Here is a 113,539-nt window from a genome sequence, read left to right as displayed (position 1 = left end):
CCGCCGCCTCGACGATCCGCGCACGCGTTGCGCGGCCCTTCGGTGTCAGCTCTCGTTCGCCAACCGTCATGAACACAGGGTATCGCAAATGGGCTTGACAGCCCATTAAGGTCCAGAGTGTAATGGGCTCACAAGCCCAGAAAGAAAGAAGACTGATGATGAAGTTCGGATTGGTCGCCACCGTGATCGCCGGCGGAATGAGCTCGGCGGTTCTGGGACTGGGCGGTCCTGCCGTCGCCCGCGTCACGGCGTCGCAACCCGCCGGGGGAAGCTCGGCGATCGTTGAGCCGGCGGGAGTTGACCACCACGTGTGGCTGAACCCAATCACGTCGAAAGCCCTTGCGCCCATGATGGATACCGGCGTTCACCATAACCGTTGACCACCGCTGAGACGACGAAGGGCGCAGAGATGTCAGCCGTCAGCCAGCGCGAACTTTGCGCGCCGCTCGGCCGGCACCAGGTCGAGGTAGTCGCGATGACGGTTGATGAAGCCCTGGACGAACGGGCAGTAGGGCAGCACCGCCAGCCCCTCTGCCCGCGCGGTGTCCAGTGCGGCTTTGACGAGCAACGTTCCCAGGCCTTCACCGTTGCGCGACGGGTTGATCTCGGTATGGATGAAGGAGATGACTCCGGGTCGGCGCCGATACTCGGTGAAGCCAAGGACCGCCCCGTCGATTGCGATTTCGAAGCGTCTGCGGTCTGAGGCGTCGGTGACGGTTGGAGTAGGCGCATCCGCTTGTGCCCTCGACGTCGGAAGTTGGAGGTAGCGATGCACGAGGGCGATCGCCACGCCGCCTTCACCGACGGATGCCGCGACGCGCTTCACCGATCCCGAGCGGATATCGCCGACGGCGAAGATTCCTGGGGCGCTCGTTTCGAGAGCGAACGGCTCGCGATCGGCGTTCCATTGCCCGGCCTTCGTCGCGTCGGTTCCCGTCAAGACGAAGCCGTGCTCATCGCGTGCGATCTCCGAGGGGAGCCAGTCGGTCGCCGCCTCGGCGCCGATGAGGACGAAGAGCGCCGTCGCATCCCGTCGAGAAGTCGTGCCGGTCGTTCGGTCGATGACCTCGATCGCCTCGAGTTGTTCATCTCCGTGCACTGCGACGACCTCGGATCGGGTTTCCACGCGGATGTTCGCTTTCGTTGCAATCTGCTCGATGAGGTAGTTCGACATGCTCTCGGCAAGCGACTCGCCGCGAACGATTAGCGTCACCGATCGGGCGTGGCTGGAGAAGAAGATGGCGGCCTGTCCGGCCGAGTTACCCGCTCCGATCAGATACACGTCGTTGCGCTGGGTCAGTCCGGCGTCGCTGCGAGCCGCACCGTAGTAGATACCGGAGCCGACGAATCGATCCGCCGTATCGATTTCGAGGCGCCGCCACTGGACGCCTGTCGCGAGAACGATCGACCTCGTCCGGAGAACGTCGCCGCCATCCAGCCTGACCGTCATCTCGGCAGGGTCGATGGCCTCGACTCGTCGGGTCACGACGATTTCGGCGCCCAGCCGCTTCGCCTGTTGCAGTGCCCGACTCGCGAGCTCGTCTCCGGACACGCCGAACGGAAACCCCGTGTAGTTCTCGATCCGAGTCGAGGTGCCGGCCTGTCCGCCGGGGGCGAAGGACTCGATAAGCCCCATCTGCAGACCCTCGGATGCGCCGTTGACCGCCGCCGTCAAACCCGCCGGCCCGCCGCCCACGATCACCACGTCGTAGCGGCTTCTGCGTGGTGCAACCGTAAGTCCAGCGACCGTGGCGACGTCACGCATCGTCGGGGCAGTCAGCCGGGTGCCGTCGGGCAGCACCACCACCGGATAGGGGGCGGCCACGGCGGTCCCGTCTCCGGTGCCTGCAACGGCGGCGGGGTCGTCTGGGTCCAGATGTTCGTAGGAAATCTGGTTGCGGTGCAGGAAACCGTCACACTCGTGTACGCGCGAGTCCAGGCGCGGACCGATGACGAACATCGCGGGCTCGAGCGGCTGCGCGGTGACGTTTCTGAGCATTTGCATGCGCTCCACAGCGGCGGCCCCGACCGCTGCGGAGACCTCGGGCGCCATGGCCGCGAGCGTATGGAACACCTCGGTCGTCAGCTTCAGCACGCGCGACGGCTCGACCGCCCGCATGCTGGCGGGTAACGGCGTACCGAGCGTCATCGGGATCTCGCCTCCCAGCTCACCAGGAAGCCGGACGCCGATCACCTGCTCGACGCCGTTCGCCAGTTTCGTCAGCTCGGTCTTGCCCTCGACCACGATCGCCAAAGCGCGACCTTCGCCCTCGTGTGCCACGTACTCCCCGGGCGTGAGATGGATGTCCTCCACTTCGCCGGCGAGATACTCCAGTTCTTTCTCCTCGAGCGCGGAGAACAGCGGAATTGTGGCCAGCTCCTCGATTGTGAACATCACTGACTCCCGTGGCGTCGAGTGCGGGGTCTACAACCCCCGCAGGAATCGTGCACCGGGTGGCCGTGGCGGCACGTGAGGCATCCGCCTCAAAGTGGACTGGGAGCGTCAGTGGACGGTCAGCTGGTGTAGCAGTAAGAGTCGCTCGACGCGTCGCCGCCCTGGAGCCGGGTCTGGTGCACGCGCAGACCGCGAAAGTCGTTGTCGTGCAGGAAGAATTTGCTATCGGGAACGAGACCGCCAGTAGCGACGTCGGCGTCGAGCTTCGCCATCCACGCCCCGACACCGTCGGGGTAGACCGCATCGTCCCACGCCGAGTACAGAGAGTTGGTGACGTAAACGCGTCGACCGTCTCGGCTGATCTCCACCATCTGCGGTCCACCGGCCAGCGGCGCATCGGGCGCCGACGGGTGGGGTTCGCGACGCACTATCCCGCCGAGGCGAACTGATGCCGTTTCGCGCGGATGGAAGGGGTCGCTGACATCGTACTGCTTGAGTTCACCAGTGCCCCAACATGATACGTACAACCAGTGATCATCTACTGACAGATCGATATCGGTGACCAGCGGGGGTGCCGCGCCGAAGGGCTTGAACAGTGGCGGGAGGTCGTCGGTGTCGGCGGGCTCGGCCGGGATCGTGATCACCTCGTCGACGGACCACTGATCGCCATCGGTGTGCCACAGCCACACCGACGCCGACAGGTCTTCTGCGCTGATGACTGTGTCGACGAAACCCCATGCTTTGGACGGGTCGTGGGCCGGGCGCAACTCCAGCACCATCTGATGCTGGTCGCCAAGGTCGACGCGCTGGGTCAGCGTCCGCTCGGACATGCTCCAGAAGTCGATGTGATGTCCGAACTTGCGTCCGAGCAAGTCCGCGGGATCGAGCCCGTTCTCGATCATCGACGGTGTCGCCCACTCCGATGTGATCACGGTGTCGTAATCAAGGTGCCACCAGACGTCATAGGCCAGGTATTGCTTTCCGCGGTCGTGCTCCCACTGTCCGATGACCTCGAACGTGTCGTGGTCGATCAGAGCGATGCCGCCGGGACCGTCAGCGCCGTTGACGCCTCCCAACGCCGACATGAAGATGCCGTCGGGTCCGCAGTGCACCGTGTGCGGGCGCGAGTATCCGGCCTTCGCCGCCAGTTCGTCGGCCTCGATCGTGTGGGTCACCACCGGATGGCGTGGGTCCGGCTTGGTGTCCAGGACGTAGGTCGTGGACGAGCGCAGACCCGGAACGAGCAGATATCGCCGCTCCAGCGCCTCATGACGGCCGTGACCCTGGTGGCAGAGCGCGCTCGAGCATGCACTCCAGCCGAAATGATGAAGCTCGGAACCGGACGTCGGTAGCTCGGTCCAGCCGACCACGGCGCCGAACGTTGTGGAGTCAGGGTCGCAGTCAACCACGGCGAGCGCGTCCTTCTGCCGGCTCGTGGGATCGAACGCGGCCACATAGGCGAGTCGCTCGGGGGCGGCCGCGACTGCGTGGCCCGGGCTGCGGTAAAACGTCGGATCAGTCGTGGGCATGATGCCTCCTGAGCTCGCGCGCTGTCACCGGGCCACCATCTGGTCCTCGGTCGTCGATGTGGTGATCACGTCGGCTGTCTCGATCCTTCGCCGCGAAAGGTGGGGTGTCCATCCCTTGGCCGCCGCTCGATTGTCGGCAACGGGGGCTGCCGCTCTCCGGTGATGTACATGCGCCGGATAGCCGCGCATGCAGTGACGAATCCGCAGTGCGCGACGGCAACAACACCCAGCATTTCGCGGCTTTCGGACTGTTCCGTTCATCCGCGAACCGTGTGTAAACACCTGGCCAAAGTCAGGTAGTCGCTTACTCAGGTCCCGGCGTGGCCTCCGGCCGTATGTTGCTCGCATCGCGACCGCCCACAAGCCGAGGAGACAGTGACGTGTCGGAATCACCAACGATGTCCCCCGCAGCACCGGATATCAGTGACGACGCATCGCCGCCGGTGAAAGCCACGTTGCCCGAGACCACCGTTCTGGTGACCGAGCATGAGGTCTTACTCAGCACTGCGGCGGCGCGGAGTCCCAGTCTCGGCATGAGCAGTGTCGAATCCACGGCGACGACTGCTCCGAGGAGGCGCCGGATATGGACCTTGACGGTGGCATGCATGGGCGTGGCGCTGGTGATGTCGTCCATGGTCGCGTTGAACACCGTGCTCGGCGACATCGCCGTCGCCACCTCGGCCACCCAGACGCAGCTGACCTGGGTGGTGGACAGTTACACCCTGGTGCTCGCATGCCTGCTGCTGCCGGCCGGCGCGATCGGCGACCGCTATGGCCGACGCTGCGCACTGCTGATCGGCTTGGGCATTTTCGCGGTCGCCTCGTTGATTCCGGTAATCCTGCACACCCCACTGGAGATCATCGCGTCACGCGCCGTCGCGGGCGTCGGTGCAGCGTTCGTCATGCCTGCCACTCTGTCGCTGTTGACCGCGGTATATCCGAAGGCGCAGCGCGCCAAAGCCGTTGGGATCTGGGCGGGGGTGGCCGGCTCGGGAGCGGTGCTCGGAATGCTGGGATCCGGTCTGCTGCTCAAGCTGGGGCCATGGCAGTCGCTGTTCTGGGCGCTGGCGGGCGGGGGCGCGCTGCTGTTCGTCCTCGCGCTCACCGTGTCGGAGTCCCGGGACGTCGACGCGCCACCGGTGGACTGGCTCGGCGCCGCCCTGATCGGAACCTCGGTCCTCGTCTTCGTCTTCGGCGTGATCGAGGCGCCCAGCCGGGGCTGGAGCGATCCTGTGGTCTACGGCGGCATCGCGGCCGGACTCGGCCTGGCGGCGGTGTTCGGCTTGGTCGAATGCCGTCGGCGCCATCCGCTGCTCGAAGTCCGGCTGTTCGCCAACGCCGAGTTCACCACGGGTGCGGCCACGATCATGGTGCTCTTCCTCGCCACATTCGGATTCTTCTTCCTGCTCATGCAGTACTGCCAGCTGGTCTTGGGTTACTCGCCCCTGCAGACCGCGTTGGCATTGACGCCGTTGGTCGTAGCGTTGATCCTGTTGTCCGGTGTTTCGTTCTGGTATCTGCCGAAACTTGGCCTGCGGCTCGTGGTTTTCCTCGGCTTGTCGACGATGGCGGTCGGCTTCCTATGTCTGCAGCGCCTCGGCCTGCACTCGTCCTACGTCGAACTGGCCTGGCCGCTGCTGGTGCTCAGCACCGGAATCGGGTTGTGCACCGCCCCGGCGACCACCGCGATCATGGGTGCGACGCCCGACGAGAAGCAGGGTGTCGCGTCCGCGGTCAACGACACCGCCCGCGAATTGGGAGCGGCACTGGGCTTCGCCGTCGCCGGGTCGATGCTGGCCGCTCAGTATGCACGGAACCTGACGCCGACACTCTTGTCCTTCCCCGAGCCGCTGCGCGGCCCCGTGTCGGACTCGCTGGCCAAATCGATCGAGGTTTCGCACCGACTTGGCCCGCAGGGTGCCGACCTCGCCGACGTCAGCCGAACGGCGTTCCTGAATGCCATGCACTCGTCGCTATACGTGTTGGCCGGCATCGTCGCCGTCGCGGCTGTGGGCATCGGGTTGTGGTCACCGGGGCGCGACGGTGCCCGGTCATGAAGAACCACCGCTCACCGCAACCTGGGAGGCCCTGTCGTCCAGATACTGTCAGCACTGCCGCAAGGCAAACGCCGAGAAGAACGGTTCGGCGCGCAGCCCGAGCCGGCGGGACGGTCTCTGCCGGGCGCGCCGCGACGCCGCAGCCCCCGACACCCATGATCACCAGGACGGCTGTTGGGCTGAAGCGTCGGTCATGCCGGTTCCTGTCGGGGAATAGCGTTGTCAGACAACAGCAGTCATGCCGCCGTCAATGAACAGCACCTGGCCGTTCATAAACGAGGACGCGGGTGACGCGAGGAAGATCGCCGGACCCACCAGGTCGTCGACGGTGCCCCACCGGGCTGCGGGAGTGCGGCCGAGTATCCAACTGTTGAACGCCGAGTCATCCACCAGCGCCTGCGTCATCTCTGTGTGGATGTAGCCGGGTGCGAGGCCGTTGATCTGCAATCCACCCGCGGCCCATTCGGCTGTCATCGCTCGGGTGAGGTTGCGTAACCCGCCCTTTGCAGCGGTATAGGCGGCTATGGACGGCCGGGCGAGATCGGTCTGTACCGAACAGATGTTGATGATCTTGCCCGAGCCGCGGGCCAGTTGGTGCCGTGCGACTTCTCGACCGACGAGAAACGCACTGGTCAGATCCACCTGCAGCACCCGGTTCCAGTTGTCCAGGCTCACTTCGAGTAACGGTTCGCGGTGCTGCAGTCCGGCGTTGTTCACCAGCACTTCGATGGGCCCGATACGGCTTTCGATGTCGGTGACGGCGGAGTGAACCTGGTCGGCGTCGGTGACGTCGAACTGTGCGGTATGTACCGTGTCGGCGCCGAACCGCTCACCCAAAGTGTCGCGAGTGCGCTCGAGTCGTGGCCCGTCCACGCCGTTGAGTACGACTTGGGCGCCGGCTCCGGCGAGACCCGCGGCGATGGCCAGTCCGATCCCCCTACTCGACCCGGTGATCAGTGCCAACCTTCCTGACAGATCGAACAGACTGCCCGCGACGGCGGGCTCGTGCGCTGTCACCGCGCACGCACCGGGTTGGACAGCGCACCGATCCCATCGAGGGCGATCTCGCTGTGGTCGCCTGATACAACCAATCTCGTTGGAATCACCAAGAAATCCACCTCCACCCTGGCCGAACTGCAGCAGAAGCTGGAACGCGCCCGCGAACGCGATACGCCGTCGACGAAGGGGAAGTCCACCCGACTGTCCTGGGCCTGGCCATCCCCATCCCCGGCGCCTCGGGCGAACCGTCATTCGCCATCGGCGTCTCGATCGTCCACCCCACCGGGTCCGCCGACGAACGCGACACCATCCTCGCCGCACTGCGCAGCGCTGCGGACAGCCTCACCCGCCCCCGACTGCTCACCGCCTGACGGTGGCCGACGCATCGTCAGCGGATCGGCTGATATCGGCTCCGGTGAACCCGCACGGACGGCTTCGAGCTGAGCGGCGAATGCGACGCCGAGAAACAACGCGACCGAGGACAGGTTCGCCCAAAGCAGCAGGGCGAAGATGCCGGTCAGCGGTCCGTAGGTGCCGCCGAAGCATGCGCTCTTGACCACATAGAGCGCGAGCAGTCCGGTCAACAGGAGCCACAGCGCGAGCGACACAGCGGATCCGAACGCCAGCCAGGAGAATCCCGGCTGACACCGACACGGTGCGTGTTCGAGGATGACGGTGAACGACATCCAGGCCAGCACGACACCGACCGGCCAACAGCCGATCGTCCATACTGTCTCGAAGGTCTGACCCCAGCCGTACGCCGCGGCCAGTGACTCGCCGAGTGCATCGCCGGCGATGATGACGAGAAATCCGAGCTGCAACAACAAGCCGGCGGTCAACGCCATCAGCAGTGCCTGACCGTACTTCCGCAGGGTCGGCCGGTCTCTTTCGATGCCGTAGATACGGTTGGCGCCCCTCTCGATCTGCCCCATCGCCGTTGTCAGCGCGACGATCGCGGCGAGCAGACCCAGCCACAATGCGAGCTGGCCGCCGGTCACGCCCTGGTCGTGGGTGCGCTGCGCAGCCTGCTCGACCATGTCGCCACTGTTCTTGCCCGGTAGCACGCCGCCAAGGGTCTGAATGATGATCTGCGCGACCTTCTCTTGATGCAGCGCGCTCGAAAGTCCGACCACCGCAATGACGAGCGGGATGAACGACAGGCAGAACTGCAGCGCCAAGGCGCGCGCGTTGGTGAAGCCATCGGCGTACCTGAAGCGGATGAACGAGTTCTTGACCAGTCTCAAGCGTCCGTATCGCCGCAGGGTCGTGACGGCGTCGTCTGCGGAGAGCTCGTCACCGGAGATGGTGACCGTCTCAGGTACGCGGCGCGAGGTGCCCATCGCAGCCTCCCTGCTCCATCACGCCGCCGTCGCCGCCCGCTGCGGTGCGCGGATCACCAACGCGCCCGGCTCGACACACGCGTTGAGATTCCGCCCGTCGTCGATGACCTCGCCGTCCATCTGCCGGGGCGCGATGCGGTCGGCATCGACCAGGACGGACCGGCCGCGAAAGCGTTCGAGATGCGGATGTCGTGTGCGATGACGGCGAATTACCCTCCACCCCAATAGGATCCAGTCCCGGAAGGTCCGAGGCGCCACGACCACCACATCGAGCAGGCCATCGTCGGCCTTTGCGTCGAGCAGCAGCTCAACGCCGCCCTGCAGCCTCCCGACGTTGCCGATCAGCACCGTGCGGGCCCGCCGCCGGATGGGCGGGCCGTCGTCGATGCGCAGCCGCACTCTCATCATCGGGTCGCGCAGGTGCCGGAGGCCACCGGCCACATAAGCCGACCACCCGGCGAATCGTTTCATGCCTTCTGTCGCTTCGGCCATCATCGCGGCATCGAAGCCGATGCCGGCCATGACAGCGAAAGGCTGACCGTCGACCCGACCGCAGTCGATCCGCCGATCCACACCATCGACAGCCACCGACAGTGCCTCATCGAGTTTCGTGGACACGCCCAGATTCCGCGCCAGCAGGTTTCCGGTGCCGAGCGGGATGAGCGCGACCGGTAGGCCCGAACCGACCAGGGCGTGCAGGCAGGCCAGCAGCATTCCGTCTCCACCGCAGATCAGGACGAGTTGGACATCCGCGTCGACCGCGGCCTGCGCCATTCCGGGGCCAGGATCCTCCGGCGTTGTCTCCAACCACAGCGACGTCGACCAGCCCGCGGCGGCCAGCGTCCTTTCCACCTGCTCGCGGAGGTGTGCGACGTCCGCCTTGGCGCGGTTGACGACAACTGCCGCGCGCATCGTCACCGGCCTACCAACCGCCGATCGGCGTCTACCGCGGCGTCCCGCCGGCCACCGGCATCATGGGTGCGGACGTAGAAGATGACGACGGCCAGCCAGATCCCGCCGAGCAGCATCCCGGCGAGCACGTCGGTCGGGTAGTGCATGCCGCGGTACACCCGGCTGCCGCCGATCAGCAGCGGCACGGCCGCACCGATGACGACAGCGACCACTTTGGTCCACCGATATCGTGTGTGCCAGAGGATGATTGCGACGATCGAGCCGTAGAAGCACACCGCGGCGGCGGTATGGCCCGAGGGGAACGACGAGGTCGGCGGCGCGTCGTCCAGATGCTGGACATTCGGCCGCGGGCGGTCGATGCACAGTGTCGTCGCCACGAATACGGCCGTCTCGCCGACGACCGCGTAAACGACCAACAGGGACTCGCGCCACCGGCCGAACTTCCAGCGGAACGCCGCCGCAGCGAGCGCGGTGAAGGTGATTATGGTCGGCGTCTCGGACAGCGTCGTGATGAGCTTGCTCTCCGAAATGCCCTCTTGCTGACGGTATTCCACGAGCCGTTTGGGCACTTCGGCGTCCCACTTCCCGAGCGCCGTGGGCGGGAGTACGTCGGTGAGGACGAAGCCCAGCGCCACCATCAGAGCCAGAAGGCAAGCGGCCGGAAGGAGCAGCCATCGGACATCCCGGACGATGCCACCGAAACCCTCTGAGGACATGCAGTGGAATACCCACGTCGCCCTCAATTGACCCTCCTGCGGTGAGACGCCGAAATGGGCAGGTCAGCGCAGGGCGGCGGGCCGCTCGGGGGTGCCCACCTCGGCCGGCCGTTCGACTGGCTGTCCGGTCTCGCGACGCCAGGCGACGTAGGCCCATGTCGTCAAGGCCACCCAACCGATGCCGAGCGTAATACCGCCCAGGACATCACTGACGAAATGGACGCCGAGCACCACCCGCGCGAGCGCGACGGTGCTGACGATCAAGACGGCCGCAATGACGGCGGCGACCCGGCCGGCGCGCGGCAGGAAGCGGAGGATGATCAGCAGAAGCAGGCAGCAGCCGATCGACGCCCCGAGCGCATGACCCGACGGAAACGACAGCCCGGGCGCGGTAGAAACCGGATCCCGAAGCACCGGGCGGACCCTGCCGACGATCTCCTTCAACGCGAAGCCGAGCGCGGCGCCACCGAAAACCGTGACCACAAGCCACGTCGCATGGTGCCGCTCGCCGTGGATGAGGTACACCAACGCAATCACCGTGAGGACGACCCGGAACACGTTCGGGTCGAGGACGTCGCTGACGATCTCGGCGGACTTCACGAGTTCGGGGTGACCCGTGCCGATCCGGTTGAACGCCTCCGCGGTGCCGACGTCGAGATTGCGCAGCGGCGGCCAGCCGCCGCGGACCAGCGCAAGGAGCACCGCGAACGCGACCGCAGCGACGGGTGTGACGACCAAACCCGCGCCGAGTCGCAGTCCGAAGCGCTCGTCGGCGGCCGACAGATGTCGTTTGACGGTCCACCGCCTCGGCCTCTTCGCCATGCGTATGTCGTCCCCAGGACCTCAGCCTGGTAAACCCGGGACCCGCTGGAGATCGTGATGCAGCTCACGGACGTCGGTTGACCCACATTCGCCGTCAAAGTCGTCGTGACAAGCAGCAGGTTCGACCACGAGGAACGGAGACAGCGATGACGGTGCTCGACCAACGAAACAGTGTGGTGGATACGACCCTGGTCGAGCGCGCAATCTCCTTGCAACCGCTGCTGCGCCAGCACGCGGGCTTCGGTGAGGACAACCGCCAGACGGCGGATGAGGTGATCGCCGCCATGACGGATGCCGGATTGTTCCGCCTTGGCGCTCCGACGCGGTTCGGCGGCTTCGCGGCCGGAGCACGCACCCGGTTGTCCGTCACCGAGGCGCTAGGCGAGGCCGACGGCTCCGCGGCGTGGCTTGTTGCCATTGCCGCGGACGCCGCGTGGATCGTCGGTCGCGCACCCGAAGGTCTACAACAAGAAGTGTTCGGCGCGGGCGCCGACGCACGGTTGGCGGGCGGAATCTCGCCGGTTCATGGTCATCGGGTGGACGGTGGCATCCAGGTGACGGGCCGTTGGCCGTTCGCATCCGGCGCGCCGCACGCGGACTGGGCCGGGATCGGGGTGCTGCTCACGGACGATTCGGGACATGCCGCGCCGTACCTGTGTGTGGTGCCGGCCTCGGAGATGCGGATCGAGGACACCTGGCAGACCGCCGGGATGCGCGGCACCGGCAGCCACAGCTGGGCGGCCGAGAATTTGTTCATACCGGAGCACCGGATCTTGTCGCTGACCACTGTGACCGAGGGTGTGGAAATCTCGTTCGGGGCACTGGGGGCGCTGAACCTGCTTGGCCCGATCCTAGGAATGGGTCGCGGCGCACTTGCTCTGGTGATCGAGAAGGCGCCGACCAAAGCGCTGCAGCACACGTTTTTCGCTCGGCAGAGCGACTCCGTCGGTGTGCAGATCCAGGTAGCGGAGGCGGCCTTGAAGCTGCAGACCGCGCGGCTGCATGGCTATCAGGCCGCCGATGAACTCGACGGCGCTGTCGCCGACGGCACCGCACTCGGTTTCGATGGCAGCGCCCGTATCCGCGCGCAATGCGGATATGCCGTCCAGCAGGTGCTGGCCGCGCTCAACATCCTCGTCAACGTGCATGGCGCGGGGAGCTTCGCGGAGTCCAACCGGATGCAGCAGTACTGGCGGGACGCCAACACGGCCGCGCGGCATGCCGGACTCAATGCCACCGTCGGCTACGAAATTTTCGGCAAATCGCTGCTGGGAGTGCAGGAGCGGATCAGCACATTGATCTGAGCCATTCGCCCGTTTGGCTACCTGCGAAGTTGGCGGACCCATTGCGGCGACAAGGCCCGCCGAGCATGTGATACCGCAACCGCCAGCGCGCCAGCGGCCACACGACGTGCACCGCCGGACATCCCGGCGGTGATCCGTGGAGGAGGCTCGACGCGCCGGGCCATGCTTGCGAACGCCTTGACGCCGCGGTACCTCCTGCGCACGACCACGCCCACCAGCAGTCCGCAGACGAGGCCCGCGACGAAGTGTCCCCGCGCACGTCGCTTGCTCCTCTGCGCAACCGTTGCTGCGGCGAATCCACCCAACGCGGCAACCGCGACGAGCCCGATCAGCAGTGAAATCAGGTGTGCAGTCCCCAGCAACCCCATGTGGCAACCTCCGGGCCGTCGATGTAGGCCGCTTGCCCGATCCAACCACCGGCATCGCGGGATTGGCATCGTCGATAGCGTTCGTGACCGTAGGGAACATGAACCGTTAGGGGATCGTCGCAGTCGGGCCATCGCCAACGTGGTAGACCAGCAATCCTGTGAAATCTCCAAACGACGCGGATGAAGGGCGTAATTTGCAGCGCAGCGAGATTCACGCGAAGTTGTGACGAGGTCTATGCGACTACATCAGAGGCAGCGATTGCTCTCGGACGCTCGCCCACTCGGCCCCCGCCGGCGACATTTCTGATCGCTCGGCCACTCCCGATCAAGAGGAAACCGTCATGGGATATGCGAGGCACATCGGTCGCGTCGGAGCATTGGCGGTGACCCTGGGCGTGGGAGTGGCCATCGCCACGACGCCGGGCATCGCGTATGCCGAGCCATCGGGGTCGTCGACCGGCGGTTCGTCGTCTGCCACCGGCACGTCGTCAGCGGGCGAATCTTCGGCGGCGTCCTCGTCGTCGACGGGCCACTCTTCGTCGTCGAGCAAGTCCTCGTCGACGTCCGCGTCCGGGTCCGCCTCGACGCCTCCGTCGCCGAATGCGTCATCGGCGAGTGGTGATGCGACTTCGACCGGTGCATCCGATGGCACCGACTCCTCAGCGCAGGATCCAGAGTCGCCGTCGGACCCGACGGATGGGCCAACTGAGGACAGCGTCGCCCCGTCCAACGACACCACTGACGCTGTCGAAGACGCCGAGGACGGCGATGGCGCCGAGGAACACGACAGCGGACCAGTCGACGAAGACATTCAACCCGGCGAGGCCGAGAAGGACACGCCACCCGTAGCTCAGGACAGTGAGCAGGACGACGACCCGGTCCAGGCTTCGAAGAACCGCGATCTGTCCGGTCAGGAGGTATCGAGACCGAGCGCGCGCACCTTCACGGTTCCAGACACCTCCGATGACGTCGACGCGACGGTGGCCATGGCTGACTCACAGCCCAATCAATCTGGCGCGCAACAGTTACGGACATTCAGCCGCACCCCCGATGTCGACCGCCCCGTGACGTATTCCTCCGCGCAGTCCTCGGCTGCCGTACTCACCTCGACCGCCACCACGTCGACGGCTACGGTACCGGCGCCGCCGGTGCCACGGCCCACGACTCTGATCAGTTTCGTCTCGGACCTGGCGGCTGCGGTATTTCAGCCGCTGCTGGGCCCGGGTTGGGGTGCGCCGACCCAGCTACCGATTCTGGCGGCGTTACTCTCCGCGGTGCGCGATGAGCTGGAGCGAATATTCCTGCCCCGGAGCGCGAACCGGGCATTTCAACAAACCGCGTCTTTGCTCGTGGACCCGTCGCCGCAACCTGATCCGCCCATGGGCCCGACACAACAACACGTGCTGGTGATCGGCGTGGACGGCACGCACCTGAGCAGAATCCTGGCCGACGACGAGAACGACAACTTCTTCGCACTGATGGACACCGGCACCACCGCCGCGGCGAGCATCGTCGGGCATACCACGATCTCCAACCCGTCGTGGACGGCCATCCTGACCGGTGAGTGGGGCGAAAAAACTGGCGTGATCAACAACGTCTTCACCCCATGGACGTACGACCGGTGGTCGACGGTTTTCAACCAGCTCGAGACGCTCGATCGGAGCATCGAGACCATGACCGTTGCTGACTGGGACGTGATCAACGCCATCGCCGGCGCAGGCTCGATCCCCGTGGACCGCAATGTGTTCATCCCGCAGATCGAGGGTGACACCAACTGGTTGGACACCGACGACGAGGTCGGCGACAGAACCGTCGAGGCGATCAGGGGCATCAACGGCCCGACCCCGAACTTCCTCTTCTCCTACTTCGTCGGGGTCGATGAGAACGGGCACATGTACGGTGGTGCGTCGCCGCAGTACGCCGAGGCCATTCGCAACGTCGACGAGAATCTCGGCAACATCATGGATGCGGTGACAGCGCGCGAGAAGGCTACGGGCGAAGACTGGACGGTGATCGTGGTAACGGACCACGGTCACATGCCCGCGCAGGGCTTTGGCCATGGATTCCAATCACCCGACGAGACATCGACTTTCGTCATCGCCGACGGGCCGGATTTCGGGAACGGCTACATCAACCTTCAGTACCAGATCGTCGATACCACGCCCACGGTGGTGAGTCTGTTCGGTGGCACACCGAAGGCCGGCTCCGACGGCGTGCCCCTGATGACACTCGGCGGAAGCGATGTCGATCCGGTCGATCTGAAGCAGGCGCTCAACGACGCGATCGCCAGGAACGGCTATCCCGATTTCGCCACCGGGGTGGCACTGAGCCTGCGCACAATCTTTGCCACGCTGCCCTACTACGTCTACACGTTCGGAAACGACATCACCGCGGGGTTGCCGAGCTTCCTGCTTGTGCCGGTCCAGATCCTTTTCGACGGCCTGTACGTGGCGACGAACGTCCCCGCGCAGATCATCGCCTTCTTGACCGGCGTGACAGGCGCCCGCGTCTTCCCGCTGTTGCCGCCGGAGCCGCCCGTGTTCCCGCCGACAGAGGAGACGACCCTCCCGGACTCGACCTTCTTGGTCTGCGGCAGCGCGCCCGGATCCGCGGCGGGGTCATGGTGTGGCGAGAAAAGTGTGGCGTGACCGGCATGACACCGCCCCGGCAAGGCGCGGCTGCCGAGTGCTGCAGACGGTGCCGTCACCCCAGTCGATACGTGAGGTGCTGATAACGGGCTAAATGGTCAAGCCGGGCAAGGGCGGTGCCTAAGTCGTCGACGAGCGGCAACTCGTTCTGCGGGTCGCAGAGGTTCAGAAGACGACGCACGCCGGGACTGCCGACGATCATCCAGTCCACATCGTTGCGGGCGCAGTGGACGCTGACGTAATACAGCGCAGTGAAGCCCAGGCCGCCGAAGAAGTCGACGGGCCGCAGATCGACGATGAGTTGCTTGGAGGTTCCGGTGTGCCGTTCGATGTACCGGCCCATGGCGCGGCCATTGGTGGCATCGATTTCGCCGCTCACCGTCACTGAGAACCGGGTGGCCGAGAGGCGGCACACGGTGAAGCGGGCACGGCCGCACTGTTCGTCGTCGTTCACAGTCGCGGGATCCGGACGGTAGATACGAATGGTGCCGGTGGCCGCCATCGCCACTCCCTTGTCGCTGTTCTCCGTACATGGGGCATATGTGCGACGGTCCTGCTCGGCTGAAGACCACCCGATCGCAACTGGGCGCCAATTGGTAGCTGCGCCTGGGAAGCGACTTGAACTGTGATCAAAGTACTACGGAATCCGTGGGTGGCGATGAAGTTTAGAGAAATCTCATTTCTGGGCGATGAACTGTGCCTTTGCGTCAATTTCCGAATCGGTTCGGCTGCCTCATCCGAAGGTTTCCGATGAAACTGCAACGAAATCCGTTGCCGTATGAGCTGATCTTGGCTCTGGTCGGCGGACTCATGGGACTGTCCGGCACTGCTGTCAGCCAGCACGCGGTGGAAGCGATGCCCCCGCCGTCAATCTGATGTTGCATCCGCGAAAGCTAGGATCCGCGGCATGCCAGCGCACCCAGCCACGGTGACCGAACCCAGTCGCGAGATCGACGTCATCCACGAGACCGACGTGCTGGTCGTCGGGTCGGGTCCCGGTGGCCTCGCGGCCGCACTGGCAGCGGCGCGGGCGGGCGTGCAGGTGGCCCTCGTCGAACGCTTCGGCTGCTTCGGGGGAAACATCACGACGGTCGGCGTCGAGGGCTTCGCGTGGTACCGCCGCGAGCAGACGGTCGAGGCCGGTGGGATCGGACGGGAATTCGAACAACGCGCCAAGGAGATGGGCGCAGCAGTGCCCGAGAGCCAGTCGCTGTCCTACGAACTCGACTCCGAAGGCTTCAAGTTGGTTGCCGATCGTCTGGTGGAGGAGGCCGGCATCCACGCGATGCTGCACCGCCAGTTCGTCGCACCGCTGATGGAGGGCGACACGATCGTCGGCGTCATCACCGAGTCCAAGGCGGGTCGGGAGGCGATCCTGGCCGGTCGCGTCGTCGATGCGACCGGCGACGCCGACGTGGCGACGCGGGCGGGGGCGGCCCGTGCACAAGACACCGGTAGAGGAGATGATGGCGGCCTCGGTGATGTTCCACCTCGCCGGCGTGGACAAGAGGGCGTTCCTGAAGGGGGTGGCCAAGGACCCGCAGACGTACCGCGACTGGGCGGCAGGCGAGTTCGCGGCCGAGACCGACGAGAAGGACGCCGACCTCTACTCGCCGTACCTCGGCAAGCCGTTCGCCAAGGCCATCGCGGACGGCGTGCTCCCGGACCACCTGAATACGATCGGCGGCACCTGGGGCGCAACGCACGACACCGGCGAGCTGACCTACATGAACCTGGTCCACCTCGCCGGATGCGACGGCACCGACCCGGACAGTCTCACCCGCTTCGAGATCGAGGGTCGCAGGCAGGTGATGCTGGCGATCGAGGCGTTGCGCCGCTACACACCGGGTTGTGAGACCGCACGCCTCAGAAACTTCGGCATGACCATCGGCATCCGTGACACGCGCAAGATCGACGCTTTCTACAACCTGACCGAGGCCGACGTGCGCGGTCAGGGCCGTTTCGAGGACAGCATCGGCATCTACCCCGAGTTCATCGACGGATACGGCGTGCTGGTGCTGCCGACGACGGGTCGCTACCTGCAGATCCCGTACCGGTCGCTGCTGCCGCGAGCGGTCCGCCATCTGATCGTGGCCGGCCGCGCCACCGGAGGGGATCGAATCGCCCACGCGGCGACGCGGAACATGTCGTGCTGCGCCGTCACCGGCCAGGGTGCGGGGGTGGCGGCCGCAGTGTCCGTCCGGGCCGACCGGCCGCTGGAGGACGTGGGCATCTCCGCAGTTCAGACGGAACTGACCCGTCAGGGCGTCCGGATCGCCTAGCCGATGACTTTGGACCAGTTGGCCCCGAGGTAGTCCGCCATCTTCTTGCTCTGATCGTCGGTCGGGACTACGGGGGTGCCCTGGACGGCGGGCAGCGCGGCGAGCAGGGTCTTGTCGACGGTGCCCGCCTTCTCCATCGCGTCCGCGCGCACCGGCCGGGCGAGGCCCCTCAGGAACAGGTTCTGACCCTCGTCGCTGTAGAGAAACTCCTGCCAGAGCCGAGCGGCGGCAGGGTGCGGGCCGTCCTTGTTGATCGCCTGGAAGTAGTAGCCTCCCACGAGCGCATCGGCAGGAACGAACACCTTCCAAGTCGGAAGCTTCTTGGTCTCGCCCGAGTTCAGGTAATCCCAGTCGATGACGACGGGTGTCTGGCCGGATTCGATGGTCGCGGGCGTCGGGTCGACGGGCACGAAATTCCCTGCGTCTTTGAGCCGTTTGAAGAAGTCGACGCCCGCAGCGATGTCGTCCACCGACCCGCCGTTGGCGATGGCGGTCATCAGTACCCCGTTGGCGGCGGCGCTGGCGGTGGTGGGGTCGCCGTTGAGGGCGATCTTGCCCTTGAACTCGGGCTTGAGCAGGTCGTTGAGGCTGGTGATCTCCGGGACTTTGGCCGAGTCATAGCCCACAGACATGTAGCCGCCGTAGTCGTTGACCCAGGTGCCGTTCGGATCCTTGAACTGCGCCGGGATGTCACTGAATGTCGCCACCTTGTACGGCGCGAACAGCGCGGTGTTGGCCAACGCGATCGCCTGGCCGAGGTCGAAGACGTCGGGCGCGGTGCTCTTGCCCTTCTGCTGGTTGGCGGCGTTGATCTCGTCCTGGCTGTTGGCGTCGGGCTGGGCGGAGGTCACCTTGATGCCGTATTTCGTGGAGAAGGTGTCGATGATCTCCTTGTAGTTCGCCCAATCCGGCGGCAGCGCAATCACATTGAGCGCGCCCTCGGCTTTGGCGGCCTTGACCAGGCCGTCCATCCCGCCGAAGTCGGCCGCCGACGTGGCCTCATTGGCCTTCACCCCGGACTCGGTATTGCTTCCCTCGTCGTTCTTCTCGGGAGGCGCGCACGCCACCAGTCCAAGCACGAGGGCGGAGATTGCGAAGGCTGCGCGGAGCCCTGACTTTTTCATTGCCGAACCTTCCGATGGTCAGGAGGCGTCGCAGTTGCACAGCCGTCAAAGAAGCTGGTCACTGCGGTGTTGGATCCAACTTGGGCGATGGAACAGTACCGCGAGATTCGCCCGTTGGCAGCCAGTTCTGGATAGTCGCCGATCAGGCCAGGAGTGCGTGGACCACAGAGCTGACGGGCAGTCCTTGCGGGAAAGCGCAAGCCCACGGGTCTTGTTACGATCCGTCGATGCGCGATTGGTCGATGCCGGAGGGATTTGGCGTGCCGCGATCTGCGTCCAGGCGCGAAGTTCTCCAATATGCCTTGTTGACAACGGCTTTCCTGGGCCTGGAAACAGGCGCCGCGGTAGCCGGCTCGCAGAAGGCTCTGGCTGACGGCATCAGGCTCATCGACTTCACCGAGCACCTGGTCCCGCCGGATCAGATCAAAGCGGCGGGCTACGCCGGAGCCATCGTCTACGTAGCCGAGTCGCGGCCGGGCGCCAACTTCGATTTCAAGCCCGTCACCCGCGAGTATGCGGATGCGATGCGGGCAACGGGTCTTCAGGTCGTCAGCAACTATCAGTACGGCAAACCCGGCTGGCCGACACCGTCGGATTACACGCGCGGCTACGACGGCGGCGTGGCAGATGCTCAGACGGCTCTGGGGTTACACGCCGCGGCCGGGGGAGCGGATTCGGCGCCGATCTTCTTCAGCATCGACGAGGATATCGACAGCAATACGTGGAAAAGTATTGCTGCTGAGTGGTTTCGAGGAATCAATTCAGTTCTCGGCGTCGATCGCAGCGGCGTCTACGGCAGCGCTCAGGTGTGCGCTTGGGCGGCCCAAGACGACGTCATCGGACATTCGACCACTGCTGGACACCGATGGGCCTGGCAGACGTCGGCATGGTCTCACGGCGAGCGCGAACCGTCAGCGGTGCTGTATCAGGCGGCGGTGAACACCGCTTCCACTCCGGGTCCGCTCATCGGCGGCATTCACGTCGACGTGGACGACGTCCTTGCGCCCGATTTCGGGCAGTGGGATCTCGCTCGCTGATTCTTCGATTAGTACGAGTGCTGAACTTGATTGCCGCCGTTGCGTTTCGCAACATACATCGCCGAGTCGGCTGCGGTGATGAGCTGTTCGATAAGCGCTGCAGTATGTGATCCGGTGACGTTGTGCAGCTCGGCACTCGCAGTGCCGATGCTGGCGGTCACCGAGTGCGCGACCTTGGCGATCGCATGACACAGCCGGGTCGCGATCGCCGACGGGTCTGCTGACGCGGCCGGCAGGGCGATCAGGAACTCCTCACCGCCGGCGCGGCAGATGGCCGCGGCCGGGGGGATGTGTTGCCGCAACAACTGGGCCACGCCCCCGCAGCATGCGGTCACCGGCCGCATGCCCGTGGGTGTCGTTCACGAGTTTGAAGTTGTCGAGATCGACCATCAGCACCGTCAAATGAGTGGCTGTCGGCAGCGGATCGGCGAGCCGGCCGTGGATGGCGTCAATGAACCCGCGCCGGTTGAGCAGGCCGGTCAACGGATCCTCGTCGGAACGTATCGCGTACTCACCCATGGCGCGGGAGGTGCCTCGTATCTCGAGAGGAACCGCGACGTTGAGTAACCAGATCAGCGAGAACGCCTCGGCGGCGGTCATGATGTCCGTCTCATTCGCCACCCGAGTCGTCGCCACGATCGCGATCGCCATGGCCAACGTGAAGTTGAGGATGAGGAGCCTGGCGCTGTGGAACAAGCCGATATAGCCACCGGTGATCGCCATTGCCGTGCACCCCAGGCCTGCGATGGCCGGGGTTCGGTTGAGCAAGGCCGGCCGATGCGGGTGGTCGCCGCGGTCACGGGATAGGTCCGTCCCGATCGTGCGCGCAAGCACGCGACGACGGACTGCGCGCTCACCTCATCGCGTCTGTTCATGGTGAGGACCGTGGCCGCCGGGGTGGAGCGCGCGCTGCATGCGATATCCAGTGCCTCTTGGCGCAGGATCCGCTCGTGCAGGGTACGGAGCTTTGGGCTGGGGTCGATGCCGAGGTCCTCGGCGAGCGTGGTCTTCAAACGGCGATAGGCATCCAGCGCATCGGATTGCCGTCCGCCGACGTAGTCCACAGCGGCTCCCGGTAGGGATGCTAGGTGGTCGGTTGCACTAGCTCGCCGATGACGGCATGACCACGCCCGCAGGCGATTTCGACCTCCGCGAGGGTGATGTGCGCGCTGACCTTGTCCTCGGCGAACGCGGCAGCGAAGGAATCGACGAATTGAATGTCGCGCAGGTCCTCGAGGATTTCACCCCGGCCGGGTTGGCCGCTGCCCTCGCCGTGGTGGCGGTGACGGAGTACGCGCGTCTGGTGAGACTGCGCCGAGTCGACGTCGGCTTGCTACTGGCGTTGGGTGCGCTGTATCCGGTGGCGGCATGGCTGCGTCCGTCGCTGTTGGGTCGCGCACCGATCGTCGTATTGGCCTGCGCGCCGCCGGCGCTGCTCAGCGGTGACCTCGAACATGGGATCAAGCGCACCACGTTCACCGCGTTCGGTTCGGTGTGGATCTGCTGGTTGCCGGCGCACCTGGTCATGTTGTGGCCGGACACCTTCCTGGTGGCTTCACCGCCTCTGCCGCCGATGTCGCAGCCTGGTGTGGGGAAAGGGTTGCGTCGCTTCCGTTGGGCGCGTACGCCGTTGTCTCCCTTGAGCCCGAACAAGACGATCGGCGGGTTGGTCGGTGCCTTCATCGGGGCGTTCCTCGTGCTCACGTTGCTCGGCACGATTTCGATCAGTCTGCTCATCGCGGTCGCGTTCGGTGGCCTGCTCGGCGACCTCCTCGAGTCGATGGTGAAGCGGCAGGCTCACGTCAAGGACGCCGGTACCTGGCTGCCGGCTTTCGGAGGTCTGCTCGACCGGATCGACTCGCTATTGCTCGTGCTCCCGTTGGCGCATCTCCTCGGATGAACGGAAACGACGAGTCCGTTTCTGGGGGCAATTCATCTGACACACGAGCGTCAATCGCGCGTCTGGTCGGTGGTCGCCCGTCTCGTCACCAGTCCGTACGGACTTCTGTTGGCGCTCGTGTGGGGTTACGCCACGCTGAGTTGGTTCATCGTCGCCGAAATGGCGTTGACACTGTTCGCTGCCACCGTCCCGCGCCGCGTGATGCCCTGGGCCGCAGCGGTGATCCCCGGCTCCGTGCTGGGCGTACTTACCAATGCGGGCGTGGCGGCTCGCGATGTCTTGCTGCCCGCACCGCTGACCACTCCGCGGATGGCGGCGGCGGCCTTCAATCCAACTGACCAATGGCCCGAGCGCCATGATGCACCAAGCGTTTTCGGGCATTCCGGTAAAGGTGTATGCCCGCGCCGCCGGCGAGCACTCCATCGATTTGTGGAACCTTGCCGGCTGGACGCTACTGGAGCGTGGGCTGCGAATTTCGATGGCGGGACTGGCCGTCTGGCTGCTGTCGTATCTGTTTCAACGCCCGCTGCGACGCCTCTACGCGTCTCCCTGATCGTCGGGGGCATCGTCTTCACCACGTCGATCTGGGCCATTCTTACCGCGTGGTCTTAGTCGCCGCCGATAGATTGTCCGGATGAGCCGGCCGCTGCCGCCCGACGTCACCGTTTGGTTCGATGGGTGGCAGCGCACGTTCACGCCGGGCGATGACGTGGTGATCGGCCGCGATGTGCGGGCCGACGTGCGTCTGCCGCATCCGGCGGTGTCCCGGGCTCACGTGCTGCTGCGTTACGTCGACGGCGGCTGGATCGCGATCGACAACGAAAGCTTGAACGGGATGTTCGTCGGAAATCGGCGGGTGTCGTCCACGGACGTCCGCGACGGGACGACCATCAACGTCGGTAACCCCGCCGGTCCCCTTCTGACGTTCGAGCTCCGTGGCGCGGACGGCCCGCCTGCCGATGATCGGCGAACGACGCCGCCGAAAGATCATGGCGGCCGCAAGATTCCGCGGGGATCGACCACCATTGGTAACGCTGCGGACAACGACATCGTGATCACCGACGTGCTGGCCTCGCGGCACCATGCCATCCTGGTACCGACGGCCGGCGGTGCGCGGATACAGGACGCCGTCAACACCACTGGCACGTTCGTCAACGGCAGGCGGGTCAAGGACGCGGTGCTGCGTGAGGGGGATGTCGTCACGATCGGCAATGTCGACCTGCTCTACGCCGAGGACGTGCTGGATCGTCGCACTGCGCCCGCGGCCGACACCGGTGGACTCGAGGTGCGCGACATCAGTTTCGCGGTCAAGGGCAATCGCGGGCTGCTCGACCGCATTACGTTCTCCGCCGAACCGGCCACGTTGACGGCCGTGATCGGGCCGTCGGATGAGGGCAAGCCCACCCTGCTGAACGCGATCGTGGGAGGTGTGCGGCCGGACCGCGGCGCGGTGTCGTTCGAAGGCCACGATGTCCACGCCGACTATGCGTCGTTACGCAGCCGGATCGGCATGGTGCCGCAGGACGACCTCGTGCATCGTCAGCTCACCCTGAACCAGGCCTTGGGCTACGCCGCCGAGTTGCGGATGCCGCTGGACACCAGCACGGCAGACCGGCAGCGGGTGATCGCCCAGGTGCTCGAGGAACTCCAGTTGACGCCGCACGCGGAGACGCGCGTGGAGAAGCTGTCCGGCGGACAGCGCAAACGTGCGTCGGTCGCGCTGGAACTGTTGACCGGTCCGTCGCTGCTGGTTCTCGATGAGCCCACGACGGGTCTCGACCCCGCGCTTGACCTGCAGGTGATGACGATGCTGCGCCGGCTCGCCGATGCGGGTCGTGTCGTCGTGGTGGCGACGCATTCGCTGTCGTGCCTGGACATCTGCGATCAGGTGTTGTTGCTTGCCCCCGGCGGCAAGCCGGCGTTCTGTGGGCCGCCCCGCGACATCGGGTCGGCGATGGGCACGACCGATTGGGCAGACATCTACACCGCCGTTGATGCGGACCCCGATGCCGCCCAACGGCGCTTTCTCGAACGCGGCCCGCAGGTTGTCGAGGCGCCGGCCCATGCCACACCTGAGAAGTCCTCGGGTAGACCCGTGCCGATCGGTCTCTGGCGCCAATTCTCGGCGGTCGGCCGCCGCCAGTTGCGGCTGATCGTCGCCGACCGCGGGTACTCCGTCTTCTTGGCTTTGTTGCCGTTCGTTCTCGGCCTGCTGACTCTGGCGGTGGCCGGCGACGCCGGCTTCGGCAAGGCGGAGCTCAACGGCGCCGCGCCGAACGAGGCGAAACAGATTCTGGTCTTCATGAACCTGGGTGCGGTGTTCATGGGGACGGCGCTGACGGTCCGCGAGTTGGTCGGCGAGCGCCCGATTTTCCGTCGCGAGCAGGCGGCCGGGCTGTCGGCGTCGGCATATCTTGCGGCCAAGATCGTGGTGTTCGGCATGGCGGCCGTGGTGCAGTCCGCGGTCATGGTGCTGATTGTGACAGCGCCCGCGATCGGTAAGGGTGCGCCACAGGCCGCAACGCTGCTGGGGAGTCCCACGTTCGAGCTGTTCGTCGGTATTGCCGTAACGTGCGTGGCGGCCTCGATCGTCGGCCTGTTCGTGTCGGCGCTGGCGCAGAGCGGCAATCAGGTCCTGCCACTGGTGGTGGTGGCGGTGATGTCGCAGCTGGTGCTCGCGGGCGCATTCATCCCCGTGACCGACCGGGCACTGGATCCGGTCTCCTGGCTCACCCCGGCACGATGGGGGCTGGCTGCCACGGCATCGACGGCTGATCTCACCAATATGGTCGCGGTGATCCCGAGCGATTCCCATTGGAAACACACCGCGTCGGTATGGCTTTTCGACATCGCCATGCTCGGTGTTCTATCGGTGCTCTACGCGGGCTTGGTGCGGTGGAAGATCCGGTTCACGGGTGGCGCCGAGCAACTCCGCTGACGCTTACGCCGCGAGCGCGTACGGGCTGACCGAGCGCGGCGATCACTACCTGAAGCACCGAGCGGCCAGCACCCCAGGGCGATGGCCACGCCGGCCGCGCCCGCCGCCGCGACACCGGCCGCGGTGAAGACATCCGGTGACACGCGGTGTGCCACGGCGACGTCGAGGAACGTGGTTTCGCCGGTCGTGGAGGTTTTGCGGCCGAGCGACCCGGGACTGAATGCAAGCTTGCAGTGACCCTCCAACGATTGCGCGACAGGTCTCTTGGTCGAAAGCTGCGCTGAACAACAGTGCACCTGACCGTGGGGAGGATCACATCGCATTTGCTTCGCTACTTCTGTCCCGCAAAGTGTTTGCTTACCCAGCCCATGAGAGGTGTGCACGACTGAAAGCCGGAGCCGGCCAACGCTTCCGGGTTGCCGGGGGGTGTTCTCCATTCGAGCAACGATCATCACGTCATCCCGGATCACTTCACCCGCATAGACAGTCGTTCCGCTGGCTGAACAAATCGGCCTGTCGGCGGTGACAGCGTAGAAGTCGCAGGCAGCCGGCCAGGATGTGAGTGACAAGCGTGAGGAGCTACGTGAACAAGTACATCGAGTTGGTGTCCGCGCTCGCCGATGAACTCGATTCTTTCGCACAGGTACTGAAGTCATTGGGCGCTGACGAATGGTCGACGCCGACACTGCTCGCCCCTGTTGACCCGGCACCCCACTGGACAGTGCTGGAACTGGCCGGTCATCTCGGCTATGCGATGAACATGATCGACACGCTGCTCTCGAAACCGTCGGCGCCGCCGCCGGCACTGGACCGGGTCTCGTTCTACGACCAGCCGAAGGGTCTGCTGGCTCCACTGGCGTACCGGACTGCCGCCGACGTCGCCGCCGACATGACAAGCGCCGAGATGCTGGATTCCTGCTTGACCAACTTCTCGAATGCGCCCGCGAAGGCGCGCCTCGCCGAACCGACGTTCGTGGGGTGGACAGTGATCGGCACGATTCAAATCGACGAATTCATCGCTACCAGAGTGGTCGAAGCTGTCATCCACGGCCTTGACCGGGCCCAGGCGCTCAACCGTTCTGCGACGCCATCGGAGGCAGCCGTGAAATGCGCCGCGAATGTCCTGGATTCCCTTAATGTTCGCCATCAGGCGCACAGCCGTCCCGAATCGCTCTCAGAAGACTGGCTATGGGTTCAGGTCGCGTCGGGGCGCCGCCGCCACGACGACTTCCCGGCGCCCTTGTTGAATTGATTCCGCCGCAGGCTGTCGACGAGTACCTACGGACGCGGCAGGTGCTTATCCCCGAAGACCCGCCTGCGTAACTCGCGAAGGTGTATCCATGTGAAGCGATGGAGTTGATCGACCGCCTTCCCGAGCGCAGCGTGCTCGATGGAGTGCTGCGGGATGTGCGGGTGGGTCAGAGTCGGGTGCTGGTTCTTCACGGCGAGGCGGGCATTGGCAAGTCGGCGTTGATGGAGTACGTGGCCGTGCAGGCCGAGGGCTTTCGCCTGTTCCGCGCCACCGGTGTCGAGTCCGAGATGGAGCTTGCCTACGCGGCACTGCATCAGTTGTGCCTACCCATGCTGGATCATCTCGACCGCCTCCCGCGCCTCAGTGTGATGCGTTGTGCATCGCCTTCGGAATGAGCGCGGGGCCCGCGCCGGATCGCTTTCTGATCGGGTTGGCCGTGTTGAGTCTGTTCTCCGAAATGGCGGAGGATCAGCCGCTGGTCTGTCTGGTGGATGACATGCAGTGGATCGACGAGACCTCGGCACACGCCCCTTCGTTTGTGGGCCGGAGGCTCGGCGCCGAATCGGTGGGCTTGATCGTGGCCAGCCGTTTCCCCACACCCGACATGGCACGGCTGCCGGAGTTGCGAATCCGGGGCCTGCGCAAAGTTGATGCGCGGACGCTGCTGGATGCGGTATTGACCGCCCCGCTCGATGAGCGGGTCCGCGAGCAGCTCATGCATGCAGACCTTGCCCGTGCCCATCTGCTCTACGGCGAATGGTTGCGCCGCGAGCGCCGCCGTACCGACTCTCGTGCGCAACTGCGCATCGCCTACGACATGTTCGACGCGATGGGAATGGCCGCCTTCGCCGAGCGGGCTCGGCGCGAGCTGTTGGCCACAGGGGGGACCGCCCGTAAACGCACTGCGGCGGCAATCGGCCCGCAGCTGACATCCCAGGAAGAGCAGATAGCGAGGATGGCCGCCGAGGGCCTGACCAACCCCGACGTCGGCGCGCGCCTATTCATCAGCCCCAAGACCGTCGAGTATCACCTGGGCAAGGTCTTCACCAAGCTCGGGATCAGCTCACGCAGCCAGCTTTCTCAAGCCCTCGGAGGTGATCGTCGCCCTTCGGGCGACTGATCTCGAGGCCTCATCTCTATGGTGGCCCGGCGGCGAAGATGTCACCATCGGCATGCGATGGAGTTGATCGACCGCTTTTCTGAGCGCCGCGTGCTCGATGAAGTGCTGCGGGATGTGCGCGCTGGCCAGAGTCGGGTGGTGGTGCTTCATGGCGAGCCGGGCGTCGGCAAGTCGGTGTTGATGGACTATGCAGCCGAGAGGGCCGAGGGCTGTCGCCTGTTCCGCGCCACCGGTGTCGAGTCCGAGATGGAACTTCCGTATGCGGCACTGCACCAGTTATGCGTACCCGTGCTGCATCATCTGGACCGTCTTCCGGGACCTCAGCGTGATGCATTGAGCGTCGCATTCGGCATCCGCTCAGGGCCGACACCAGAGCGCTTTCTGACCGGGCTGGCCGTATTGACCCTGTTTTCCGAAGTGGCCGGTGATCAGCCCCTGGTCTGCTTGGTCGATGATTTGCAGTGGCTGGATCACGCTTCTGCACAAGCTCTTTCATTTGTCGCGCGCCGACTTGGCGCCGAGCCTGTCGGCATGGTCTTGGCGACGCGGGTTGTGCTTGCGGACCTCAGCTCCCTGACAGGGATGCAGGTCAAGGGTTTGCGTGCGGCCGATGCGCGGGCGTTGTTGGACTCGGTGCTGACTGCGCCACTCGATGAGCAGCTTCTCGAGCAGTTCGTCGCAGAGACGGGCGGAAACCCCCTGGCGCTGGTCGAGTTGCCGCGCGGTATGGGCCTGCACGAACTGGCCGGTGGGTTCGGTTTGCCTGCAGCTGTGCCATTGACGGTGGCGGTGGAGGAGAGCTTCAGACGCGAGGTGCAAGCCTTACCGGACCAGACCCGCCGGCTGCTGCTGGTGGCGGCTGCCGAGCCGCTGGGCGATCCGGCACTGTTGTGGCGGGCGGCGGCAACGTTGGGTATCGGCGCCGACGCCGCCGCACCGGCGGCCGAAGCGGGGGTAATGGAGTTCGGTGCACGGGTGCGGTTTCGCCACCCGCTGGCGCGTTCGGCGGTTTACCGGTCGACGTCGGTTCGGGATAGACAGTCGGTGCACCGAGCACTGGCCGACGTGACCGACCCGCAGACCGACCCCGACCGGCGTGCGTGGCATCGGGCCCAGGCGGCAGTGGGACCGGACGATGACGTCGCTGCGGAGTTGGAGCGCTCGGCGGGCCGCGCCCGCGCACGTGGCGGTTTGGCGGCGGCGGCGGCGTTTCTCGAGCGGTCAACGATGCTGACGATGGATCCCGGTCTGCGGGCGGAGCGGTCACTGGCGGCAGCTTCAGCCAATCTCGATGCTGGTGCTTTCGCCGCGGCCGCAGACCTGCTCGCGGTGGCCGATGGCGAACCGCTCAGCGACTTGCAGCACGCCCGCACCGTCTTGATCCGCGCGCGGCTCGCGTTTGTCACCGGCCGGGGTAACGATGCGCCGCCCCTGCTGGTCAACGCCGCAAGACGGCTGCAGACGGTCGACACAGCGTTGTCACGCGCCACCTACCTGGATGCGATGGAGGCGGCTTTTCTTGCAGGCCGGTTAGCGTCGGGCGCTGGGCTGCTGGACGTGGCGCGCGCGGCGCGATCGGCGCCGTCGCCGCGCAGCGCCCGTCTCTCCGACCTTGTCCTCGACGGTTTCGTTGCGCATTTCATCGACGGTTATGCCGCCGGGCTGCCCCTTCTGCGCCGTGCCGTCGGCGCCGCCAGTGACGGGTCGACGCCGGACGAGCCGAGGTTTATGGTTGCCGTCGCCGCCACGCACATCTGGGACGACGAAAGCCTCGACGTGATCACGGCACGGCACGTTGACCGTGCCCGGGCGGCCGGCGCGATGACACAGTTGCCGTTGGCGCTCAGCGCACGTGCGAGGAATCTCTTGTACACCGGAGATCTCGTTGCCGCGGAAGCCGTGCTTCATGAGGCGCAGTCCGTAACGCGCGCCACTGGTGACAGATTCGCCACGTCCGCGGTCATGGCCCTTCTCGGATTCCGCGGCGATCAGGCAGGGCTGTCGGCGTTGATCGAAGCCAACACCAGCGATGTCATGGATCGTGGTGAGGGATCCTGGCTGACTGTCGCCGAGTACGCGGGAGCACTGGTCAACAACGGCATTGGTGACCATGCGGCGGCGCTGGTCCTGGCCCAGCGCGCCGCCGACCAACGCGACCTCGCCACGCCGGTCAGGGCCGCAGTGGAGCTCGTCGAAGCCGCCGCGCGTTGCGGCGCCATGACCATCGCCACCCAAGCTCTCACCAAGCTCGCGGAAACCACCACCGCCGCGGGCACCGATTGGGCGCTCGGCGTCGAGGCGCGTTCGGCGGCACTGCTTGCCAAAGGTCCTGAGGCGGAGCGCCTTTATCGCCAGGCGATCGAGTTGTCCGGCCGGACCCGCATGCGGACCGAACTCGCGCGTGCTCATTTGCTCTACGGGGAATGGCTGCGGCGGGAGCGCCGCCGCATCGACGCGCGGGCGCAGCTGCGTAGCGCGCACGAGATGTTCGACGAGATGGGAATGGCAGGCTTCGCCGCGCGAGCCCGGCGCGAACTGTCGGCCACCGGCGAGACCGCCCGGAAACGGTCCGTGGCAGCCAGTCGCCCACAGCTCACCCCGCAGGAGGAACAAGTAACGCGGATGGCCGCCGGCGGCCTGACCAACTCCGACATCGGCGCCCGCCTCTTCATCAGCCCCAAGACAGTCCAGTACCACCTGACCAAGGTGTTCACCAAGCTGGACATCAACTCACGGAGCCAGCTTCATCAAGCCCTCACGGGTGAACGTCGAACCGATTGACGCAGCCGCGCCGCACTGACTAGCCACATGCTGGGCGCGCAGACTAGGCACCCCCCGATGCGAACACCAGCCATCCGGACGCACCCTGTGCTTCATCGATGGACTTTGTCGATGACTGGCACAAGTCGACGGAAAGGAGCGCGGATATGGGGGGCATCGGCTGCACACTCTTGTCCCATCAGGCGACATCGCACGAGCTGACCGTGCGGTTCGAGGGTGACACCCCGTGGTGCACCTTCTGGATAGGGACGCTGTGATGAATGCCGCCCCGATCATGACGCCCGAGAATGTGGCCCGCTGGTGGGGTTTCGCACCGCAGCGAACCATCACCTCGCAGGTCGAGGCGATCACCGCGGCGATCTGGCAGTTCCAGGAGTCGTCGGTGTATGACCTGGAGGGGCACGCCGACGAGAGCACCGACGTGATCTCGATGGCGATTGCAGGCCAGAACCACCACACCTACTTCGGCGACGGTCGGCAGAAATGGGCCCGTCCGCATCCGCCGTTCTACATGAACCTCGTGGTGGCGGGGGAGAAGCCGCGCGAAATATTCGCCTCCGAACAGCCCTTCACGTATCTGCACGTGTACGTGCCACACACGATCATCGAGGGCTTGGCAGCCGACTGCGACGCCGTCGATGTCAGCGGACGGGTCTCGCTGATCGATCCGATGTGCTCGCGTGATCCTCAGGTGGAGAACCTCTGCCGACAGATCGTGCGCGAGATGTCACAGCCCGACCGATGCTCTCGCCTGGTGGTCGACTGCCTGGGCCAGGAATTGGCGATTCGTCTGCTACGGGAGCACTCCAATGTCTCCGGCTCGAGAACTCTGACACCCAATAGCGGTCCCAGTTACCGGGATTGGCGGCTGCGGCGGGCAATGGAATACCTCGAAGCACGGCTGGGCGAGGATGTTGGTCTCAAAGAAGTGGCCACAGCCGTCGGTCTGTCGACAACGCACCTCGCCAACCTGTTTCGGGACGGCACCGGTGAGCCGCCTTTTAGGTGGTTGATGCGGCGCCGGTTCGAGCAGGCGTGTGAATTGCTGTCGAAGCCTCACCTCAGCATCACCGACATCGCCCATCAGTGCGGGTTCGCCAGTTCCCAACATCTGGCCACGGTGATGCGCAGACATCTGGCCACCACGCCGACCGCCTACCGCCGAAATCTTCTCGGGTAACGCGGCATTCGGCCCCGCCCACCACGAACGCACAACACATGGAGCATCCACGTTGAAGGCTGCAGTACTGAATACTTTTGGAGCACCACCCCAGCTCGGCGACTTCGCAGATCCCGAACCGGCTCGAGGTCAAACCGTCATCGAGGTGCTGGCCGCCGGTGTGCACCACATCGATATCTTGAAGGGCTCGGGTGCGCTGGCGCCCAGCCCCGCCATCCCCTTCGTCGTCGGTTCCGACGGTGTCGGCCGTACGCCGCAGGGGCGCAGGGTGTTCTTCGACAATCCCGTGGCGCCGTTCGGGTCATGGGCGCAGCGGACCCTGGTTGCCGAGGATTCCCTGCTCGATGTGGCGGACGAGATCGACGACCTCGCCGCGGCAGCGCTCGGCAACACCGGGCTGGCTGCCTGGTTGGCGCTGAGTTGGCGTGCCCGCCTGCAGCCGGGCGAGTCGGTACTGGTTCTGGGCGCAGCCGGGGCACTGGGTTCAATTGCGGTGCAGGCAGCCAAGGCGCAAGGCGCCGCGCATGTCATCGCCGCCGATCGCAGCGCGGACCGGCTACGACGCGCACGACAACGCGGCGCTGACGCCACGGTGGTCACCGGTGCCGACGACTTGCCCGCCAGGCTGCGAGAAGCCGCCGGCCGGCACGGCATCGATGTGATCATCGACCCCCTGTGGGGCCCGCCCGCCCTCGCCGCGTTGACAGCGGCGTCCCCCGGTGCGCGCCACATACAGATCGGCGACTCCGCAGGCACCACGATTGACTTACCCGGAGTCATGCTGCGCGCCGCTGAGCTCCACATCATGGGCTTCAGGTACTTCACGGCGTCCGAGCAGGTGCGGCACGACGCATATCGTCGGCTGACCGAACACGCGGCCCGTGGCGACATCAGCGTCGATGTCATCCCGTTGGCGCTGGACGAGGTGGATGACGCCTGGCGAGCACAAAAACGAGGTGCGTCGGCCAAACTCGTGCTCGTTCCCTAGCCCCGGCACGTGAGCCTACTGATCGAGGACGTGGCCCAGTTGGCTTCGCGAGGTGATATCGAGCTTCATGAAGACCTTGCTCAGGTGGTACTGAACGGTTTTGGGACTGATGAACAGTCGAGTACCGATCTCGGGGTTCGACAGCCCGTCGCGCGCCATGCGGGCGATGAGTGTCTCCTGAGCGGTCAACTCCTGGGCACCCGTCGCGACGGTGCGCTTGCGGGCAGTCTCGCCGGTGGCCAGTAACTCACGCCGCGCTCGCTGCGCGAATCCCGACATACCCATCGCCTCGAACAATTCGCGGGCGGTGCGCAGCTGCTGCCGCGCACCTACCCGTCGACGTTCGCGGCGCAGCCACTCCCCGTAGAGCAGGTGTGCGCGGGCGAGTTCGGCGCGGACGCGGGTTCGGCTCAGATGCTCGATCGCCTGACGATAGAGATCGTCGGCGGTATCCCCCTCGCTCAGCAGCGCGCGTGCCCGGGCTTCAACGCCCAGCGCCCAGTCGGTGCCGGTGGCGACGGCTTGTTCGGTCAGCAGATGAACCGCACCGGTGGCAGTCTCCGTCCTGCCGCTACGCGTCGCAGCCTCAATCAATTCGACCAGAGCCCAAGGCGGCGGGCCCAAGGTGTCCTTCTGGTTCACGGAGTGTTTCGCCGCCACCATGGCCGCTTCATAATTGCCCGCCCCGTTGTTCAGCGCAGCCCGTGCCCAATCGGCGATCACACTGATGCCCTCACCTCTCTGAGCCGCCGCTGCCGAGGTGGTCTCGATGAGGGCTGATGCCTTGGCCCGGTCGCCGGACAAGGCCGTCAGGACCATGGCTGCAAAGGGGGCCAGACGCAACCCGGTGGCCTCAGTCGCAGCGTCGAGTTCCTCGATCAGCGACGCCGCGGCAGCGAGGTCACCGATGAACACCAGCATGAGCGCCCGCGACGTCAGGGCAAGAGGCAGCTCACTGAGTGCGCCATGGCTGCGGGCGAGGCGGACATGCCGGTCGGACAGTGTGTCCCAACTGTCGTCATCCCACACCACAATCGCCGCCAAGCACGCCAACCACAGCGAACGGCATTCCTCGTGGGGCGACATGCCGGTTCCGAAGTCGGCCAACGCGCGGCGGAATAACGGGACTGCCGCCGCATATCCGTTGCGGCGCCATGCGGGCATGGCCTCGAGCAGGAAATCGGGCGGTCTCGGGGCGCGCGTCGGTGGCGGTGCTGCAGCGAGGGCGGATGCCACCTCGACCACGGTGCCGCCGACGGCCAGGCCCTCGACAATGACTGCGGCCGAAAGGGATTCGAGATAGGTCGAGCGGGAGAGATCCGCGTCGACGGTGGCGAGGCGTTGGGCGGCCTTCAGCAACAATGGCGGGGCATCGCTGCTCCGGTTTGTGACGAACGCGAGTTGTGCGCGCACCAGGTCGGCACGAGCTTGCTGTAAGTCGTTGAGCGATCCCATTTCTGCCGTAGCCAGCAGGTCCAACGCAGCGTCCAGGGCGCCGGCCTCTACCTTGGCGGTGGCGGCGGCGAGGGCTCGGGTGGCGCGCTGGGTGGGGTCGAGGGTGAGCATGGTGGCGCGTTCGAGGAAGGCTGCAGCCGCGGCCAGGCCGCCGCGGGCCTGGGCCTGGCCGGCGGAGTGTTCCAGCTCGGTGGCCACGTCGTCGTCGGGTCCGGTGACGGCGTGCGCGCGGTGCCAGGCGCGGCGCTCGGCATCGGTGGCGGGATCGATGACCTGGGCCAGGGCACCGTGGGCGTGTTGCTGTTCGGCCGGTGTGGCCGAGCGGTAGGTCGCCGAGCGCACCAAGGGGTGGCGAAATCGGATCCGGGTGCCGAACTCGGCCAGCCCGGCCTGGGTGGCCGGGGCGGCGGCATCGGCGGGGATGCCCAGGAGTGCCGCGGCCCGCCAGACCAACCCCGGATCGCCGGTGGCATCGGCGGCGGCCAGCACCAGCAATCGCCGCGTCGTCTCGGGCAACTCCGCAATGCGTTTGCCGAAGGTCTCTTCCATGTCGGCGGGCGCCCGCGCCACATCGGGAAATCCGTAGCCGCCGGCCATCTCGGCGGGGGTCAGCCCGCGCGGGATCTCCAGCAGCGCCAACGGGTTGCCGCGGGTCTCTGCCACGATCTGATCGCGTACCCGGTGATCCAGTGGTCCGCGCAGCGCCGAGGCCAGTAGCTCTCGGGCATCGGCGACCGGCAAACCCGAGACCACCAACTGCGCCAGGCCGTCCAGTTCCGCACCGGGCCGGCGCACCGCGAACACCATGGCCACCGATTCGGTCTGCAGTCGGCGGGCGACAAAGGCCAGCGCCTGGGCCGAGGCGCGGTCCACCCACTGCTGATCATCGATCAAACACAACAGTGGTCGTTCATCGGCGACCTCGGACAACAGACTCAGCACCGCCAAACCGATCAGGAACTGATCGGGCGCCGACCCGCCGGTGAGCCCGAACGCGGTCTGCAACGCATCACGCTGGGGCCCCGGCACCCGATCCAGCCGATCCAGCATCGGCGCACACAACTGATGCAACCCCGCAAACGCCAACTCCATCTCCGACTGGACACCAGCGACCCGCGCGATCCGGCAGTCCGAGGCCTCGGTGGCCAAATACTCCAACAAGGCGGTCTTGCCCACACCCGCCTCACCACACACCACCAACGCCTGGCTCTTTCCCAGGCGGATCGCCGCGGCCAATTGGTCCAGCGTTCGGCGTTCTGCACGACGGCCGATCAGCCGTACCGCAGCGCCGCTTTCCAGCGGGTCCATCAGACGTGACGGTACTGCGGACATCCGCTCGTGGCTAGCCACCGGCCGATGCGAATTTGTCGGCCGCCCACTACGGTCTGGCACTCGCCTCCCAAGCTTGGCCCCGATTGGCTCCCCGCGGTACACAACGCACGCATCTTTTCGATCATTCAAAGAGGCTGTGGCCATGCGGCTTTCACAAGATGTACGTCGGTGTCGGCAGATGGACGCCGAAACCCTTCTGCCGCAAGACAGTGAGACGGTGGCTGTAATAAAAGCGGTGGCGCATACCGGCATCACGGTTCGCGACCTGGAAGCATCGATCGCCTTCTGGCGGGATGTTCTCGGCTTCGAGGTGCAGGAGAGGATGGAGCTGTCAGGGGAGTTCGCCGAGCAGATCACTGGCGTGGCCGACGCGCACCTGCTGTTGGCTCAGCTCACCGGCGGCGGGCATCGCATCGAGCTTCTGCAATATCTGCGCCCCACCAATCGAGCCCACGTGTGCCCCAGGCCGTGCGACGTCGGATCATTTCACGTCGCGGTCAACGTCGATGATCTCGACGCTGTTTCAGACGTCTGCGCACAACGTGGGTGGAGGCTTGCCGGTAGGCCCCAGACAGGTGTCCAGGGGCGGCTTGCCGGCTCCCGCTTCGCTTACATGCGCGACGGTGACGGGACGGTCGTCGAACTCATTCAAAACTCATAGGCCACGGGACCGCAATGACAGACGGAGTCGAATCGTGACATCTCCATCAATCGTGACGAACGGCCACACCAGTCGGCTGCCCGAGGGCGAGGTTCGCGCCTTCACCGCTTCCGTGCAGCTCGGCACTGACTTGCAGCGGGTGCTGGCCGATCTGATCGAGCTTCATCTGCAAGGCAAGCAGGGCCACTGGAACGTCGTGGGCGCCAACTTCCGTGACGTGCATTTGCAATTGGATGAGCTCGTCGATGTGGCACGTGAGGCCAGCGACACCATTGCAGAGCGGATGCGTGCCCTGTGCGCGGTGCCCGACGGGCGATCCGAGACGATCGCGGCGACCACGACCCTGCCGAATTACCCTGCCGGGGAGCAGAACAGTGCCACGGTGGTGGACCTCATCACCAACCGCATCCATGCGGCAGTGGCGACAATCCGATCGGTTCACGACGCGGTGGATGCCGAAGACCCGAGCACCTCCGATTTGTTGCATCAGATCATCGACTCGCTGGAAAAGCTGGCTTGGATGATCGACTCCGAGAATCGCAAGGGCTAGTCCTGTGCGGTTCGTCGCTGCGACGAATTGCAAAACCCGCACCTGGGCCACCGTCACCAGAAGGAGTTGCAATGCTGGCGCTTCGATTTGACACCTTCGGTGATCCCGGCGTGCTCAAGGTCGTCGAACTACCCGATCCCGTCCCCGCCGCGGCCGAAGCCGTGATTCGGGTGCACGCCGCCTCGGTGAACCCTTCCGATGTGAAGAACGTTGCCGGCAACATGCGCGGGACCGTACTGCCGCGCGTGCCCGGCCGTGACTTCGCCGGCGTCGTCATAGACGGACCCCCGGACTGGCGTGGTGTGCCGGTGTGGGGAACAGGCGGAGATGTCGGCTTCACCCGCGACGGCTCCCATGCGGAACTGATGTTGCTGCCCGTGGATGCGCTGGTCCGCAAGCCATCCCGCCTCAGCTTCGATGAGGCATCGGCGGTCGGCGTCAACTTTGTGGTCGGCTGGCTGGGTGCGGTGGAGACTGCGCGGCTCGAAAAAACCGACACCATCGCGATCTTCGGAGTGTCCGGCGGCGTTGGCGGAGCGGTGGCGCAGATCGCCCGAATGATCGGAGCGAGGACGATCGGTGTCGACCGCCACGCGCCGGGGGATGACACCCCAGCGGCGGCCAGTATCGATGCGTTCGTCCGGCTCGATCCGGGCGTCGACACCGCGGGTGAACTGCGCAGCCTCACCGGCGGCCGCGGTGTGGACGTGGTCTATGACGCGGTGGGCGGGGTGACCACCCCGACGGCGCTCCATTCGCTCGCCCATGGTGGTCGGCTTGTGGTCATCAATGCCGTCGGAAACCGCACAGCAGAGATCGACCTCATCGATCTGTACCACAACGAAACGCAGATCCTCGGATCCGACAGCCGCAACCTCGGTGCGGTGGAGTCCGCCCGTCGACTCGACCGGTTGACCGGTCTCTTCGAGACGGGAAACTTCCGGCCGCTTCCGATCACCGCCAGGTACTCGCTGCCCGACGGCCCGGCCGCCTACCAAGCGGTCGCGAATCACACAGCCGGCCGAGTGGTCATCCAGCCGTAGGGACGGGGTGTTCCGACATGCAGCGAGACGACGGATGAATGCTGGTCATCTCGCAGATGCCCGTGGGAATTTCGGTGTCCTCGTACACCCGATGGGTCGTGCTACCCAACCATCCGCCGGCGGGGTCGGTGCACCAGGGCAATAGCCGCCTGTTTCCCTTGGGCCTCTTACACTTGTCATGACCCGCCGCCACGGCCTCCGCCGACACTGCCGGATCGGCGGTCGAGTCCTCGACACGGTCCAGACCGCCGGTTGATGATGGCGTTGCCACACTGATTAATTGGGACGGTACCGGGGCGTCGTCGGTGCCTGTCGCGGGAGCAGTCAATACGACTGACAGGGTGGAGAGCCAGATGGCGGACACCGTGGTGATTGCGCGCACATCAATCATGGACTCAGGATGCCGACGCGCGGACGGATCCGCGTTCACTCGGCCACAAGGATGTACGTGGCAACGATATCGGCCAAAAAATCTTTGCCCCAGAGTGATTCAGTTGGAAAGACGAGATATCGACAGAAGAGTCCCGATAGGCAGCGGCCTACCGGGACAATCCGTTTTGCATCTACTCAGTTGTGGTTGGCCCAGAATCGGGCAAGGTCTCGACGGATGAACTCGGGCTGCTCCTCGAAGACCCAGTGGCCGCATTCCTCGATCACACCGCCTTCGGCCGAGGCTGCGATCGCTTTGGCGCTGGCAAAACAATGATCACCGAACGAAGCCCGGCCGGCCCACGCCAGCATCGGCACTGAGAGGGTGGTCTTCGTGAGCTCAGCGGCCTGCGCCGCCATCTGCGGTATGACGCCGTAGTGGTTGAGGCTTCCACGGAGGTTTCCCGGCTGGCGTAGTTGCATGATGTACTGCTGCACTTCGCTTTCCGGCATCGCTGCCGGGTTGAAGGCGAAATCGCGGAAGAAGTGCCGAATGTAATGATCTTCGCGGCCTTCGATCAGATGCTGCGCGATGTCCACATGCATGTGCATGGCCAGATGCCAGTAGGCCACCTGCGGGTCGGTGTAGCCCGGGTAGTCCAGCCCGAAGAACGGGGTCTCGACCGTGGCGAGCGAAATGGCGCGGTCCGAGGCCTTATAGGCCAGTGCGACGGACGGCGGCCCCCCAAGGTCATGGCTGAGGATGTGGAATCTGTCGACATTCTCGACGTCGAGCAGCGCCAGCATGTCCGCCGCGATCGTCAGAGGGTCGTAGCCGTCAACGGTTTTCTCGCTGTCGGCGTACCCCCGCAGGTCGGGCGCGATGAATGTGTAACGGTCGGCCAGACCGTCGATCACCGGTAGGAATTCGCGGTGGTTCTGCGGCCATCCGTGCATGCACAGAACCACCGGGCCGCTGCCGGCCACCACATAGTGGAGCGTGACGCCGTTGACTGTGGCGCGCTTGTGCCTAAGTGCAGTCATGCTGCTGGTCCCTTCGCAATCTGTGTAGTCGAACAAAGTCGGTGGCCGCCGTCATTTCGGCGCTATGCACACCGTGACCGTCTGTGCGGCAGACAACAATTACCGCGGTCGCGGTGCGCGGTCGTCCATGTCGTGACGACCGTGGACATCTGACAAAAGTCTGGCGGCGCTGGCGCAGTGATCTTTTCGTTGTGCACATCCATTGCGATGGATGAACGCGCGACACGGTGCGTCCTGTCACTGTGGCGGTCACGCCGATTGGCGCACTCGGACCGCATTGCCGGTCGAGACCATACAAGGAGGACAACTATGACCGTCGACGCCACGCCGACTCCGGGCAGCCTGCTCATCAGCCCTCACGACCATGTCTTGCTGCTGATCGACCATCAGAGCCAGATGGCATTCGCGACCAAGTCGATCGATGCTGCGCTGCTGCGAACCAATGTGTCGCTTGTCAGCCACGCCGCACAGGTGTTCGGTGTCGATACCATCCTGACCACCGTCGCCGCGGAGTCGTTCTCCGGCCCCATCTTCACCGAAATCACCGACACCTTCCCCAACAAGGAGATCATCGACCGCACCACGATGAACACCTGGGAGGACGGCCGAATCACCAACCGCATCAACCAGATCGGCAAGAAGCGGCTGGTCCTGGCGGGACTATGGACTGGAGTATGTATCGTCGGTCCGGCACTGTCGGCATTGGACCAGGGATTCGAGGTCTACTTCATCTCCGACGCCTGCGGTGACGTGTCGAGCGAGGCACACGATCGTGCCGTCGAGCGCATGATTCAGGCCGGCGCCCGCCCGATGACGTCGATTCAGTATCTCCTCGAGTTGCAGCGGGACTGGGCTCGCGTGGAGACCTATGACGCGGTGATGAACGTCGCAAAGCAGTTCGGCGGCAGTTACGGAATCGGCATCACTTACGCCAAGACCATGCTCGGCGAGCACGCCTCCGAAGCAGGGCCGGCCGTCCAAGCGGTATGAGCCTGCGGCGCAGGGTTCGCGGGTCGGCCGAACCGAGACGTTCCATGCTGCAGCGGCCCCGAACATTGACGTTCTTTTGGCGGCGCTGTGCGGACTGGCCCCGCGAGACGCCTAAACCGTCTCCGAAGAAAGGCAGGCAGATGATCGCATTCCTGGTCTCAGGCGCGGTGGGTCTGCTCGTCGGGCTGATCTATGGCCTCCTCAGCGTCAAATCGCCTGCACCGCCGCTGATTGCGCTGGTCGGTCTGCTGGCCATTCTCGTCGGCGAGCAGATTCCCCTTTTCGTCAGACACATGTGGGGCGGATGACCCACCTCTACCGGCCCAGTGGTGCGGCGAACAGGTCGCACCGCTGGGCCGACGACTGAACCTTTCCCATCTCGAACGGAGGCCGCCATGGCCGAACTCAAAACACCTGACCTGATCCTGACAAACGGCAGGTTCACCACACTGGATCCCGGTGTCCCGGAGGCCACCGCGGTGGCGATCTCTGACGGCCGCTTCGCCGCCGTAGGTGCGAAGGCAGATATCACGCCAAGCGCCGGCCCCCACACGCGGGTGGTCGACTGTGGCGGAAGACGAGTGATTCCCGGGCTGGCCGACAACCACACGCACGTCATCCGCGGTGGCCTCAACTACAACATGGAGTTGCGCTGGGACGGCGTGCCGAGCCTCGCGGAGGCGATGCGCAAACTCAAGGAACAAGCCGCACGGACACCGGCGCCACAATGGGTGCGGGTGGTGGGCGGTTTTACCGAGCATCAGTTCGTCGAGAAGCGTTTGCCCACCCTCGACGAGATCAACGCCGCCGCTCCGGACACGCCGGTGTTCATCTTGCACCTCTACGACCGAGCGTTGCTCAACGCTGCCGCGCTGCGCGCGGTCGGCTACACCAGGGACACTCTCGATCCTCCCGGTGGCCGCATTGCGCGCGACAGAAATGGCCAGCCGACTGGTCTACTGATCGCGTCGCCGAATGCCGGAATCCTGTACTCGACACTCGCGAAGGGACCCACGCTGCCCTTCGACTACCAGGTCAACTCCACGCGCCATTTCATGCGTGAGCTCAATCGACTGGGCGTGACGAGCGTCATCGACGCCGGCGGCGGTTTCCAGAACTATCCGGACGACTATGCGGTCATCCAGAAGCTGCACGACGAGGGCCAGTTGACGCTGCGGTTCGCCTACAACCTGTTCACTCAGCGACCCGGTCGCGAACGTGATGACTTCCTCGGGTGGACGGAGGGAACCCGATTCGGGCAGGGCGACGACTTCTTCCGCCTGAACGGCGCGGGGGAGATGCTGGTCTTCTCGGCCGCAGACTTCGAAGACTTCCGCCAGCCCAGGCCGGACATGCCGAGAACGATGGAAGGCGAGTTGGAGGCGGTGGTTCGCGTCCTGGCGGAGAACCGCTGGCCGTGGCGGTTGCACGCAACCTATGACGAAACCATCAGCCGTGCGCTCGATGTGTTCGAGAAGGTCGATCGGGAGATCCCGATCACCGGGCTCAACTGGTTCTTCGACCACGCCGAAACCGTCAGCGACCGCTCGATCGAGCGCATCGCGGCACTCGGCGGCGGGATCGCGGTACAGCACCGGATGGCATACCAGGGCGAGTATTTCGTGCAGCGGTACGGCGCCGAGGCGGCCGGGCGGACGCCGCCGATCCGTCAGATGCTTGCGGCCGGTGTGAAAACCTCGGCGGGAACGGACGCGACGCGGGTGGCTTCCTATGATCCCTGGGTCGGTCTGTCGTGGCTCGCCACCGGGCGCACGGTCGGTGGATTGGGTCTCTATCCGCAATCCAATCTGCTGGACCGCGAAACCGCCCTTCGCATGTGGACCGAGTATCCGAACTGGTTCTCGAACAGCGAGGGCCGCAAAGGCCAGATCAGCGTCGGACAACTCGCCGATCTCGCGGTACTGTCCGCCGATTACTTCACCGTCTCCGATCGGGAGATCCGACAGATCGAGTCCGTCCTGACCGTGGTAGGCGGCGAGGCGGTATACGGGGTGCAGGAGTTCGCCGAACTGGCGCCGCCCCCTCCGCCTGCCATGCCCGATTGGTCGCCGGTCGGCGTGTACGGCGGCTACGACACTTCCCCTGTCGCCCTTGATCTGTCCGGTCGCAGACACTCCGGCGGGCTGGGATGTATGTGCTGAACATGGTCCGGCGGCGCCGGCGACAGCTGGCGCCCGGACAGAAGACCAACCCGTTTCGCGCGTTCAGCCACCGTGACTTTCGTCGCTTCTTCTTCGGGCAGTTGCCCTCGGCCAGTGGAACATTCCTGCAGCAAACCGCTCTCGGGTGGTTGGTATTCCAGCAGACCGGATCTGCCGCCTCGCTGGGAATGGTCCTTGCGGCGGGCTCGTTACCGGCGCTGTTGCTCGGGCCTTGGGGAGGTGCGTTCGCCGACCGATTCGACCTGCGCACATTACTGCTGATCACTCAGGTCGCATCGGCGGTGTTCGCCGGCGCCCTGTGGTTCGCCGTATTCACCGGGGTGGCGAGCATTGTGGTCATCATGTGCATCAACGTGGCCAGCGGATTGGTAACGGTGGTCGACGGTCCGGCTCGACAGGCGTTCGTCGGCCAGCTGGTGCCGGCCGCCGACCTGGCCAGCGCAGTCAGCCTCAACGGCGTGATCATGAACGGCGCCAAAGTGATCGGCCCCGCCATCGCCGGCATCTTGATCGCCACGGTCGGCACCACGCCGTGTTTCGCGGTCAACGCGCTGTCCTATCTGGCGGTCATCGCCGCGCTGCTGACGATCACCTCGCCGACGGGGTCGGCGGCGGGCCGCGCCTCCGGCGGCGTCGGGGAAGGACTGCGCTATGCGCGCGGACGCCATCAGCTGTGGTTGCCACTGGCGATGATGGCGTTGATCGGCCTGTTCGCCTTCAACTTCACGGTGGTATTGCCGGTCTTCACAGAGGATGACCTCGGCGCCGCCGGCGGTGCCTATGGCCTGTTGACAGCTGCGCTGAGCGTTGGATCGGTGCTCGGATCGCTTCTGGTCGGGCGGATAGCCCACCCCAAACGGATCTATCTGGCGGTGGCCAGTCTCGCCTTCGGCGTGGCCATGATCCTCACCGCGATGACCACGACCGTCACCGCAGCCGTCATCGCATTGGCGCTCACGGGTGTGGCGGCCTTCGTGTTCGTCACGCTGACTTCCACAACACTGCAATTGCACTCATCGCCTCCGTACCGGGCGCGGATCATGGCCCTGTACAGCTTCTTCTATCTGGGCACCACCCCGGTGGGCAGCATCGTGATGGGATGGATCTGCCAACAGTTCGGCGGGCGTGCGGCCCTCGGGGCCGGGGCGATCGCTTGCCTGATCGCCGCCGGGTTGGCTTTTCGCGTGCACACCCCGCCACATCCCGACGATCAGTTGGACGATCTGCACATCGCCGAGACCGCATGCTCTCGTCTCTGAAGGCAAGCACCGGCAAAGCCGTCACAGGCCGGGTATGGTGCCCGGCGCCGGAAGCGCCCTGACCGGCGGCCTGGCGCTGGGCGTCGCAGGTCTCGACCGCGGCGCAGACGGAGTCTTCGTGTTCCCCAGACTCATCTCGTGCGGCGCTTGCGCCATCGGACTGCTCGGCGCGCCGGGTGATTGCTGGGCCAATACACCTAGTGATCCCACGGTCACCGCCGCCCCGACACCGATAGCGATCAGTGCTGATTTCATCGAGACGACATTCAGACGGTGCTGGGCTAACACTGTCTCACCTCGTTGCTCAGTAAATACACTCGCGCAACATCTTTGATGCGATGACGCCAGACTGGCACGTTGCGGACCAGAGCGCGTTCACCCGTCGCAAAAGATGTCTACGGCGACATCGTCGTCACAGGATAGGCGGTGCATGCTTTCGAACAGTGTCATCTCATGCTGACGACATCAGCACAAGTTGACAATCTCCGGAAGAGGACAGTTTCTGCTGAACGACGTGAGAGGTGCGTCAGTCGATCCACTGGTCGGCTTTCCGCCGGAAGGGGTACACGGGCGCATGACGACACCACCAGCCGACCGAATGGGCATCGGACTGGCCGCTCTCGGGCGGCCCGCGTATCTCACCGCCGGCCGCGATCGAGACCTCGGATCAGCCCGGTCGGTCGCCGAGATGCGATCCAGAACGGCTGAGGTCCTCGATGAGTCCTACGCCGGCGGAATTCGCTACATCGATGTCGCGCGCTCGTATGGTCGGGCCGAAGAGTTTGCCGCCGCCTGGCTCGACTCCCGGCCCGACGTCACCGATGTCGAGGTGGCGTCCAAGTGGGGCTATCGCTACGTCGGCGACTGGCACCTCGAGGCCGACGTGCACGAAGTCAAGGACCACACGCTCCAGGCCTTCAAAACGCAACTCGGCGAAACCCGGGCCTTTCTGGGGGATCGCCTCACCCTGTATCAGGTGCACTCGGTGACCGAAGAGAGTCCGGTGCTGAGCGACGTCCAACTCCAGCGAGCCCTTGGCGACCTCCGCGACGACGGAATCAGGCTCGGGCTGTCCACGTCGGGGCCACGGCAAGCGAATGTCATCCGTGCTGCCATCGACATCCAGGTCGGGGGTGCGCCGGTGTTCTCTTCGGTTCAATCGACGTGGAACCTGTTGGAACCATCAGCCGCCGACGCGCTTTCGGAAGCTCGTGGCGCCGGGATGGCGGTCGTGGTCAAGGAGTGCTTTGCCAACGGGCGTCTGGCACCGGGCAGTGCGGATAGCGCCGGAGTCCGGCGGGCGGCGCAGCTGGCGGACCAGCTGGGTGTCGGCCTGGATCAGCTCGCGATCGCCGCAGCCGTCCACCAGCAGTGGGCATCTCGGGTGCTATCGGGCGCGGCCACGGTCGCTCAGGTGGAGTCGCATCTCGCGGGCGCCGGTTTGGCACTGCCGCCGCAGGTGATGGATGAGGTGTCGACTTTGCGCGAAGACCCTGACGAATACTGGGCGCAGCGCTCCCGGCGGCGGTGGTCGTGATCGATTGCCAACGCTCCCGCACACGGGTGATCGATGCGATCTGTGGCGCGAAACAAGAGCGCCGCCACGGCAATGGCGCGACGCTATCGGCTCGACCGCAAACATGCACACTGGGTTGCGCGAAGCGCGGGCGAGTTCGTCTCGCTGGGCGGGCATTACAAAACAGTGCGCGGAACCGGTGACCGACTTGTGGACCGTTCGGTGGACGTTGTTCGTGTGTTGGACAATTCTCGCAGAGTGTCAATTCAGCTAAGTCGTTCCTATTCGGTTCAGATGTGCTCTACTGGGCTAATGAAACGGTCGCGGGGCGCGCAGCCGGATCAACCGGCGGACGGCGACATCGCCGTCGGTAGATCGGTGCGTGTCTATCCGGGTACTGATCGTGAGAAAACCGGAGTGATCGTCGAGGACTTCGGGGACGACGTGGGTCAGCCAGTCGACATCGGCCCGGACCACTTCGCCGATCCGGCTCGCCGGTGGGCGGTCACTCTCACAGACGGCACTCTGGTGTTCGTCGACAGCGGTGACCTCGCGCCCACCTGACACGCGCCCCTAGTCTCGTCCCGAAGCAGTGATACCCGAAAGAATGCTGCATGGACAGACTCAGGATCCTCACCATCGTGGGGACCATGATTCTCATCGCGGGGATCGTGGGATTGAACTATCCCGTCGAAGCTGATGTCAGCATGGCTGGTGTGCCCATCCCGTGCGGCACGGCCCTCACGACGAATCTCGAGTCGGCTCGTCAGGTCGACGACTTCTCGAGAATGTTCCCCCAGGCGGGGGGCGGTCCGGGCAGCGACGCGGTCGGCAGCTGTCACTCCAAGCTCTCGGTGCGACGGATGTGGGCGGTACCGGTGGCGGCGCTCGGCATATTGGTGATGGTCATCGCGGTCGTCAATCGGTGCAAGCGACCGAGCCTCGGCTAGGGATAAACGCCATCGCCGCCCCCACCTGTTCGATGGGGGCGGCGATGCATGTATCAAAGGCGCTGGTGCGCAGCCTGAAATAGGCAGCCGTTGATCAGAAGGGTTGGTTCGGGCCGCCTTCGGTGGGGTTGTCGAAGTCGTCTGTTCCGGAGGCGGTGTGGGCGAGGTCGTGCCCCTCGCCGACTCGAACGCAGCCGGCGGTGCAGTCCTGCATCACCACTGCTTCGCTGCCGCCTTGCACCACCCGCCACCGCCACGCCGTCTGAATGGTGGCCTGGTCGGCGAGCATCGCGTCGCGCTCGCCGACGGTGCAATGCATGGTGCGCGTTGAGCTGTCGCATGTCTCGTGCAGCATTTCGTGCGCGGCGAGGCTCAGCGGGTTGCGGATCAACCGGACACCGAAGCGTTCGATCTTGTCGTGTCCGCGTAACCGCTCGGCCAGGCCGGCCAACACGGCCTCGTCGTCGTCGCTCAACGGAGAGGTGCCGCCGAAGTCGTCGGGCTGTGCGAATTCCATGCCGATCACATCGACATCGTCGCTGACCGAATCGCCGAAGCGGATCGCCGTGGTGCTCAGCGCTTCCTGGCTGAACGTCGACCGCTCGATCGGGGTGGTCTCGGTCCTTCTCGGCGAGCGCAGACTGTGCTCGACGAACACCTCGCCCGGTGCAGGCTCGAAGTGCTTGTGCAGCAACCAGATACCGAAACGCTGCCAGGCGTCGGTCGTCACGAGGTACTGACCGATCTCCTCCAGGCAGGCGCGATCGTCGTCGTGCAGGTCGCCCACGTCGGTGGTGTCCATGTGGGGCAGCGCCTCGTAGTCCTCAACGCCGTGATCTCGCATCAACAGCATCGCTTGTCTCCTTAATTTGGTGTGTGGAGCGATCTCCAAACGGCATTCGACAAGTCGGGATGCTAGCAGTTGTAATCACGTGTACGCCAAGGGCTTTACGTGAACGACAACCTACACGCGCGCAGTTGGGTCAGCTGTTAACCCGCAGTTGGAAACCTGTTCACCCAGTTGCCCTGTTGTGCGCCGATCCTTCGCCCGCGCGCAACTCAAGCCGGCTGCTCGAACTGCAGACGGTGCATCTGGGCGTAGACACCGTCGAGCACCAGCAGTTCCGCGTGCGTGCCCTCCTCGGCCACTCCGCCGTCCTTGATCACGATGATTTTGTCTGTGTCGCGCAGGGTGCTGAGACGGTGGGCGATCGTGATGACTGTGCGGCCTGCCATCAGCCTCTCCAGGGCTTCGATCACTAGGTGCTCGGACTCGGCATCCAGCGCCGCTGTCGGCTCGTCGAGAATCAGAATGGGGTTGTCGCGAATGATCGCGCGAGCAATCCCGATGCGTTGGCGTTGACCGCCGGAAAGCGTTGTGCCGCGGTCGCCGACCAGACTGTCATAGCCGTCGGGCATGCGGTCGATGAACTCGTCGGCGTTGGCGAGTCTGGCGGCGCCGATGACTTCCTCGTCGGTGGCGTCGGGGCGACCGAAGGCGATGTTGTCCCGGATCGTTCCGCGTAGCAGCACCGTGGACTGCAGCACGAAGCCGATCTGGGTGCGGAGCCCGTGAAGCTTGTAGTCGCTGATGTCGACCCCGTCGATCGTGATCCGGCCGCCGACGACGTCTCGGAACCGCGGGATGAGGCTGACCAGGGTGGATTTGCCACTGCCTGTGGGCCCGACGATCCCGACCATCTGCCCCTGACCGATCGAAAAGGAGATGTCGCGCAACACGGGGACAGCGGGGTCGTAGCCGAAAGAGACCTGCTCGAAGGCGATCTCGCCTTTGAAGGACGGCGGATCCAGAGGCATGGGCCGTTCGGGGATCACGACGTCGGCATCGCACACCGTGACCACACGCTGAAATCCGACCGATACCTGGGCCAGGGTGTTGGTCATCTGGGACAGCGAGCGAACCGGCTGGAAGAACCTGGCCATGTAGGCCAGAAACACGGTCAGCGCCCCCGCCGTCATCGTGCCGGCCAGGATGAGCAGCGCACCGCGCCAGAGAACCAGACCGGTGCACACCGCGACCGCGACGCTGACTGTCGGCGACAGCAACGCCGACAATCGGCGGGCCTTGAGCCACGCCGTCACCGTGTCTTTGCTGACCGTGCGGACCCGGCCTTCTTCGTAGTCCTCCCGGGAGTAGGCCTGCACGACCTCGATCGATTGGAGGCCCTCCTGCAGCGTGGCGAGCAGATCGGATTGTTTGGTGCGGACCTCCTGGACGGCCGTCTTCATGGCCTTGTTGACGCGCACCAGAAACCAGATCAGCAGCGGCGCCACCGCCACCGCAATCAGGGCGAAATCCCAACGCAACACGAACATCACGACCACCATTGCGACGAGCGTCAGGGCGTCGGTGAGAATGTTGAGGGTAGAGGTGGAGGCAAAGCTCTGGATCGTCTGAACATCGGTCGTGAGGGTGCTGAGGATGGTGCCGACCCGATTGGTGTCGTAATAGGCGAGGGACAGTTCCTGGAGGTGGTGATAGATCCGCACCCGCAGATCGTTTCCGATGTTTTGTCCAAGCTTCTCGGTCGAGAAGCTGGCGACATAGAACGCGACGCCGCTGACCGCCGCGATCGCCACCGTCGCGACGCCCGCGGCCGCGGCGATGTGGTACTTGGTGGATCCGCCCACCATCGGGAACAACCAGGCGATCCATTGCGGGGGCGGATGGTCTCCGACGACGTTGTCCAGAATGACCTTGAGCGGCCATGGCACCGCCAGGCCCATCACCATCTGCACCAGCGTGGCTGCCAGAATGATTGCCAGGATCCGCCGGTAGGGGCGAAGCAAGTCACGAAGTAGCGGCGGCACAGCGGCGCCTCCCGTTGACGGCAATCTGTTGACAGAGGATGTTCAGCGGAACCGTAGCAGCGGCCGCCCGCCCCTGTGCAGCCGAGATCGCCGCTGCCCCAGGCCGTGCGAACAATTTCCTTAATGTTCAGATCAAGGGTCGATACTGCCACCTGTAGCGAAATCGCCGGCGAACGGACCCTCGGTCCCCAGCGAGCGATACCTTCGCGAGTCCGTTCGTGGTGCCCGCGCGCCACCGCACCGGAGGTGGTCCGATTGGAGAAGTTCAGACCCTCGATCGACTGGGGAAACCAGCTCGCCGCATCGACGTGGTGGACCCTGGAAGCCTGGGCGCTCAGCGCCGCGTGTGTGTTGGTGGCGGCCGTCCTGCTCATCCGCTACACCACGTGGGCGAAACGGTTCTGGCGCGTCACCGGCGAATACTTCACCGGCACAGCAAGTCTGCGGGTGTGGTCCATGCTGGCGGTCTTGCTGCTGTCGGTGATCCTCGAAGTGCGCATCACAGTGTTGCTCAGCTACTACAACAACGACCTTTACTCGGCTCTTCAGGCGGCGTTTCAAGGTGCGGGTGCGCACAACGCGGCGCAGGGCAATTCCGGCATACACGGCTTCTGGGTCGCGATCGGAATCTTCTGCATCCTGGCCGTCATCCATATCGGCCGGATCCTGTTCGACACCTATTTGACCCAGCGTTTCATCATCCGGTGGCGAATCTGGTTGACCGACCGCATGACTGGAGACTGGCTGGCGGGCCGCGCCTACTACCGCGGTCGATTCACCGAACCCACTGTTGACAACCCCGATCAGCGTATTCAGCAGGACATCGACATGTTCACCACCGGCGTCGGCACCGGCCCCAACGTGCCGACGTACTACTCGCAGAGCATGTTGCTCTTCGGGGCGGTCAACTCGGTGGCGTCCGTGGCATCGTTCACAGTGATCCTGTGGCGACTTGCCGGGCCGCTCACAGTGTTTGGGGTGGTAATCCCAAAGGCACTGTTCTGGATCGTCATCGGTTACGTACTGACCGCATCGCTGATCGCATTTCGGATCGGGCACCCGTTGATCCGATTGAGTTTTCGCAACGAGCAGACAAATGCCGCGTTTCGCTACGGGCTGGTGCGACTACGCGATGCCGCGGAGGCGGTCGGGTTCTACCGCGGCGAAAAGGCCGAACGTGAACAACTCGACACGAGGTTTTCGGCCGTCATCTCCAACTATCGGAGCTACGTCCGCCGAACGCTGCGGTTGATCGGCTGGAACTACACGGTGACCGAGACGATTCTGCCATTGCCGTTTCTTCTCCAGGCGCCGCGGCTGTTCGCGGGCTTCATCAGGTTGGGCGACGTGACGCAGTCCGCCGGCGCGTTCGGGAAGATCGAATCGGGCCTGTCGTTCTTCCGGAACGCATACAGCCAGTTCGCGAGCTACAACGCCGCGATCATTCGACTCGACGGACTCGTGGAGGCCAATGAGAGAGCGCGCGAACTGCCGGTGTTGGCCACCGAGCGCAGCCTCGACGGCTCCGTCGAGTTGACCGGGGTGCAGGTGCGCGCACCGTCGGGGGACCGGCTGATCGATTCGCTCGATCTCCGGCTGGAGCGCGGTGAGTCCATGGTCATCACCGGCGCGTCGGGTAGCGGCAAGACCACTCTGTTGCGCAGCCTCGCAGAGTTGTGGCCGTCGGCGACAGGTCTCTGGTCCCGGCCGGCCGAAGACCACGCGACGATGTTCGTATCTCAACTGCCATACCTGCCGCTGGGCGATCTGCGCACGGTGGTGGCCTACCCGGCCGGATCGGGCGACATCGCAGACGAGCGGCTGCGCGAGGTCCTCGCCGGGGTGTCGTTGGCTCATCTGCGAGACCGGCTCGACGAGGGGCGGGACTGGGCGAAAGTGCTTTCACCGGGCGAGCAGCAGCGCATCGCGTTCGCCCGGGTGCTGCTGACCAGACCGCAGGCGGTATTTCTCGACGAAGCCACCTCCGCGCTCGATGAAGGCCTGGAGTTCGCGTTGTACGAGCTGCTACGGACCGAGCTGCCGGACACCATCGTGGTCAGCGTGGGTCACCACAGCTCGATCGAACAACATCACCAACACCACTTGCACCTTTTCGGGCAGGGCGCCTGGCGGTTGGAGCGGCTGGCGACCCAGCACTGACCTGCCAGAGTGGCGGCACGAGCGCGTTTATCGGCGCCTGATGCCGGGGTAGACGGGCGAGATGGTCAAAGCCTTCGGATACAACAGCAATGGTGGGCCGGATGTTCAGGAGTTTCGCGACGTGGAAATGCCGACACCGCTGGCGGGTGAGCTACTCGTCGAGGTTCGCGTCGCCGGCGTCAACCCGGTCGACTGGAAGATCCGCTCCGGGATGATGGGGGCGGCCGCACCCGGCGATCTGCCCGCCGTGTTGGGCTCCGAGGTCTCGGGCGTGGTTCGTGAGGTCGGCAAAGACGTCGACGGCTTCGTGGTCAACGACGAGGTCTTCGGCACCGTTGCCCCCGGTTCCGGCGGCTACGCCGAATACACGCTGGTGCCGGCAAATGCCGCCGCGAAGAAGCCGCCGCAGGTCAGTTTCGCCGATGCCGCCACCCTGGGCGTGGCCGCGGCGACCGCCTACGACGGCGTGACCCAGTTGAAGTTGAACGAAGGCCAGACGCTGTTGATCAACGGGGTCGGCGGGGGAGTCGGAGTCGCCGCCGCCCAGATCGCGCGCGACCTCAACATCAACGTCATCGGGACCGCGAGCGAGGACAAGCGTGAACTCGTCGAATCGCTGGGCGCCACGTTGGTGCCGTACGGAGACGGAGTCGCCGACCGGATCCGTCAACTCCTGCCCGACGGGGTGGACGCGATCTTCGACCTGGCGGGTGGTGACGGACTGAGGGCGGTGGCGGATCTGGTTGCGAACCGCGAGAAACTTATCAGCGCAGGCGATTTCGAGACGACGCCGGAGCTGGGCGGGCATATGATCGAGCGTGATCGCAGCTCCCGAGTGCTCGAGATCGTGGGGCAACTGGTCGCCGACGGCAAGCTCGATCCCCACGTGGAGGACATCCGTCCTCTCGACGATGCAGCGGACGCGATCGCGGCAGTGGAGGCCGGACACGCCAAGGGCAAGGTGGTGATCGAGGTCAGCTCATAGCAGCAGGACGGTTTGCTTCAGCGCGGCCTCTCGGTCTCGACGAGCCCGGTCAGCGCCTGCGGCAACGGTCCCAGGTGCAGGACCCCGAGTCGTTGGGTGGCGCGGGTGAGGGCCACGTACAGTTCGGCCGCACCACGCGGACCGTCGGCGAGGATCCGTTCCGGCTCCACCACCAGAACGGCGTCGAACTCCAGCCCCTTGGTGTGCGACGGTGTCACCGCGCCGGGCACCCCCGGTGGGCCGATTACCACGGCGGTGCCTTCGCGGCCGGCCTCGTCGCGCACGAATTCGTCCATGGCCGTGAATAGTTCGTCCTCGGTGACCTGTCTGGCCCAGGGTTGGACACCGCAGGACCGGACCGATTCCGGTGGTATAACGCCGGGGGCGAACTCGGCAAGCAGCGCCGCGGCGACCGTCATGATTTCCGCCGGTGTGCGGTAGTTCACCGTCAGCGCCCGATAAACCCAACGGTTCGGCACGTAGGGCGCCAGGATCGTGTCCCACGACGTCGCTCCGGCCGCGGAACGCCGTTGGGCCAGATCGCCGACCACCGTGAAGGATCGGCTCGGGCAGCGCCGCATCAACACTCGCCAGTCCATCTCGGACAGTTCCTGGGCCTCGTCGACCACGACGTGGCCGTAGGTCCAGCCCCGGTCTGCGGCGGCGCGCTCGGCGAGTTCACGGTTGTCGCGTTCGGTGAAGCGTTCCGCCAGATCCTCGCCGTAGAGCATGTCCCGGGCCAGCAGCTGGTCCTCGTCGTCCATCAGGTCCTCGCGGTCGACCATGAGATCCAGCACGCCTGCTGCGTATTCGGCTTCGGCCTTGCGCTCGAGTTCTGCGGCTCGATCGGCTGCCTTGTCGCGGCCCAGCAGGTCGACCAATTCGTCGAGCAACGGCACGTCCGACACCGTCCAGGATTCGCCGTCGGCCCGCCACAGCGACTGGTCGGCGCCGGCCGCTCGCAGCCGTTCGGGCGAGGTGTACAGATCGGCCAACAGCCTTTCCGGTGTCAGAGTCGGCCAGAGCTCGTCGAGCGCCGCGCCGAAGGCCTCGTTGTCGCCGAGCTCGTCGATCAGGTCTGCCCGCAGCCGTTCCCAGACGCCGCGGTCCTCCCTGGTCAGCCATCCCCGCCCAATCCGGGCTATTCCGCGTTCCGTCAGCACCCAGGTGATGACGTCGATGAACACCGCGCGGGCGTCGTTGTGCGGCTGCCCGCTCTTGCGCGCCTCATCCCTGGCCCATTCGGCGGTCTCGGCATCGATCCGCACCGTGACGTCCGTCAGCTTGATCGGCAGCGGTTCCACCGGCACCCGCTGCCGGTCGGCGACCGCCGCGGCAAGCACGTCGAGGATCTTCAGTGAGCCCTTCAACCGCGCCACCTCCGGGGTGTCCTCCGCGGTCACGCGCAGACCGGGTGCGAGGTCGCCGGTGGTCATGAACACGACGTCGGTCTCGCCCAGTGACGGCAGAACGTGGCCGATGTGGTCGAGGAACTCCGGGTTGGGCCCGACCACCAGAGCGCCATGGCGTTGCATGCGGTCGCGCTGGGTGTACAGCAGGTACGCGACGCGGTGCAGCGCCACCACCGTCTTGCCGGTGCCCGGGCCACCTTCGATCACCAGTACTCCCCGGTGATCAAGCCGGATTATCTGGTCCTGTTCGGCCTGGATGGTCGCCACGATGTCGCGCATCCCGTCGCCGCGCGGTGCGTTGATCGCCGCCAGCAGGGCGGTGTCGCCCCGATAGGCGGCGTCGTCGTGCTCTGGATCATCAGGGCGGCCGAGGATTTCGTCGGTGAAATCGACCACCTGGCGCCCTCGGGTGCGGAACTGGCGACGTAGGCGCATACCCTCCGGACTCGCCCCGGTGGCGATGTAGAACGCGCGCGCCGCCGGTGCCCGCCAATCGAGCAACAGCGGTTCGTGATCGTTCTCCTCGTCGAGTATGCCGATCCGACCGACATACGATCGGTCGCCGGCGAACGAATCCAACCGACCGAAACACAACCCGCTGTCCGCTACGTCCAACCGCTTCATCCTCGCGGCCAGCGCGCGCACCTCCGCGTCGCGCTCGACGAGTGTCCCGCCGTTCTGGAGATCGACCGGACCCCCCAGTACCGCGTTGTACCTACCCTTCACTCCCGCGCGCTCGGCGTCGAGCCGCGTGTAGAGCCCGGCCAAGTAGTCCCGCTCGGACTGCAATTCCTCGTCGTACCCCTGGGTGGACACATGCTCCTCATGAAGCGACTGACCTGAATCACGCAATTCGCTACTCCCATTCCGTCAGTCCTGGCCGCGGTCCGCAATTTTGCGCCACACCCCGGGCCTTGCCGCAAGCCCCTTGGTGCGCTATACGTTGGAAGTGGAATTGAGTCGTTACTCTTCCACTTGCCGACCACATCTTGGGTGAGTAGCCGATTACGGTACGGCTGTCTGTCAGGCTGTGCCCGTGCAGCTCCTGGTAAGCGCCTTCGCGATAAGCGTCGCGGCTCTGACGTTGGTACTGGCCGCTCGCCGTCTCCTGGTGATGGGCAGTCGACTCGTGATGTCACGGTGGTTCTGGGCCGGGGGCGTGATCGCATTCTCCGCGGGGCCCACCATCAGGCTCGGCGACACGACTGAATACCGGGTCCGCTTCGAGGTCGGCGGTCCAGGGTCCTGCCACAATGTCTCGGTTCATGTTCGCGGTCTCGCCGAAAGCAATGGCGGAGGTCGGCTACCGCCGCATCGGCGAACCACGATGAATGCCGGCGATGATCCGATCGACTTCACATTCACCGTCCTGGACTCCGAATCAGCGTCACGAGCGTGGGTGGTGGTCACGTGGGTACGGCCATATCTGGAGGACGTCGAATCCGAGGCAGTTGCGCGGTGGCTGCACGGCAAGGATCTGTACGAGTGGTTGTGGTACAGCGAGGCCAATCGCCTGGCGCGGATCGGACTTCGGAACTGGGCCCGCAGGCACCAAGGGCGCTCAACGCGGAAGCTGCGCGACCTGGCCATCTTCGGGAGGTGGCGGGTCACCACGGTGAGCAGCGAAATCGAAATGCAGGGCCCCGTCGAGGTGCCGCTGCCCAGATAGGGCAGCCGAACCCGAGAGGTCGGCCACGCCGGCGCGTGGTTGCTCATCCCGATTCAGGCAGCCGGGGGTCGATGAGCGTGACGCCGACGGGACCGGCCGTGTCGAACGACGGCAGGAGTCGCGCACCCTGGGCCAGTCCGACCACGCGCTCGACCAGCGCCTGCGGACGCAGTGCGTCCGCTTCGACGAGACCCATCATGGGGGGATAATCCACGGCGGCCATGCCGTGACTGCCGAGCACATCGAGTTCCCAAGCGATCACCCGGTCCATCGGAACGGCAGGGTGCCCGCCCGCGCTGGGCAGTAGCCCGACCTGCACGTGGCGTCCGCGCCGCCGCAGGCTGTAAATGGCGTCGGCGCAGGTGGCCGGTGAGCCCACCGCATCGACCGCGATATGGCTGCCTCCGCCGGTGAGGTCGTGCACCCGCGCGGCGACATCGAGACTCTCGGCAAGCACAGTGTGCTCGGCACCCAGGCTGCGGGCCAGGTCCAGCGCGGCTGGGGTGCGGTCCACCGCGATCACCCTGGCGCCGAACGCCACGGCGATCTGTACGGCGCTGAGGCCGACACCGCCGACCCCGATGACGGTGACCCACTCGCTGGGTTTCACAGCTGCCCGAGCGCTCAGCGCGCGGTAGGCGGTGGCGAACCGGCAGCCCAGTGCCGCCGCCGCGGCATCGCCAACTGCGTCGGAGACCGCGACCAGGTTGATGTCGGCAGCGTGCAGCGCCACGTACTCCGCGAAGGAGCCCCAGTGCGTGAAGCCCGGCTGGGTCTGGTCCGGACATACCTGGGCCTGACCGGCGAGGCACCAGTGGCATCTACCGCAGCCGCACACGAAGGGGGTGGTGACCCGGTCGCCGACCGTCCAGCGGCGGACGTCGTTGCCGACCGCGGCCACCACGCCGACCAACTCGTGCCCCGGCACGTGGGGGAGCGCCACCCCGTCGTCATGCCCGGCCCAGGCGTGCCAGTCGCTGCGACACAGACCGGTCGCGTGCACCTCCACGACGACACCCGCGGGCGACGGCACCGGATCGGCGACCGACCGGACGTCCACCGGACCACCGAACTCCTCGAAGACCACAGCGCGCATGAGGCTAAGTCTGCTGCGAGTTCAGCAGTGAGAAGAACCGGTATGACGGATCGTTCGCGTCGAGAGCCCCTCGGGGAGTGTCTCGCGTGATCGAGTGGCTCAGGTCCAGCGTCGACGGGTCGTTCACATAGGCGCAGTCGGTGACGATCGCCCGATCCACGAATTTCCAAGCGCCGTTGCGCTTCTCGTACTTGTCGAGATACCGGCCGCCGACCACGACGTCGACTTCTCCATCGCCTGTGACAACGGTGTGAGTCGCGATCGTGTAGATCTCGCCCTCGGAGGTGTATCCGCTGACGGCGAAGTTGACCGCGGTGATGTGATGCAGCATCGACCGGATGTAGGGGCGCGAGACGGCGAGTTGGTTGAGGAAGTCGTCGGCACTACCCGCCGAGAAGCCGCCGTGGGTGTCGACCGCGTCGTGGTGATACAGGTTCCGCAACTGCGCGAGGTCACCGCGGTCGACGGCTCGACAGTAGGCGTGAACGAGTGTGCGCAGGTGGAACTCGTCGAGCATGTTTTGCAGCCCGGTGTCCGTCGAAGCCATCGCGTCGTCACTTTCCATGTCGATACCGCTCACATTCCCGCCGGTGTCCCGGCGTTCCCCGCGCTGCCGTAGCGTGGTCAATGGCTCACCTGCATGCAATGGGGAGGCTCGATGAGTTGCTGTCATTATCAGCCGGCCGGTGATGGACTCGACACGGCATTCACCGTCGACGCATCCAGGATCACCTTCGGTCGAGGTTGCCTCGAGGAACTAGGGGACCGCGCTCGGGCTCTCGGGATGAACCGGGTGGCGTTGTTCTCCGATCCCGATGTGGCCCGGCTGTCGGTCTTCGACACGGCGCAGCGCTCGCTGCGGGCAGCGGGCATCGATGTCATTCCCTATACCGAAGTCCATGTCGAGCCTACGGACGAATCCTTCACTCGAGCAGCAGCATTCGCGACGGAGGTGGCCCCGGACGGTTACGTCTCCGTGGGCGGCGGCTCGGTGATCGATTCGGCCAAGGCGGCCAATCTTTATGCCACCCATCCGGCGGAGTTCTTGTCGTACGTCAACCCGCCTGTCGGCGACGGAACGCCGGTGCCCGGGCCCTTGAAACCGCACATCGCCTGCCCGACGACTTCCGGAACCGGCAGCGAAGTGACCGGTATCGCCATTTTTGATCTGCTGTCGATGTCGGCCAAGACCGGAATCGCCTCTGCCGCATTGCGTCCGAGCGAAGCACTTGTCGATCCTGATTGCACCGACACCCTACCCGCCGAGGTCCTCGCGTGCAGTGGGCTCGACGTGCTGTCGCACGCGTTGGAATCCTTCACCGCGCGACCCTTCGTCCGCCGGTCAGCGCCCGATCGGCCGAGTGCCCGGCCGATGAGCCAGGGCGCCAATCCGTGGAGCGACCTGGGGAGCACGGAGGCCATGCGGTTGCTCGGTCGATATCTGGAACGCGCCGTCAGCGACGCCTCCGACCGCGAAGCGCGTGAGCAGACGATGTGGGCCGCGACCCTCGCCGGCATTGCGTTCGGCAACGCGGGAGTGCACATGCCGCATGCCATGGCGTACGCGGTGGCCGGGCAGGTGCGCGAGTTCCACCCCAGCGGCTACCCGGGGTCCGAACCCCTGGTGCCCCACGGCATGGCGGTAATCCTCAACGCGCCGTCCGTTTTCCGCCACACTGCTGCCACCGATCCGCAACGCCACGTCGAAGCCGCCCGGCACCTCGGCGCGGACGTCGGCGACGTCGGCCCCGAGGACGCGGGCACCGTACTGGCCGAGGATCTCATCCGGCTGATGCACGCAGTGGGCATGCCCAACGGGCTGTCGGCTGTGGGCTATGGCGAGGCGGATTGCACCATCCTCGCCAACGGCGCCTGGCCTCAACAACGGCTCCTGAAGAATGCGCCCATCGACAGCGATAAAGCGTTGTTGGCGAACCTGTTCGAGGGTGCCATCAGCTATTGGTGAGAGGCCGTCCGGCCGACGCATCGGCCTCGTCGGGGTGTTCGTCCCGAAAATCCGCGCGCTGACACATCTGGCGAAGGAGGGCAAGTTCGCCATCGAGAAACATGGGCGAGGTCATCGGGGTGCGTTCACGTCGGATGCGAAGATGTTGAGCCCGAGGACCCGGGACAGGTAGGCGGTGGCGCGTTGGCCCCGAACGCTGGTCCCCGCCGAGTCCAGCCGGGGTGAGAAGACACCGATACCGGCCTTACCCGGCGCCACGGTGACGATGCCTCCGGATACCCCTGACTTACCGGGCAGACCGATCTCGAACAACCATTCGCCGGACCGCTGATAGAAGCCGTTGGCGGCGAGGATCGCCAGGGTGTCCCGGCAGACCAGGGCCGACACCACCTGCTCACCGGTCTGCGGATTCACTCCTCCGTCGGCGAGCGTGGCACCCATGACCGCGAGATCAGCGACGGTCACCCGCAACGCGCACTGCTTCGTGTAGACGTCAACCACAGCGAGCGGATCGAGGTCGATGCGCGCGTAGCTCTCCAGCAGTCGGGCGATCGCACGGTTGCGCTGGTTGGTCCCCGACTCCGATCGGTACACGACGTCGTCGAGTTCCAACGGGCGTCCGGCGAAGCGGGACAGACCGAGGCGGATGTTTCGCCACTGCTCGTCGACGGTGTCTCCGGGCATCAGTGCGGTGGCCGCGATCGCACCGGCGTTCACCATCGGGTTCATCGGGTGCCCGTCGTTGATTTCAATCGCAACAACGGAATTGAAGGCCAGACCGGTGTTGTTTACGCCGATCCGATCCCGCACGACACCGTGGCCGAACGCCTCGCACACGAGCGCGTAGACGAACGCCTTCGATATCGACTGGATCGAGAATTCGACGGTGGTGTCGCCGGCGAGGTGGAGTCCGCCGTCCGTTTCGGCAACGCATACGCCGAACAAGTCCGGGTCCACCTGCGCGAGCACGGGAATGTAATCGGCCACGGTTCCGCCGGTATCCGCCCGGTAGCGCTGATGCGCGGCTTGAACCAGCGACTCGACGTCGTTCCGGCCGGGCAGACGCCCGGTCGAGACCAACTGGGCCACACCTTCGACGTCTAGATCCACCCGTTTCCCCTCTATCGGCTAGCGGCGGACAACTCCGGAAAGCAGACAATGCGTAAGCATAGGAGCGCATCCATCACGGAAGTGCTACCGCGCCGATGACAGAAGGGGCCGCAGATATCTGCGGCCCCTTCTGTACCCCTCAAATTCAGGGCTGCTTGGAGTAGCGCATCAGGAAGGCGACGGACACGAACGCCGTGACCACACCGACCGCGCCCCAGAGCACGAACGGGAAGACCAGCGAGACCGGCGACCAGCCCACGCTGGAGAACGTCGTTGCCGTGTAGAGCAGCCAGCACAGCCGGTAGACGCTCCACAGCGCGGTCAGGCCGGCGGAGATCCCGATCGCGAGGCTGCGGGTGCGGTCGACGCGGTTGACGTGCTCCTGAATGCGGGCAGGGACGATGTTCATTGCTGGGTTCCTTTTCATGGTGCGGCGCCGGGTCGGCCTCGTCATGGCGGTAAGTACATCCAGCGGCGGTGGCTACCGATCCCAATTTTCGTCCGATGACGGTGCTACGCCGTGGTCGCGATGCCGCCGTCGACGGGAACGATCGCGCCGGTGAGGTATGAGCCCGCCCGACTGGCCAGAAACACCGCAATGCCGGCCATGTCGTCGTCGCGCCCGATTCGGCGCAGCGGTGCCGAGGCCACGATGGTCTCCTCGAACGCATCGAGCGTCGCCGCCATCATCTTTGAACGAAACGGGCCCGGCGCGACGGCATTGACCGTGATGTGCCGGGGCCCGAGTTCGCGGGCAAGCATGCGGGTCAGCTGGTGTATCGCGGCCTTGCTGCTGCCATAGGAGTACACGGGGAGCGCAGGGACATGGATTCCGTCGATGCTGCCTACGTTGATGATCCGGGCGGGGTCATCTGCTGTGGCTGCTCGGTCGAGCGCCGGCAATAACGCCTGCACGAGCCAGAACGGCGACTTGAGGTTGAGGTCGAGCACCTTGTCCCATGCCGGGTCCGGGAAGCTCGCCAGCGGTTCGCCCCACGTTGCGCCGGCATTGTTGACGAGCACATGCAGATTTTCCGAGTCGCCGGCGACCAGATCGGCGAGCCGAAGGCATTCCTCGTGTCGAGAGAGATCAGCCGGAATCGCTTTGACATCGCCGAATTCTGACAGTTGCTTTTCGGCGGTTGAGCACGCGTCGGCCTTGCGTGAGCTGATGACCACGCGGGCACCGGCCTGCAGCAACCCGCGCGCCATCATCATGCCGATGCCGCGGGTGCCACCAGTGACCAGCGCATATTTGCCGCTGAGGTCGAAAAGCTCTGTGTGAGTACTGATCTGGTTGTCGGTCATTACGATGGTTCTCCGTGATTGCTCGCATTGATGTGAATCACCTCGTCAAAGTCGACCACAGCCGACTGTGTGGTATGTCCGGACCCCTCGCACCCGAGACCGTCGCCCGCTCAGGCGGGCCCGACCAGATTGCCTCGCCGGATGTCCTCGCGGCACTGCACCCGGGTCTGACCGGTCTCCTGCACGCAGACCTGGACCTGCTGCTCGATACCCGGTGCGTATACGTCGTCGGTAGGCCCGGCGGCGACGGTCGGAGCAGGCACGTCGCTGTTGTATAACGACCACATCATGTCCCCGGTGCTTGGCAGCCGTTGGCAGAACGCGGGCGCACCGCTTGTCGATTGGCCCGCCGCGCCCAGGGTTGCACAGTCGGCGCCGATCAGGACGACCGGAATCGCCGGCGCACCGCCGGTCGCAGGCGGCTTCGCGCTCGCCGGTTTCGCGACAGGTGCCTGTCGATGGCCATCCATGACAAACCAGGCTGCCGCCAGCCCACCAATCACAATCAACCCGATCGCAACAACGGGAATGAGGGCAGCGGCTCGTATCCGCGGCTTCGACCGCGCTGTGGGTCTGGCACTGGGCTGGCGATGACGAGCCGAAGCCGGACGTGCGGCCTCCGTCGCCTCGTCGGCACCAGGTTCGCCGACTATCGGGCCGAGGCTGCGCGCGAGAGCCTCCGCAAAATCCGTGCACGACGCGTAGCGGTCGTCGGGAGACTTGGCGAGCGCCTTGGCCAGCACCGGGTCGAGCCCTGACAGTTCCGGTCGTCGGCGGGCGATCGGCGGCGGCGGCGCAGTGAGGTGCTGGCTGATGACGGCGGCCTGATTGGGGTGCTGAAACAGGGTGGTGCCGGTCAGCAGGTGATAAGTCGATGCCGCCAGGGCGTACTGGTCGGCCCGCCCGTCGAGTGGTTCACCCATCAGCTGTTCTGGTGCGGCGTAGGCAACGGTTCCCACCGTCATACTGGTGCTGGTCAGCCTGTTGGCGTCATCGATCCTGCGGGCAATACCGAAGTCGCCGAGGAGAATTCGCTCTTTGCCGCTCTCTGGCTGTGACAGCAGTATGTTGGCCGGTTTGACGTCACGGTGCAATAGCTGACGTTGGTGGGCGTAGTCCAGGGCGTCGGCGACCGCCGTCACGATCCGGACGACCTCGTCGGGCGGCATCCCCCTGGAGTACCGGTCCTCTTGCAGGCGGGCCACGTCGGTTCCCTCGACATAGTCCATGGTGATCCACAGCTGACCTTCGAACTCACCGCGGTCGTGCACGCCGACGATGTGGGGATGCCACAGAGTCGCCGCGGTGTCCGCTTCACGATCGAAACGCGCGCGGTATTCGTCATCGGTCGTGAACTCGGCCGGCAGCACCTTCAGGGCGTCACGGCGCGGCAACCTCGGGTGCTGAACGAGGTACACCTCGCCCATCGCCCCTGAGCCGAGGCACCGCAGCACGGTGTACTGCGCGAATAGCTGGCCGTCGCCCAGTGGCATAGGCGAATGGTAGCTGCCGACGGTGCGTCATCCGTCCATCCATACGACGGGTCGGGCCATTGCGGCTGCGGTGATGTTGGGATCGATAGCAGGCCGGGGCACTGCTGTCGGGCGGCATTGCCCTGAGCGGGCTCGCGTGGGCCCCGGGAACCGCCTCCGTGTTCGACCCGCAGCCGGATCCGCCCGGGCTGCACACCACCGCTGTCATTCAGCAGCCGGAATCACCTGCGTGCGAGTCGCTTTCACTCCGCAGCCCGAACCGCCGGGCCGGGCGATCGCCGTGCACAATCGGTAGGCGCGTCTCAACGCGTTGGCTGGCCGATGTATCCCGCCGGCGTCGGACGGGCCGGGACGGCATCTCGCATGACATGCTGACGCTCGTGGCCACCGTCCTGAAGCCCATTCCGGACACCGATTTCGACCCGAGCGAGGTCGCGGTCAGCTGGCAGGTGCTGGTCGCGCGCGGGCACGCCGTCGTGTTCAGCACCGAAAGCGGCGGCCGGGCGACTGCCGACGACATCATGCCCACCGGTCGTGGCCTGGACATCTGGTCACCGTTGCCTGGTCTGAGCCGGATGGTCATCGTCGGTCGGGTACTGCGCGCGAATCGCGATGCACGCGACGCCTACCGGCAGATGCTGGCGTCGCCGGAATACCGGCAACCCGCTGCCTGGGCCGATACCGACCTCGACGGTGTCGATGGGCTGCTGCTCCCCGGCGGCCACCGGGCGCGGTGGATGCGCAGCTATATCGAGAGCGAGGCGTTGCAACGCCTCGTCTCCGAGGCTTTCACCCGAGCACTCCTCGTGGCCGCCATCTGCCACGGAGTGCTGCTCGCCGCCCGAACCGTCGATCCCGCGACTGGCCGATCGGTGCTCCATGGCCGTAAGACCACCGCGCTGACATGGGAATTGGAGCGTCGGGCCTGGCGGTTGGTCCGCGTGACGCGATTCTGGGACCCCGGTTACACCGGACCTACGTCGAGGCGGCCCGGTGATCCGTCCGGGTTCATGTCGGTGCAGGCGGAGGTGACCCGGGCGCTGCGAAGTCCCGACGACTTCTGTGACGTCGCAGTGGGTTCCACGGACTGGCGCCTCAAGACTTCGGAATGTTGCGGGACTCCGCGACGAATGGCAGGCCGGCGTTCGTCGTCGTCGACAGCGGCGGCGGCGGGTTCGTGTCGGCGCGCCGGCCCGGCGACACGCACACGTTCGCCGCAACCGTGTCGGCGAACTGTCCGGCGGTTAGCCTCCAGTCGTGGGGTTCATCGAGACCATCGAGACCGTCGGCAAGGTGATCGACGGCGCAGGTGTGGCGATCATCGCGATCGGAGCGGTGGTGGCCGCCGGCATCGCGGTCGGTCACGTGATCCGCAAATCGACTGGCACGTACCGACTTTTTCGCGAGCAGCTCGGGCGGACGATCCTCCTCGGTCTCGAGTTCCTGGTCGCCGCCGACATCATCCGAACGGTGGCTGTCACGCCGGACGCACAAAGTGTCGCCGTACTCGCGGGCATCGTCGCGATCCGCACGTTCCTGAGCTTCTCACTCGAACTCGAGATCACCGGACGCTGGCCGTGGCAGAAGTACCGCTCCGGTGCAGACGTCACGAGGGACTGACGCCGGCCTTACTCGGCGGTGTGGACGATCAGGATGTCGATTCTGGCCTTGCGGGCGACGTCGGCGGGCACCGAGCCCAGTAACCGGCCGGCGACCGAGTCCAGTCCCACATCGCCGACCACGAGCAGGTCGGCGTTGACCTGCTCGACCAGCTTCACCAGCGCGTGGACCGGTGCACCTTCGACCGCCCGCTCCTCGACGTCATGAGCACCGGCGGCCTTCGCCCGGTCGTGCGCCTCTCGCAGGATCGCATAGACGGGAGCGCTCCCATGCAACATGTAGCCCTCGCCGCGGAGGCTGTCGGCGGCGCGGGGGTCGGACACGTGATCGTGCGACGGCGGTCGTGACCAGCCACCCTTTTCGACGGCGGGTATGTGTGCGCTGGCGACGATCAGCTTGGCACCTACTTGCGCGGCGACCGCGCCCGCTCGGTCGACCGCACGCAGCGACGAGTCCGACCCGTCGGTGCCGACCACCACGGTTTTGTAGCCGCTCATGTCGTCTCCCAGCAATCGGTTGCGAGGGCAAGACGACAGTAACGCCTACCGGCTGATTACGGTCGTGATTTTGAAACCCAGCGGCCCATGGCAGCCCCTATGGCAGAACCGTGTGCATCAACATCACGTTGTATGCCGACCACAGAGACAGGTTGAAGTACAGTTCCTTACCCGTCGCCCAGGGATGCAGGAACGGCGCGCAGATGCCGCCGGGTATCTCCGCCGATGTGACGAGCAATTGTTCTGGGCCCCATGGCCCTTGGGGCGCCGATGCAGTCCTCATCACCACGTCGTTGGGGGCATTGCAGTACAGCAGCAGGTATTGCTTGAGGTAGGTATTGAACTGCACCGACAATTCGCCCACCGGTCCGGGGATGACCAGCGTGGCGGCCGCGGGATTGCCCGGCACCCACGATGCGCTGTCGGAGTTCCAGTACTCGTATGTCCTGAGGTCTGGCACCGATGCTGGGGAAATGCGTGCCACGTAGGCCGACCCTCCGCGTCCGGACGGCGTTCCGAACGAGTAGAGGTAAGGGTCGCCGGGCCCAGGTTTGAGGAACGCTCCCTGTTGAAAGTTTTCGTTTCCGGGAACGTACGTGGCGCCCGGGACGCTGTCCGGTCGTGGCGCCCGCACGGAACCCGGGTAGACGCCCCAGTGCTCACCGTTGTCGGGGGACACCGCGATCGCCGAGAAGTTCGTCGTCCATGAGCCGTTGTTGTCCCAGTTCTTGATGGACATGAAGTTGATGTACTGGGCGCTGCCGGCGGCCACGCCGGCTGTCGGGATGATTCCCGTCTCCGTCGGCGCCCATTTGGTGCTGTTGATGATCTGCTTGGAAAGGCCCGGGGCCCACAGCGGCGAACCTGAGTATTGGTTGGAGACAACGCCGTTGGGGACGCTGATCGTCTTGGCCAACGCACCGTCCTGAGTGCGGAACAACGTGTTGTACCGCCATTGCTGACCGTGGACGCTGCAGTAACCGTAGGTGTCCCCGAAGGCCATCAGCACCTGATGAGAGGCGGGATTGCCGTTGTCCCACATGACCCCGAGGTCGGTGCCGGTGATGGCGAAACGTCCGATGGTGTCGTTGGGGCTGTCCGGTCCGGTCACCCAGCCGACGATCGACGTTCCCGGTGGTGCTGCCGGTGCGGGCGGCGCGGCTGCGGCCGGGACGGGCTGAGTGACGTTCGGCGACTGTTGATCAGCCGCCGGGGGAGTGGGCGACGGTGCGACCGCTGCTTGCTGCTGCACCTGCGCCGAGCGTGGCGTGGTCGAGCGCGGCGTGAGTGCGCTGAGAATCGCAGGTAGAAGTCCCAGTTTGGGTTTGGGTGCGTGCTCATTCGCACCCGGCGGCCGGTGTCCTGTCGGTCGGCCGTCGGACGCGCCGGGTAATTCCGGGGTCGCTCCCGCGTTAGTGGCCGCCGGCGGGGTGGCCGCCGCTGCGCCACCTGTGCAAGGCTCGGCGATCGCCGGCGGCGGCGCAATGCCGGCGGCAATGACGAGTCCGAGCGCGGCCGCCGACGCCATCGATACGGAACCGATTCCGCGACGCGGCGACATATCACACCTTCCAGGGGCGGGACGTCGCAACGACGTCGGCATTGGGCTGATGTGACGTTAGTGATCAACGTGGCAGAGTGACCAATGATACCTGGATAGCAATGCTTCCGTGACCGTGTCGCAACCCGTGGATTCGAGCGCCGCGATTGCTGATCCGCTCAAATGTGCCGCCGGGCTCCAGTCACGAGCAGACGCCCAGTGCGCGGATTCACCGACGAGCCCGTTTCGAAGGAGGTGTTGCAGCGCGTGCTGTCCGCCGCGGCGTGGGCGCCGTCCGGATCCAACCTGCAGCCCTGGCACATCTATGTGATGACCGGGGCGCCGCTGGCCAGGCGAAGAAGCTCGCGGTAGAGCGCGTGGCGGCCGGCGAACCCTGGGACGAACGGGAGTTCGTGATGTACCCGCAGGCTTTGAAATCGCCCTACAGCGAGCGCCGATCCGCCTTCGGCCGGGAACGCGACAGCGCCCTCGGCATTGGCCGCGAGGATTGGGAGGCGCGCCAGCGAGCGGCCATCGGCAACTGGGACTGCTTCGGCGCGCCCGTCGCCCTGTTCTGCTACATCGACCGCGACCTGGGGATGCCCCAGTGGGCCGGCGTCGGCATTACCTGCAGACCGTCATGCTGTTGGTTCGCGCGGAAGGGCTGCACAGCTGTCCGCAGATGGCGTGGTCGCAGGTTCGCACCACCGTTGCAGACGCTCTGTCGCCCCCGGATGAACTGATTCTCTTCTGCGGCATGTCGATCGGATACGTGGACCGCACAGTGGGTCACATCCGCACGGGTCGGGCACCGCTCGACGAGACAGTCACTTTCGTCGAGGACTGATCCGCCAATGCTTCTGACGGAGAACGGTTCGAAGCGGGGCGTGCTGGAGCGTCCGTCCTTCCGGCTGCCGGGCACCCCGTGCACCAGCTACATCACCCTCGCTTTCCGTCTGGGGGTGCTGGTGCTGATGGCACTAGATCCGCCCATCGGCACGTGGGCGGTGGCCTCCCTGGTGCTGATCATCCCGGCGCTGGTGGTCGGCTGGTCCGCCGTGCGGTCCGGCGTGCTGGCCGTCGCGCAGGAGCGCGAGGGCTTCCCCGGTCAGTTCCCCGTGGTCATCAACCGGCCGCCGCCGCGCGACAAGGATTAGTGAGGCTGGCAGGAATACCTCAATCCCGATGGCGCACAACATTGATCACATTGCCGTCGGGGGCCCGGACGAAGAACCGGCGCACACCCCACGGCTCCGTCGTGATCGGGTGCACGATCTCGTAGCCCAGCCGCTGAGCTTCGTCGTAGGCGCCGTCGACGTCATCCGTGTGAACGGAGATGACCGCGTCTTCGGCCGCACTCGTATCGCGGGTGACCAGTTGAACGTTCACGCCGGTGTCAGGAGAGGTGTAGCGGGCCACCCATCCCATGTTGAATTCTTCGGTGCTCAGTCCGAGGTAGTCGGTGTAGAAGCTCTTCGCCGAATCGATTTGAGCTACTCGAAGGTTGGCTGTGATGCGTTTGGCGTGCACGAATTCTCCTATCTGCGACGATATCTGGACCGATCACTGATCTTCGGCGTGGCTGTCGAGAAAGTCCGCGACGGCCCCGGCGCAGACGTCGTTGCGATCGCCGGCGACCATGTGCCCGGCGCCGCCGACATCGATGAAATCGATCAGCGTGAAGCGGGAGAGGAGCGACCTCGTCCAGTGACTGGATCCCGACGTCATGCGGTCATTCATGAACGTGGGTATCCGCAACGCGGTTCCCCTGCCAGAAGGCGGTGACGCAGCACTTCCAGCACGACGCCGGCGAAGCTGGTGACGCGATCGCCGTCGTCGGACCAGTCGGATTCGCCATGGCCGCGCAGGTTGACGGTGATCGCCTGCACCCACCTCGGCCACCGCCGTGCAGGAACACCATCTCCGGCGCCGACGGCGCTGATTGAGTCAGGTGACGTCGTCACTGTCTGTTCCTAGTGCCGACATGACGCTTCAAGTTGAATAGGGAAAACACCTCCCGTGCATGAGTACGCATCTAGTGTTCGGCACCCCCGTGTACGACCACGCAGCAGCGGCCCGGCCGCGGGGCCAGTTCGGCTCGCGCGTCCTGCCCTGCGCCGGCGATAACGCCTTCGATCAGTCCCAGGTTGAGCCCGCAGACCACGTCGACATGATCGCGTGCCACCGCATGAAACGGGCAGTTGCGCAGGATGATGCAACCATCCTCGTCTATCTGCGGCAGGTACCCGGCATCCCGCAGGGCCGCCATGATGCCGCCAGGACTTTCACGGCCCCCCGCCCGCCGGCCTGCCTCGCGCGCTGCGGTGTTGACTGCCGCGCGCACGGCTCCGGTCGCATCCTGCTCCATCGACGAGACGAGCAGTCTGGCGAGTAGCTCGTAATCGCGCGGCGGCACACTGACGGACATCTCCTGTTCAGCCCGGGTGTAAAACTTGGCCGGCCGCCCGGCACCGGGGCCGCCGCGGCCCGTCGGCCGCATGTAGCTGACCGCCAGCAACTTCGCGTCGGCCAGTTTGTCGAGGTGATAGGCCGCCAGCGTCCGGCTGATGTCCGCATCCTCCGCGGCTTGATCCCGCGAGGTCGGCTCGTCGCGGTTCGCCACGTACTCGTAGAGCCGACGCCGGAGCGGATCATCAAGGCTGCTCAGCGCCGTCAACCGCGCCGCTTCGGCGGCTCGCGTGGTGCCCATGGCCCGACTCTAACACTAATAACTATTGACAAAAGAAGCGCGCGGTTGTTTTCTAAAATAGAAGGCCTTTACCGTTAGAAAGGAAACCCCAATGGCAACCTCACACCTGCCCCGGTCGACCGAGCCGAACTCGGGTGGCGCGCTGCAACGAGCCCGCAGCGACCCCGCCTACGGGGCGTTCCTGCTCCTGCGGATCGGTTTCGCGGTGTTGCCGATCGTGTTCGGTATCGATAAATTCACTAACCTGCTAGCGGACTGGGAGAGTTACCTGGCGCCGTGGATCGTCGACATCAGCCCGCTGACCGCGTATCAGACGATGCTTGTGGTGGGTGTCGTCGAGATCGTTGCCGGCCTGGCAGTCGCCGTCAAGCCGCGGTATGCCGCCTACGTTGTCGCCGCATGGCTGGCCGGAATCATCGTCAATCTGCTGACGTATTCCGGCTTCTACGACGTGGCGTTGCGCGACTTCGGGCTGCTTGTGGGCGCTCTGGCGCTCGGCATTCTGGCCTTGGTGTACGACCCCGCACGGCACGGTCGCACGGAACGCTGAGCCCCTCTGCCTGGCGGGCTGATACCCGCCAGGTCAGTGGTTGTAGCGGGCGTGCAACTTGGTCAGTGTGGCCTCGATGCCCGCTGCGTTTCTCTTGGCGAACCCCGTTCGCTGGTAGTACTTCAGCTGGTTCTTGATCGGCCCGGCGTCGCGGAAATCGAAGGTTTCCGTGACCCGGGTGAGGGTGGGCGTCAGGGCGGTGAACTCCCAGCGCCAGCGATGGCCCACCGGATGGCGCCATTCGAAGAGTTCGTCAAGTTTGACCGCCGTCACCGTGCTGGTGATGCGGTAGGGGAGCCCCAGCATCCGCATCCTCGTGGAGAACTTCGAGCCGGGGACCAGCTGTCCGGCGCATTTGATATTGCCTCGGACGGTGCCAGAGCCGTCCAACTCTTGATGACGACGGGGGTCTGACGCGAGAGCGAAGAGCTCGGCTGCCGGCGCGGTGACCTCAACCGATCGGCTGATCTGGTTGGGTCCCGCGTCGACGACGGTGACAGTCAATGTGATGACCTTTCGTAGGCTTCCTGAAAGCGTCATCACATGTTGGCAGCCCCGGAAAGCACGAGTGCGGTCAAGCCCGCATCGTCACACCGGCGCCGGGGTAGATCATCGAGTCCGGCGGGTTGCTCGTGCGCCGGGCCAGCGGGTAATAGAGCGCGGCAGTGACGACCAATCCCACGATCCAGGAGATGTCGGCTCCGCCGAGCATTCCGGTGATCGGCCCGGTGTACATCGTCTGGGCCAGAAACGGAATCTGGGCCACGATGCCGATCACGTAGCAGGCCAGTGCGGTGACGTTCCAGCGTCCGTACCGGCCCTCGGGATCGTAGAGCGCGGGGATGTCGACGCGTTCCCGGGAGATCACGTAGTAATCGGTGAGATTGATTGCGCTCCATGGCGTGAAGACCATCAACAGGGTCAGCACGAAGTTTTTGAAGTTGGTCAGAAAGTCGGCGCTGGCGGCGAGCGCGATCAGCACGGAGACGGCGGTGAATCCGACGATGTAGGCGGCGCGAGCGGCCGACGAGATGCGCGTCTGGCGGTTGAACGCGGTCACCGTGGTGAGGATCGACATGAAACCGCCATAGGCGTTCAAGCAGTTGACCGTCAGCTTTCCGACCACGATCACCAGATAGACGAGCAATGACACCAAGGCAGGACCGGCCAGGTGGCCGATGAATCCGACCTGATCATCGAGAAAGGCGTCGCCGGCGACAGCGGCCACCAGCGCGCCGAACGTCATCGACCACGATGAGCCGATGACGCTGCCGGCCAGCGTCGACCAGAAGGTGGCGCGGTCGCTGGTATTGCGCGGCAGGTATCGCGAGTAATCGGCGACGTATGGCCCGAAGGTCAGCTGCCAGCCCGCCCCAAGTGAGATCGCCAGCAGGAAGGTGACGAAGTCGAACGATTTCACGCCGACGACGGATGCGACGTCATACTGAGCGAACAGCCGGATGGCCAGGTAGGTGAATCCGAGGACGCCGACGACGGAGGCGATTCGTCCGACGGTGTGGATCAGCCGGTATCCGGTCACCGCGACGACGGCGGTCAATAGGCCGAAGACAATGATCCCCACCGCCGGATTGTCGACGTGCAAGATCTGGCCGATCGCCTGACCGGCCAGCACGGTGCCGGTCGCGGCGAAGCCCAGGTACATCAGGACGACAAGCAGAAGCGGCACCACCGCGCCGTACACCCCGAATTGTGCACGGCTGGAGATCATCTGCGGCAGTCCGAGGCGCGGCCCCTGAGCGGAGTGCAATGCCATCACAATGCCGCCCAGCACATTGCCGATGAGGAGTCCGACGATCGCCCAGATCGCATCGGCGCCGAACACCACTGCCAGGGCGCCGTCCACGATGGCGGTGATCTGCATGTTGGCGCCGAACCACAGCGTGAACTGGTTACGCGGCGTCCCATGACGCTCGTCATCGGGAATCACATCGATCGTGCGACGCTCGATGGCCAGGGCTGAATCGGTAGTGGGTTGGTCCGTCATGGACGCTCGTCCTTCGTAAGAGACGCGATGGTGCGGACGCATGTGTGCTGCGTCACTTTATGTCTGTATAGTCCTGTCTATACAGGCGTGTCAACAGCAGGCCGCTGTAGCGGAGGTGGGGACGATGGTCGGCGTCGGACAATCTGAGCTCGCCGACCTTTTTCGGCACGCGCCCGACACATTGCCTGCCTACGAGCGGGTCAAGAAGCTCGTCGCCGCCCAGATCGACTCCGGCCGTTGGGCGGAGGGAGACCAGCTGCCGTCGGAGAGCCAACTCGTCAGCGCACTCGGGCTGTCCCGGATGACCATCAACCGCGCGCTGCGCGAACTGGCGAACATGGGTGTCGTGAAGCGGGTGATGGGCCTGGGCACCTTCGTCGCGCCGATCAAGTCTGCGTCACCGCTATTCGAGGTGAAGAACATCGCCGACGAGATCGCCAAACGCGGCCACCGCCACCGCACCGCGGTGCTCCATCTGTCCCGCGAGGACGCCGGCAAGGTAGCGCCGGTCCTGCGGGATTCCTTCAGTGGCAGCGTCTTTCACTCAATGCTCTTGCACTACGAGGATGACGTCCCCATCCAGCTGGAAGACCGGGTGGTCAATCCGGTGGCGGCTCCCGGCTATCTCGACCAGGACTTCACGAAGATGACGCCGAACAGCTACCTCAGTGCGGTGTCGCCACTGGTCCGCGGCGAGCACATCGTCGAGGCGGTCCGCGGCAGCGGCGAAGAATGCCGGCTGCTCAACATATCGGCTCGCGAACCATGCCTGTTGATCCGGCGCCGCACCTGGTCGTCGCAGGGACTGGTCAGCGTTGCGCGCCTCGTCCACCCGGGTTCGCGCAGTCGCCTCGAGGGCAGCTTCGCGACCTAGACGAAATCTGATCCGCCATCGACATTGACCGTGGCGCCGGTGACGTAGCCGTTTCGCCGCGAGGCCAGATAGGTCGTGATGGACGCGATCTCCTCCGGCAGCCCGGCCGTCCGAGGCCGCACGGCTGATCAAAGTTGTTGTCGATCCCGGTCATACGTCGACCGGATTGGTCGCATCCAGGCCGTCGGCAGCCAGAATGTCCTTGAGGTTCTCGGTGAAGCTGGCGGTGACGATGGCGCCCGGGCAGACGCAGTTCAGCAGGATGCCGTCCCCCGTCGCGCATGCACTGCCCAACGTGTTCGCCAGACTCGTCAACCTGCTGGCGCAGTAGCGGCTGATCACATCCGAGTGTCAGGCGGTCTGCGTCCCGCGCCGATCGCGATCCTCCAGCGCGTCGATGGCCGAGGCGGTCAGGCTCTTCTCGATGTGCCGACGCGTCAATGCCGCGGCGGCTCCGGCGTCCTGGGCGACGACCAGGTCCAGGATCTCGTGGTGCTCGTTGAGATCGATGGTGCGGGGCTCGTCGCCGGGCGGAAGCTCCAACCCCAGCCGACGGTAGCGGTCGGACTTGTCCCACAAGTCGTCGAGCATCCTGATCAACACATCGTTGTGCGAGGCGACGTAGACGGCGCGGTGGAATTCGCGATGCGCGACGAGCGCGTCTTCGCCCCACTGGCGGGTCACCGGTAGCAGCCGCGCGACGGCGGCGCGCATCGCGGCGATGTCGTCGGTGGTGCGGTGCGCGGCGGCCAGCCCGACTCCGGCCGGATCCAGTGACAGTCGGACCTCGAAGAGCTGCTTGGCTTCCCGTGCGCTGATCGTGGCGACGCGGGCATCGCGGTGCGTGTCCAGATCGATCAGGCCTTCACTGCTGAGCCTGCGGATGGCCTCCCGCAGCGGCGTGATGCTCATTCCCATCTGGTCAGCGAGTTCGGACTGTTGCAGCCGGGAGCCGGCGGGCAGGGCACCGGTGAGGATGAGGCGGCGCAGCTCGAAATACGCGACGTCACTCTTGGAGGAGAACACGTTCGTGATCTGCGGCGTTGTCATGGTGCCTCCCTGCCCGCTTGTGCCGGCGGTCACACAAAGCCTAGCATCAGATCTAACATCTCATATCTTATAAATTACGAGAGAGAAGAAATTGAAGATCACCGCAGTCCACGACGGTGTCGTGCCCATCAGCTCGTCGATCCGCAACGCCTGGATCGACTTCAGTTCGATGGACTGCTCCATCGTCGCCGTGGTGTCAAATGTGATGCGTGACGGCCAGCCCATCGTCGGCTACGGATTCAATTCCAATGGCCGCTACAGCGCCGGCGAGATCCTGCGCCGCCGCGCGATCCCACGGCTTCTGGACGCCGAGCCCGAGAGCCTGCTCAACGATGCCGGTGAGTTGGATCCAACGCTGGCGTGGCCGATCATGATGAACAACGAAAAGCCCGGTGGGCACGGCGAACGCTCCGTTGCGGTCGGCGTGATGGACATGGCGCTCTTCGACCTTGCCGCCAAGATCGCCGGTCAGCCCCTTTACCGTTATCTGTCCGAGCGGCACGGCGACGGCCGGCCCGATGACTCGGTGTTCGTCTACGCCGCCGGCGGCTACTACGCGCCGGGGAAGTCGCTCGGTGATCTGCAGGACGAGATGCGCGGCTTCCTCGACATGGGGTACCGCGTGGTCAAGATGAAGATCGGCGGCGCAGACCTGGCCGAGGACCTGCGCCGGATCGAGGCCGTGCTCGAGGTACTCGACGGCGACGGCTCGCGCCTCGCCGTCGACGTCAACGGGCGCTTCGACCTCGACACCGCGCTCCAGTACGGTCGCGCCATCGAGCCGTACGGGCTGTTCTGGTACGAGGAGGTGGGGGACCCACTGGACTACCGGCTGAACGCGGTGCTGTCCGAGCAGTACGCCGGACCCATCGCGACAGGGGAGAACCTGTTCTCCGTACAGGACGCGCGGAACTTGATCCGCTACGGCGGGATGCGCCCCGACCGTGACTACATCCAGGTCGACCCGGCACTGAGCTACGGCCTCACCGAATATTTGCGGGTGCAGGAGATGCTGCATCAGCACGGCTGGTCGTCGCGGCGATGCATTCCTCATGGCGGCCATCAGTTCTCGTTGCACATCGCCGCCGCCCTCAAGCTCGGTGGCAACGAGTCCTACCCCGGCGAATTCCAGCCCACCGGTGGTTTCGCCGACGACGCCGTCGTCACGGACTCGCGGGTGGGGCTGACCGAGATCTCGGGAATCGGGTTCGAGGCCAAGAGCGCGTTCTACAAGGTGTTGCGCGCGCTTCACTGAACCGCGCGCCGACAGCACACCCCGATAGGCCGACCCAACCTGAGCGATGCGCAAAGGAGCCCGTCCCATGTCTGCACCCGTACCGGCCCCAGCTGCCGGAGCCCGCCCTCGGCGGTCTCGATTCGGCCGGCTGATTCGCGAACTGTGGTTCCAGGTACTCATCGGCGGTGTGCTGGGCATCGCCGTCGGCCTCGTCGCTCCGAAGTTCGGTGCCGCCTTGAGCCCGTTGAACGACTGGTTCATCGGGCTGGTCGAGATGATCGTCGTTCCCGTCGTGTTCTGCGTCGTCACCGTCGGCATCGCGTCCATGGACAGCCTGCGAAAGGCAGGTCGTATCGGCGTCAAGGCGATCGGCTATTTCATCGTGTTGTCGTTGCTGTCGATGCTGATCGGCCTCGTGGTGGGTAACATCTTCAAGCCCGGCGCCGGTATGAACATCGACGTGTCGGCCCTTGACGCCAGCAAGATCCCGGGGGTCGACGCCCACCAGAACATCGGGGTGGTCGAGTTCATCACCAGTCTCATTCCCGACTCTCTGTTCGGCGCGATCACCGGACACGCCATCCTCTCTGCGCTGGTGGTGTCGCTCCTGATCGGGTGCGCGCTCAACGTCACCGGCGAGAGCAGCGCGCCGATCACCCGCGCCATCCAGGCCCTGTCCGGGGTCGTCTTCAAGATCGTCGCCTGGGTGATGCGGCTCGCGCCGATCGGCACGTTCGGCGCGCTGGCCTCGGTCGTCGCCAAGTACGGCGCTTCCAGTCTGCAGAACCTGGGCTACCTCATCCTCCTCTTCACCGGCTGCTGTGTGGTCTATGTGATCGTCATCCTGGGCATCGTGTCCCGCCTCTGCGGAATGAGCGTGTTCGCGCTGATGCGCTACCTCAAGGACGAGCTGCTGATCGCCCTGAGCACCTGCTCCAGCGAGGCCGTGCTGGCGCAGCTGCTCCGCAAGCTCGAACACCTCGGCGTCGGCAAACCCGTTGTCGGACTGGTGATTCCCGCCGGATTCTCGTTCAACCTCGACGGCTCGGCGATCTATCTGACGATGGCGTCGCTGTTCCTGGCCCAAGCCGTCGGTATCGACCTGTCGTGGCAACAACAATTGGTGATGGTCGGCATCATGATGCTGACCAGCAAGGGCACGGCGGGCATCGCCGGTGGCGCATTCATCGTGCTGGCCTCCACCATCACCGCGGTCGGTCACGTTCCTCTGGCCGCACTCGCCCTGATCGTCGGCATCGATCGACTGCTCAACGAGGGCCGGGTTTTCATCAATGTTCTCGGCAACGCCCTGGCGGCAATCGTGATCGGCAAGTGGGAGAACGACTTCGACAGCGCAAAGGCGGCCTCGGTGCTCTCCGGTGAGGACCCGTTCACCGATGCCTCGAATGCCGATACCCCACCGGCGGACTCTGCGGCGACTTCTGCGGCGCGTGAGGCGACGTCGTTCGCCTAGCCTAGGCGGTGTCCTTTCCGAGGCTGTCAACATGTGCTGACGCCGGCACGCCGAGTGCCATGATTGCCACATCGTCCTCGACACCGCTGCCGAAACTGTCGAGCAGAGCGCGGATCGCGTCGACGATGGCCGCGGGTGATGTCGGACCGTGATCGGCGGCGAATTCGAGCAATGCGTCTTCGTAATACCGTGAGCCTGCAGCTGTCCGGGCCTCCGTCAAGCCGTCGGTGTAGAGAACCAGCGTATCGCCGGGCACCAGACGTACACGCGCGGAAGTGAACTGGGCTGTCGACAGAAGTCCTATCGCTTGGCCGCCAGGCGTTTCCAGGTAGCGCACCTCTCCGTTTGCGCCGATCAGCAGTGCGGGCGGATGGCCGCCGGCGGCCAGTTCGACGTCGAATCCGCCGGCTCCGTCGGCGGCGTACCTCAGCAGCCCGAAGATGACGGTGCAGAACCGGGGATCGTCGCCGTGGAACTCATGATTGAGCACGGTGTCGAGGTTGTGTAGCACGCTCACCGGGTCGTCGTCGTACACCGCCGCCGCGCGCAGCGTGTACCTGGTCAACGAGGTGATCGCAGCGGCGCCCGCGCCTTTACCCGACACGTCGCCGAGGAAGAAGCCCCACGCGTCGCGAGCGAGCGGAAACAGGTCGTAGAAGTCGCCGCCGACGTCATCGGCAGACGCCGGATGGTAATGGGCGCACGCGTCCAGCCCCTCCGGGGGCGACAGCGACGGCGGGATCAGCGAGCGCTGCAGAGTCGCCGCCAGTTCCTGCACCCGGGCACGCTCGTGGTCCGCGCGGCGCCGCGCCTCGAGGAGTTCTTTTTCATAGGAGCGGCGGTCGCGGGCGTCCTGGAGGGTGATTCGCACTAGCACCGGGTGCCCGCTGGAATCGGCTTTGACATTGGCCGACAAGAACATCGGCAGACGTGCCCCGTCGGACGCGACGATCTCGACCGCGATGCCTGCGAGGTGCCCGTTCATCTGCAAAAGCGGTGAGAAGTGGGTTTCGTAGTGAATGCGGCTGCCGACGCTGAGTAGCTCCACAAATTCCTTGCCGCACAAGGCAGTCCGCTCAAGCTTCAACCAGTGCGACAGCGTGGTGTTCATCGATGCGATGCGACCGTCGGGCCGAATCGAGATGTGCCCGCTCGGCGCGTTCTCGTAGAGGTCCTCGATGTCTTCGTCGGGCGGGTCTTGAGGCGGCGTCATCGTCGACCGGCGAAAGCCGCGATCGCGTTTGCGGTGGCATCCGGGGCACTGAGATGGGGACAATGGCCGCCGGCATCGAGGGTGACGAGCCGGCTGCCCGGGATGTGGTGATGGACGTAGGCGCCGACCTCCCGTGGCGCCAGAGTGTCCCGCGCGCATTCGATGACCAGTGTGGGCACGGACACGCGGCCCAGATCTGCGCGGTTGTCGGAGAAGAACGTGGTGCGGGCGAAGACCGCCGCGCAGGCCGGGTCTGTCCGGCAGAAGCTGTCGGTCAACTCGTCACCGAGTTCGGGCCGTTCCGGTGCGCCCATGATGGCCGGCGCCATGTCCTGGGACCAGCCAAGATAGTTGCTCTCCAGCGATCCGAGGAGTTCGTCGATGTCGGCGCGCGAAAACCCGCCCCGGTAGTCGTCGTCGTCGATGTAGCGCGGCGACGGGGTGAGCAGAACCAGTCCGGCGAACGGGCTCGGATCCGCCGCGACGGCAAGCACACCCATCATGGCCGCCACGGAGTGACCGACGAAAATCACGTCCTGCAAGTCCAATTCTCGAACGATGTCGAGCACATCGGACGCATATCCCGTTAGCGACCCGTAGCGCGCCGCATCCCAGGCAGACGGATCCGACGCCCCGGACCCGACATGGTCGAACAACACCACCCGAAAATTCGGCGCCAGCCGCTCGGTCACGAAACGCCAGAGGTTCTGGTCACACCCGAAGCCGTGGGCCAGCATCACCGTCGGACCGTCCATTGCCCCGACCACCTTGACGTTGTTCTTGCGCCGCACATCCACGTGCCGAGTGTCCCACCTCTGCCATCGACTGCGGGCCGCTGTGCGAGCCGGTGTGGCGGGCGGCGCATGGTATTCGGCAAGGGCTGGGCCGGTCCCAGTACCCATTCTCGGGTGCCAGGACCGCTCAGTTCGCGGCCTCCCGCCGGGCGCGGGCGCGGCGCTTGCCCTCGTGCATCGCGGCCACACGTGCGACCGGAATGGTTCTGCCGTATTCGATCAGGTCGCTCGGCAGCCGCTGCGGAGCGGGCATCTCGTCAACCCACGGGTCGGCGCCGGCAAGGGCGTCGATCGCGGTGCGCACCGTGAAGTCACTCGGTGTGATGCTGTCGAGGTCGGACCAGGCCAACGGGAAGGACACCGGCGTTCCCGCCCGCAGTCGCGGGCTGTACGCGGCGGCGACGGTCGCTCCTCCGGCCCGGGTCGAGTCCACGAAAACCCTGCCGCCGCGGTCCGCCACGACGAAAGACGTTGTCGCGAGGCCCGGATCGAGTGCTTCGGCCCGCGCAGCGATCGCGCGTGTGGCACCGGCGACATCCTCGACCGGGGCGGCGTCATCGACCGGCACGAAAACGTGCACACCCTTCGCTCCGCTGGTCTTGACCGCGCCGGCCAGGCCGGAGTCCGCGAGCGCGCGGCGGACGAGGTGTGCCGCGGCGACCACGACGGTGAAGTCGTCATCGGTCGGTGGGTCGAGATCCAGCACGAGATGGGTGGGTCGGTAGATATCGGGCGCCAGACCAAGGGTCGGGTGGTACTCGATGGCGCGTTGATTTGCGAACCAGAGCAGCGTTCGTCGGTCCTCGCAGAGCGCGTAATGCACTTCGCGCTTCGATGCCTCGGCCCAGATCGGCACCGTCCGAATCCAGTCCGGGGTGTACTTCGGGACGTTCTTCTGCATGAACGGAGCACGCCCGCGCAATGCTCGCAATACGGTGAGCGGGCGACCCGCGAGACCCGGCAGCATCCGGTCGGCGACGGCATCCAGATAGTCGACGAGGTCACGTTTCGTCGCCGCCGCATCGGGACCAAGTGGCTGGTCGAGATTGGTCAACTCGACACCGTCGCGCTGTTCGCCGCGGGATTGGCGATCGGAGCGCATCCACCCACCATAAGACCGTGCGCCACCTGCACGGTGCCCGAGCAACACGCGTAAATAAAGCGCGTGACAAACGGGGGGATGAAATAATCGCCCAATGTTGGAGCCGGAGCCTGCGCACAGTCAGGTGCCCGAAGACGTCGCCGCGGTCCCGCATCTCAAGGTGGGCAGCTTCCGATTCTGGTTCGTGGGCCAGCGGTGGGAATGGTCGGACGAGGTCACGCGCATGCACGGCTACGAACCGGGCACCATCGTGCCCACCACCGAATTGCTGCTCTCCCACAAGCACCCCGAAGATCGCCAGCACGTCCAGGATCAGCTCGACCATCTGCTGCACTCCGGGGAGGCGTTCTCCAGCCGGCACCGCTTCATCGACACCACCGGTGGCGTGCACAACGTCATCGTCCTCGCCGACCGGATGATCGCGAGCGACGGCGCCGTGGTGGGGAGCGAGGGTTATTACATCGACCTGACTGACACGTTCGATCAGGCGCGAAGGGAAGCTCTGGACGACTCCCTGCCCGAACTGTTCGAGGCGCGCGCGGCCATCGAGCAGGCCAAGGGCGCGCTCATGCTGGTCTACCGCATCACTGCCGATGCCGCGTTCGAGATCCTGCTCTGGCGATCTCAGCAGACGAACACCAAACTGCGGGCACTGGCCTCACAGGTGATCGCCGAGCTTGAGACGATCAACCACCAACCAGACAGCTTGCGCCGCGAGTTCGATCACCTGCTGCTCACCGTCCACGAGCGGGTGCCGGCCCGTCGCGACCGCTAGCGGTGGTTTCAAACCGCAACATCAGCCCCATCCGGGCACGTCTTTTTGATTAATCTGGTGCTGACGACAGCGATGGGTGGTACGCGCCGACCGGCGAACGGGGAGTTCGGCGGCTTGTCGACCCGATAGTGACGGAGTGCGTGCGCGTGACGGAGTTGGAGATCAAGCAGGATGTTCGTGACACCGCGGTCGTGGTGTCGGCCGGGGGCGAGGTCGACTCCGGGACCGTCTACACGTTCATCTCCCATCTTGACGCGGCCCTCGAGGCTGCCTCGAACCATCCGACGCGCATCCTTGTCATCGAACTGGCCGACGTGACGTACTTCGGCAGCGCCGGCCTGAACGCTGTCCTCGGTTGTTATGAACGCGGCCGCTCCGACGGTGTCGCCGTCCGCCTGGTCGCCACCAGTGCCGAGGTGGTCCGTCCGATCGAGGTGACCAAGCTCGACGGTGTGCTTCGGCCCTATGAAACGCTGACGGACGCGCTCGACGGAACCGACGGACAGCAGTGACACGGGACCGCGGGTGAGCGCCGAGGACGCTGAAGGCGGCTTACTCGCCGCGGTGTTCAGCGCAGACGCCGAGGTTGGTCGTGATCTTGCCCAGGTTGATTGGGCGGCCACTGAGCTCGGACGGCCGTCGGGATGGCCGCAGAGCCTGCAAACGGCGTTGAGCGTGGTGCTCTCGTCCCGCTTCCCGATGTGGATGGCGTGGGGTCCGGAGCTCACTTTCTTCTGCAACGCCGCCTATCGCCGCGACACCCTGGGCCGCAAGTACCCGTGGGCCCTGGGCAGGCCGGCCACTGAAGTGTGGGCGGAGATCTGGAACGACATCGGTCCACGGATCGACAGGGTCCTGTCGTCGGAGCAGGCCACCTGGGATGTCGGGCTACTGCTCTTCCTGGAGCGGTCCGGATATCCGGAGGAGTCGTATCACACGTTCTCCTACAGTCCGCTGCGTGATGACGGCGGGCAGGTCGTCGGCATGCTGTGCGTGGTCAGTGAGGACACCCAGCAGGTGATCGGCGAACGCCGGATGGCGACGCTGCGTGATCTGGGATCCGATCCCAGCGTGGTGCGCACCGAGGAAGAGATGCTGGCCTTCTCGGATCGCCAGCTCGACCAGAATCGGCGCGACCTACCGTTCACCCTGACCTACCTGTTCGACGACAACGGCGACGCGCGACTCGCGGGTGCGAGCGGGGTGGCCGCCGGACATCCGATCGCCCCGGCGTACCTGTCGTCCGACGGTGCCGCCGTCTGGTCGGTGCAAGAGTCGGCTCGCGGTGAATCGGTGCTGATCGCACTCGACGGTGCGACGTTCCCGGAGCTGCCCACCGGTGACTGGCCCGAACCTCCCGCGCAGGCACTCGTCGTGCCGCTGCTGCAACCCGGTGATGCGCCCAGCGGGTTCCTGGTGGCGGGATTGAACCGTTACCGCCCGCTGGATGAGGGCTATCGCGGCTTCGTAACGTTGGTCGCGACACACATCGCGGCGGGAATCAGCAGTGCCCGCAGCTACCGCGCCCAGCAGACCCGGGCCGAAGAGCTGGCCGAGCTGGACCGCGCCAAGACCACATTCTTCTCCAATATCAGCCATGAGTTCCGCACACCGTTGACCTTGATCCTCGACCCGGTGGCCGAACTGCGTGGCCGAAGCACCGGTTTGGACGAGCAGACCCGGGAAGAGCTCGATGTCGTGTGGCGCAATGGTTTACGACTCACCAAACTGGTCAACACGCTGCTGGACTTCTCTCGTATCGAGGCAGGCCGCACCCAGGCGCGCTACGAGCCGGTGGACCTCGCGGCCGTCACCGCCGAGCTGGCCAGCGTATTCCGCTCGGCCGTCGACCGGGCCGGCCTCAAGTTCGGCGTCGACTGCCCGCCGATGGACGAACCGATCTACATCGACCGTGACATGTGGGAGAAGGTGATCCTCAACCTGCTGTCCAATGCGCTGAAGTTCACCTTCGACGGGTCCATCTCTGTCAAGGTGCATCGCGAGGACAACGAGGCGGTCGTGACCGTCGCGGATACCGGAATCGGTGTGCCCGCCGAGGAGATGCCGCGGTTGTTCGAACGGTTCCACCGCATCGAGACCGCACGCGCGCGGTCCAACGAGGGCAGCGGTATCGGGTTGGCACTCGTCAAGGAATTGGTGGTGCTGCACGGCGGCGGCATCAGCGCTGACAGCACCGAGGGTGCCGGCACCTCGTTCACCGTTCGACTGCCGTTCGGCGTCACGCACCTACCCGCCGACGCGGTCGCTTCGACGGGACGCGCCGTGGCAGCCTCGGGTCTGGCGGAGCCATTTGTGCAGGAAGCTCTGCGGTGGGTGCCCGGCGACAGCACGGCGCTGCCTGTTGCGTCGACCGAGACCGCCCTGACGTCCGACTCCGGCGTCTCCGGCGCCCCGGCCCGCGTCCTCATCGCCGACGACAACACCGATATGCGCGAATACCTGACGCGCCTGTTGCGCAGCGCCGGTTACCGCGTCACGGCCGTCAGCGACGGCGAAGAAGCACTGACGGCCGTTCGCGCTGATGTTCCCGACATCGTGGTCAGCGACGTGATGATGCCCCGACTGGACGGGCTCTCCCTGGTGGCGACGTTGCGCGCCGATCCGCACACCGCCGCGGTGCCGGTGCTCCTGCTGTCGGCCCGCGCCGGCCAGGAAGCGTCCATCGAAGGTCTGCGGGCCGGTGCCGACGACTATCTCGTCAAACCGTTCGCCGCTGCCGAACTGCTCGCGCGCGTGCGCGCCAGCGTCGAACTCGCGCGCCTGCGCAATCACCATGCGCACTTTCGCACCGCGCTCGTTCAGTCGCTGCAGGAAGCCTTCTTCGTCTGCGACGAGCAGGGTGCAGTCATCGAGATCAACGCCGCCTTCACCGACATCCTCGGGTACGGCGCCGACGGGCTGCCCTACCAACCGTTCCACCCCTGGTGGCCCTCAGCGGACACCGAGCCCGACGCCCACCGGCAGGTGGCGGCCGCATTCGCCGACCTGATGAGCCAACCGCACGGCACCTTCACGGTTCCCGTCACCCATCGCGACGGACACCGGCTATGGGTCACCGCCGCGTTCAACCACGTCGAGGAACCCGACACCGGCCGGCGCGTCATGGTGGGCACCTTCCGCGATGTCACCGCTGAGCACTACACCGTGCAGCGCGAGTCCGCACTGGCCTCACTGAATCAGCAGCTGGCCCAGTCCGACACAGTCGACGACGCTGTGCGCGCCGCCGCCGGTGAACTGCGTGGTGTGTGGAACGCGCGCCGGGTCGTGGCCGTCACCCTGCCCGCGGAGGGCGCCATTTCCGGTGCGCCCGACCTCGTGTGCGTCGGCCAGCCCGCGCGTTGGGCAGACCTGACCCCCGTCACACGCGAGAAGATCGGCGCTCTGCGCGACGGTGAATTGCTCAACCCGGACACCGCCGAAGCTGGAACCGCGGGCATCGCCATGCAGCATCCGGCGGGCGTGCTGGTGATGTCGATCGAGCTGGCCGAGCATCGGCCTTTCAGTGCGGAAGACCGCACGCTACTCACGGTGCTGGCCGGCCGCCTCGGCCAGGGCCTGCATCGGGTGCACCAGCACGACCAGCAGCGGGAAACGGCGTTGGCGTTACAGAACGCGATCCTCGGACCGGCCGTGTCGAGCGGATTCGCGGTGCGGTACCAACCGGCGACCCGCCCGCTTCAGGTCGGCGGCGACTGGTACGACGTCGTGGATCTGGACGACGGCCGCATCGCGTTGATCGTCGGCGACTGCGTCGGCCATGGGCTCGAAGCCGCGACGATCATGGGGCAGCTCCGAAGTGCTTGCCGCGCATTGCTTCTCGAACACCCCAGCCCGGCCGCCGCGCTGACGGCCCTGGACCGGTTCGCTGCGCGGCTGCCGGGTGCGCGCTGCACCACCGCCTTCTGTGCCGTGCTCAGTCCCGACACCGGCGAGTTGGTGTACTCCAGCGCCGGACATCCACCGCCCATCCTGGTGCAGGCCGATCGCACCATGCGGCTGCTCGAGGATGCGCGGGCCACGCCGCTTGGACTGCCGTACGACCAGTCCCGTCCCGAAGCCCGTGACGTCATGCCGCCGCGGGCAACATTGTTGCTCTACACCGACGGCCTCGTCGAGCGTCGTCGCGAACCACTCGACGCAGGGATTGCCCGAGCCGCCGACCTGGTCCAGGACAACCGTTCGACCGCGCTGGACGATCTGGCCAACGAGATCATGTCCGGGCTCGCGCCCAGCGGCGGCTACCAGGACGACGTCGCTCTCCTGCTGTACCGCCAGCCGGTCCCGCTGGAGGTCGAGCTCGCCGCCGACGTAAGTGAGCTCGCATCGACCCGCGCCGCGCTTCGCGGATGGTTGGGCCGGGCCGGGGTCGACCCCGATCAGTCCATCAACGTGCTCATTGCCGCCGGTGAGGCGCTAGCCAACGCCATCGAGCATGGTCACCGCAACAGCACCGGCGGCACCATCGTCCTGCTCGTCTCCGCGGTGGCCGACCGGTTACACATCACGGTCACGGACGCGGGATCGTGGAAGCCGCCCGAGCCGGTCGCCTCCGCCCACCGCGGACGCGGCATTGCCCTGATGCGGGCCCTGATGCACGATGTCACGATCCAGCCACTTGCCACCGGCACCACCGTTCACATGCACTCAAGGATCGCCTGATGGCCACGCCCCTACGCCTCGGTATCGACCGACGAGACGACGGCACGCTCGTACTTCAAGCGGCCGGCGAACTCGACCTGAGCAATATCGATGCCTTCAGCCAGGCCCTTGCGGACGCGTTGACGAAAGCGTCGACCGACGGCGGAACGGTGACCGTCGATCTCCGCAGGGTGGAGTATCTGGACAGCGGCGCCATCAACGCCTTGTTCGCGCGGGCCGGTCACATTCGCCTGATCGCCAATCCGATACTCATGCCGGTCCTCGAAATCAGCGGCCTGACCGACGTCGCCCAGGTGGAAGCGGCGTCGCCGTCGTCCGACCACTGAGCGGCCAGGGGTCAGGGCTGCTTGCCTTGGCGCTTTTCGCCGTGTTCTCCACGATGACTTTGCCTGCCGTCTCGGAGAAAGGCATTGATCAGCGTGGAGAAGGACGGCGGGATTCACCGTTCTTGACAAAAGGCTGCGTCTTGTCGAAGGGCTGGCGGGTGTGTTTGGGTGGCGGAGAGCGTTGAGCTCTCGGCCGCCAGGGGCGGTGGTGGCCGCGGTGTAGGTGTGCTTGGCGACTTCGAAGGGGCACGCGGATGGCTGAGGCTGTCGAATCTGATTCGGTCCTCGACGGCTCCGGCGTCGAGGCGCCAATTGCTCCGTGGGTGCGACGGGCTTCGGACTGCTGGAACTCTGTGCGCCCGGGGTGGGGGCGAAGTTGGCCCTCGAGTTGTGGTGCACACCGCCGGTGATGAACGCGAGCTTGCGGATGCCGCCCGGTATCTCGGCGGGCACACCGGTCGCGGCCGTCTGGGACGGACACCGAACGACGGGTGAATACTGGGGCGACGGGCCACCGGTGTACCTGGTGCACGGCTGGGGTGGTTGCCAGGCGCATCTGGGAATCTTCGTCAAACCGCTCGTCGCGGCGGGACACCGCGTTATCGCATTCGACCTGCCCAGCCACAACGGGTCTGACCCGGGCGATCTCGCGCCCGGGCGCACGACGATCGTCGAATGCGCCCGAGCGGTGCAGGCCTTCGTGGAAGCCCATGGTCCGGCGCGTGCGATCGTGGCCCACTCCCTGGGCGCCAAGGCGGCCGCGCTGGCTGTGGCGCAGGGTTCAGAAGTCGAACGCATGGTCTTCCTGGCGCCGATGGGCGAGTTCTCCTTATACCTCGACGCTTTCGCCGAACGGCACGGTTTCGGGCCGCGTATCCGTACCGGCTTGCATCGCCGCCTCGATCGCCGCCTCGGCGTACCGCTGCTCGACACCGACATCCCCGCGGTGGCCGCCGCCCGCACCGATAACCCGCCGCTGTTGGTGGTCCATGACCCCGACGACCCCGACAGCCCCTACACGGCGAGTGAGCGGATCGTCGAAGCGTGGCCAGGGGCGCAGTTGGTCACCACCCGCGGACTCGGCCGCTTGGCGCATTACCGCATTCTTCGACATCGTCCCGCCATCACCGCCACCGTCGATTTCATCGGGGGTGCGCGCACGGACGCCGCACCGACGAAGACCACGGGAAACCACTTCGGCGATTGACCCTCTCCCGCCCGGCTTCAGGTGCGACAGCTCATTTTCACTCGCGCGTTGGTTCCTGACGCACGGCGGGGAGTTTGTAAGTCTCGTCCAACACTGGTGCCAGGGGGGTGTAGTACCGCATGGTGAGGTTGAAGCTCCCGGCGGGCGCGGGCAGCCAGTTGCACAGCAGATCCTGGGGTGGCCTCGCGTGCTGGAGGTAGATGGTCAAGGACCCGTCGGGATTCTCGGTGAGGCTGTCTGTGGTGCTGCCGATGGAGAAGCGGTCGATCTCGTTGGCAGTGAACAACATTGAGCCGTCATACATTGCGATGTTCCACATGCCCGCGACGGGTGGTGTCTGGCCGGGCTCGAAATGCAGGATGTAGGTGTTGGTTCCGTCCAGTGGCTGATTGTCGGAGTCGACGGCGGTGTTGACGTAGACGACCTGGTCGGCGACTTCGGTACCTACCTGGTTCTTGGTGTTGGCGGCGTTGAGCGCCCAGTCGTAGCTGCACCGTCCCGATGCCATTGAGCCGCGCCATCCATTCACCGTGTCGCTCATTGTGCGCCAGCGCTCGTCGGCGATCTCCTCGATCACAGGCGCGGCGCGGCGCAAGCCAGCCAGGGTCGACTCGTCGAGCGACTGCCAGTCGAAACCCTTGCGGACGCTGAGCCCGATCGTCGCGAGCGTCCGCACGAATGTGTCGTTGACGTCGGAATGAGCCGACAGCATGTACTTCATCGCCGACCCGAGTCGGTCGAAGTGAATGAGATCGTCGGAGGCGGTGAGTGGCGAGAAGGCGATCGGACTGTAGTCGACCTCCGCGCCCGCGATGCCGTCCCGCAGATACTCGGGCAGCGGTCTGATCGCGAAGCCTTCCTGAGCCTGCACCGCACCAGGGAGGTCGCCGGTCCCGTGCACCGCGATACGCAGACCGACAAACCCGATATTGGTAGGAAACCCGACCTGCATCATGTCGCCGGGAACGGCGCCCCGAAAATCGGGACCGGTGATGAGATACGCGCCCGGAACATGCGGGCGGGAGCCGCCGATATTGAGGACGACGTCGTCGAACGCGTCACCGATCTGCACAATGAACCAGCGGTCGTCGCTGAGTTCGGGGACGTGGATGACGACAGGACCGTCCGCGAGATCGAGAACTGCGTATCCGTCGATGGTCAGGTTGTTGGGGGTGACGACGAATCGGTCGTCGGCAGTCTTGAGCCTGTTGAATTTCTGAAACGAGTTGTGCCCGACCCCTTTTATCGCAAGGGTACGAGGAAACGCCTCCACTCGATGGGCCAGCGGGTACCCCCAGAGTCCGGCCTGAACCCCTAGGGTGTAGGCATTCTCTTCCCGCTCGGTGCTGCTCATCGTCATCGCCTCCCACTTGCTGTGTCGATGTTCGACTCGACAGGTTGTGAAGGAGATTGTCCCGCGCGACGACCACCGAACCGGGCGATCGGCCAACCGCGGGTTCCCGCGAATTGGTCGAAGCATCCGAGGCCGGCTTCAACGATCCCGACAGTTACCCGGTGGACGACCGGGGCGTCACCTATTCGTCGGCATTCTCCAGCGCCAAGAAAATGGGCGCCGGCCAGTACTACCTCATGACCATCAACGACAAGGACGGCAACCCGTTGGACGGAGCGGCGACCTACCGACTGCCCGTACCACCCGACGTCCGGGTCACGCTGTACTGGTCGACGACGGCCTACGACCGCACCACGCACACCCTCATCCGCGAGATGCCCTGAGCCAGTCCATCATCGAACACACCGGGTCTGCACGTCGAAGGCGACGGTTCAGTCGATCTGTATTTCGCGCCCCAGCCCCCAGCCGGAAACGAAACGAACTGGATCCCTACGCGCAGGGGAAGTCGCTTCGAGGTCCTCTGCCGCTTCTACGGTCCGCAGAAGCGGTTCTTCGACAAAATCTGGCGGATGCCTGACATCGAACGGGTGCACTGAGGCCGTGACCGTCGTCCTGGCGCTGCGTTGTGCGAACGACATTGTGCTGGCGTCAGACTCGCAGATAACAGATGCCGGCAGGGGACTGACGTATCCCGCGCAGAAGCTTCACCCGTTGGGAGACCACGCCGCGTGGGGTGGCAGTGGATCACGCGCGGTGCTCTACGACATCGAACACATCTTCAACGACGAAGCCGACGCCGTCGTCGAGGCGAAAAACATCGGACACGCTCTTCAATCGAGGGTGCTGCCCGTGCTCAAACATCATTACGAGAACTTCATCCCGAACGTGCCGGGCCAGGACTCTGCAGGCACCCCCGCCACCTATGTGCTTGCGGGGTTATGCCGGCGACGTCCCCTTCATTGTCGACCTCGATCCGAACGGGCTCATCGGACATCACGAGGAGACCGGATTCCAGGCTGTCGGCAGCGGCGCGCCGATGGCTCAGCAGGCACATGCGTTGCTCGCGCATTTTCGGATGACCGAACGCGACATCGACTATGGAGTGGTCGCAGCGCTTCGCGTGCTCGACGCACTGGACGCGTCATCACCCAGCGTCGGCGGCCCGATGGACCTCTGCCGAATCACTCCGGACGGAGCCAGGCACTTGGGCTCGGACGAAGTGGACGATGTTCGGGCGCAAGTGCATCGATGGATCGAACTCGAACACCGAGCACTCGATCAACTCTTCGGCTAGAGGTAAACGGCGGTAGGCCTCCTCCGTCACGCGGATGGAGGAGGCCTACCGGTCGTTTCGAAACTGTCGAGGACTACTTGCCCTTCGACGCGGAACCGCTTGCCTTCGAGGCGTGGTTCTCGCCCTTCTCGGCGCCCGCACCCGACGTGCCGGAGTCGGAGGGCTTCGATGCGCCCGCCTGCTCCGGCGAGCCTTCGTGGCCTGCGGTGGATCCTGTTGAGCCACCCGCCTTGCCGGTGTTCGAAGCCGAGCCCGCGGAATTCTGCGGCTCCGACTTGTTGCCGGACTTGGTGTCGGTGCCGGACTTGGTGTCGGTGCCCGACTTGGTGTCGGTTCCGCTCTTCACGGCGCCGTCCGAGGCATCGGTTGACTCCGGCTTCGTCGAATCCTTTGTGGTGCTGTCGGATTCAGTACCGGTGGTGGCGTCGGAAGTGTCCTTCGTGGCGTCCGTGGAGTCCTTCGGCGTGTCGGCACCAGTGCCGTCGGTCGCGTCGGGCGTCTGAGGGGACGGCTTCGTCGTGTCAGTCCCGGCTGCGGTGTCTATGGCGGGCGCCGCCGTCGCGGGAACGCTCGCCGCGGTGCTGCCGGTCGCCAGGTTGACCGTCGTGGCCGCCGTCTTGGGAAGGCTGGCGACCTGGGTCTGCGGTGGAGGTGCTGCCGCAGCTACCGTCGGCGGTGTGATCGCCTTGGCGATGTTGTGCAGTATCTGCTGTAGCGCCGCAATCGGTCCACCGGTGTTGACGAACAATCCGTTGGGCCCTTCGACGATGCCGGCCGCACTGAGCAGACCGCCGGCAAAGACGGGGATACCTGGCGTGACCAGTGGGCCTAGGTCGGGCCCGTAGCCGCCGTTGAGGAAGCCGTCCGCGATCGTGGCCGGAGCCGTCGCAATGGCGCTCAACACCCCGAGCGGGTCGCCCGCGCCGGCGGCGTTGATGACGTTCTGGATCGCGACCACGGCGGCTGCCGGCGTACTGATCAGCGGTGCGATGAAGCCGCTGACGAGCAGCGCGCCGGTGATCGGATCGACGTTGAAGGTATTGATGGCGTTGATCATGTTTTGCAACGGCGCGGTGAGAAACGCCGACAACTCGGGAAGCAGGCCGATGGCGGGCAGGGCTGCGCCCACGGGGACCGTCAGCAAACTATTCACCGCACCCGAGACGTTGCCGCTAAGCAGTTGGTTCACCGCAGCCTGCAGCAGCGGCGGCGCCTGAGTGTTCAGCGCGCTGGCGATTTCCCCGCCGGTCGTCTGAAGCGCACCGGCGAGCGCATCGAAGTTGTTGGTCTGATTTGTGATGACGTCCTGCAGGAACTCTCCCAGACTTCCGTTGGTGCCTATCGCGCTGGCGTTGGCAAGGGCGTCCTGGAACACCTTGGCGTACACCTCGAGCGGGTTCACCACGGCGGCTAGGTCGACGTCCGCCATGTGGATCGCCGGCAGGTGTACGGCGGGCAGGTGGATGTCCGGTATCGGCGCGATGGTCGCCGTGGCGACGAGACTCGCCCCGACGAGCGCGACGCCTGCCGCATATCGAGGACGAACGGCTGCTTGCATGTGGAACCCCTTGGACTGGATGTGATCACGAACACGGCGGAACTTACTTGCGAGTAACGTCACAAGCAGCGATGACTAAACCACCATCGCGATTGCTTGCCCATCACACGAATTGACTATCTTTGGGGCCACACGTGACGGAGTTAGCCGGAACACGCTGTCCGGAGGGTATTTACACTGACGGCGCGCCATCGCGGTGCCGCGGATGTGGTCGCCCACGCTGGGCCCGACCCTGTAATCAGACCCCTCGTGACAGACGTTTGGGATGTCGCTGTGAGCCTGCATCCGTCACCGAGTGCCTGTGAAGACTCACAGACATCAAGGTCGTTCGTTCGCATTACCCGCCAGCCGGTATATGACGGCGACGGGGGAATCACTTTCACGCTTGTCTGCGTTCATCAAGACATCACGCGGTTGCCCTGAAGGGACGGTGCTGCCGACCGAGGTCGCAGTCAGGCGGCTCGGGTGAGACGGATTGCTTGCGGACGGATCGACCCGGGAGGTGGGCCCGGATGTCACCCGTTCGCACGATCTGAATGGGCGCCCGCCCGGTGTGCGGCGTCCGGGGTGTCGACTTCGGGGCATGACGGGATGGACGACTGATGGCGCAGGTCGCTCTCAGAGGACGCAGCGAGGCGATGTCCCGCGCGCTCGATGCGTTGCGCCGCGTATCCCGAACCGGGCAGGGCGCTCTCGTGGTGATCAACGGCGAGCCGGGGATCGGCAAGTCGGCGGTGCTACGTGCCATTGTCGAACAGGCCTCCCGCGCCGGGTTCAGCGTCGGCAGCGGCAAGGCCGAACAAGGCGACCAGATCGCCCCGGGTGCGCCACTTCTCGTTTCGCTTCGGTCCGGCCCTCAACCATTGCTACCGGGCGAGGCATTCGCCAGCCTCGCGCCGCTGTACGACAAGCCGCTCTGGCTCGTCGATCGGATCAGTGCCCTGCTGGAGGAGTTGGCCGTACACGCGCCGGTGCTGATTGCCATCGACGATGTGCAATGGGCCGACCGGCTGACCAGGTTTGCGCTACGGGTGCTGCCGGCCCGGCTCGCGGGATCTCCCGTAGTGTGGGCGGTCTCCAGCAGGTGGGCCCCCAGCGATCCCCTGGAAGAGATGATCGCGGGCACCGACGGGGCCACCACGCTCACACGCATCGCCCTCGGTCCGTTGACGCTCGACGACATCGACGATCTTGCGACCGATCGGCTGGGCGCACAGCCCTCGCCGCAGACCCGCAAGCTGCTCGGCGGGGTTGGCGGCAACCCGTTCTGGGCCGTTCAGGTGATCGACGGACTCGCCCGGCGACACGAACGGGGCCAGGGCCTTGGCGACCTCCACGCCGAGTTGTCGGTCGGTGTGCGCGGGCGCCTCGTCGGGCTGTCGGAACAGGCAGCCGCCCTGATCCGGCTCGCCGCCGTATGGGGACGTGCGCTCGGCATCGCCGACGCCGGACGTCTGCTAGGGGGCGTTTCGGAAGCACAGATGGGGATGCTGGCCCGCGAAGGCGTCGACAACGGCCTCCTGGGCAGCGCGGACGGGGAGTTGTTTTTCCTCCACGACTTGGTCCGTGATGCCGTGTACGCCGACATCGCTCCCACCGATCGGCGGGCGCTGCACCGCCTCTGCGCACGATACGTCGTCGGTGACGGCAGGTCGGCGCTGGCCGCCGCGACGCACTTTGGCGCGAGTGCCACCCGAGACGACGAGGAAGCCGTTCTCGCTCTGGAACAGGCGGCGCGCGAATGCCTGGCTTCGATGCCGGATCAGGCAGCCGAACTGGCCCAACAGGCTTTCGCGCTGACGTCGGACACCCATCCACTATGGCTGCTGGCCGGAGAACGTACCGCCGAGACGTTGGTCAACGTTCAGCGGGAGGGTGAGGCACTGGCGATCGCTGATCGACTCCTGTCGGTCGCTGTCGAGCCGGAGGCCATCGCCCGCATCGAACTGCAGGCCTGCCGGGCGCTGTGGTGCACCGGTGACTACGTGCAGGTCCAACGGCGCGCCGACGGTGCGCTGGCACAGGGCGGTGTCTCTCCGGCGCTGCGCGCTCAACTGGCCGCAATGCAGGCGCTGGCCGCAGCAGGCACCGAACCGGCGGCGCGGGCCGAGGCATTGGCTCAGGCCGCGCTCGCCGAGGGCCTGCGACTCGCGGACACCCAATCGCAGCGGCTTGCCGTCATCGCGCTGATCGAGGCCGCCCGCAATGAGGGCCGTCATCAGCTCGCGCTCGAGCATTTCTCCGATCTCCGCCGACTGTCGGCCTGGGCGCATCAGGCGGAAGAGATCCGGACACTTCAGCATCTGGACCGCTACGACGACGCAGAGGCCATGCTGGCCAAGATCCGCGACGCCCAGGATGCCGTCGACCGCCTGCTGCCGTCGATGCTCTACGCCCAGATGTGGCAGGACCACAATCTCGCCCGTTTCGATGCCGCCGAAGCGGGAGCGCGCACGCTGTTGACGCTTGCCGACGAGACCGGAAACCACGCATACCGGCTCAACGCTCGGATGGTGCTTGCTGCGGTGGCGATCTACCGCGGCGATCTGGGCCGAGCGGCGGAGTTGGTCAAACCCGTCGAAGGCGACGCGGAGTCCTCAGAGGAGCTTCGCGCGCCCCGCCTGGATCTGATCCGGGGCTGGGTGACGGCCAAAGTCGGTGACTTCGACGCCAGTTTGGCGATTCTGCGACCACTGCTCGACACCGCGCAGGGGTCTCACGAATCCTGGCCGTGGTTGCCGCCGTGGATGCGAGTGCTGGCTCGCATCGGACTCGAGGCCGGCGATCGGCAGTTCGCTCTCGACGCGGCCCACATCGCCGACCTTGTGGCCCAACGCAATCCGGGCGTTCCGACACTTGATGGGACAGCGCTCCACATCCGCGGCGCGTTGGCCGATGATCCCGGGGTGCTCGCCGAGGCGGTGCGCCTGCTCCGGGACTCGCCGCGGCCCCTCGTGCTCGCCGACGCGCTGAATGACCTGGGGTCGATGCTGCTCGAGCAAAACCGGAAAGACGCGGGTATCGCGGCGCTCGTGGAGGCAGCGGAGATCTATCGACGGGTCGGCGCGGTCTCGAGCAGTCGCTCGGTGGCGGAACGTCTCCGCAGCCGCGGTATCCGTGGCGTCCGGATAAGTCATCCCGCGCAGCGGCCGCCGACGGGGTGGGCGGCACTGACGCCGACCGAATTGCGCGTCGTCGCGCTGATCAGCACGGGGCACACAAACCGTTCCGCCGCAGTCGAGTTGGGGGTTTCGCCCAACACGATCAACACGCATCTGCGGTCGGTCTTCCGAAAACTCGATGTGAATTCACGCGTCCAACTCACCATCGCCTTCCGAGAGCGGCCGTCCGACGACGGACGACACGCACGCGACTGACCGCCGCGCCGAATGTAACGGTGCGGCGAAAGTATGAGAAGAACGGCGCCGTAACGTTACGGTCGCTTTCCATCGACGAATGCTTTTGGTCCTGAACGCCTTTCGGGGCCGTCTCACTCGTCCCGCAAGCCTTCCGCCAGCATGCGCTCCAAATCGTGGCCAGCAAAAGTTGCCCATCGATTTACCTTGAGAATGGACCAGAATTCTATGCCACTCCGCGCGTAGCGTCGAAGTATCAGCTCGAAATCAGTCCAGTTCTCGGACCGTCGAACCAAGGAGTATCACCATGCGAGTCAACCCGACATACCTGACACCGCTGCTCGCGGCGGTCGCTGCCGCGGCAGCGATCATGACCGCACCGGCGGCGGCGGCGGCTCCGATCCCCTTCCACAAGAACTGCATTTCGACCGTCACGGGAAAGACCTGTCAGTCACCGGGCAACGTGGAGATCACCGGCACCGCCCCGGTCGTCAGCTTCTATCCCTACGGAAACATGCCCTACCTGCTCGGTAACCACTGACGCAGCGGCGGCGATAGACCAACTCACAGAAAGAAAGCGCGATGACTATTTCACGCCTTACAACCACGGCGCATGTCCCCGAAGGCTCGACCAACGGCGTCGGCGCCGCAGGGACAGGCATGCGCATCTTCCTTGCCGGCGCCTCCGGTGCCATCGGCAGACGGCTCGTGCCACTGCTGATCGACGCCGGCCACACGGTCGGGGCCATGACCCGGTCCGACGAGAAGGCCAGCGGACTGGCCGCGATGGGCGCGCAACCGATCGTCTGCAATGTCTTCGACCGCCAGGGTCTCAGCAGATCCGTTCGCTGGTTCTCGCCCGACCTGCTTCTGCACGAACTGACGGACCTCCCCGACGCTCTGGACGACCTGCCGGAGGTGTCCCTGGTCAATGCGCGCATCAGGCGCGAGGGCACCCGCAATCTGCTCGAAGCGCTGGAGAACCTCCCCCAGACGAAGATCGTGGCCCAAAGCGTCGCGTGGACAATGCGTCCCGGCCCGGAGGCCGACGCGGTCGCTTGGCTCGAGGACGCCGTGCTCGCGGTGAACGGCGTCATCCTGCGGTACGGCTACTTCTACGGGCCCGGCACCTATTTCGACGGTGACCTTCCGCCCGCCCCGCGCGTTCACATCGACTTCGCGGCGGCACAGACCGTCAACGCCCTCAGCGAGCCTGCCGGCATCATCACGGTGGTCGACGAATCGCGCTCCGACAACGGTTCTCGATGAGCAAGCTCCGGCCGTTTCGGATCGACGTCGGCGACGACGATCTCGCGGATCTACGCCTGCGGTTGTCCCGGACACGCTGGCCCGACAACGAGCCCGTTGACGACTGGAGCCAGGGTATGCCCTTGGCATACACCCGCGACCTGGCCGCCTATTGGCTGAACGGCTACGACTGGCGTGCGCGGGAAGCCGCCCTGAACCGGTTCGAGCAGTTCCTCGTCGACATCGACGGGCTCGACATCCACTTAATCCACCACCGATCCCGCCATCCCGACGCCTTCCCACTGCTGCTCACCCACAGCTGGCCCGGGTCGACCGTCGAGTTCCAGAAGGTGATCGAGCCCCTTACCAACCCGACCGGGTTCGGCGGGCGAGCGAAGGACGCCTTTCATGTGGTCTGCCCGTCGCTTCCCGGTTATGGCTTCTCCGGCAAGCCCGCCAAAATAGGTTGGGTGGTCGGCAAGATCGCCCAGGCGTGGAACACCCTGATGGTCAGCCTCGGCTATCACCGCTACGGCGCCCAGGGCGGCGGCTGGGGCGGCGCGGCAGTGACCAACCAGATCGGCCGAAATCGCGGACGGTGCGTGGCGATCCACACCACCATGCCGGTCAGCACGCCTCCTTCGAACCGTACCAACCAACCGACCGACGACGAGCGGCGGGTACTGACCCAACTGGCGCACTACGACGGTCTCGAATCGGGTTACTTCAAACAGCAGGCCACGCGGCCACAGACGCTGGGCTACGGACTGGTGGATTCTCCGGTCGGCCAAATGGCTTGGATCATCGAGAAATTCAGAAGCTGGATGGACTGCGACGGCCGATCCCGAGAACGTGCTCACGCGCGACGAACTGCTCGACAACGTGATGATGTACTGGGTCAACCGCTCGGCCGCGTCGTCGGCCCGGTTGTACTGGGAGAGCGCCGACTTCCTTAGGGCCGTGGCCCGCGTCGACTTGCCGACGGGTATCGCGTCATATCCCAAAGACATCTTTCGCTTTCCATACCGGTGGTGCGAGGAACACTACAACATCGCCCGCTGGTCGAGGATGCCTCGGGGCGGACACTTCGCGGCGTTCGAACAACCCGAGCTGTTCGTCGAGGATCTTCGGGCATTCTTTAGGTTGGTGCGATGACCTTTCGTGCGAAGAGAATTCGAGGCTGTCCATGAGAATCTGTGTCTTTCTCTCCGCCGCTGATCTCGACGAGCGCTACACGCGGCCGGCCCGCGAGTTCGCCGAGCTCATCGGCGGGGGCGGCCACACGCTGGTATGGGGTGGCTCCGATACAGGTCTGATGAAAGTCGTCGCCGACGGAGTGCGGGAGTCCGGTGGCCGGCTCGTCGGCGTCTCGGTCGAGTTCCTGCGGACCTTCGCCCGCGAGGACGCCGACGAGATGGTGATCGCCAAGGATCTCGCCGAACGGAAGGCGCTGCTGCTGGCCGGAGCGGACGCCGTGGTCGTGATGGTCGGTGGGCTGGGCACGCTGGATGAGGCCACCGAGATTCTCGAGTTGAGGAAGCACCGTCGGCACGACAAGCCGGTGGTCCTGCTGAATGCCGCGGGCTTCTACGACGGCTTGGCGATCCAGCTTCAGCGGATGGAGGAGGACGGGTTCTTGCCGGTGCCACTCGCCGAACTCGTCTTCTTCGCCGACGAGGGCGCTGCCGCGCTCGACTATCTGGAGACCATGCGAAGCCAACCGCGCAGTTAGGAGTCGAAGTCGGTACTGGCCGAGAGTTCCTCCCACCTCGCGATCTCCTTCGTGCGCTCGTCCGCGATGTGGCGGTAGGCGGCCAACGCGTCGGGCCCGAGGAGCAGGAATGCCGGTGGGTCCGTTGATCCGACGGCGGCGATGATCGCCGCACCGGCCTTGCCCGGGTCGCCGGCCTGGGTGCCGTGCATGGTGTCGTTCTCTTTGCGACGTTGCCCCGCCGTCGCCGCATAGTCGTCGATGACTGTGGACGACTGCGCGAGCGAGCGCCCCGCGAAATCGGTTCGGAATGCGCCGGGTTCAACGATGGTGACCGAAATGCCCAGCGGAGCAAGCTCACCGCGCAGTGCTCCGCTGACGCCTTCCATGGCGGCCTTCGCCGCGGCGTAGTAACCCGACCCAACCGGGGTCAGCTGGGCGCCGATCGATGAGATGTTGACGATCGCACCCGACCGACGGGCGCGCATGCCGGGTAGGACCGCCTTGATCATCGCGACGGTGCCGAAGAAGTGCGTCTCGAACAGCACGCGGACATCGGCGTCGTCGCCTTCTTCGACCGCCGCGCGGTAACCGTAACCGGCATTGTTGACCAGCACATCGACTCCGCCGAAACGTTCCTGAGCTTGACTGACCCCCGAGCGAACCTGCTCGAAGTCGGTCACATCGAGGGCGACCGCAAGCACGCGATCCGGTGCGCTGTCGGCCAGGTCGGCGACTTTGCGGATATCCCGCGCGGTCACGACGGCGTTGTGGCCGGCGCCTATGACGGCGTCGGCCAGCGCGCGGCCGAGTCCGGTCGAGCAGCCGGTGATGAGCCAGGTGGACATGGATGCTTCCTCTCTCTTGCCCCTACCGACATACAACAATTGCATCGTTTCCTGTCAGCACGTCAGCAGCATGCATCCCGCGATCGGCCCACCTCCTGCCGCATCGACCGCCACTTCGGGCCGCCGGACCATCTGACGGTCGCCGGCCTGACCGCGCAGTTGAAGGCACGCTTCCTGCAACGCCAGTAGCCGTGCATGCGTCCGGCGCACAGTTGTCCGCCATAGGTGCTCAACGGCAGTGCGCCGTCGAGCGCGATCGGCGTCGCACCGGCGACGAACCGACCGCCGATGCGGTGACAGCATGTCGGCCACCGACTTCATGCCGTTTCGTTATCGTCGAGCAGTGCATCTCGAGGAACTGAAGTGGTTCGTCGTTCTCGCCGAGACCGAACATGTCACCGAGGCGGCCGATGAACTGGCGGTCAGCCAGCCGACGCTGTCGCGGGCCTTGGCTCGATTCGAGGCCCAAGCCGGCACGCCGCTGTTCGATCGGGTGAACCGGCGACTCCGGTTGAACGCGTACGGCGAGATCATGCTCGAGCATGCACGACGCAGCATCGCCGAGATGCAGTCCGCCAGTGAGCGCATCGCGGCGTTGCGCGACCCCAGTACCGGACGGGTCCGGTTGGGATTCCTTCATTCGCTTGCGAGTTGGTACGTGCCGGAGCAACTTCGACGCTTTCGTCAGTCGGATCCCGGTGTCAGATTCGACTTGTTCCAGGGTCCCGCTCACGAAATCACCCACCGTGTGCTCAATGGGCAGTCCGATATTGCGATCACCGCGCCGCGTCCGGAGGCGCCCGGCTTGGCCTGGCACCGGCTGTATGTCGAACGACTGTGCCTGGCTGTGCCCCGCGGGCACCGCCTGGCGGCGCGCGCCCGAGTGCGATTGTCCGCCGCGGCGGGGGAGTCGTTCATCGTGCTCGGCAGCCAGTCCGGATTGCGGCACCTCACCGACGTCCTGTGGGCGGAGGACAACCTCGATCCTGACATCGTCTTCGAGGCCAGCGAGATTCCCGCGGTGGAGGGGCTTGTCGGTGCTGGATTCGGCGTCGCTGTCGTCCCGGTTCCCGGAGACGGCGGACGGTCCGACGTGGTCCACGTACCGCTCTCCAACGTCGGGGCCAAGCGCGAGGTGGGCTTGGTGTGGGACCCGGATCGAGCACAATCGCCGCCGGCAGATCGCTTCGTCACATTTCTCAAATCGTCCTCGGACCGACCCCGGCCGGCCGAACAGCGATGATGTGCCAAATGTATGGACTTGCTTAGAGCTATGCATTAGACACATTAAACGCCGCCTCCTACCGTTTCACCGGTGACGATCGAGGATTCGACTCCCCGGACCTGGGCCGGACACGCTCGCGGATCTGCCGCGTACGGTCGGCTGCTTGCCGCGTTGTTCTGCGCGGGTGTCGCGACGTTCGCTCAGCTCTACTCACCGCAGGCAGTGCTCCCGCTGATCTCCGCGGACCTGCACGTCGGCGCTGCAGACGCAGCGCTGATGATCTCGGCTTCCACCGTAGGCCTGGCCATCGGCGTCATCCCGTGGTCCACCCTGGCCGACCGCATCGGCCGGGTGCGGGCGATATCGATGTCGGTGACCGTCGCAACTGCGGTCGGGCTACTGGTCCCGTTCGCGCCCACCTATCAATTGCTGCTGGCCGGACGGTTTCTCGAAGGTCTGGTCGTCGGCGGCGTGCCCGCCATCGCCGTCGCGTACCTCACCGAGGAGATCGACCCCTCACACGCGACACGCGCAGCCGGCACGTTCGTCGCCGGAACCACCATCGGTGGTCTGCTGGGACGGCTGGTCTCCAGTCCCGTCGCGGAGGTCGCCGGATGGCGAATCGGGGTCTTCACCGTCGCGCTGATCTGCGGACTGGCCGCGCTCGCCTTCGTCAAGCTCGCCCCGCAGCCCCGTGGCTTCACTCCCTCGAGGCGCTCGGGCGGCCGCCCAGGGGACAGCCTGGCCGACCGCTTGGTCGCCAACCTGCGATCCCGCAGGCAACTCGCGCTCTTCGCGCAGGCGTTTCTGCTGATGGGCAGCTTCGTGGCGCTCTACAACTTCCTCGGATTCCGGTTGACCGCGGCGCCGTTCTTCCTTTCGCCGTTCGCCGTCAGCCTGGTGTTCCTGGCCTACCTCGCCGGGACTTGGACCTCGTCGCTGGCCGGTGCGAAAGCCACTCGATTCGGTCGGAAGCGGGTGCTGTTGGTGTCGGTCGCGGTCATGGTCGCCGGAATCGCGGTCACGCTGAGTGACAACGTGATCGCGGTTCTCCTCGGCCTGGTGGTCGCCACGGCCGGATTCTTCGGCGCCCACTCCATCGCGTCGGGCTGGACGGGCCAGTCGGCTCCTACCGGCAAGGCACAGGCCTCGTCGCTGTACAACTTGTTCTATTACGGGGGGTCCAGTGTGGTCGGCTGGTTCGGCGGGGTGGCCTTCGACGGAGGTGGCTGGACGGCCGTCGCGGTGACGATCCTGGTGCTTGCCATCGTCGCCGGGGCCGTTGCGGCGGTGTTCCTACCCGAGAATTAGCCGCCGCACTTGTCGATCGCCCCCGCCGGGACCGGCGTGAAGTGGTTGACGAGATTTCCCGTCGGGATGACGGACGGGAAGCGACTAGAGGATCTCGATGATGTCGTTCTTCAGCGCCTCGGCATCCGTCCCGAACACCGCCTGAACGTTGTTGCCCACCTCCACGACACCCGCGGCCCCGAGACTCTTCAGGCGGGTCTGATCCACCTTGTCCTTGTCGGCGACCTCCATGCGCAGGCGCGTGATGCAGGCGTCGACGTTCACGAGGTTCTCCCGGCCACCGAACGCTGCGATGATCTGTTCGGCCTTGCTGTCGGTCGGCGCGGGTGCGGTCAATGTCCCGGTCGCCGAACCGGATCCGCCGGCTGCCTGCCCGGAAATGATGGTGTCGGCGCCGCCGCCCTCACCCAGGTTGGCCTGCTCTTCTGCCTCGAATTCGGTTTCCGGCTCCCGTCCCGGTGTCCTCAAGTTCCATCTGGTGATCGCAAACCGGAACAGCACGTAGTAGAGGACGAAGAACACGACCCCCATCCCGATCAACAATGGGATGTTCTTCGCGGCGGGCGCCGTGCCGTACAGGATGAGGTCGGCCAGCCCCGCCGAGAACGAGAAGCCCAGGTGGATATCGAGCAGGTATGCGATGGCCAGCGACAACCCCGTCAGTACCGCGTGAATGACGTAGAGCGGGAACGCCACGAACATGAACGCGAATTCGAGCGGCTCGGTCACCCCCGTGAGAAACGCGGTCAGCGCCGCGGCCGACAGGATGCCTACCGCGACTCTCCTCTGCTTCTTGTTCGCCACATGGATCATCGCCAACGCCGCCGCGGGCAGCCCGAACATCAGAATCGGATAAAAGCCGGAGGTCAGAATGCCCGCCGTGGGATCGCCCGCGGCGAACCGGGTGAGTTCCCCGGTGACGACGCGGCCGTCCGGGGTCTGGTAGTCGCCGTACAGAAACCAGATGTACGAGTTGGGGATGTGGTGCAGGCCCAGCGGAATCAGCATGCGGTTGGCGAAGCCGTACACGAATGCACCGAGGGCCCCCGACCCGCCGATGAACTTGCCGAGGCCGGTCAGTCCGGCATCGAAGATCGGATAGAAGTAGCTCATCGCGAAGGCGAGGAACAGGCACACGACCGACACTGCGATCGGGACGAAGCGCCTGCCTCCGAAGAATCCGAGGTAGGACGGCAACTGAATGGTGTGGTAGCGATCGAACAGCCACGCCGTGACCAGACCGACCACGATTCCCGCCAACACGCTGTAGTTGATCTGGGCCTGCTCACCCGCCTTGTCGACCTCGCCGGCCAGAACCACCGGCGACATCGTCTTGAACACGGCTTGCACCACGAGATAGCCGACGACGGCCGCCAGTGCGGTCGATCCGTCCGCCTTCTTGGCGAATCCGATGGCGACGCCGACGGCGAACAGCAGAGGAAGGTTGGTGAACAGCGCGTCGCCCGCGGCGCTCATCGCCTTGAAGAAAGGCCCGATAACCGGTGCCTGGATTCTGCCCAGCAGATCGTCTTGGCCCAGGCGGAGCAGGATCCCGGCGGCCGGCAGCACTGCAATCGGCAGCATGAGGCTCTTGCCGAGCCGCTGCAACTGGGCGAATCCGGGAATTCGCAGGCCCGATTTTCCCTGCCCGACTTCACGTTTCGTCGTGTCGCTCATTTTCCAAGGCCCTCCCTTGCCGCACCCGCCGGCCACCATCGAAGCTCAGCGGAAGCCTAGAGGAAACCTCGAAGACGAGACCGTTTTTCGGTCACGCTCGTATTGTTGGTGCCCATAAGCAAAGGAGTCACGACAGTGATCACGACGCAGGTCCTCGCCCCGGTCGCAGGGCGTGCAGTTCCGCTTTCCGACGTCCCCGATCCCGTGTTCTCGCAGGGCATGGTCGGCTACGGCGCCGCAATCGATCCGCCGGGCGGGGTGATCGAGGCGGTCGCGCCGGTCAGCGGCAAAGTGTTGAAGGTGATGCCGCACGCGTACATCGTCCTGACATCCGACAATGTCGGGGTCCTGGTCCATTTGGGCCTGGACACCGTCGGATTGAACGGCGAAGGCTTCACCACCCACGTCAGCCAGGGCGACGACGTCACGGCGGGGCAGGTCGTGATCACCTACGACGTTCCGTCCGTCGAGGCCAAGGGACTGAATCCGATCGTCCCCGTTGTGGTCATGGACGAGCGGGAATCCGGCAATGTCGTGCCATCCGACGCGGTCACCGTCGGCGGGGATATCGCCGTCGGCGCACCCCTGTTCACTGCCAGCAAATAACGCGATGGAAGTCGTCATTCTGGAGGGCGCCAACGAGATCGGCGGCGTCGCGGCCGACGCGATCAGCGCCTTGCTCGACCGCAAACCGACGGCGGTCCTGGGACTGGCCACCGGATCGTCGCCGCTGGCGATCTACGACGAACTGGCGGCCCGCTACGATGCCGGACTGATGTCGTTCCGGCAGGCCAGGGGTTTCACCCTGGACGAGTACGTCGGCCTGCCCGCCGACCACCCGCAGCGCTACCGAAACGTCATCGACGAGGTGCTGGTGTCACGGGTCGACTTCGCCCCCGGCGCGGTTCGGGGCCCCGATGGCCTGGCCGCCGACATCCCGGCCGCATGTGCCGCCTACGAGGAGGCGATCCGCGAAGCCGGTGGCATCGACCTGCAAATCCTCGGGATCGGCACGGACGGCCACGTCGCGTTCAACGAGCCGGGCTCCTCGCTGGCCTCCCGGACCCGCATCAAGACGCTGACCCGGCAGACGCGGATCGACAACGCGCGCTTCTTCGGAAGTGACGTCGAATCGGTGCCGACGCACTGCTTGACCCAGGGTTTGGGGACCATCATGGAGGCCCGGCACCTGATCCTGGTGGCGGCCGGGCGCAGCAAGGCCGAAGCCGTGCATTATCTGGTCGAGGGCGCCGTCAGCGCATTGTGGCCGGCGACCATCCTTCAGCATCACCCGCACGTGACGGTGTTGCTCGACGAGGCTGCGGCTCGCCGTCTGCAGCTCGTCGATTATTACCGCGAGACCTATCGCAGCAAGCCGGAATGGCAGGGCATCTGAGTGCTGCTGACCGCCGATACCCTCATCACGGGGCGAGAGCTGTTGCGGCCGGGGTGGATTGAGGTGACCGAAGGCATGATCGGTGCCGTCGGCGCCGGTGGCTCTCCCCGGGTCGCGGACCGCGACCTCGGTGCGGTGACCGTGGTGCCGGGCTTCGTCGACACCCACGTGCACGGCGGTGGCGGCGCCAACTTCTCGGCCGCAGACCACAATGCAACGGCCACCGCCGTGGCGTTTCACCGGCGCCACGGCACCACCACACTCGTCGCCTCCTTGGTCACCGCGGATCCGGCCGAATTGCTACGCCAGGTCAGGGGATTGGCCGATGACGTGCGCGCGGGTGTGATCGACGGAATCCATCTGGAAGGTCCATGGCTGTCGATCCGGCGCTGCGGCGCGCACCGGCCGTCGCTGATGCGCGACCCGGACGCCGGTGAAGTCGGCCACGTTCTCGCCGCGGGTGCCGGGGCGGTCCGGATGGTCACCCTCGCACCGGAACGCAACGGTGCGCTCGAGGCGATCCGGCAGATCGTCGATGCGGGGGCGGTGGCGGCCGTCGGCCACACCGAGGCGACCTACGAGCAGACGCGGGCGGCGATCGCAGCGGGCGCGACCGTGGGCACTCACCTGTTCAACGCCATGCGTCCGATCGACCGTCGCGAGCCTGGTCCCGTCATCGCGCTGCTAGAAGACGCCCGGGTCACCGTCGAAGTCATCACCGACGGTGTGCATGTCGACCCGGCGATCTACCGGCACGTCGTGCGCTCGGCCGGACCCGACCGGGTCTCGTTGATCACCGACGCCATGGCGGCCACCGGCATGGCTGACGGGATCTATCCCCTTGGGCCGATGACGGTGGACGTCGTCGGCGGGGTGGCGCGGGTCGCGGGGACGAACACCATCGCGGGCAGTACCGCGCCCATGGACCGTCAATTCCGGTTCGTCGTGATGCACAGCGGGGTTGCCCGCGACGAGGCTCTGATGGCTGCCGTGCGTCAGTCCTCACTCAATCCCGCCCGGGCGCTGGGACTGCCCAGCGAGGGGCTCGTCCCAGGCGCACCCGCCAACCTGGTGGTCCTCGACGCGGATCTGGCGGCGGCGGGCGTCCTGCGGCAGGGCGCGTGGGTCGCCGAACCGGCGCGCCGGTAGAGACTTCGGCCGGCGGCGCATCAGTCGTAGCTGTGCTCCGAGGCTGACGAGTGACAACAGCACGCTCGAGGCGCTGTACCAGGACACCGTCGGCACCAGGCCGATGGTGGCCGTCAGGTGGCCGGCGATCACGACGGGCACTCCGAAAGCGGAATAGGAGACAAGGTAGATCGCGGCGGCGATCCTGGCGCGCTGATGCACCGCCGCGAGCGGGAGGACAAGGCGGAGGGCGGCAGCGAATGACGCACCGAAGCCGGCTCCGGCGATCATCTGTCCGATGATCATGATCGTCGGGCCCGCCCCCGACGCACCGCCGATGATGCCGATGGCCCCGACGATGGATGCCCAGATGCCGATGGTCATCGCACGTCTGGGTGCGAGCCGGGCGAACGCGAGCCCGATGACTGTTGACGCCGCCGGAGCGACGAACCCGCACAGCCCGTTCAGCAGGCCGCTGTTCAGCTCGAAGACGCCGCGAATCATGCTGGGGGCGAGCGCACCGGAGAGGCCCGAGAGCATCCAGATCGCGCAGATCGCGGGCACGGCTGCGGCGAATTCGCTTCGGGCAGGCGGTGGTACGGCCAACCGGGGAACCAGCGAACGGATCGCCCCCGGTGCGCGGGTCACGGTCTCCGGTGACAGCACGACGACCCCGATGCCGAGCATTGTGACGATGATGAGGACGCTGAAGACGACGGCATTCGCGATGTCCGTGAGCTGAATCGCGAGACCGGCGAGCAGGGAGCCGACCGCCAGACCGCCGGTCAGGCTGACGCTGCCGAGGATCGCGCCCAGCCTCTTGCGGTTCGGCGGAGCCAGTTCGACAAGCGCTGCGGTGAAAGCCGTCGTTGCGATGCCGATGGCGACGCCTTGCACGATGCGTCCGGCGATCACCCAACCGATATCGGGGGCAAACAGTAGCAGCACATTCGAGACCAGTTGAATGATCAGAGCGCCTATCAGAACCGGACGCCTGCCGACATGATCGGACAGTGATCCGACGGTCAGCACCGCGGCCAGGAACCCGACCGCGAAAACGGCGAACGTCAGCGTGAGCAGCGTCGCCGGAAGCTGCCATTGCTCCTGATAGAGCACCAGCAATGGCATCAGCGCGCCGGCCGCGAGATACAGACTCGTGAAAGTAACCGCTTCTGCCGCCAGCGCCCATCCGGCGGAGACGATCGGTCTTCTCATAAGGCGACGCTAGGCCCGTAATGGCTCATGGGTAAGGGCCATTCCGGCAACCAATTCATGGGCCACTCGGGGGGCAGGCGCGAGTTCGGCGGCGGGACCGCCGCCGAAGGAGCGATGATGTACCAATGGCTGATCGCAACGTCGTGGGAGGCGCCCTGGAACCCTGCGGCACCGAACCGCTGACCGGTTTCTACCGTGATGGTTGCTGTTCGACCGGACCCGAAGACGTTGGACTGCATTCCATCTGTGCTGTCGTCACAGCAGAGTTCCTGGAGCACCAGCGCTCGATCGGCAACGATCTGTCCACGCCGATGCCTCAGTTTCGGTTCCCCGGTCTCACACCCGGCGACCGCTGGTGCGTGACGGCCGCGAACTGGCTTCGCGCGCACAGCGAAGGATGCGCGGCACCGGTAGTGCTGGCTTCCACCCACGAGCGAACTCTCGACGTCGTGCCCCTTGACGTGCTCGAGCAGTACGCCGTCGACGTGCCCGACGATCTGGGAGACCTCTGATCATTAGGATCAATTCCAGTTCTGACTGAAACGGTTGTAGCCGTTACTAATCCGACGTGCAAGTGCCATGTGGCCAAAAATTGACGTTTCTGCAGACCGCCCACGGGTTACACCCTCCTGGAGGACGAGGAGGTCTGGAGAAATGCCTGCTTGGAGTTGGGTAGTTATTGCCATCGTCGTGGTGGTCGTCGTGGCACTGGCGGTGATCTTCGCGCGCTCGGCGGGTCGGCGCAAGCGAACCGAACGGCTGAAGAGTCACTTCGGTCCGGAGTACGACCGGACCGTAGGTTATGCAGGTGATCAGGGCGCCGCGGAGAAGGAACTCATCGCGCGCGAACGAAATCGCCAGAAGCTCGATGTCGTCGCGCTGGCGCCGGAATCGCGAAGCAAGTACGCCGAACATTGGCGCGCGGTGCAAACGGCCTTCGTCGACGATCCGTCGAGGGCGGTGGGCGACGCGGATCGCCTGGTCACCCAGGTGATGCGCGAGCGGGGTTATCCGATCGACGATTTCGAACAGCGGGCGGCCGATATCTCGGTCGATCACCCGAACGTGGTCGAGCACTATCGAGCGGCCCATGTCATTCATCTGGCTCAGGAAAAAGGAGACATCGGCACGGAGGCGCAGCGTGAGGCCTTCGTGCATTACCGGGCACTCTTCGAGAAATTGCTCGAGGCCGATCACGACACCGACAGGGAAACGCCGAAGGAGGCACGGGCATGACCACCCACGACGATCAGATCCGCACCGCTGCGACACCGGAAGGTGGTGAAGCACCGATGGCCCGGCCGGAATCGAACATGGGGACGACCGAAGCGGCGGCTGCACGAATCGATCCCTCCGCCGACGCTCCACCGGCCGCACGCGAGCCGCTGTCCGCGGGTGATGTGCCACCGTCGGCCGAAAGGGAACCGGTGACTACGGGCGACGTGCCGCCGACGCCGACGGCTAAAGGCCGGCCATCACAAGCGGTGCCCGAGCCTGCGAGCGACCCATCGACCTCTCCTTCTCTTTTCGGTGACACCGACCTGTCCGGGCTGCGTTCGCGGTGGGATGATGTCCAGGCCGCATTCGTCGACAGCCCCAAAGAGTGCGTGCAGAGGGCTGACAGATTGGTGTCGGAGGTGGTGGAGCAGCTCACCACCGGTTTCTCCGATGCGCGCTCGCGGCTGGAAGCGCAATGGGCCAAGGGCGAAAACGCTTCTACAGAGGACTTACGTGTCGCGCTGAAGCGCTACCGCGAGTTCTTCCAGCGCCTGTTGTCGGTCTGACTCCTGGGGCGCGCTCCTCGTCGGTCGATCAGCTTGTGCCTGTGATGAATTCGGTGATGACGCGCCCCAGCTCCGGGCCATTCTGTTCTTGGACGAAGTGACCGGCGCCGGCGATGGTCGTGTGTTTTGCGGCCTCGAGCGCCGGGAACCCTATCTTGAAATACCTTGTCCCACCCCCGTGTCGCCGGATCCCCGTCGGAGTAGGCCGTCAAGAACGGCCGCTGCCACTGTTCCAGCGCGGCCATCGTGGTCCGTCCGATCTCAGCGCCGAGATCATTGCGGGTAAGCGGTATCAGTGCGGTGAGTTGGCGTAGGCCGGCTTTGAACGGCTTATCGGGAAACGGAGCGTCGTAGGCGGCGAGAACGTCGGCGGGGAACGGGCCCGCCACCGCGTTCAAGAAAATAACTGGGCACGATGTCCGGGGGACCGACGGTAGAACGACACGCAGTCGAGTAGGGTTCCCTGCAACGTCATTCGGTCATCGGCGACGCCGTGGTGTGCCCACGTGAGGGCACCGGCCAGTGCCGGATCGCACGTGTGCAGGATGGTGTTGGTGGTGACGACTCTGGCGAACCGGTCAGGGTCGCGGGCGAGAACACTCAACCCGATCGGACCTCCCCAGTCCTGAGCCACGAGGGTGACCTGGTCCAGATCCAGGCCGGTGATGAGCCCGCGCAGCCAGTCGATGTGGCGAACAAAGGTGTAATCCGTGGCCTCGGTCAGCTTGTCCGAGCGACCGAAACCGATGAGGTCGGGTGCGATGACCCGTAGCCCGCAGCCGGTGAGGGCGTGGATTACGTCGCGGTACCGAAATGACCACGTGGGTTGCCCGTGGACGAGTACAACAGTGGGCGCATCCGCCGGGCCCGCATCCAGATAGGCATCCTGAGGGCGGGGATGCCCCTCGTCTCGACCTTGACGTAGTTGGGCGCGAACGGATAGCCGGGCAGGTTCGCGAAACGCTCGTCAGGAGTTCTCAATACGCCCATTGCGAGATCCGATCTCCCGATGCGACGGTTCAGCATGACCGGCCGGCACGACTGTTCGTAAATCCCCGCACTGCATGAGAACGAACGAATTCCGCCACCACTTCGTCATCGTCCATATCGAAGGTTGACGACGGCGTGCTGAAGAGCGAGAAGAGCATGCGTGCGAACCACTCACCGGCCGCTGCAACGTCCAGTTCCTTACGCACCTCGCCGGTGAGCTTCGCCGCGGTGAGATAGGGTGCCAGGAACTCCCCGCACTCGCGCAGCAGCACCGCGGCGTTCTTGGTGAGCAGCAGACTCACTTCCCCTGCGTCGAAGTACATTTCGGGCTCGACGAATCGCCGGGCTCTCGTGACGAACACCGCCGCGCGCGTCAGTTTCTCCTCGAGGGACTCGCCCCGGCTCACCGCTCTGGCCATCTCGCGGTAGAACCGCTGCGACGCGCTTTCGGCGCAGGCTTCGACGATCTCGGCCTTGTCGCGAAAGTACTCATACACGGTGCTCCGCGAGACGTCGGCAGCCCTGGCGATGTCGACGACGGTCGTCTTGTTCAAACCACGTTCACGGAAGCACACGAACGCCGAGTCGATGATGAGCTCGCGTGTGTCGGTCGCGGTCGTTTCGGCAGTCACGGATGCACCGCTCAGTACCCCGTTCCGATTCTCACCGGCATCCGCTTGACACAGGGCACCATGGTGGCCCGCATCCGGTCGACGTCGCCGACCAGTTCGAGTTCGGGGTATTGACCCAGCAGTACTTCGAAGAAGATGCGGGCTTCGAGACGAGCCAGCTGTGCCTCGATGCACGAGTGCTCTCCGCAGCCGAATGCGGTAAGCGGATGCGGATCGCGAGAGATCATGAATGATCTGCGTCGGAACCGAATGTTTCCTCGTCTCGGTTCCCGGAGCCATACAGCATCACCACCATGTCGCCCGCGCGGATGTGCCTGCCCCGGATGACGGTTTCGACCGTCGCCTCCCTAGCCATATGCGTCACCGGGCTGGTCCAGCGCAACATCTCCTCCACCGCACCGGGGGAACTGTTCGGGGTCGTCGGGTGGGGCGCCGAGAAGTTCGGCGATCATCCGCGTGGGCAATGGCGCCGCGAGTTCGTCGGCGAATTCGTGGATTGATCCGGGCCGGACGTCGGCGAGAACTCTGTGGACGATCTCCCGCACCTTCAGCTCCAGGATGGCCACCTGCCGCCGGGTGAACCCCGTGTTGATCAACCTGTGCAGCTGACGAGGCCGCGGCGGGTCGGTGAAGATCAGGTTCCCCTCCTGAACCGGGTTCGGCAGCACGGGGTCGGGGATGGTGATGCCCGACGTCATCAGACATATTAGAACGATCTGTCCGATTTCACTGTGTCTAGTCGAAGGGATGGGCAGTGTCAATGCGTGCCTATTATGTTGGTGTCACGGGAGTTCGGTGAAGTCGATCGACGAACGGATCCGACAGGCATACACGGGATGTTGGTCAACCGACCGACGGCACAGAACCGGTGACGAACCGTATGGCTTCGCGACGGGTGGTGTTCCGCGGCCCCGACAACATCCAGATGGAGCTCTGCACGGTCTGCTGAGGCGCCGCCCTGGCATCCTGGCGGTGTGGGCCTGTTGTTCCGTCTGATCGAGCTTCTCATCGTCATCGTGCCGCTGGCCGGTGTCCTCTACGCGGCGATCAAGGGCTTCTCGGCAGCCACCAAACAGCGCAACGAACGACAGGACGAGTCGGTTGCGCCCGCGCCGCGGCCGGAAACTCTGTCCGGACCAGCGCCGGCCTGGAGCAGCCCCGCCGCCCAGTGGCAGACCATCACGCGGGTAGTCGAGGAGCACGCCCGAACGGACGCCCGCTGGCTGGAATACGAGCTGGACCCGGCCAAGCTGCTCGACTTCCCGCTCATCACCGATATGCGCGATCCGCTCACCACGCGGTTTCACAAGGCGAAGCGACGGGCTGACCTGCTGCGACCTGCGAGGGCCGAAGACCTGCTCGACGATCGCGACTCGGCCGCGCAGTACCTCGGCGCCGTCGAGGAATATGCCACCGCTTTCGATGCGGCCGAAGCGGAGGCGGTGCGCAGGCGTCGCACCGACTTCTCGGCAGAACAGCAGCAGCGACTGGCACGCGCGCAGTCACTGCTGAGGGTGGCGTCGGATGACGGTGCCACCTCGCAGGAAAGGCAAAGGGCCTACGAGCTGGCGCACCGGGAACTCGAGGGCCTGATCGCGTTGCCCGCGCCGACACGCGCGGCCATCGAGCGCGGGATCGCGGGTGAGATCGGCGGGTGAGGGACGTCTCGAACCACCCTGACCCATGACGCGAAGGTCCCCTTCCAGCTCGCTCGGTGCGTAAACGACTGGACTTGTCGCGACCGGTCGGGCGCGAGGTCATCCTCGAGTGGATCGGGCTGGCCATGCGGGCGCCGACAGTGGGCAACAGCCAGAACTGGCGTTGGGTGGTGATCACTGACGCCGAAAAGCGCACCGCGACCGCCGACGTCTATCGCCGTGCGGGCGCGGACTATCTGGCCCGTGCAGCGTCTGGACATGGGCCCACTGGTCGCCGCGGCATCCGGTGGGCCTCGATCATTCCCGCCCGGATGGAGTTTTCTGCTGGCGTTGCGGTCACACGGTCTCGGTTCGGTGTGGACCACCTTGCACCTGTCCGACGAGAAGGCAGTCGCCGAACACCGTCGGCACCGACTTCCAACCGGCGAAGCGGCCCCCCTGAAACCGTGACGTCGTGGAACTCCTGGGGCCGTTAGCCGCTCGCCGCCGACGTCGCCGTCAGCGGAATTCGAGGGCACTCTGGAAGCCATGAAAGTCGGAGTGGTATTTCCCCAGACCGAGCTCGGCGGCGACGTGGGTGCGGTGCGCGCCTACGCAGCACGCGTGGAAGAACTCGGCTTCAGCCATGTGCTGGCGTATGACCATGTCGTCGGTGCCGATCCGCAGGTACACCAGGGGTGGAACGGGCCCTATGACCTGAGCACCACCTTCGACGAGCCGTTCGTGCTGTTTGGATATCTGGCGGCGATCACCACGTCCCTGGAGTTGGTGACCGGGGTGATCATCCTGCCGCAGCGACAGGCGGTGCTAGTGGCCAAGCAGGCCGCCGAGGTGGATCTGCTCAGCGGCGGACGGTTGCGGGTGGGTGTCGGATTAGGTTGGAACGCAGTGGAATACGAGGCTTTAGGAACCGACTTCGGTAATCGCGGCGCGCGGATGGACGAACAGATCGAGGTCCTGCGTGCACTGTGGACACAGCGCAGCGTGACGTTCGACGGGCGCTTTCATCGCATCACCGGCGCCGGCATCGCGCCGCTGCCCGTACAGCGTCCGATTCCGGTGTGGATCGGCGCGCAGTCACCGCCCGCCTATCGTCGCGTGGGCCGGCTGGCGGACGGATGGTTTCCGCAGATCGGTCCGGGGCCGAACTTCGACGCCGCCTTCGAACAGGTCCGTCAGGCCGCCACGGAGGTCGGCCGCGACCCGAACGACATCGGCATCGACGGGCGCGTGCCCTGGCAGGGGAACGGCGAGGCGATCATCGACGGCATCAGAGCGTGGGCCGGCGCCGGCGCCACTCATGTGTCGATCAACACGATGGGCAGAGGTTTTCGCTCGGTCGATGAGCACCTGGCCGCGCTCGAGACGGCCGCGCGGGCCGCCAAGGACGCCGCCACATGAGTTCCGTCGGCGTCATCCCCTGGCCGACTGTGTGAGCGATGCACCCGCGGTGGCTTGGATTACACAGATCACGGTGCTGGGGTCGGATTGGCGGCGGTTCGGTCCTGGCGGGAGTCGATGAGGTAGCTCGTCACGAATTCGCTGCCGCCGGGCCGGCCGGTGTACCCCGGAGAGCCTTGCGGCGCACTCGCGATCGGCGGCGTCGGAAACGGCCGCATTGACGGCGACCGGCACGCGCGCAGCGACCGCTGTCGATGTCATGACGGCCGTCGCCGCCGTCGCACCGGTTGACGTCGTGTCCGCTCGACCTACGACGTCCCCCCTGCGGCTATCGGCAATATCTTCGACGGATCCGCAAGGCACCGCGGCTATTCCGCGTCTCAGCTGGCCGGACCTCCGCTGTTCTTGGACGCCGCCGCCGCTACGGCGGCCCGTCCTTCGGGGCTGGCCACCGAATTGCCGGGCACATCGGCCGTCGCCACCCCCGCATCGCAATTGAGGGACACCAACATCTCGGTCGTCGCGCTACCACCGCTATTTTCGGGCGGTTCGACCATCCGCTTCTGCGTCCGCGTGACCAGACAGTCGGGCCAGGCTTTCTGGTCGCCGACAGTCGACTCCACGACGGGTGTCATGCCGGCGCCGCTCAAAGCGGATTGCGCGTCGCTGTATTTCTGGCCGGTCACGTTCACCCCCGAATTGGCTTCGGCCACAGCGCTTCCCGTCAATCCCAGTACAACAACCGCCCCTGCCGCGAGGACGCAACGCACGCCCAGTCCGATGTTCATCACCCACCCGCCTTGATGACCGGTTTCGCATAGGCGATCTCCGGTGTCGTTGCAGGTGTCTCCGGCGCCGACGCCGTCGCGCCCATGCTCATCGCCGCGACACTGGGTTGCCTGTACGTTGTATTGGACGGCGCATCACCTGATCCCGCAAGCACATTGGTGTGTTCCGAGCCGCCGCCGTCAAAAGCGACCGTCAGGGCGCCTGCCACGATCACCGCTGCAGCACCGGCAATCGCGGCGATCGGCTTCACACGGTTTTTCGGATTTTGATTCCCGTTCATTGCAGCATGGTGGACCGGTTACCGTAACGGTCACTGGAACCCCTCTGTGAGATATCTGCCGGACCGCAGTTCGGCGTTCAGAATTAACGTGCCGGTGACAATCCGCGGATCGCAACGGTCTTTCGAACCCCCCGCGATTGCGTACCATTTGGTACATGATTACCAAGAGTGGCGTCGAGATCGACGCACCGGCCACGGTGGTGTGGGGCATCTTCAGCGACGTCGAGCGCTGGCCCGAATGGACGGATTCAGTGACTCGCCTCGTTGCTCTGGACGGGCCCGGCCTCGGCATCGGCAAGCGTTTTGCGATAAAACAACCGCACATGCCGAGATTGATCTGGACGGTCACCGAACTCACCGACGGTGCGGGATGGACCTGGGAACAGCGGTCACCGGGCGGCTTGACGCTGGCCCGCCACGACGTCACCCCGGGTCGGGACGGCGCGAGCCTGGTTCGTCAGCAGATCGACCAGCGCGGCCCCGTGGGTGCCGTGGTCGGTATGACCATGCGACGCATGACCCGGCGTTACCTCGAACTCGAGGCCGCAGGTCTCAAGGCCCGCAGTGAGCAGGTGCGCCACCTCGATGGCCCGACCACCTGATCTCCCGCGGCGCCGGGCGCTGCTGGAGGCGGTGGTGCAGGAGGTCGGGACTGGCGGCATCGGCGATCGGTCGCTGCGCGATATCGCCGCGGCGGTCGGCACCAGCCATCGCATGCTGCTCCACCACTTCGGCTCGCGCGACGAGCTTTTGCTGGCGATCGTCGAACAGGTCGAGCACCGGCAGATGACGCGGTTGCGCGAGTTGCCCACCGAACCTGCGGCCGCGATCGCCGAGATGTGGGCGGACCTTCGCCGGACCGAGCTGCGCCCGTTCGAGCGGCTGTTCTTCGAGTGTTACGCGCGTGGGGTCCAGGGTGAGCAGCCATTCGCGCGGATGCACCCCGGCGCCGTCGACGGCTGGCTCGAAGCACAAAGCGCAAAACTCGACCCGGCGCTGATGCGGCTGGGACTGGCCGTCGCCCGCGGCCTCCTGCTCGACCTGGTGGCCACGGAGGACACCGACGCGGTCGATGCGGCGGCCGAGGCCTTCATCGACCTGGTTCTGCGGTCCGGCAGTTAGTGTGCGGCGACGCCCACACCGCGTCAGCACCGTATTGTGATGTCAAACTTCGTCTGCTGGGTCAATGGTGGAGCTCGAGAACCATTTTTATCGGCGGTTGCCGCTGCGCATCCTCTCGTTGCGCACCATCGTCATCGTGGCGGCGCTGGGGGTAATAGCTCTGGTCGTCACCTTGGGCATCTGGGTGTGGGTCGGCATCACCAACGACCAGTACAGCCAGCTCGACCGTCGGCTCGATTCGTTGAGCAGTCTCGGCGCCGTCAGCACCATGCTCGACGACGCCCTGAACCCGATATCGAAGCAACCCGCCCCGCGAGGCGCACTCGTGCGCACCGCCCGCATCGGCGCCACGACTGTATCGGTGCCCAACGACATCGTCCTGCCTAAATTGGAGAACGGCTACGCGAACACCACGATCGACGGCGTCGAGTACCGGGTCCGGACGTTCAGCGCCGGCACCGCCGCCGTCGCTCTCGGCGCGCCTCTGGCCGATACCCAGCGCCAGATCGACGCCCTGCATCGGCGCGTCCTGCTGATCTGCGCCGGCGTCATCGGCGCCACCGTGGTGGTCGGCTGGGTCATCTCGTTGCTGATGGTCGATCCGTTTCGCCTGTTGGCTCGGCAGGCCCGCGTCATCAATGCCCAGTCCAACCCCGACGACGTTCAAGTGCGCGGCGTGTGGGAGGCGATGGAGATCGCCGAGGCGGTCGAGGGCATGTTGGCGCGCATCGGTACCGAGCAACAACGCACCAGGGCAGCGCTGGAATCCGCCCGCGACTTCGCCGCCGTTGCCTCCCATGAACTGCGGACCCCGCTGACCGCCATGCGCACCA

General features: G+C 65.5%; 101 protein-coding genes and 14 pseudogenes (2 of these 115 cut by a window edge). 64 read left to right on the top strand and 51 right to left on the bottom strand.

Annotation, left to right across the window (positions count from 1 at the left end; all coding sequences use genetic code 11):
- From ACVWWN_RS31135 to ACVWWN_RS31125, 3 genes are all read right to left on the bottom strand, one after another.
- Window positions 1-70: the 5' end (the start) of a TetR/AcrR family transcriptional regulator gene (locus tag ACVWWN_RS31135; RefSeq protein WP_457147287.1), read on the bottom strand. Its footprint begins 560 nt before the window's first position; only the first 70 of its 630 coding nucleotides appear in the window; it begins with the start codon at window positions 68-70; the stop codon falls past the left edge of the window.
- A 342-nt stretch (window positions 71-412) separates the two neighbouring features.
- On the bottom strand, window positions 413-2,395 hold the full coding sequence (locus ACVWWN_RS31130) for a GNAT family N-acetyltransferase (RefSeq protein ID WP_457147286.1): 1,983 nt from the start codon (window positions 2,393-2,395) through the stop codon (window positions 413-415).
- A gap of 119 nt (window positions 2,396-2,514) precedes the next feature.
- Complete coding sequence (locus tag ACVWWN_RS31125) at window positions 2,515-3,924, bottom strand: selenium-binding protein SBP56-related protein (RefSeq protein WP_457147285.1); 1,410 nt, start codon at window positions 3,922-3,924, stop codon at window positions 2,515-2,517.
- 533 nt (window positions 3,925-4,457) lie between these two features.
- Between ACVWWN_RS31125 and ACVWWN_RS31120 the strand changes: the two genes are divergently transcribed.
- Window positions 4,458-5,981, top strand: coding sequence for an MFS transporter (locus tag ACVWWN_RS31120; RefSeq protein ID WP_457149347.1), 1,524 nt, complete (start codon window positions 4,458-4,460; stop codon window positions 5,979-5,981).
- 222 nt (window positions 5,982-6,203) lie between these two features.
- Here ACVWWN_RS31120 and ACVWWN_RS31115 read toward each other — a convergent pair whose 3' ends face one another.
- The 5 genes from ACVWWN_RS31115 to ACVWWN_RS31095 form a co-directional block, all read right to left on the bottom strand.
- Window positions 6,204-6,998 carry an SDR family oxidoreductase gene (locus tag ACVWWN_RS31115; protein ID WP_457147284.1) on the bottom strand — a complete coding sequence of 265 codons (795 nt, stop codon included), beginning with the start codon at window positions 6,996-6,998 and terminating at the stop codon, window positions 6,204-6,206.
- 230 nt (window positions 6,999-7,228) lie between these two features.
- Window positions 7,229-8,320 carry a YihY/virulence factor BrkB family protein gene (locus ACVWWN_RS31110; RefSeq protein ID WP_457147283.1) on the bottom strand — a complete coding sequence of 364 codons (1,092 nt, stop codon included), beginning with the start codon at window positions 8,318-8,320 and terminating at the stop codon, window positions 7,229-7,231.
- An 18-nt stretch (window positions 8,321-8,338) separates the two neighbouring features.
- A complete protein-coding gene (locus ACVWWN_RS31105) occupies window positions 8,339-9,232 on the bottom strand; it encodes a diacylglycerol/lipid kinase family protein (protein WP_457147282.1) in 894 nt (297 codons plus the stop codon).
- Window positions 9,233-9,234: 2 nt separating this feature from the next.
- Complete coding sequence (locus ACVWWN_RS31100) at window positions 9,235-9,948, bottom strand: phosphatase PAP2 family protein (protein ID WP_457147281.1); 714 nt, start codon at window positions 9,946-9,948, stop codon at window positions 9,235-9,237.
- A gap of 63 nt (window positions 9,949-10,011) precedes the next feature.
- Entirely contained in the window at window positions 10,012-10,770 is a 759-nt protein-coding gene (locus tag ACVWWN_RS31095) for a phosphatase PAP2 family protein (protein WP_457147280.1), read from the bottom strand.
- A 146-nt stretch (window positions 10,771-10,916) separates the two neighbouring features.
- Between ACVWWN_RS31095 and ACVWWN_RS31090 the strand changes: the two genes are divergently transcribed.
- On the top strand, window positions 10,917-12,074 hold the full coding sequence (locus ACVWWN_RS31090; RefSeq protein ID WP_457147279.1) for an acyl-CoA dehydrogenase family protein: 1,158 nt from the start codon (window positions 10,917-10,919) through the stop codon (window positions 12,072-12,074).
- 17 nt (window positions 12,075-12,091) lie between these two features.
- Here the strand turns inward: ACVWWN_RS31090 and ACVWWN_RS31085 are convergent, their stop codons facing one another.
- Window positions 12,092-12,442 carry a hypothetical protein gene (locus ACVWWN_RS31085; RefSeq protein WP_457147278.1) on the bottom strand — a complete coding sequence of 117 codons (351 nt, stop codon included), beginning with the start codon at window positions 12,440-12,442 and terminating at the stop codon, window positions 12,092-12,094.
- 325 nt (window positions 12,443-12,767) lie between these two features.
- Complete coding sequence (locus ACVWWN_RS31080; RefSeq protein ID WP_457147277.1) at window positions 12,768-13,094, bottom strand: hypothetical protein; 327 nt, start codon at window positions 13,092-13,094, stop codon at window positions 12,768-12,770.
- 334 nt (window positions 13,095-13,428) lie between these two features.
- Here ACVWWN_RS31080 and ACVWWN_RS31075 point away from each other — a divergent pair, with 334 nt between their 5' ends.
- The gene (locus tag ACVWWN_RS31075; protein WP_457147276.1) at window positions 13,429-15,090 is read left to right on the top strand and encodes an alkaline phosphatase family protein; all 1,662 of its coding nucleotides are present in this window, start codon (window positions 13,429-13,431) and stop codon (window positions 15,088-15,090) included.
- Between the two features lie 55 nt (window positions 15,091-15,145).
- Here ACVWWN_RS31075 and ACVWWN_RS31070 read toward each other — a convergent pair whose 3' ends face one another.
- Complete coding sequence (locus tag ACVWWN_RS31070) at window positions 15,146-15,592, bottom strand: STAS domain-containing protein (RefSeq protein WP_457147275.1); 447 nt, start codon at window positions 15,590-15,592, stop codon at window positions 15,146-15,148.
- Between the two features lie 405 nt (window positions 15,593-15,997).
- Between ACVWWN_RS31070 and ACVWWN_RS31065 the strand changes: the two are divergent.
- Window positions 15,998-16,477 (top strand): annotated as a pseudogene (locus tag ACVWWN_RS31065) (FAD-dependent oxidoreductase); the annotation flags it as partial.
- Window positions 16,478-16,556: 79 nt separating this feature from the next.
- Window positions 16,557-17,372: an FAD-dependent oxidoreductase gene (locus tag ACVWWN_RS31060; RefSeq protein ID WP_457147274.1), complete on the top strand. Its 816-nt coding sequence runs from the start codon at window positions 16,557-16,559 to the stop codon at window positions 17,370-17,372.
- Here the strand turns inward: ACVWWN_RS31060 and ACVWWN_RS31055 are convergent.
- Window positions 17,369-18,496: an ABC transporter substrate-binding protein gene (locus ACVWWN_RS31055; protein ID WP_457147273.1), complete on the bottom strand. Its 1,128-nt coding sequence runs from the start codon at window positions 18,494-18,496 to the stop codon at window positions 17,369-17,371. The genes ACVWWN_RS31060 and ACVWWN_RS31055 overlap by 4 nt on opposite strands.
- Before the next feature lie 227 nt (window positions 18,497-18,723).
- Between ACVWWN_RS31055 and ACVWWN_RS31050 the strand changes: the two genes are divergently transcribed.
- A complete protein-coding gene (locus ACVWWN_RS31050) occupies window positions 18,724-19,533 on the top strand; it encodes a DUF1906 domain-containing protein (protein ID WP_457147272.1) in 810 nt (269 codons plus the stop codon).
- An 8-nt stretch (window positions 19,534-19,541) separates the two neighbouring features.
- Here ACVWWN_RS31050 and ACVWWN_RS31045 read toward each other — a convergent pair whose 3' ends face one another.
- The 4 genes and pseudogenes from ACVWWN_RS31045 to ACVWWN_RS31030 form a co-directional block, all read right to left on the bottom strand.
- Entirely contained in the window at window positions 19,542-19,847 is a 306-nt protein-coding gene (locus ACVWWN_RS31045) for a GGDEF domain-containing protein (protein ID WP_457147271.1), read from the bottom strand.
- The gene (locus ACVWWN_RS31040) at window positions 19,786-20,256 is read right to left on the bottom strand and encodes a GGDEF domain-containing protein (RefSeq protein ID WP_457147270.1); all 471 of its coding nucleotides are present in this window, start codon (window positions 20,254-20,256) and stop codon (window positions 19,786-19,788) included. The genes ACVWWN_RS31045 and ACVWWN_RS31040 overlap by 62 nt, the downstream gene beginning before the upstream one ends.
- A gap of 272 nt (window positions 20,257-20,528) precedes the next feature.
- A pseudogene (locus ACVWWN_RS31035) lies at window positions 20,529-20,597 on the bottom strand (hypothetical protein); the annotation flags it as partial.
- A gap of 20 nt (window positions 20,598-20,617) precedes the next feature.
- Window positions 20,618-20,752 carry a hypothetical protein gene (locus ACVWWN_RS31030; protein ID WP_457149346.1) on the bottom strand — a complete coding sequence of 45 codons (135 nt, stop codon included), beginning with the start codon at window positions 20,750-20,752 and terminating at the stop codon, window positions 20,618-20,620.
- On the opposite strand from ACVWWN_RS31030, the gene ACVWWN_RS31025 reads away from it, so the two are divergent.
- The 10 genes and pseudogenes from ACVWWN_RS31025 to ACVWWN_RS30980 all read left to right on the top strand — a co-directional run bounded on the left by ACVWWN_RS31025 (window position 20,696) and on the right by ACVWWN_RS30980 (window position 31,692).
- A complete protein-coding gene (locus ACVWWN_RS31025) occupies window positions 20,696-21,433 on the top strand; it encodes a phosphatidate cytidylyltransferase (protein WP_457149345.1) in 738 nt (245 codons plus the stop codon). The genes ACVWWN_RS31030 and ACVWWN_RS31025 overlap by 57 nt on opposite strands.
- Before the next feature lie 108 nt (window positions 21,434-21,541).
- A complete protein-coding gene (locus tag ACVWWN_RS31020; RefSeq protein ID WP_457147269.1) occupies window positions 21,542-22,045 on the top strand; it encodes a hypothetical protein in 504 nt (167 codons plus the stop codon).
- Window positions 22,046-22,067: 22 nt separating this feature from the next.
- A complete protein-coding gene (locus tag ACVWWN_RS31015; protein WP_457147268.1) occupies window positions 22,068-24,371 on the top strand; it encodes an FHA domain-containing protein in 2,304 nt (767 codons plus the stop codon).
- A gap of 562 nt (window positions 24,372-24,933) precedes the next feature.
- Window positions 24,934-25,623: a maleylpyruvate isomerase N-terminal domain-containing protein gene (locus tag ACVWWN_RS31010; RefSeq protein ID WP_457147267.1), complete on the top strand. Its 690-nt coding sequence runs from the start codon at window positions 24,934-24,936 to the stop codon at window positions 25,621-25,623.
- A gap of 98 nt (window positions 25,624-25,721) precedes the next feature.
- Complete coding sequence (locus ACVWWN_RS31005) at window positions 25,722-26,018, top strand: AAA family ATPase (RefSeq protein WP_457147266.1); 297 nt, start codon at window positions 25,722-25,724, stop codon at window positions 26,016-26,018.
- Between the two features lie 320 nt (window positions 26,019-26,338).
- Window positions 26,339-26,743 (top strand): annotated as a pseudogene (locus tag ACVWWN_RS31000) (helix-turn-helix transcriptional regulator); the annotation flags it as partial.
- Window positions 26,744-26,800: 57 nt separating this feature from the next.
- Window positions 26,801-29,524: an AAA family ATPase gene (locus ACVWWN_RS30995; RefSeq protein WP_457147265.1), complete on the top strand. Its 2,724-nt coding sequence runs from the start codon at window positions 26,801-26,803 to the stop codon at window positions 29,522-29,524.
- 98 nt (window positions 29,525-29,622) lie between these two features.
- Window positions 29,623-29,781, top strand: coding sequence for a hypothetical protein (locus ACVWWN_RS30990; protein ID WP_457147264.1), 159 nt, complete (start codon window positions 29,623-29,625; stop codon window positions 29,779-29,781).
- Window positions 29,781-30,704 carry a helix-turn-helix domain-containing protein gene (locus tag ACVWWN_RS30985; RefSeq protein WP_457147263.1) on the top strand — a complete coding sequence of 308 codons (924 nt, stop codon included), beginning with the start codon at window positions 29,781-29,783 and terminating at the stop codon, window positions 30,702-30,704. The genes ACVWWN_RS30990 and ACVWWN_RS30985 overlap by 1 nt, the downstream gene beginning before the upstream one ends.
- A gap of 52 nt (window positions 30,705-30,756) precedes the next feature.
- On the top strand, window positions 30,757-31,692 hold the full coding sequence (locus tag ACVWWN_RS30980) for a quinone oxidoreductase family protein (protein WP_457147262.1): 936 nt from the start codon (window positions 30,757-30,759) through the stop codon (window positions 31,690-31,692).
- Window positions 31,693-31,707: 15 nt separating this feature from the next.
- Here the strand turns inward: ACVWWN_RS30980 and ACVWWN_RS30975 are convergent, their stop codons facing one another.
- Window positions 31,708-34,455, bottom strand: coding sequence for an AAA family ATPase (locus ACVWWN_RS30975; protein ID WP_457147261.1), 2,748 nt, complete (start codon window positions 34,453-34,455; stop codon window positions 31,708-31,710).
- 202 nt (window positions 34,456-34,657) lie between these two features.
- Here ACVWWN_RS30975 and ACVWWN_RS30970 point away from each other — a divergent pair, with 202 nt between their 5' ends.
- The 3 genes from ACVWWN_RS30970 to ACVWWN_RS30960 all read left to right on the top strand — a co-directional run bounded on the left by ACVWWN_RS30970 (window position 34,658) and on the right by ACVWWN_RS30960 (window position 36,733).
- Window positions 34,658-35,140, top strand: a complete 483-nt coding sequence (locus tag ACVWWN_RS30970) for a VOC family protein (protein ID WP_457147260.1) — start codon at window positions 34,658-34,660, stop codon at window positions 35,138-35,140.
- A gap of 52 nt (window positions 35,141-35,192) precedes the next feature.
- On the top strand, window positions 35,193-35,690 hold the full coding sequence (locus ACVWWN_RS30965; protein ID WP_457149344.1) for a Dps family protein: 498 nt from the start codon (window positions 35,193-35,195) through the stop codon (window positions 35,688-35,690).
- A gap of 71 nt (window positions 35,691-35,761) precedes the next feature.
- On the top strand, window positions 35,762-36,733 hold the full coding sequence (locus ACVWWN_RS30960; RefSeq protein WP_457147259.1) for a quinone oxidoreductase family protein: 972 nt from the start codon (window positions 35,762-35,764) through the stop codon (window positions 36,731-36,733).
- 567 nt (window positions 36,734-37,300) lie between these two features.
- Here the strand turns inward: ACVWWN_RS30960 and ACVWWN_RS30955 are convergent.
- Window positions 37,301-38,146, bottom strand: coding sequence for an alpha/beta fold hydrolase (locus tag ACVWWN_RS30955; RefSeq protein ID WP_457147258.1), 846 nt, complete (start codon window positions 38,144-38,146; stop codon window positions 37,301-37,303).
- Between the two features lie 309 nt (window positions 38,147-38,455).
- Between ACVWWN_RS30955 and ACVWWN_RS30950 the strand changes: the two genes are divergently transcribed.
- The 7 genes from ACVWWN_RS30950 to ACVWWN_RS30920 all read left to right on the top strand — a co-directional run bounded on the left by ACVWWN_RS30950 (window position 38,456) and on the right by ACVWWN_RS30920 (window position 45,044).
- A complete protein-coding gene (locus ACVWWN_RS30950) occupies window positions 38,456-39,136 on the top strand; it encodes a hydrolase (RefSeq protein ID WP_457147257.1) in 681 nt (226 codons plus the stop codon).
- A 140-nt stretch (window positions 39,137-39,276) separates the two neighbouring features.
- Window positions 39,277-39,444 carry a DUF1427 family protein gene (locus tag ACVWWN_RS30945; RefSeq protein WP_457147256.1) on the top strand — a complete coding sequence of 56 codons (168 nt, stop codon included), beginning with the start codon at window positions 39,277-39,279 and terminating at the stop codon, window positions 39,442-39,444.
- An 87-nt stretch (window positions 39,445-39,531) separates the two neighbouring features.
- Entirely contained in the window at window positions 39,532-41,298 is a 1,767-nt protein-coding gene (locus ACVWWN_RS30940; protein WP_457147255.1) for an amidohydrolase, read from the top strand.
- A 2-nt stretch (window positions 41,299-41,300) separates the two neighbouring features.
- Window positions 41,301-42,578: an MFS transporter gene (locus ACVWWN_RS30935; protein ID WP_457147254.1), complete on the top strand. Its 1,278-nt coding sequence runs from the start codon at window positions 41,301-41,303 to the stop codon at window positions 42,576-42,578.
- A 574-nt stretch (window positions 42,579-43,152) separates the two neighbouring features.
- A complete protein-coding gene (locus tag ACVWWN_RS30930) occupies window positions 43,153-44,115 on the top strand; it encodes an aldo/keto reductase (RefSeq protein ID WP_457147253.1) in 963 nt (320 codons plus the stop codon).
- Window positions 44,116-44,406: 291 nt separating this feature from the next.
- Complete coding sequence (locus ACVWWN_RS30925; protein ID WP_457147252.1) at window positions 44,407-44,658, top strand: hypothetical protein; 252 nt, start codon at window positions 44,407-44,409, stop codon at window positions 44,656-44,658.
- A gap of 50 nt (window positions 44,659-44,708) precedes the next feature.
- The gene (locus ACVWWN_RS30920; protein ID WP_457147251.1) at window positions 44,709-45,044 is read left to right on the top strand and encodes a hypothetical protein; all 336 of its coding nucleotides are present in this window, start codon (window positions 44,709-44,711) and stop codon (window positions 45,042-45,044) included.
- A 94-nt stretch (window positions 45,045-45,138) separates the two neighbouring features.
- Here ACVWWN_RS30920 and ACVWWN_RS30915 read toward each other — a convergent pair whose 3' ends face one another.
- Together ACVWWN_RS30915 and ACVWWN_RS30910 are read right to left on the bottom strand one after the other, a co-directional pair.
- Window positions 45,139-45,897, bottom strand: a complete 759-nt coding sequence (locus tag ACVWWN_RS30915) for a hypothetical protein (RefSeq protein WP_457147250.1) — start codon at window positions 45,895-45,897, stop codon at window positions 45,139-45,141.
- 206 nt (window positions 45,898-46,103) lie between these two features.
- Window positions 46,104-47,876, bottom strand: coding sequence for an ABC transporter ATP-binding protein (locus ACVWWN_RS30910; RefSeq protein WP_457147249.1), 1,773 nt, complete (start codon window positions 47,874-47,876; stop codon window positions 46,104-46,106).
- A gap of 255 nt (window positions 47,877-48,131) precedes the next feature.
- Here ACVWWN_RS30910 and ACVWWN_RS30905 point away from each other — a divergent pair, with 255 nt between their 5' ends.
- Complete coding sequence (locus ACVWWN_RS30905) at window positions 48,132-50,036, top strand: ABC transporter ATP-binding protein/permease (protein ID WP_457147248.1); 1,905 nt, start codon at window positions 48,132-48,134, stop codon at window positions 50,034-50,036.
- A gap of 61 nt (window positions 50,037-50,097) precedes the next feature.
- The gene (locus ACVWWN_RS30900) at window positions 50,098-51,021 is read left to right on the top strand and encodes an NADP-dependent oxidoreductase (RefSeq protein ID WP_457147247.1); all 924 of its coding nucleotides are present in this window, start codon (window positions 50,098-50,100) and stop codon (window positions 51,019-51,021) included.
- Between the two features lie 17 nt (window positions 51,022-51,038).
- Here ACVWWN_RS30900 and helR read toward each other — a convergent pair whose 3' ends face one another.
- Window positions 51,039-53,249 carry an RNA polymerase recycling motor ATPase HelR gene (gene helR / locus ACVWWN_RS30895; RefSeq protein ID WP_457147246.1) on the bottom strand — a complete coding sequence of 737 codons (2,211 nt, stop codon included), beginning with the start codon at window positions 53,247-53,249 and terminating at the stop codon, window positions 51,039-51,041.
- Between the two features lie 220 nt (window positions 53,250-53,469).
- Here helR and ACVWWN_RS30890 point away from each other — a divergent pair, with 220 nt between their 5' ends.
- Window positions 53,470-54,102, top strand: coding sequence for a hypothetical protein (locus ACVWWN_RS30890; RefSeq protein WP_457147245.1), 633 nt, complete (start codon window positions 53,470-53,472; stop codon window positions 54,100-54,102).
- Window positions 54,103-54,145: 43 nt separating this feature from the next.
- Here the strand turns inward: ACVWWN_RS30890 and ACVWWN_RS30885 are convergent, their stop codons facing one another.
- Window positions 54,146-55,198 carry a zinc-dependent alcohol dehydrogenase family protein gene (locus ACVWWN_RS30885; RefSeq protein WP_457147244.1) on the bottom strand — a complete coding sequence of 351 codons (1,053 nt, stop codon included), beginning with the start codon at window positions 55,196-55,198 and terminating at the stop codon, window positions 54,146-54,148.
- Window positions 55,199-55,202: 4 nt separating this feature from the next.
- Entirely contained in the window at window positions 55,203-55,826 is a 624-nt protein-coding gene (locus ACVWWN_RS30880) for a nuclear transport factor 2 family protein (RefSeq protein ID WP_457147243.1), read from the bottom strand.
- Between the two features lie 30 nt (window positions 55,827-55,856).
- Here ACVWWN_RS30880 and ACVWWN_RS30875 point away from each other — a divergent pair, with 30 nt between their 5' ends.
- Window positions 55,857-57,164 carry a hydroxyacid-oxoacid transhydrogenase gene (locus ACVWWN_RS30875; RefSeq protein ID WP_457147242.1) on the top strand — a complete coding sequence of 436 codons (1,308 nt, stop codon included), beginning with the start codon at window positions 55,857-55,859 and terminating at the stop codon, window positions 57,162-57,164.
- Between the two features lie 111 nt (window positions 57,165-57,275).
- On the opposite strand, the gene glsA is transcribed toward ACVWWN_RS30875, so the two are convergent.
- The 4 genes from glsA to ACVWWN_RS30855 all read right to left on the bottom strand — a co-directional run bounded on the left by glsA (window position 57,276) and on the right by ACVWWN_RS30855 (window position 61,075).
- A complete protein-coding gene (gene glsA / locus ACVWWN_RS30870) occupies window positions 57,276-58,274 on the bottom strand; it encodes a glutaminase A (protein ID WP_457147241.1) in 999 nt (332 codons plus the stop codon).
- A 145-nt stretch (window positions 58,275-58,419) separates the two neighbouring features.
- Window positions 58,420-58,683 (bottom strand): hypothetical protein, encoded by a 264-nt coding sequence (locus ACVWWN_RS30865; RefSeq protein WP_457147240.1) that lies wholly within the window; start codon window positions 58,681-58,683, stop codon window positions 58,420-58,422.
- 104 nt (window positions 58,684-58,787) lie between these two features.
- Window positions 58,788-59,582: an SDR family oxidoreductase gene (locus tag ACVWWN_RS30860; protein ID WP_457147239.1), complete on the bottom strand. Its 795-nt coding sequence runs from the start codon at window positions 59,580-59,582 to the stop codon at window positions 58,788-58,790.
- 110 nt (window positions 59,583-59,692) lie between these two features.
- A complete protein-coding gene (locus ACVWWN_RS30855; protein WP_457147238.1) occupies window positions 59,693-61,075 on the bottom strand; it encodes a protein kinase domain-containing protein in 1,383 nt (460 codons plus the stop codon).
- 368 nt (window positions 61,076-61,443) lie between these two features.
- Here ACVWWN_RS30855 and ACVWWN_RS30850 point away from each other — a divergent pair.
- Together ACVWWN_RS30850 and ACVWWN_RS30845 are read left to right on the top strand one after the other, a co-directional pair.
- Window positions 61,444-61,941 (top strand): annotated as a pseudogene (locus ACVWWN_RS30850) (type 1 glutamine amidotransferase domain-containing protein); the annotation flags it as partial.
- Window positions 61,942-62,332: 391 nt separating this feature from the next.
- Entirely contained in the window at window positions 62,333-62,695 is a 363-nt protein-coding gene (locus ACVWWN_RS30845; RefSeq protein ID WP_457147237.1) for a DUF1622 domain-containing protein, read from the top strand.
- A gap of 8 nt (window positions 62,696-62,703) precedes the next feature.
- On the opposite strand, the gene ACVWWN_RS30840 is transcribed toward ACVWWN_RS30845, so the two are convergent.
- Together ACVWWN_RS30840 and ACVWWN_RS30835 are read right to left on the bottom strand one after the other, a co-directional pair.
- The gene (locus ACVWWN_RS30840) at window positions 62,704-63,192 is read right to left on the bottom strand and encodes a universal stress protein (protein WP_457147236.1); all 489 of its coding nucleotides are present in this window, start codon (window positions 63,190-63,192) and stop codon (window positions 62,704-62,706) included.
- 97 nt (window positions 63,193-63,289) lie between these two features.
- Complete coding sequence (locus ACVWWN_RS30835; protein WP_457147235.1) at window positions 63,290-64,753, bottom strand: DUF4185 domain-containing protein; 1,464 nt, start codon at window positions 64,751-64,753, stop codon at window positions 63,290-63,292.
- A gap of 162 nt (window positions 64,754-64,915) precedes the next feature.
- Between ACVWWN_RS30835 and ACVWWN_RS30830 the strand changes: the two are divergent.
- Both ACVWWN_RS30830 and ACVWWN_RS30825 read left to right on the top strand, forming a co-directional pair.
- Window positions 64,916-65,579, top strand: a pseudogene (locus tag ACVWWN_RS30830) (nitroreductase).
- 7 nt (window positions 65,580-65,586) lie between these two features.
- Window positions 65,587-65,889, top strand: a complete 303-nt coding sequence (locus tag ACVWWN_RS30825; protein WP_457147234.1) for a hypothetical protein — start codon at window positions 65,587-65,589, stop codon at window positions 65,887-65,889.
- Between the two features lie 19 nt (window positions 65,890-65,908).
- Here the strand turns inward: ACVWWN_RS30825 and ACVWWN_RS30820 are convergent, their stop codons facing one another.
- From ACVWWN_RS30820 to ACVWWN_RS30810, 3 genes and pseudogenes are all read right to left on the bottom strand, one after another.
- The gene (locus ACVWWN_RS30820) at window positions 65,909-66,262 is read right to left on the bottom strand and encodes a VOC family protein (RefSeq protein WP_457147233.1); all 354 of its coding nucleotides are present in this window, start codon (window positions 66,260-66,262) and stop codon (window positions 65,909-65,911) included.
- Window positions 66,263-66,295: 33 nt separating this feature from the next.
- Window positions 66,296-66,653: pseudogene (locus ACVWWN_RS30815) on the bottom strand (alpha/beta fold hydrolase).
- A 114-nt stretch (window positions 66,654-66,767) separates the two neighbouring features.
- A complete protein-coding gene (locus tag ACVWWN_RS30810; RefSeq protein WP_457147232.1) occupies window positions 66,768-67,442 on the bottom strand; it encodes a helix-turn-helix transcriptional regulator in 675 nt (224 codons plus the stop codon).
- 91 nt (window positions 67,443-67,533) lie between these two features.
- Between ACVWWN_RS30810 and ACVWWN_RS30805 the strand changes: the two genes are divergently transcribed.
- On the top strand, window positions 67,534-67,992 hold the full coding sequence (locus ACVWWN_RS30805; RefSeq protein WP_457147231.1) for a hypothetical protein: 459 nt from the start codon (window positions 67,534-67,536) through the stop codon (window positions 67,990-67,992).
- A 33-nt stretch (window positions 67,993-68,025) separates the two neighbouring features.
- On the opposite strand, the gene ACVWWN_RS30800 is transcribed toward ACVWWN_RS30805, so the two are convergent.
- Window positions 68,026-68,496, bottom strand: a complete 471-nt coding sequence (locus ACVWWN_RS30800; RefSeq protein ID WP_457147230.1) for an SRPBCC family protein — start codon at window positions 68,494-68,496, stop codon at window positions 68,026-68,028.
- A 70-nt stretch (window positions 68,497-68,566) separates the two neighbouring features.
- Entirely contained in the window at window positions 68,567-69,997 is a 1,431-nt protein-coding gene (locus tag ACVWWN_RS30795; RefSeq protein ID WP_457147229.1) for a purine-cytosine permease family protein, read from the bottom strand.
- Between the two features lie 124 nt (window positions 69,998-70,121).
- On the opposite strand from ACVWWN_RS30795, the gene hutC reads away from it, so the two are divergent.
- Entirely contained in the window at window positions 70,122-70,871 is a 750-nt protein-coding gene (gene hutC / locus ACVWWN_RS30790) for a histidine utilization repressor (RefSeq protein WP_457147228.1), read from the top strand.
- On the opposite strand, the pseudogene ACVWWN_RS30785 reads toward hutC, so the two are convergent.
- Window positions 70,868-71,201 (bottom strand): annotated as a pseudogene (locus tag ACVWWN_RS30785) (SDR family oxidoreductase); the annotation flags it as partial. The gene hutC and the pseudogene ACVWWN_RS30785 sit on opposite strands and share 4 nt — an antisense overlap.
- Window positions 71,202-71,222: 21 nt before the next feature.
- Complete coding sequence (locus tag ACVWWN_RS30780; protein ID WP_457147227.1) at window positions 71,223-71,921, bottom strand: GntR family transcriptional regulator; 699 nt, start codon at window positions 71,919-71,921, stop codon at window positions 71,223-71,225.
- 91 nt (window positions 71,922-72,012) lie between these two features.
- Here ACVWWN_RS30780 and ACVWWN_RS30775 point away from each other — a divergent pair, with 91 nt between their 5' ends.
- Together ACVWWN_RS30775 and ACVWWN_RS30770 are read left to right on the top strand one after the other, a co-directional pair.
- Window positions 72,013-73,176, top strand: a complete 1,164-nt coding sequence (locus tag ACVWWN_RS30775; RefSeq protein ID WP_457147226.1) for a mandelate racemase/muconate lactonizing enzyme family protein — start codon at window positions 72,013-72,015, stop codon at window positions 73,174-73,176.
- Window positions 73,177-73,243: 67 nt separating this feature from the next.
- Window positions 73,244-74,632, top strand: coding sequence for a cation:dicarboxylate symporter family transporter (locus ACVWWN_RS30770; RefSeq protein ID WP_457147225.1), 1,389 nt, complete (start codon window positions 73,244-73,246; stop codon window positions 74,630-74,632).
- Window position 74,633: 1 nt separating this feature from the next.
- On the opposite strand, the gene ACVWWN_RS30765 is transcribed toward ACVWWN_RS30770, so the two are convergent.
- From ACVWWN_RS30765 to ACVWWN_RS30755, 3 genes are all read right to left on the bottom strand, one after another.
- Entirely contained in the window at window positions 74,634-75,845 is a 1,212-nt protein-coding gene (locus ACVWWN_RS30765; protein WP_457147224.1) for a SpoIIE family protein phosphatase, read from the bottom strand.
- Window positions 75,842-76,642, bottom strand: coding sequence for an alpha/beta fold hydrolase (locus ACVWWN_RS30760; protein WP_457147223.1), 801 nt, complete (start codon window positions 76,640-76,642; stop codon window positions 75,842-75,844). The genes ACVWWN_RS30765 and ACVWWN_RS30760 overlap by 4 nt, the downstream gene beginning before the upstream one ends.
- A gap of 124 nt (window positions 76,643-76,766) precedes the next feature.
- The gene (locus ACVWWN_RS30755; RefSeq protein WP_457147222.1) at window positions 76,767-77,741 is read right to left on the bottom strand and encodes a DNA polymerase domain-containing protein; all 975 of its coding nucleotides are present in this window, start codon (window positions 77,739-77,741) and stop codon (window positions 76,767-76,769) included.
- A gap of 94 nt (window positions 77,742-77,835) precedes the next feature.
- On the opposite strand from ACVWWN_RS30755, the gene ACVWWN_RS30750 reads away from it, so the two are divergent.
- The 5 genes and pseudogenes from ACVWWN_RS30750 (at window position 77,836) to ACVWWN_RS30730 (ending at window position 84,729) form a co-directional block, all read left to right on the top strand.
- Complete coding sequence (locus ACVWWN_RS30750) at window positions 77,836-78,516, top strand: PAS and ANTAR domain-containing protein (protein WP_457147221.1); 681 nt, start codon at window positions 77,836-77,838, stop codon at window positions 78,514-78,516.
- Between the two features lie 146 nt (window positions 78,517-78,662).
- The gene (locus ACVWWN_RS30745; protein ID WP_457147220.1) at window positions 78,663-79,028 is read left to right on the top strand and encodes an STAS domain-containing protein; all 366 of its coding nucleotides are present in this window, start codon (window positions 78,663-78,665) and stop codon (window positions 79,026-79,028) included.
- A gap of 13 nt (window positions 79,029-79,041) precedes the next feature.
- Window positions 79,042-83,196, top strand: coding sequence for a SpoIIE family protein phosphatase (locus tag ACVWWN_RS30740; protein WP_457147219.1), 4,155 nt, complete (start codon window positions 79,042-79,044; stop codon window positions 83,194-83,196).
- Window positions 83,196-83,522 (top strand): STAS domain-containing protein, encoded by a 327-nt coding sequence (locus tag ACVWWN_RS30735; protein ID WP_457147218.1) that lies wholly within the window; start codon window positions 83,196-83,198, stop codon window positions 83,520-83,522. Before ACVWWN_RS30740 ends, ACVWWN_RS30735 begins: the two co-directional genes overlap by 1 nt.
- Before the next feature lie 254 nt (window positions 83,523-83,776).
- Window positions 83,777-84,729, top strand: a pseudogene (locus ACVWWN_RS30730) (alpha/beta fold hydrolase).
- Between the two features lie 37 nt (window positions 84,730-84,766).
- On the opposite strand, the gene ACVWWN_RS30725 reads toward ACVWWN_RS30730, so the two are convergent.
- A complete protein-coding gene (locus ACVWWN_RS30725; protein ID WP_457147217.1) occupies window positions 84,767-86,083 on the bottom strand; it encodes a DUF1254 domain-containing protein in 1,317 nt (438 codons plus the stop codon).
- 212 nt (window positions 86,084-86,295) lie between these two features.
- Between ACVWWN_RS30725 and ACVWWN_RS30720 the strand changes: the two are divergent.
- Together ACVWWN_RS30720 and ACVWWN_RS30715 are read left to right on the top strand one after the other, a co-directional pair.
- A pseudogene (locus tag ACVWWN_RS30720) lies at window positions 86,296-86,679 on the top strand (DUF1214 domain-containing protein).
- Window positions 86,680-87,011: 332 nt separating this feature from the next.
- Entirely contained in the window at window positions 87,012-87,377 is a 366-nt protein-coding gene (locus ACVWWN_RS30715) for a hypothetical protein (protein ID WP_457147216.1), read from the top strand.
- 73 nt (window positions 87,378-87,450) lie between these two features.
- On the opposite strand, the gene ACVWWN_RS30710 is transcribed toward ACVWWN_RS30715, so the two are convergent.
- Window positions 87,451-88,935, bottom strand: a complete 1,485-nt coding sequence (locus ACVWWN_RS30710) for a hypothetical protein (protein ID WP_457147215.1) — start codon at window positions 88,933-88,935, stop codon at window positions 87,451-87,453.
- 602 nt (window positions 88,936-89,537) lie between these two features.
- Between ACVWWN_RS30710 and ACVWWN_RS30705 the strand changes: the two genes are divergently transcribed.
- From ACVWWN_RS30705 to ACVWWN_RS30685, 5 genes and pseudogenes are all read left to right on the top strand, one after another.
- Window positions 89,538-92,312 carry an AAA family ATPase gene (locus ACVWWN_RS30705; protein WP_457147214.1) on the top strand — a complete coding sequence of 925 codons (2,775 nt, stop codon included), beginning with the start codon at window positions 89,538-89,540 and terminating at the stop codon, window positions 92,310-92,312.
- Window positions 92,313-92,598: 286 nt separating this feature from the next.
- On the top strand, window positions 92,599-92,832 hold the full coding sequence (locus ACVWWN_RS30700) for a hypothetical protein (protein WP_457147213.1): 234 nt from the start codon (window positions 92,599-92,601) through the stop codon (window positions 92,830-92,832).
- Between the two features lie 41 nt (window positions 92,833-92,873).
- Window positions 92,874-93,560 carry an NAD-dependent epimerase/dehydratase family protein gene (locus ACVWWN_RS30695; RefSeq protein ID WP_457147212.1) on the top strand — a complete coding sequence of 229 codons (687 nt, stop codon included), beginning with the start codon at window positions 92,874-92,876 and terminating at the stop codon, window positions 93,558-93,560.
- Window positions 93,557-94,694, top strand: a pseudogene (locus tag ACVWWN_RS30690) (epoxide hydrolase family protein). The gene ACVWWN_RS30695 and the pseudogene ACVWWN_RS30690 overlap by 4 nt, the downstream one beginning before the upstream one ends.
- Window positions 94,695-94,725: 31 nt before the next feature.
- Entirely contained in the window at window positions 94,726-95,271 is a 546-nt protein-coding gene (locus ACVWWN_RS30685) for an LOG family protein (RefSeq protein ID WP_457147211.1), read from the top strand.
- Here ACVWWN_RS30685 and ACVWWN_RS30680 read toward each other — a convergent pair.
- The gene (locus tag ACVWWN_RS30680; RefSeq protein ID WP_457147210.1) at window positions 95,268-96,098 is read right to left on the bottom strand and encodes an oxidoreductase; all 831 of its coding nucleotides are present in this window, start codon (window positions 96,096-96,098) and stop codon (window positions 95,268-95,270) included. The genes ACVWWN_RS30685 and ACVWWN_RS30680 overlap by 4 nt on opposite strands.
- 54 nt (window positions 96,099-96,152) lie before the next feature.
- Window positions 96,153-96,382, bottom strand: a pseudogene (locus ACVWWN_RS30675) (thiolase C-terminal domain-containing protein); the annotation flags it as partial.
- Window positions 96,383-96,441: 59 nt separating this feature from the next.
- Between ACVWWN_RS30675 and ACVWWN_RS30670 the strand changes: the two are divergent.
- Entirely contained in the window at window positions 96,442-97,341 is a 900-nt protein-coding gene (locus tag ACVWWN_RS30670) for a LysR family transcriptional regulator (RefSeq protein ID WP_457149343.1), read from the top strand.
- Between the two features lie 72 nt (window positions 97,342-97,413).
- Window positions 97,414-98,634 (top strand): MFS transporter, encoded by a 1,221-nt coding sequence (locus ACVWWN_RS30665; protein ID WP_457147209.1) that lies wholly within the window; start codon window positions 97,414-97,416, stop codon window positions 98,632-98,634.
- 84 nt (window positions 98,635-98,718) lie between these two features.
- Here ACVWWN_RS30665 and ACVWWN_RS30660 read toward each other — a convergent pair whose 3' ends face one another.
- On the bottom strand, window positions 98,719-100,311 hold the full coding sequence (locus ACVWWN_RS30660) for a PTS transporter subunit EIIC (protein WP_457147208.1): 1,593 nt from the start codon (window positions 100,309-100,311) through the stop codon (window positions 98,719-98,721).
- A gap of 135 nt (window positions 100,312-100,446) precedes the next feature.
- Between ACVWWN_RS30660 and ACVWWN_RS30655 the strand changes: the two genes are divergently transcribed.
- The 3 genes from ACVWWN_RS30655 to nagA are packed head-to-tail and all read left to right on the top strand — an operon-like array spanning window position 100,447 to window position 102,856.
- The gene (locus tag ACVWWN_RS30655; RefSeq protein ID WP_457147207.1) at window positions 100,447-100,917 is read left to right on the top strand and encodes a PTS sugar transporter subunit IIA; all 471 of its coding nucleotides are present in this window, start codon (window positions 100,447-100,449) and stop codon (window positions 100,915-100,917) included.
- 4 nt (window positions 100,918-100,921) lie between these two features.
- A complete protein-coding gene (nagB, locus tag ACVWWN_RS30650; protein ID WP_457147206.1) occupies window positions 100,922-101,707 on the top strand; it encodes a glucosamine-6-phosphate deaminase in 786 nt (261 codons plus the stop codon).
- On the top strand, window positions 101,708-102,856 hold the full coding sequence (gene nagA, locus ACVWWN_RS30645; protein WP_457147205.1) for an N-acetylglucosamine-6-phosphate deacetylase: 1,149 nt from the start codon (window positions 101,708-101,710) through the stop codon (window positions 102,854-102,856). It abuts the gene before it with no gap.
- A gap of 159 nt (window positions 102,857-103,015) precedes the next feature.
- Here the strand turns inward: nagA and ACVWWN_RS30640 are convergent.
- Window positions 103,016-104,050: pseudogene (locus ACVWWN_RS30640) on the bottom strand (MFS transporter); the annotation flags it as partial.
- A gap of 125 nt (window positions 104,051-104,175) precedes the next feature.
- On the opposite strand from ACVWWN_RS30640, the gene ACVWWN_RS30635 reads away from it, so the two are divergent.
- The 3 genes from ACVWWN_RS30635 to ACVWWN_RS30625 all read left to right on the top strand — a co-directional run bounded on the left by ACVWWN_RS30635 (window position 104,176) and on the right by ACVWWN_RS30625 (window position 105,834).
- Entirely contained in the window at window positions 104,176-104,562 is a 387-nt protein-coding gene (locus ACVWWN_RS30635) for a DUF2237 family protein (RefSeq protein WP_457147204.1), read from the top strand.
- A 142-nt stretch (window positions 104,563-104,704) separates the two neighbouring features.
- Window positions 104,705-105,286, top strand: coding sequence for a hypothetical protein (locus ACVWWN_RS30630; RefSeq protein WP_457147203.1), 582 nt, complete (start codon window positions 104,705-104,707; stop codon window positions 105,284-105,286).
- On the top strand, window positions 105,283-105,834 hold the full coding sequence (locus ACVWWN_RS30625) for a hypothetical protein (protein ID WP_457147202.1): 552 nt from the start codon (window positions 105,283-105,285) through the stop codon (window positions 105,832-105,834). The genes ACVWWN_RS30630 and ACVWWN_RS30625 overlap by 4 nt, the downstream gene beginning before the upstream one ends.
- A 394-nt stretch (window positions 105,835-106,228) precedes the next feature.
- On the opposite strand, the gene ACVWWN_RS30620 is transcribed toward ACVWWN_RS30625, so the two are convergent.
- The 4 genes and pseudogenes from ACVWWN_RS30620 to ACVWWN_RS30605 form a co-directional block, all read right to left on the bottom strand.
- Window positions 106,229-106,630: an alpha/beta fold hydrolase gene (locus ACVWWN_RS30620; RefSeq protein ID WP_457149342.1), complete on the bottom strand. Its 402-nt coding sequence runs from the start codon at window positions 106,628-106,630 to the stop codon at window positions 106,229-106,231.
- Window positions 106,630-106,824: a hypothetical protein gene (locus ACVWWN_RS30615; RefSeq protein ID WP_457147201.1), complete on the bottom strand. Its 195-nt coding sequence runs from the start codon at window positions 106,822-106,824 to the stop codon at window positions 106,630-106,632. The genes ACVWWN_RS30620 and ACVWWN_RS30615 overlap by 1 nt, the downstream gene beginning before the upstream one ends.
- 29 nt (window positions 106,825-106,853) lie before the next feature.
- Complete coding sequence (locus ACVWWN_RS30610) at window positions 106,854-107,456, bottom strand: TetR/AcrR family transcriptional regulator (protein WP_457147200.1); 603 nt, start codon at window positions 107,454-107,456, stop codon at window positions 106,854-106,856.
- Between the two features lie 11 nt (window positions 107,457-107,467).
- Window positions 107,468-108,151 (bottom strand): annotated as a pseudogene (locus ACVWWN_RS30605) (cytochrome P450); the annotation flags it as partial.
- Between the two features lie 279 nt (window positions 108,152-108,430).
- Between ACVWWN_RS30605 and ACVWWN_RS30600 the strand changes: the two are divergent.
- The 3 genes and pseudogenes from ACVWWN_RS30600 (at window position 108,431) to ACVWWN_RS30590 (ending at window position 110,515) form a co-directional block, all read left to right on the top strand.
- The gene (locus ACVWWN_RS30600) at window positions 108,431-109,114 is read left to right on the top strand and encodes a hypothetical protein (RefSeq protein WP_457147199.1); all 684 of its coding nucleotides are present in this window, start codon (window positions 108,431-108,433) and stop codon (window positions 109,112-109,114) included.
- 56 nt (window positions 109,115-109,170) lie between these two features.
- Window positions 109,171-109,590: pseudogene (locus ACVWWN_RS30595) on the top strand (nitroreductase family protein).
- Between the two features lie 52 nt (window positions 109,591-109,642).
- Entirely contained in the window at window positions 109,643-110,515 is an 873-nt protein-coding gene (locus tag ACVWWN_RS30590; RefSeq protein ID WP_457147198.1) for an LLM class F420-dependent oxidoreductase, read from the top strand.
- 380 nt (window positions 110,516-110,895) lie between these two features.
- Here ACVWWN_RS30590 and ACVWWN_RS30585 read toward each other — a convergent pair whose 3' ends face one another.
- Entirely contained in the window at window positions 110,896-111,303 is a 408-nt protein-coding gene (locus ACVWWN_RS30585) for a hypothetical protein (RefSeq protein WP_457147197.1), read from the bottom strand.
- On the bottom strand, window positions 111,303-111,584 hold the full coding sequence (locus ACVWWN_RS30580; RefSeq protein WP_457147196.1) for a hypothetical protein: 282 nt from the start codon (window positions 111,582-111,584) through the stop codon (window positions 111,303-111,305). Before ACVWWN_RS30580 ends, ACVWWN_RS30585 begins: the two co-directional genes overlap by 1 nt.
- A gap of 155 nt (window positions 111,585-111,739) precedes the next feature.
- Between ACVWWN_RS30580 and ACVWWN_RS30575 the strand changes: the two genes are divergently transcribed.
- From ACVWWN_RS30575 to ACVWWN_RS30565, 3 genes are all read left to right on the top strand, one after another.
- On the top strand, window positions 111,740-112,186 hold the full coding sequence (locus ACVWWN_RS30575; RefSeq protein WP_457147195.1) for an SRPBCC family protein: 447 nt from the start codon (window positions 111,740-111,742) through the stop codon (window positions 112,184-112,186).
- Window positions 112,170-112,706 carry a TetR family transcriptional regulator gene (locus tag ACVWWN_RS30570; RefSeq protein ID WP_457147194.1) on the top strand — a complete coding sequence of 179 codons (537 nt, stop codon included), beginning with the start codon at window positions 112,170-112,172 and terminating at the stop codon, window positions 112,704-112,706. Before ACVWWN_RS30575 ends, ACVWWN_RS30570 begins: the two co-directional genes overlap by 17 nt.
- A 64-nt stretch (window positions 112,707-112,770) precedes the next feature.
- Window positions 112,771-113,539, top strand: the 5' portion of a protein-coding gene (locus ACVWWN_RS30565; RefSeq protein ID WP_457147193.1) for a sensor histidine kinase. 587 nt of this gene lie beyond the right edge of the window; the window shows 769 of its 1,356 coding nt (coding positions 1-769); it begins with the start codon at window positions 112,771-112,773; its stop codon lies beyond the right edge, outside the window.

The sequence above is a fragment of the Mycobacterium sp. URHB0021 genome, assembly GCF_054057895.1.
This window is presented reverse-complemented; position numbering and strand designations above follow the sequence as displayed.

Bases quoted from the DNA above. Each gene is read 5' to 3' on its own strand.
- ACVWWN_RS30750 (WP_457147221.1), top strand. From the start codon at position 77,836: ATGTTGGAGCCGGAGCCTGCGCACAGTCAGGTGCCCGAAGACGTCGCC.
- ACVWWN_RS30915 (WP_457147250.1), bottom strand. From the start codon at position 45,897: ATGCTGTTGATGCGAGATCACGGCGTTGAGGACTACGAGGCGCTGCCC.
- ACVWWN_RS30860 (WP_457147239.1), bottom strand. From the start codon at position 59,582: ATGACCGACAACCAGATCAGTACTCACACAGAGCTTTTCGACCTCAGC.
- ACVWWN_RS30825 (WP_457147234.1), top strand. From the start codon at position 65,587: ATGCTTCTGACGGAGAACGGTTCGAAGCGGGGCGTGCTGGAGCGTCCG.
- ACVWWN_RS30710 (WP_457147215.1), bottom strand. From the start codon at position 88,935: ATGCAAGCAGCCGTTCGTCCTCGATATGCGGCAGGCGTCGCGCTCGTC.
- ACVWWN_RS30695 (WP_457147212.1), top strand. From the start codon at position 92,874: ATGACTATTTCACGCCTTACAACCACGGCGCATGTCCCCGAAGGCTCG.
- ACVWWN_RS30945 (WP_457147256.1), top strand. From the start codon at position 39,277: ATGATCGCATTCCTGGTCTCAGGCGCGGTGGGTCTGCTCGTCGGGCTG.
- ACVWWN_RS30585 (WP_457147197.1), bottom strand. From the start codon at position 111,303: ATGAACATCGGACTGGGCGTGCGTTGCGTCCTCGCGGCAGGGGCGGTT.
- ACVWWN_RS30950 (WP_457147257.1), top strand. From the start codon at position 38,456: ATGACCGTCGACGCCACGCCGACTCCGGGCAGCCTGCTCATCAGCCCT.
- ACVWWN_RS31100 (WP_457147281.1), bottom strand. From the start codon at position 9,948: ATGTCCTCAGAGGGTTTCGGTGGCATCGTCCGGGATGTCCGATGGCTG.
- ACVWWN_RS30865 (WP_457147240.1), bottom strand. From the start codon at position 58,683: ATGAACATCGTCCCTGCCCGCATTCAGGAGCACGTCAACCGCGTCGAC.
- ACVWWN_RS31015 (WP_457147268.1), top strand. From the start codon at position 22,068: ATGAGCCGGCCGCTGCCGCCCGACGTCACCGTTTGGTTCGATGGGTGG.
- ACVWWN_RS30855 (WP_457147238.1), bottom strand. From the start codon at position 61,075: ATGCCACTGGGCGACGGCCAGCTATTCGCGCAGTACACCGTGCTGCGG.
- ACVWWN_RS30955 (WP_457147258.1), bottom strand. From the start codon at position 38,146: ATGACTGCACTTAGGCACAAGCGCGCCACAGTCAACGGCGTCACGCTC.
- ACVWWN_RS30700 (WP_457147213.1), top strand. From the start codon at position 92,599: ATGCGAGTCAACCCGACATACCTGACACCGCTGCTCGCGGCGGTCGCT.
- nagB (WP_457147206.1), top strand. From the start codon at position 100,922: ATGGAAGTCGTCATTCTGGAGGGCGCCAACGAGATCGGCGGCGTCGCG.
- ACVWWN_RS30930 (WP_457147253.1), top strand. From the start codon at position 43,153: ATGACGACACCACCAGCCGACCGAATGGGCATCGGACTGGCCGCTCTC.
- ACVWWN_RS30685 (WP_457147211.1), top strand. From the start codon at position 94,726: ATGAGAATCTGTGTCTTTCTCTCCGCCGCTGATCTCGACGAGCGCTAC.
- ACVWWN_RS31105 (WP_457147282.1), bottom strand. From the start codon at position 9,232: ATGCGCGCGGCAGTTGTCGTCAACCGCGCCAAGGCGGACGTCGCACAC.
- ACVWWN_RS30615 (WP_457147201.1), bottom strand. From the start codon at position 106,824: ATGGGCGTATTGAGAACTCCTGACGAGCGTTTCGCGAACCTGCCCGGC.
- ACVWWN_RS30990 (WP_457147264.1), top strand. From the start codon at position 29,623: ATGGACTTTGTCGATGACTGGCACAAGTCGACGGAAAGGAGCGCGGAT.
- ACVWWN_RS31070 (WP_457147275.1), bottom strand. From the start codon at position 15,592: ATGGCGGCCACCGGCACCATTCGTATCTACCGTCCGGATCCCGCGACT.
- ACVWWN_RS30575 (WP_457147195.1), top strand. From the start codon at position 111,740: ATGATTACCAAGAGTGGCGTCGAGATCGACGCACCGGCCACGGTGGTG.
- ACVWWN_RS30780 (WP_457147227.1), bottom strand. From the start codon at position 71,921: ATGACAACGCCGCAGATCACGAACGTGTTCTCCTCCAAGAGTGACGTC.
- ACVWWN_RS31130 (WP_457147286.1), bottom strand. From the start codon at position 2,395: ATGTTCACAATCGAGGAGCTGGCCACAATTCCGCTGTTCTCCGCGCTC.
- ACVWWN_RS30985 (WP_457147263.1), top strand. From the start codon at position 29,781: ATGAATGCCGCCCCGATCATGACGCCCGAGAATGTGGCCCGCTGGTGG.
- ACVWWN_RS31125 (WP_457147285.1), bottom strand. From the start codon at position 3,924: ATGCCCACGACTGATCCGACGTTTTACCGCAGCCCGGGCCACGCAGTC.
- ACVWWN_RS30875 (WP_457147242.1), top strand. From the start codon at position 55,857: ATGAGTTGCTGTCATTATCAGCCGGCCGGTGATGGACTCGACACGGCA.
- ACVWWN_RS30570 (WP_457147194.1), top strand. From the start codon at position 112,170: ATGGCCCGACCACCTGATCTCCCGCGGCGCCGGGCGCTGCTGGAGGCG.
- ACVWWN_RS30635 (WP_457147204.1), top strand. From the start codon at position 104,176: ATGGCTGATCGCAACGTCGTGGGAGGCGCCCTGGAACCCTGCGGCACC.
- ACVWWN_RS30995 (WP_457147265.1), top strand. From the start codon at position 26,801: ATGGAGTTGATCGACCGCTTTTCTGAGCGCCGCGTGCTCGATGAAGTG.
- ACVWWN_RS31060 (WP_457147274.1), top strand. From the start codon at position 16,557: ATGGCGGCCTCGGTGATGTTCCACCTCGCCGGCGTGGACAAGAGGGCG.
- ACVWWN_RS30795 (WP_457147229.1), bottom strand. From the start codon at position 69,997: ATGACGGACCAACCCACTACCGATTCAGCCCTGGCCATCGAGCGTCGC.
- ACVWWN_RS31055 (WP_457147273.1), bottom strand. From the start codon at position 18,496: ATGAAAAAGTCAGGGCTCCGCGCAGCCTTCGCAATCTCCGCCCTCGTG.
- ACVWWN_RS30900 (WP_457147247.1), top strand. From the start codon at position 50,098: ATGGTCAAAGCCTTCGGATACAACAGCAATGGTGGGCCGGATGTTCAG.
- ACVWWN_RS31110 (WP_457147283.1), bottom strand. From the start codon at position 8,320: ATGGGCACCTCGCGCCGCGTACCTGAGACGGTCACCATCTCCGGTGAC.
- ACVWWN_RS30935 (WP_457147254.1), top strand. From the start codon at position 41,301: ATGGTCCGGCGGCGCCGGCGACAGCTGGCGCCCGGACAGAAGACCAAC.
- ACVWWN_RS31075 (WP_457147276.1), top strand. From the start codon at position 13,429: ATGGCTGACTCACAGCCCAATCAATCTGGCGCGCAACAGTTACGGACA.
- ACVWWN_RS30940 (WP_457147255.1), top strand. From the start codon at position 39,532: ATGGCCGAACTCAAAACACCTGACCTGATCCTGACAAACGGCAGGTTC.
- ACVWWN_RS30580 (WP_457147196.1), bottom strand. From the start codon at position 111,584: ATGAACGGGAATCAAAATCCGAAAAACCGTGTGAAGCCGATCGCCGCG.
- ACVWWN_RS30770 (WP_457147225.1), top strand. From the start codon at position 73,244: ATGTCTGCACCCGTACCGGCCCCAGCTGCCGGAGCCCGCCCTCGGCGG.
- ACVWWN_RS30590 (WP_457147198.1), top strand. From the start codon at position 109,643: ATGAAAGTCGGAGTGGTATTTCCCCAGACCGAGCTCGGCGGCGACGTG.
- ACVWWN_RS30765 (WP_457147224.1), bottom strand. From the start codon at position 75,845: ATGACGCCGCCTCAAGACCCGCCCGACGAAGACATCGAGGACCTCTAC.
- ACVWWN_RS31095 (WP_457147280.1), bottom strand. From the start codon at position 10,770: ATGGCGAAGAGGCCGAGGCGGTGGACCGTCAAACGACATCTGTCGGCC.
- ACVWWN_RS30960 (WP_457147259.1), top strand. From the start codon at position 35,762: ATGCTGGCGCTTCGATTTGACACCTTCGGTGATCCCGGCGTGCTCAAG.
- ACVWWN_RS30925 (WP_457147252.1), top strand. From the start codon at position 44,407: ATGAAACGGTCGCGGGGCGCGCAGCCGGATCAACCGGCGGACGGCGAC.
- ACVWWN_RS30660 (WP_457147208.1), bottom strand. From the start codon at position 100,311: ATGAGCGACACGACGAAACGTGAAGTCGGGCAGGGAAAATCGGGCCTG.
- ACVWWN_RS30755 (WP_457147222.1), bottom strand. From the start codon at position 77,741: ATGCGCTCCGATCGCCAATCCCGCGGCGAACAGCGCGACGGTGTCGAG.
- ACVWWN_RS30705 (WP_457147214.1), top strand. From the start codon at position 89,538: ATGGCGCAGGTCGCTCTCAGAGGACGCAGCGAGGCGATGTCCCGCGCG.
- ACVWWN_RS30725 (WP_457147217.1), bottom strand. From the start codon at position 86,083: ATGAGCAGCACCGAGCGGGAAGAGAATGCCTACACCCTAGGGGTTCAG.
- hutC (WP_457147228.1), top strand. From the start codon at position 70,122: ATGGTCGGCGTCGGACAATCTGAGCTCGCCGACCTTTTTCGGCACGCG.
- ACVWWN_RS30810 (WP_457147232.1), bottom strand. From the start codon at position 67,442: ATGGGCACCACGCGAGCCGCCGAAGCGGCGCGGTTGACGGCGCTGAGC.
- ACVWWN_RS31005 (WP_457147266.1), top strand. From the start codon at position 25,722: ATGGAGTTGATCGACCGCCTTCCCGAGCGCAGCGTGCTCGATGGAGTG.
- ACVWWN_RS30975 (WP_457147261.1), bottom strand. From the start codon at position 34,455: ATGGACCCGCTGGAAAGCGGCGCTGCGGTACGGCTGATCGGCCGTCGT.
- ACVWWN_RS30885 (WP_457147244.1), bottom strand. From the start codon at position 55,198: ATGCGCGCTGTGGTCTTCGAGGAGTTCGGTGGTCCGGTGGACGTCCGG.
- ACVWWN_RS30630 (WP_457147203.1), top strand. From the start codon at position 104,705: ATGCCTGCTTGGAGTTGGGTAGTTATTGCCATCGTCGTGGTGGTCGTC.
- ACVWWN_RS31050 (WP_457147272.1), top strand. From the start codon at position 18,724: ATGCGCGATTGGTCGATGCCGGAGGGATTTGGCGTGCCGCGATCTGCG.
- ACVWWN_RS30805 (WP_457147231.1), top strand. From the start codon at position 67,534: ATGGCAACCTCACACCTGCCCCGGTCGACCGAGCCGAACTCGGGTGGC.
- ACVWWN_RS31120 (WP_457149347.1), top strand. From the start codon at position 4,458: ATGAGCAGTGTCGAATCCACGGCGACGACTGCTCCGAGGAGGCGCCGG.
- ACVWWN_RS31085 (WP_457147278.1), bottom strand. From the start codon at position 12,442: ATGGGGTTGCTGGGGACTGCACACCTGATTTCACTGCTGATCGGGCTC.
- ACVWWN_RS30680 (WP_457147210.1), bottom strand. From the start codon at position 96,098: ATGTCCACCTGGCTCATCACCGGCTGCTCGACCGGACTCGGCCGCGCG.
- ACVWWN_RS31090 (WP_457147279.1), top strand. From the start codon at position 10,917: ATGACGGTGCTCGACCAACGAAACAGTGTGGTGGATACGACCCTGGTC.
- ACVWWN_RS30735 (WP_457147218.1), top strand. From the start codon at position 83,196: ATGGCCACGCCCCTACGCCTCGGTATCGACCGACGAGACGACGGCACG.
- ACVWWN_RS30840 (WP_457147236.1), bottom strand. From the start codon at position 63,192: ATGAGCGGCTACAAAACCGTGGTGGTCGGCACCGACGGGTCGGACTCG.
- ACVWWN_RS30920 (WP_457147251.1), top strand. From the start codon at position 44,709: ATGGACAGACTCAGGATCCTCACCATCGTGGGGACCATGATTCTCATC.
- ACVWWN_RS31040 (WP_457147270.1), bottom strand. From the start codon at position 20,256: ATGGCGATCACCGGTGGCTATATCGGCTTGTTCCACAGCGCCAGGCTC.
- ACVWWN_RS30625 (WP_457147202.1), top strand. From the start codon at position 105,283: ATGACCACCCACGACGATCAGATCCGCACCGCTGCGACACCGGAAGGT.
- ACVWWN_RS30970 (WP_457147260.1), top strand. From the start codon at position 34,658: ATGGACGCCGAAACCCTTCTGCCGCAAGACAGTGAGACGGTGGCTGTA.
- ACVWWN_RS30835 (WP_457147235.1), bottom strand. From the start codon at position 64,753: ATGTCGCCGCGTCGCGGAATCGGTTCCGTATCGATGGCGTCGGCGGCC.